The organism is Paenibacillus sp. P5_B5 (genome assembly GCF_056400365.1).
On record NZ_JBFULK010000009.1, the window covers coordinates 57,672 to 173,014 of the forward strand.

Annotated in this window: 110 protein-coding genes, 3 pseudogenes and 1 riboswitch (2 of these 114 cut by a window edge); of the genes and pseudogenes, 82 read left to right on the plus strand and 31 right to left on the minus strand. The window is 41.7% G+C overall.

Annotated features, from left to right (window positions below; genetic code table 11):
• The 11 genes and pseudogenes from AC1DOK_RS13455 to AC1DOK_RS13505 all read left to right on the plus strand — a co-directional run.
• On the plus strand, positions 1–1,005 hold the 3' portion of the coding sequence (locus tag AC1DOK_RS13455) for a sulfatase family protein (protein ID WP_477554802.1). Its footprint begins 402 nt before the window's first position; only the last 1,005 of its 1,407 coding nucleotides appear in the window; the start codon falls outside the window, past its left edge; its stop codon occupies positions 1,003–1,005.
• Positions 1,006–1,048: 43 nt separating this feature from the next.
• A complete protein-coding gene (locus AC1DOK_RS13460) occupies positions 1,049–3,502 on the plus strand; it encodes a polysaccharide lyase family 8 super-sandwich domain-containing protein (RefSeq protein ID WP_477554803.1) in 2,454 nt (817 codons plus the stop codon).
• Between the two features lie 133 nt (positions 3,503–3,635).
• Positions 3,636–5,894, plus strand: a complete 2,259-nt coding sequence (locus tag AC1DOK_RS13465) for a helix-turn-helix domain-containing protein (RefSeq protein WP_477554804.1) — start codon at positions 3,636–3,638, stop codon at positions 5,892–5,894.
• Between the two features lie 20 nt (positions 5,895–5,914).
• Positions 5,915–6,094: pseudogene (locus AC1DOK_RS13470) on the plus strand (glycoside hydrolase family 88 protein); the annotation flags it as partial.
• A 26-nt stretch (positions 6,095–6,120) separates the two neighbouring features.
• Positions 6,121–8,226, plus strand: coding sequence for an alpha-galactosidase (locus tag AC1DOK_RS13475; RefSeq protein WP_477554805.1), 2,106 nt, complete (start codon positions 6,121–6,123; stop codon positions 8,224–8,226).
• Between the two features lie 49 nt (positions 8,227–8,275).
• Complete coding sequence (locus AC1DOK_RS13480) at positions 8,276–9,217, plus strand: alpha-L-fucosidase (protein ID WP_477554806.1); 942 nt, start codon at positions 8,276–8,278, stop codon at positions 9,215–9,217.
• A 33-nt stretch (positions 9,218–9,250) separates the two neighbouring features.
• The gene (locus AC1DOK_RS13485; protein WP_477554807.1) at positions 9,251–10,291 is read left to right on the plus strand and encodes a glycoside hydrolase family protein; all 1,041 of its coding nucleotides are present in this window, start codon (positions 9,251–9,253) and stop codon (positions 10,289–10,291) included.
• Positions 10,292–10,408: 117 nt separating this feature from the next.
• On the plus strand, positions 10,409–11,581 hold the full coding sequence (locus AC1DOK_RS13490; RefSeq protein ID WP_477554808.1) for a glycerate kinase: 1,173 nt from the start codon (positions 10,409–10,411) through the stop codon (positions 11,579–11,581).
• Between the two features lie 48 nt (positions 11,582–11,629).
• A complete protein-coding gene (locus tag AC1DOK_RS13495) occupies positions 11,630–12,007 on the plus strand; it encodes a BlaI/MecI/CopY family transcriptional regulator (protein WP_477554809.1) in 378 nt (125 codons plus the stop codon).
• A 2-nt stretch (positions 12,008–12,009) separates the two neighbouring features.
• A complete protein-coding gene (locus AC1DOK_RS13500; RefSeq protein ID WP_477554810.1) occupies positions 12,010–13,512 on the plus strand; it encodes a M56 family metallopeptidase in 1,503 nt (500 codons plus the stop codon).
• 12 nt (positions 13,513–13,524) lie between these two features.
• Positions 13,525–13,626 (plus strand): annotated as a pseudogene (locus tag AC1DOK_RS13505) (IS3 family transposase); the annotation flags it as partial.
• Positions 13,627–13,761: 135 nt separating this feature from the next.
• Here the strand turns inward: AC1DOK_RS13505 and AC1DOK_RS13510 are convergent.
• Positions 13,762–14,805: an SIS domain-containing protein gene (locus AC1DOK_RS13510; protein WP_477554811.1), complete on the minus strand. Its 1,044-nt coding sequence runs from the start codon at positions 14,803–14,805 to the stop codon at positions 13,762–13,764.
• Positions 14,806–15,059: 254 nt separating this feature from the next.
• On the opposite strand from AC1DOK_RS13510, the gene AC1DOK_RS13515 reads away from it, so the two are divergent.
• The 3 genes from AC1DOK_RS13515 to AC1DOK_RS13525 all read left to right on the plus strand — a co-directional run bounded on the left by AC1DOK_RS13515 (position 15,060) and on the right by AC1DOK_RS13525 (position 18,639).
• Positions 15,060–16,190: an AI-2E family transporter gene (locus AC1DOK_RS13515; protein WP_477554812.1), complete on the plus strand. Its 1,131-nt coding sequence runs from the start codon at positions 15,060–15,062 to the stop codon at positions 16,188–16,190.
• 86 nt (positions 16,191–16,276) lie between these two features.
• The gene (locus tag AC1DOK_RS13520; RefSeq protein WP_477554813.1) at positions 16,277–17,449 is read left to right on the plus strand and encodes an MFS transporter; all 1,173 of its coding nucleotides are present in this window, start codon (positions 16,277–16,279) and stop codon (positions 17,447–17,449) included.
• 140 nt (positions 17,450–17,589) lie between these two features.
• Positions 17,590–18,639 carry an HD-GYP domain-containing protein gene (locus AC1DOK_RS13525; RefSeq protein ID WP_477554814.1) on the plus strand — a complete coding sequence of 350 codons (1,050 nt, stop codon included), beginning with the start codon at positions 17,590–17,592 and terminating at the stop codon, positions 18,637–18,639.
• Between the two features lie 120 nt (positions 18,640–18,759).
• Here the strand turns inward: AC1DOK_RS13525 and AC1DOK_RS13530 are convergent, their stop codons facing one another.
• The gene (locus tag AC1DOK_RS13530; protein WP_477554815.1) at positions 18,760–19,467 is read right to left on the minus strand and encodes a TerC family protein; all 708 of its coding nucleotides are present in this window, start codon (positions 19,465–19,467) and stop codon (positions 18,760–18,762) included.
• A 277-nt stretch (positions 19,468–19,744) separates the two neighbouring features.
• Positions 19,745–20,464, minus strand: coding sequence for a YwaF family protein (locus tag AC1DOK_RS13535; protein ID WP_477554816.1), 720 nt, complete (start codon positions 20,462–20,464; stop codon positions 19,745–19,747).
• A gap of 86 nt (positions 20,465–20,550) precedes the next feature.
• On the opposite strand from AC1DOK_RS13535, the gene AC1DOK_RS13540 reads away from it, so the two are divergent.
• Complete coding sequence (locus AC1DOK_RS13540) at positions 20,551–21,024, plus strand: NanQ anomerase/TabA/YiaL family protein (protein ID WP_477554935.1); 474 nt, start codon at positions 20,551–20,553, stop codon at positions 21,022–21,024.
• Positions 21,025–21,121: 97 nt separating this feature from the next.
• Here the strand turns inward: AC1DOK_RS13540 and AC1DOK_RS13545 are convergent, their stop codons facing one another.
• Positions 21,122–21,982, minus strand: coding sequence for an AraC family transcriptional regulator (locus AC1DOK_RS13545; RefSeq protein ID WP_477554817.1), 861 nt, complete (start codon positions 21,980–21,982; stop codon positions 21,122–21,124).
• 129 nt (positions 21,983–22,111) lie between these two features.
• Between AC1DOK_RS13545 and AC1DOK_RS13550 the strand changes: the two genes are divergently transcribed.
• Genes AC1DOK_RS13550 through AC1DOK_RS13570 form a run of 5 tightly spaced genes read left to right on the plus strand, consistent with a single transcriptional unit; the run spans position 22,112 to position 26,819 of the window.
• Positions 22,112–22,882 carry a sugar phosphate isomerase/epimerase family protein gene (locus AC1DOK_RS13550; RefSeq protein ID WP_477554936.1) on the plus strand — a complete coding sequence of 257 codons (771 nt, stop codon included), beginning with the start codon at positions 22,112–22,114 and terminating at the stop codon, positions 22,880–22,882.
• A 20-nt stretch (positions 22,883–22,902) separates the two neighbouring features.
• The gene (locus AC1DOK_RS13555) at positions 22,903–23,934 is read left to right on the plus strand and encodes a Gfo/Idh/MocA family protein (protein WP_477554818.1); all 1,032 of its coding nucleotides are present in this window, start codon (positions 22,903–22,905) and stop codon (positions 23,932–23,934) included.
• 51 nt (positions 23,935–23,985) lie between these two features.
• Positions 23,986–25,071 carry a Gfo/Idh/MocA family protein gene (locus AC1DOK_RS13560; protein WP_477554819.1) on the plus strand — a complete coding sequence of 362 codons (1,086 nt, stop codon included), beginning with the start codon at positions 23,986–23,988 and terminating at the stop codon, positions 25,069–25,071.
• A gap of 31 nt (positions 25,072–25,102) precedes the next feature.
• The gene (locus tag AC1DOK_RS13565) at positions 25,103–25,831 is read left to right on the plus strand and encodes a ThuA domain-containing protein (RefSeq protein WP_477554820.1); all 729 of its coding nucleotides are present in this window, start codon (positions 25,103–25,105) and stop codon (positions 25,829–25,831) included.
• Between the two features lie 19 nt (positions 25,832–25,850).
• Positions 25,851–26,819, plus strand: a complete 969-nt coding sequence (locus AC1DOK_RS13570; RefSeq protein ID WP_477554821.1) for a sugar phosphate isomerase/epimerase family protein — start codon at positions 25,851–25,853, stop codon at positions 26,817–26,819.
• A 147-nt stretch (positions 26,820–26,966) separates the two neighbouring features.
• On the opposite strand, the gene AC1DOK_RS13575 is transcribed toward AC1DOK_RS13570, so the two are convergent.
• Entirely contained in the window at positions 26,967–27,158 is a 192-nt protein-coding gene (locus AC1DOK_RS13575; RefSeq protein ID WP_477554937.1) for an LPXTG cell wall anchor domain-containing protein, read from the minus strand.
• On the opposite strand from AC1DOK_RS13575, the gene AC1DOK_RS13580 reads away from it, so the two are divergent.
• On the plus strand, positions 27,070–27,495 hold the full coding sequence (locus AC1DOK_RS13580) for a hypothetical protein (RefSeq protein ID WP_477554944.1): 426 nt from the start codon (positions 27,070–27,072) through the stop codon (positions 27,493–27,495). The genes AC1DOK_RS13575 and AC1DOK_RS13580 overlap by 89 nt on opposite strands.
• A gap of 436 nt (positions 27,496–27,931) precedes the next feature.
• On the opposite strand, the gene AC1DOK_RS13585 is transcribed toward AC1DOK_RS13580, so the two are convergent.
• Together AC1DOK_RS13585 and AC1DOK_RS13590 are read right to left on the minus strand one after the other, a co-directional pair.
• Complete coding sequence (locus tag AC1DOK_RS13585) at positions 27,932–28,198, minus strand: hypothetical protein (protein WP_477554822.1); 267 nt, start codon at positions 28,196–28,198, stop codon at positions 27,932–27,934.
• A gap of 83 nt (positions 28,199–28,281) precedes the next feature.
• Positions 28,282–28,917 carry an ArsR/SmtB family transcription factor gene (locus AC1DOK_RS13590; protein WP_477554823.1) on the minus strand — a complete coding sequence of 212 codons (636 nt, stop codon included), beginning with the start codon at positions 28,915–28,917 and terminating at the stop codon, positions 28,282–28,284.
• Between the two features lie 217 nt (positions 28,918–29,134).
• On the opposite strand from AC1DOK_RS13590, the gene AC1DOK_RS13595 reads away from it, so the two are divergent.
• The 5 genes from AC1DOK_RS13595 (at position 29,135) to AC1DOK_RS13615 (ending at position 33,687) form a co-directional block, all read left to right on the plus strand.
• The gene (locus AC1DOK_RS13595; protein ID WP_477554824.1) at positions 29,135–29,857 is read left to right on the plus strand and encodes a class D sortase; all 723 of its coding nucleotides are present in this window, start codon (positions 29,135–29,137) and stop codon (positions 29,855–29,857) included.
• A gap of 109 nt (positions 29,858–29,966) precedes the next feature.
• A riboswitch (TPP riboswitch) is annotated at positions 29,967–30,077 on the plus strand.
• 83 nt (positions 30,078–30,160) lie between these two features.
• Entirely contained in the window at positions 30,161–31,246 is a 1,086-nt protein-coding gene (locus AC1DOK_RS13600) for an ABC transporter substrate-binding protein (RefSeq protein ID WP_477554825.1), read from the plus strand.
• A 13-nt stretch (positions 31,247–31,259) separates the two neighbouring features.
• On the plus strand, positions 31,260–32,021 hold the full coding sequence (locus AC1DOK_RS13605) for an ABC transporter permease (protein ID WP_477554826.1): 762 nt from the start codon (positions 31,260–31,262) through the stop codon (positions 32,019–32,021).
• A 17-nt stretch (positions 32,022–32,038) separates the two neighbouring features.
• Positions 32,039–32,896: an ABC transporter ATP-binding protein gene (locus AC1DOK_RS13610; RefSeq protein ID WP_477554827.1), complete on the plus strand. Its 858-nt coding sequence runs from the start codon at positions 32,039–32,041 to the stop codon at positions 32,894–32,896.
• 5 nt (positions 32,897–32,901) lie between these two features.
• The gene (locus AC1DOK_RS13615) at positions 32,902–33,687 is read left to right on the plus strand and encodes a TatD family hydrolase (protein ID WP_477554828.1); all 786 of its coding nucleotides are present in this window, start codon (positions 32,902–32,904) and stop codon (positions 33,685–33,687) included.
• Positions 33,688–33,740: 53 nt separating this feature from the next.
• On the opposite strand, the gene AC1DOK_RS13620 is transcribed toward AC1DOK_RS13615, so the two are convergent.
• A complete protein-coding gene (locus tag AC1DOK_RS13620; RefSeq protein WP_477554829.1) occupies positions 33,741–34,397 on the minus strand; it encodes a thiamine diphosphokinase in 657 nt (218 codons plus the stop codon).
• Between the two features lie 168 nt (positions 34,398–34,565).
• On the opposite strand from AC1DOK_RS13620, the gene AC1DOK_RS13625 reads away from it, so the two are divergent.
• The 4 genes from AC1DOK_RS13625 to AC1DOK_RS13640 all read left to right on the plus strand — a co-directional run bounded on the left by AC1DOK_RS13625 (position 34,566) and on the right by AC1DOK_RS13640 (position 40,541).
• Positions 34,566–35,489 carry a DUF2167 domain-containing protein gene (locus AC1DOK_RS13625; RefSeq protein ID WP_477554830.1) on the plus strand — a complete coding sequence of 308 codons (924 nt, stop codon included), beginning with the start codon at positions 34,566–34,568 and terminating at the stop codon, positions 35,487–35,489.
• Between the two features lie 91 nt (positions 35,490–35,580).
• Positions 35,581–36,888, plus strand: a complete 1,308-nt coding sequence (locus AC1DOK_RS13630; RefSeq protein ID WP_477554831.1) for an MDR family MFS transporter — start codon at positions 35,581–35,583, stop codon at positions 36,886–36,888.
• Between the two features lie 166 nt (positions 36,889–37,054).
• Positions 37,055–38,785: an ABC transporter ATP-binding protein gene (locus tag AC1DOK_RS13635; protein WP_477554832.1), complete on the plus strand. Its 1,731-nt coding sequence runs from the start codon at positions 37,055–37,057 to the stop codon at positions 38,783–38,785.
• A complete protein-coding gene (locus AC1DOK_RS13640) occupies positions 38,778–40,541 on the plus strand; it encodes an ABC transporter ATP-binding protein (protein WP_477554833.1) in 1,764 nt (587 codons plus the stop codon). Before AC1DOK_RS13635 ends, AC1DOK_RS13640 begins: the two co-directional genes overlap by 8 nt.
• 62 nt (positions 40,542–40,603) lie before the next feature.
• Here the strand turns inward: AC1DOK_RS13640 and AC1DOK_RS13645 are convergent, their stop codons facing one another.
• The gene (locus AC1DOK_RS13645) at positions 40,604–42,475 is read right to left on the minus strand and encodes an LTA synthase family protein (protein WP_477554834.1); all 1,872 of its coding nucleotides are present in this window, start codon (positions 42,473–42,475) and stop codon (positions 40,604–40,606) included.
• A 209-nt stretch (positions 42,476–42,684) separates the two neighbouring features.
• On the opposite strand from AC1DOK_RS13645, the gene AC1DOK_RS13650 reads away from it, so the two are divergent.
• The 3 genes from AC1DOK_RS13650 (at position 42,685) to rocF (ending at position 45,906) form a co-directional block, all read left to right on the plus strand.
• The gene (locus AC1DOK_RS13650; protein ID WP_477554835.1) at positions 42,685–43,629 is read left to right on the plus strand and encodes a TRM11 family SAM-dependent methyltransferase; all 945 of its coding nucleotides are present in this window, start codon (positions 42,685–42,687) and stop codon (positions 43,627–43,629) included.
• Between the two features lie 135 nt (positions 43,630–43,764).
• On the plus strand, positions 43,765–44,937 hold the full coding sequence (locus tag AC1DOK_RS13655) for an ornithine--oxo-acid transaminase (protein ID WP_477554938.1): 1,173 nt from the start codon (positions 43,765–43,767) through the stop codon (positions 44,935–44,937).
• A gap of 27 nt (positions 44,938–44,964) precedes the next feature.
• Positions 44,965–45,906: an arginase gene (gene rocF, locus AC1DOK_RS13660; RefSeq protein WP_477554836.1), complete on the plus strand. Its 942-nt coding sequence runs from the start codon at positions 44,965–44,967 to the stop codon at positions 45,904–45,906.
• A gap of 118 nt (positions 45,907–46,024) precedes the next feature.
• Here rocF and AC1DOK_RS13665 read toward each other — a convergent pair whose 3' ends face one another.
• Complete coding sequence (locus AC1DOK_RS13665; RefSeq protein ID WP_477554837.1) at positions 46,025–47,191, minus strand: ROK family protein; 1,167 nt, start codon at positions 47,189–47,191, stop codon at positions 46,025–46,027.
• Between the two features lie 186 nt (positions 47,192–47,377).
• Here AC1DOK_RS13665 and xylA point away from each other — a divergent pair, with 186 nt between their 5' ends.
• From xylA to AC1DOK_RS13690, 5 genes are all read left to right on the plus strand, one after another.
• On the plus strand, positions 47,378–48,694 hold the full coding sequence (gene xylA / locus AC1DOK_RS13670) for a xylose isomerase (RefSeq protein ID WP_477554838.1): 1,317 nt from the start codon (positions 47,378–47,380) through the stop codon (positions 48,692–48,694).
• Between the two features lie 148 nt (positions 48,695–48,842).
• Positions 48,843–50,336, plus strand: coding sequence for a xylulokinase (gene xylB / locus AC1DOK_RS13675; protein WP_477554839.1), 1,494 nt, complete (start codon positions 48,843–48,845; stop codon positions 50,334–50,336).
• A gap of 493 nt (positions 50,337–50,829) precedes the next feature.
• Complete coding sequence (locus AC1DOK_RS13680) at positions 50,830–51,012, plus strand: hypothetical protein (RefSeq protein ID WP_477554840.1); 183 nt, start codon at positions 50,830–50,832, stop codon at positions 51,010–51,012.
• 234 nt (positions 51,013–51,246) lie between these two features.
• The gene (gene gap, locus AC1DOK_RS13685) at positions 51,247–52,296 is read left to right on the plus strand and encodes a type I glyceraldehyde-3-phosphate dehydrogenase (RefSeq protein WP_477554841.1); all 1,050 of its coding nucleotides are present in this window, start codon (positions 51,247–51,249) and stop codon (positions 52,294–52,296) included.
• The gene (locus tag AC1DOK_RS13690; protein WP_477554939.1) at positions 52,277–52,459 is read left to right on the plus strand and encodes a GapA-binding peptide SR1P; all 183 of its coding nucleotides are present in this window, start codon (positions 52,277–52,279) and stop codon (positions 52,457–52,459) included. The genes gap and AC1DOK_RS13690 overlap by 20 nt, the downstream gene beginning before the upstream one ends.
• A 38-nt stretch (positions 52,460–52,497) precedes the next feature.
• Here the strand turns inward: AC1DOK_RS13690 and AC1DOK_RS13695 are convergent, their stop codons facing one another.
• The gene (locus tag AC1DOK_RS13695) at positions 52,498–53,808 is read right to left on the minus strand and encodes a sigma 54-interacting transcriptional regulator (protein ID WP_477554842.1); all 1,311 of its coding nucleotides are present in this window, start codon (positions 53,806–53,808) and stop codon (positions 52,498–52,500) included.
• Positions 53,809–54,014: 206 nt separating this feature from the next.
• On the opposite strand from AC1DOK_RS13695, the gene AC1DOK_RS13700 reads away from it, so the two are divergent.
• From AC1DOK_RS13700 to AC1DOK_RS13720, 5 genes are all read left to right on the plus strand, one after another.
• On the plus strand, positions 54,015–54,935 hold the full coding sequence (locus tag AC1DOK_RS13700; RefSeq protein ID WP_477554843.1) for a proline dehydrogenase family protein: 921 nt from the start codon (positions 54,015–54,017) through the stop codon (positions 54,933–54,935).
• 105 nt (positions 54,936–55,040) lie between these two features.
• Entirely contained in the window at positions 55,041–56,588 is a 1,548-nt protein-coding gene (gene pruA / locus AC1DOK_RS13705; RefSeq protein ID WP_477554844.1) for an L-glutamate gamma-semialdehyde dehydrogenase, read from the plus strand.
• Positions 56,589–56,820: 232 nt separating this feature from the next.
• Positions 56,821–57,813, plus strand: coding sequence for a cell wall-active antibiotics response protein LiaF (gene liaF / locus AC1DOK_RS13710; RefSeq protein ID WP_477554845.1), 993 nt, complete (start codon positions 56,821–56,823; stop codon positions 57,811–57,813).
• 32 nt (positions 57,814–57,845) lie between these two features.
• Positions 57,846–58,907 (plus strand): sensor histidine kinase, encoded by a 1,062-nt coding sequence (locus AC1DOK_RS13715; RefSeq protein WP_477554846.1) that lies wholly within the window; start codon positions 57,846–57,848, stop codon positions 58,905–58,907.
• Positions 58,900–59,571: a response regulator gene (locus AC1DOK_RS13720; protein WP_477554847.1), complete on the plus strand. Its 672-nt coding sequence runs from the start codon at positions 58,900–58,902 to the stop codon at positions 59,569–59,571. The genes AC1DOK_RS13715 and AC1DOK_RS13720 overlap by 8 nt, the downstream gene beginning before the upstream one ends.
• A gap of 8 nt (positions 59,572–59,579) precedes the next feature.
• Here the strand turns inward: AC1DOK_RS13720 and AC1DOK_RS13725 are convergent, their stop codons facing one another.
• From AC1DOK_RS13725 to AC1DOK_RS13735, 3 genes are all read right to left on the minus strand, one after another.
• Entirely contained in the window at positions 59,580–60,953 is a 1,374-nt protein-coding gene (locus AC1DOK_RS13725) for a sensor histidine kinase (RefSeq protein WP_477554848.1), read from the minus strand.
• Positions 60,943–61,650, minus strand: a complete 708-nt coding sequence (locus tag AC1DOK_RS13730) for a response regulator transcription factor (RefSeq protein ID WP_477554849.1) — start codon at positions 61,648–61,650, stop codon at positions 60,943–60,945. The genes AC1DOK_RS13725 and AC1DOK_RS13730 overlap by 11 nt, the downstream gene beginning before the upstream one ends.
• A 118-nt stretch (positions 61,651–61,768) precedes the next feature.
• Positions 61,769–62,746, minus strand: coding sequence for an aldolase catalytic domain-containing protein (locus AC1DOK_RS13735; protein WP_477554850.1), 978 nt, complete (start codon positions 62,744–62,746; stop codon positions 61,769–61,771).
• 269 nt (positions 62,747–63,015) lie between these two features.
• Here AC1DOK_RS13735 and AC1DOK_RS13740 point away from each other — a divergent pair, with 269 nt between their 5' ends.
• On the plus strand, positions 63,016–63,849 hold the full coding sequence (locus AC1DOK_RS13740) for an inositol monophosphatase family protein (protein ID WP_477554851.1): 834 nt from the start codon (positions 63,016–63,018) through the stop codon (positions 63,847–63,849).
• A gap of 26 nt (positions 63,850–63,875) precedes the next feature.
• On the opposite strand, the gene AC1DOK_RS13745 is transcribed toward AC1DOK_RS13740, so the two are convergent.
• Together AC1DOK_RS13745 and AC1DOK_RS13750 are read right to left on the minus strand one after the other, a co-directional pair.
• Positions 63,876–64,184 carry a hypothetical protein gene (locus AC1DOK_RS13745; protein ID WP_477554852.1) on the minus strand — a complete coding sequence of 103 codons (309 nt, stop codon included), beginning with the start codon at positions 64,182–64,184 and terminating at the stop codon, positions 63,876–63,878.
• 71 nt (positions 64,185–64,255) lie between these two features.
• Positions 64,256–64,462, minus strand: a complete 207-nt coding sequence (locus tag AC1DOK_RS13750; RefSeq protein WP_477554853.1) for a hypothetical protein — start codon at positions 64,460–64,462, stop codon at positions 64,256–64,258.
• A gap of 244 nt (positions 64,463–64,706) precedes the next feature.
• Between AC1DOK_RS13750 and AC1DOK_RS13755 the strand changes: the two genes are divergently transcribed.
• Positions 64,707–65,093: a hypothetical protein gene (locus AC1DOK_RS13755; protein WP_477554854.1), complete on the plus strand. Its 387-nt coding sequence runs from the start codon at positions 64,707–64,709 to the stop codon at positions 65,091–65,093.
• Between the two features lie 152 nt (positions 65,094–65,245).
• Here AC1DOK_RS13755 and AC1DOK_RS13760 read toward each other — a convergent pair whose 3' ends face one another.
• On the minus strand, positions 65,246–65,749 hold the full coding sequence (locus AC1DOK_RS13760) for a thioredoxin family protein (RefSeq protein WP_477554855.1): 504 nt from the start codon (positions 65,747–65,749) through the stop codon (positions 65,246–65,248).
• A gap of 159 nt (positions 65,750–65,908) precedes the next feature.
• On the opposite strand from AC1DOK_RS13760, the gene AC1DOK_RS13765 reads away from it, so the two are divergent.
• Both AC1DOK_RS13765 and AC1DOK_RS13770 read left to right on the plus strand, forming a co-directional pair.
• Positions 65,909–67,216, plus strand: a complete 1,308-nt coding sequence (locus AC1DOK_RS13765) for an arsenic transporter (protein WP_477554856.1) — start codon at positions 65,909–65,911, stop codon at positions 67,214–67,216.
• A gap of 91 nt (positions 67,217–67,307) precedes the next feature.
• The gene (locus AC1DOK_RS13770) at positions 67,308–67,610 is read left to right on the plus strand and encodes an S-layer homology domain-containing protein (RefSeq protein WP_477554857.1); all 303 of its coding nucleotides are present in this window, start codon (positions 67,308–67,310) and stop codon (positions 67,608–67,610) included.
• A gap of 63 nt (positions 67,611–67,673) precedes the next feature.
• Here the strand turns inward: AC1DOK_RS13770 and AC1DOK_RS13775 are convergent, their stop codons facing one another.
• From AC1DOK_RS13775 to AC1DOK_RS13795, 5 genes are all read right to left on the minus strand, one after another.
• On the minus strand, positions 67,674–68,075 hold the full coding sequence (locus tag AC1DOK_RS13775) for a VOC family protein (protein ID WP_477554858.1): 402 nt from the start codon (positions 68,073–68,075) through the stop codon (positions 67,674–67,676).
• 36 nt (positions 68,076–68,111) lie between these two features.
• Positions 68,112–69,815, minus strand: a complete 1,704-nt coding sequence (gene argS, locus AC1DOK_RS13780) for an arginine--tRNA ligase (RefSeq protein WP_477554940.1) — start codon at positions 69,813–69,815, stop codon at positions 68,112–68,114.
• Between the two features lie 563 nt (positions 69,816–70,378).
• Complete coding sequence (lepB, locus tag AC1DOK_RS13785) at positions 70,379–70,930, minus strand: signal peptidase I (protein ID WP_477554859.1); 552 nt, start codon at positions 70,928–70,930, stop codon at positions 70,379–70,381.
• Between the two features lie 90 nt (positions 70,931–71,020).
• A complete protein-coding gene (locus AC1DOK_RS13790; RefSeq protein ID WP_477554860.1) occupies positions 71,021–72,289 on the minus strand; it encodes a BaiN/RdsA family NAD(P)/FAD-dependent oxidoreductase in 1,269 nt (422 codons plus the stop codon).
• Between the two features lie 91 nt (positions 72,290–72,380).
• Positions 72,381–73,262, minus strand: coding sequence for a LysR family transcriptional regulator (locus tag AC1DOK_RS13795; protein WP_477554861.1), 882 nt, complete (start codon positions 73,260–73,262; stop codon positions 72,381–72,383).
• A gap of 116 nt (positions 73,263–73,378) precedes the next feature.
• On the opposite strand from AC1DOK_RS13795, the gene AC1DOK_RS13800 reads away from it, so the two are divergent.
• The 9 genes from AC1DOK_RS13800 (at position 73,379) to AC1DOK_RS13840 (ending at position 79,601) form a co-directional block, all read left to right on the plus strand.
• Complete coding sequence (locus AC1DOK_RS13800; RefSeq protein ID WP_477554862.1) at positions 73,379–74,470, plus strand: citrate synthase/methylcitrate synthase; 1,092 nt, start codon at positions 73,379–73,381, stop codon at positions 74,468–74,470.
• Between the two features lie 226 nt (positions 74,471–74,696).
• Positions 74,697–74,990 (plus strand): LiaF transmembrane domain-containing protein, encoded by a 294-nt coding sequence (locus tag AC1DOK_RS13805; RefSeq protein ID WP_477554863.1) that lies wholly within the window; start codon positions 74,697–74,699, stop codon positions 74,988–74,990.
• A gap of 39 nt (positions 74,991–75,029) precedes the next feature.
• On the plus strand, positions 75,030–75,695 hold the full coding sequence (locus tag AC1DOK_RS13810; RefSeq protein ID WP_477554864.1) for a PspA/IM30 family protein: 666 nt from the start codon (positions 75,030–75,032) through the stop codon (positions 75,693–75,695).
• Between the two features lie 6 nt (positions 75,696–75,701).
• The gene (locus tag AC1DOK_RS13815; RefSeq protein ID WP_477554865.1) at positions 75,702–76,238 is read left to right on the plus strand and encodes a PspC domain-containing protein; all 537 of its coding nucleotides are present in this window, start codon (positions 75,702–75,704) and stop codon (positions 76,236–76,238) included.
• A 2-nt stretch (positions 76,239–76,240) separates the two neighbouring features.
• Positions 76,241–76,933 carry a PspA/IM30 family protein gene (locus AC1DOK_RS13820; protein ID WP_477554866.1) on the plus strand — a complete coding sequence of 231 codons (693 nt, stop codon included), beginning with the start codon at positions 76,241–76,243 and terminating at the stop codon, positions 76,931–76,933.
• A 242-nt stretch (positions 76,934–77,175) separates the two neighbouring features.
• A complete protein-coding gene (locus tag AC1DOK_RS13825; RefSeq protein ID WP_477554867.1) occupies positions 77,176–78,210 on the plus strand; it encodes a polysaccharide deacetylase family protein in 1,035 nt (344 codons plus the stop codon).
• A gap of 58 nt (positions 78,211–78,268) precedes the next feature.
• Positions 78,269–78,919, plus strand: a complete 651-nt coding sequence (locus AC1DOK_RS13830) for a hypothetical protein (RefSeq protein WP_477554868.1) — start codon at positions 78,269–78,271, stop codon at positions 78,917–78,919.
• A gap of 36 nt (positions 78,920–78,955) precedes the next feature.
• The gene (locus tag AC1DOK_RS13835) at positions 78,956–79,078 is read left to right on the plus strand and encodes a hypothetical protein (RefSeq protein WP_477554869.1); all 123 of its coding nucleotides are present in this window, start codon (positions 78,956–78,958) and stop codon (positions 79,076–79,078) included.
• 88 nt (positions 79,079–79,166) lie between these two features.
• On the plus strand, positions 79,167–79,601 hold the full coding sequence (locus tag AC1DOK_RS13840; protein ID WP_477554870.1) for a BrxA/BrxB family bacilliredoxin: 435 nt from the start codon (positions 79,167–79,169) through the stop codon (positions 79,599–79,601).
• A gap of 528 nt (positions 79,602–80,129) precedes the next feature.
• Here AC1DOK_RS13840 and AC1DOK_RS13845 read toward each other — a convergent pair.
• Together AC1DOK_RS13845 and AC1DOK_RS13850 are read right to left on the minus strand one after the other, a co-directional pair.
• Positions 80,130–81,113 (minus strand): 2-hydroxyacid dehydrogenase, encoded by a 984-nt coding sequence (locus AC1DOK_RS13845; protein ID WP_477554871.1) that lies wholly within the window; start codon positions 81,111–81,113, stop codon positions 80,130–80,132.
• Positions 81,114–81,412: 299 nt separating this feature from the next.
• Positions 81,413–83,353, minus strand: a complete 1,941-nt coding sequence (locus AC1DOK_RS13850) for an endonuclease MutS2 (protein ID WP_477554872.1) — start codon at positions 83,351–83,353, stop codon at positions 81,413–81,415.
• Positions 83,354–83,978: 625 nt separating this feature from the next.
• Here AC1DOK_RS13850 and nadE point away from each other — a divergent pair.
• Entirely contained in the window at positions 83,979–84,788 is an 810-nt protein-coding gene (gene nadE / locus AC1DOK_RS13855; protein WP_477554873.1) for an ammonia-dependent NAD(+) synthetase, read from the plus strand.
• 106 nt (positions 84,789–84,894) lie between these two features.
• On the opposite strand, the gene fabF is transcribed toward nadE, so the two are convergent.
• Positions 84,895–86,136, minus strand: a complete 1,242-nt coding sequence (fabF, locus tag AC1DOK_RS13860) for a beta-ketoacyl-ACP synthase II (RefSeq protein ID WP_477554874.1) — start codon at positions 86,134–86,136, stop codon at positions 84,895–84,897.
• Between the two features lie 121 nt (positions 86,137–86,257).
• Here fabF and AC1DOK_RS13865 point away from each other — a divergent pair, with 121 nt between their 5' ends.
• On the plus strand, positions 86,258–87,130 hold the full coding sequence (locus tag AC1DOK_RS13865) for a helix-turn-helix transcriptional regulator (protein ID WP_477554875.1): 873 nt from the start codon (positions 86,258–86,260) through the stop codon (positions 87,128–87,130).
• A 74-nt stretch (positions 87,131–87,204) separates the two neighbouring features.
• On the opposite strand, the gene AC1DOK_RS13870 is transcribed toward AC1DOK_RS13865, so the two are convergent.
• Positions 87,205–87,942, minus strand: coding sequence for a (S)-benzoin forming benzil reductase (locus tag AC1DOK_RS13870; RefSeq protein WP_477554876.1), 738 nt, complete (start codon positions 87,940–87,942; stop codon positions 87,205–87,207).
• A gap of 241 nt (positions 87,943–88,183) precedes the next feature.
• Between AC1DOK_RS13870 and acpS the strand changes: the two genes are divergently transcribed.
• Positions 88,184–88,579, plus strand: coding sequence for a holo-ACP synthase (gene acpS / locus AC1DOK_RS13875; RefSeq protein ID WP_477554877.1), 396 nt, complete (start codon positions 88,184–88,186; stop codon positions 88,577–88,579).
• A 77-nt stretch (positions 88,580–88,656) separates the two neighbouring features.
• Positions 88,657–89,826, plus strand: a complete 1,170-nt coding sequence (mutY, locus tag AC1DOK_RS13880; protein ID WP_477554878.1) for an A/G-specific adenine glycosylase — start codon at positions 88,657–88,659, stop codon at positions 89,824–89,826.
• Between the two features lie 72 nt (positions 89,827–89,898).
• Here the strand turns inward: mutY and AC1DOK_RS13885 are convergent, their stop codons facing one another.
• On the minus strand, positions 89,899–90,507 hold the full coding sequence (locus AC1DOK_RS13885; protein ID WP_477554879.1) for a superoxide dismutase: 609 nt from the start codon (positions 90,505–90,507) through the stop codon (positions 89,899–89,901).
• A 436-nt stretch (positions 90,508–90,943) separates the two neighbouring features.
• Here AC1DOK_RS13885 and AC1DOK_RS13890 point away from each other — a divergent pair, with 436 nt between their 5' ends.
• From AC1DOK_RS13890 to AC1DOK_RS13965, 16 genes are all read left to right on the plus strand, one after another.
• Positions 90,944–91,969 carry a LacI family DNA-binding transcriptional regulator gene (locus tag AC1DOK_RS13890; protein ID WP_477554941.1) on the plus strand — a complete coding sequence of 342 codons (1,026 nt, stop codon included), beginning with the start codon at positions 90,944–90,946 and terminating at the stop codon, positions 91,967–91,969.
• Between the two features lie 2 nt (positions 91,970–91,971).
• Positions 91,972–92,946, plus strand: a complete 975-nt coding sequence (locus AC1DOK_RS13895; protein WP_477554880.1) for an N-acetylglucosamine kinase — start codon at positions 91,972–91,974, stop codon at positions 92,944–92,946.
• 27 nt (positions 92,947–92,973) lie between these two features.
• Complete coding sequence (locus AC1DOK_RS13900; protein ID WP_477554881.1) at positions 92,974–94,275, plus strand: 6-phospho-beta-glucosidase; 1,302 nt, start codon at positions 92,974–92,976, stop codon at positions 94,273–94,275.
• A gap of 1,093 nt (positions 94,276–95,368) precedes the next feature.
• On the plus strand, positions 95,369–95,800 hold the full coding sequence (locus AC1DOK_RS13905; protein ID WP_477554882.1) for a GNAT family N-acetyltransferase: 432 nt from the start codon (positions 95,369–95,371) through the stop codon (positions 95,798–95,800).
• Between the two features lie 232 nt (positions 95,801–96,032).
• Complete coding sequence (locus tag AC1DOK_RS13910; protein WP_477554883.1) at positions 96,033–96,587, plus strand: DUF402 domain-containing protein; 555 nt, start codon at positions 96,033–96,035, stop codon at positions 96,585–96,587.
• 4 nt (positions 96,588–96,591) lie between these two features.
• Complete coding sequence (gene queG, locus AC1DOK_RS13915) at positions 96,592–97,815, plus strand: tRNA epoxyqueuosine(34) reductase QueG (RefSeq protein ID WP_477554884.1); 1,224 nt, start codon at positions 96,592–96,594, stop codon at positions 97,813–97,815.
• Entirely contained in the window at positions 97,815–98,348 is a 534-nt protein-coding gene (locus AC1DOK_RS13920; RefSeq protein WP_477554885.1) for a methylated-DNA--[protein]-cysteine S-methyltransferase, read from the plus strand. Before queG ends, AC1DOK_RS13920 begins: the two co-directional genes overlap by 1 nt.
• Before the next feature lie 165 nt (positions 98,349–98,513).
• Positions 98,514–99,545, plus strand: coding sequence for an HD-GYP domain-containing protein (locus AC1DOK_RS13925; RefSeq protein WP_477554886.1), 1,032 nt, complete (start codon positions 98,514–98,516; stop codon positions 99,543–99,545).
• Between the two features lie 92 nt (positions 99,546–99,637).
• Positions 99,638–99,847, plus strand: a complete 210-nt coding sequence (locus AC1DOK_RS13930; RefSeq protein ID WP_477554887.1) for a YneF family protein — start codon at positions 99,638–99,640, stop codon at positions 99,845–99,847.
• A gap of 48 nt (positions 99,848–99,895) precedes the next feature.
• Positions 99,896–100,486, plus strand: a complete 591-nt coding sequence (folE, locus tag AC1DOK_RS13935; protein WP_477554888.1) for a GTP cyclohydrolase I FolE — start codon at positions 99,896–99,898, stop codon at positions 100,484–100,486.
• Positions 100,487–100,962: 476 nt separating this feature from the next.
• Positions 100,963–101,712 carry an IclR family transcriptional regulator gene (locus AC1DOK_RS13940; protein ID WP_477554889.1) on the plus strand — a complete coding sequence of 250 codons (750 nt, stop codon included), beginning with the start codon at positions 100,963–100,965 and terminating at the stop codon, positions 101,710–101,712.
• 133 nt (positions 101,713–101,845) lie between these two features.
• Positions 101,846–102,736, plus strand: a complete 891-nt coding sequence (locus AC1DOK_RS13945) for a cation diffusion facilitator family transporter (RefSeq protein WP_477554890.1) — start codon at positions 101,846–101,848, stop codon at positions 102,734–102,736.
• Between the two features lie 62 nt (positions 102,737–102,798).
• Positions 102,799–103,932, plus strand: a complete 1,134-nt coding sequence (locus AC1DOK_RS13950) for a Gfo/Idh/MocA family protein (RefSeq protein ID WP_477554891.1) — start codon at positions 102,799–102,801, stop codon at positions 103,930–103,932.
• Positions 103,933–103,951: 19 nt separating this feature from the next.
• Positions 103,952–105,145: an MFS transporter gene (locus AC1DOK_RS13955; RefSeq protein WP_477554892.1), complete on the plus strand. Its 1,194-nt coding sequence runs from the start codon at positions 103,952–103,954 to the stop codon at positions 105,143–105,145.
• Positions 105,146–105,232: 87 nt separating this feature from the next.
• Positions 105,233–105,433: a histidine kinase dimerization/phospho-acceptor domain-containing protein gene (locus AC1DOK_RS13960; RefSeq protein WP_477554893.1), complete on the plus strand. Its 201-nt coding sequence runs from the start codon at positions 105,233–105,235 to the stop codon at positions 105,431–105,433.
• A gap of 124 nt (positions 105,434–105,557) precedes the next feature.
• A complete protein-coding gene (locus AC1DOK_RS13965; protein ID WP_477554894.1) occupies positions 105,558–105,719 on the plus strand; it encodes a winged helix-turn-helix domain-containing protein in 162 nt (53 codons plus the stop codon).
• A gap of 107 nt (positions 105,720–105,826) precedes the next feature.
• Here AC1DOK_RS13965 and AC1DOK_RS13970 read toward each other — a convergent pair whose 3' ends face one another.
• The 4 genes and pseudogenes from AC1DOK_RS13970 to acnA form a co-directional block, all read right to left on the minus strand.
• Positions 105,827–105,961, minus strand: coding sequence for an IS3 family transposase (locus tag AC1DOK_RS13970; protein WP_477554942.1), 135 nt, complete (start codon positions 105,959–105,961; stop codon positions 105,827–105,829).
• Positions 105,962–106,007: 46 nt separating this feature from the next.
• Positions 106,008–106,646 (minus strand): annotated as a pseudogene (locus AC1DOK_RS13975) (IS3 family transposase); the annotation flags it as partial.
• A gap of 56 nt (positions 106,647–106,702) precedes the next feature.
• On the minus strand, positions 106,703–107,380 hold the full coding sequence (locus AC1DOK_RS13980; RefSeq protein ID WP_477554895.1) for a transposase: 678 nt from the start codon (positions 107,378–107,380) through the stop codon (positions 106,703–106,705).
• Positions 107,381–107,573: 193 nt separating this feature from the next.
• Complete coding sequence (gene acnA, locus AC1DOK_RS13985; RefSeq protein WP_477554896.1) at positions 107,574–110,282, minus strand: aconitate hydratase AcnA; 2,709 nt, start codon at positions 110,280–110,282, stop codon at positions 107,574–107,576.
• Between the two features lie 214 nt (positions 110,283–110,496).
• Here acnA and AC1DOK_RS13990 point away from each other — a divergent pair, with 214 nt between their 5' ends.
• From AC1DOK_RS13990 to AC1DOK_RS14015, 6 genes are all read left to right on the plus strand, one after another.
• Positions 110,497–111,489, plus strand: a complete 993-nt coding sequence (locus AC1DOK_RS13990) for an amidase domain-containing protein (RefSeq protein ID WP_477554897.1) — start codon at positions 110,497–110,499, stop codon at positions 111,487–111,489.
• 49 nt (positions 111,490–111,538) lie between these two features.
• Complete coding sequence (locus AC1DOK_RS13995; protein ID WP_477554898.1) at positions 111,539–112,654, plus strand: D-alanine--D-alanine ligase; 1,116 nt, start codon at positions 111,539–111,541, stop codon at positions 112,652–112,654.
• 36 nt (positions 112,655–112,690) lie between these two features.
• The gene (locus AC1DOK_RS14000; RefSeq protein WP_477554899.1) at positions 112,691–113,008 is read left to right on the plus strand and encodes a hypothetical protein; all 318 of its coding nucleotides are present in this window, start codon (positions 112,691–112,693) and stop codon (positions 113,006–113,008) included.
• Between the two features lie 10 nt (positions 113,009–113,018).
• Complete coding sequence (locus tag AC1DOK_RS14005) at positions 113,019–114,239, plus strand: MFS transporter (RefSeq protein WP_477554900.1); 1,221 nt, start codon at positions 113,019–113,021, stop codon at positions 114,237–114,239.
• A gap of 93 nt (positions 114,240–114,332) precedes the next feature.
• On the plus strand, positions 114,333–115,103 hold the full coding sequence (gene fabI, locus AC1DOK_RS14010; RefSeq protein ID WP_477554901.1) for an enoyl-ACP reductase FabI: 771 nt from the start codon (positions 114,333–114,335) through the stop codon (positions 115,101–115,103).
• 138 nt (positions 115,104–115,241) lie between these two features.
• Positions 115,242–115,343, plus strand: the 5' portion of a protein-coding gene (locus AC1DOK_RS14015; protein ID WP_477554902.1) for a PQQ-dependent sugar dehydrogenase. 1,029 nt of this gene lie beyond the right edge of the window; the window shows 102 of its 1,131 coding nt (coding positions 1–102); its start codon is at positions 115,242–115,244; the stop codon falls past the right edge of the window.

Below are 115,343 nucleotides of genomic sequence, written 5' to 3' on the forward strand. Positions count from 1 at the left end.
GAAGGGGGCAGTGCTTATTATGATGCGCCAATGATTCGAGACGGCAAGATGATCAACGAACCAGATTATTTGACCGATGTCATCACAGAGGATGCGGTTCAGTTTCTCGATAGGCAAAGTGGGAGTCAGCCGTTTTATTTGAGCGTGCACTATACGGCACCGCACAGCCCTTGGATCGATAATCACCCGAAGGATATCGTCGATTTATATAATGATTGCAAATTTGAAACTTGTCCTCAGGAGCCCAAGCATCCTTGGTCTATAAAAACCGCCCCTTGGTCAGATGATCCATTGGAAAATTTGAAAGGTTATTTTGCAGCGGTAACCGCCATGGATCACAATATTGGTCGAATCATGGACAAGTTGGAGGATATGGGAATCCGCGAGCAGACGCTCATCTGTTTCATGAGTGATAATGGCTTTAACTGCGGCCATCATGGCATTTGGGGTAAAGGGAACGGTACGTTCCCTCAGAATATGTTTGATACGTCTGTTAAAGTTCCGGCGATTTTTAGCCATCCTGGCTTCATTCCACAGGGACGTGTATGTGATGAACTAGTCAGCGCTTATGACTTCATGCCGACTCTTTTGGCTTATGTCGGACTAGACTATCAGGATGCAGATAAACTTCCAGGTAGGAGTTTTCTGCCGTTGTTGCTCGGTGAAGATGGAAACGGGCGTGAAGAAGTTGTCATTTTCGATGAATACGGTCCAGTGCGGATGATTCGGAGCCGTGAATGGAAATATGTACATCGGTACCCGTACGGTCCACACGAAATGTACGATTTGGTGAATGATCCAAATGAACAGAATAATCTGGTCGACTCACCGGAGGTGCAGCAGCAACGTGAAGCTATGAAGGCGAGACTGGAGCAGTGGTTCGTTCATTATGCTGATCCAGCACGTGACGGAACAAGAGAAGCGGTAACTGGCTATGGTCAGATTGAGTTAGCTGGCCCAGCGGGACAGGGTAGAAAAATTTATGACGATACGGTTCGAATATGAAAAATCCAAATTAAATGGTACGAAAACAACAGGAGGAAGTGTAATGGATACTCATAAAAACATAAATGCTGATCTGATTCCGGAATCTTACTGGAGCAGTGCCTTAGAATGCAATGAATGTGTTCATAAATTAGTTAAGAACACTACCCAGGAGTATTCTAACAAGATGCAAGCATTAGAAGATTTGCGAAGGCAAATTGCGTATACTCCATTTCGTACTAAAACATATGCAGGTTATGATAAGTGTGAGAATTATATTTTACACTTAAAAGAAGATGGTCGATTTGAAGATTTGGATGATTCCTTTGGAGACATCTACCATGCAATCCTGCGGTTGACTGCTATTTCAGAATCGTTTCATTGGGCTCGTCAAGCAGCCTTACATGACGAAAATTTGAAAAACAGATTATTTAAAGGTATTGCTAATTATTGTAAAAAAGAGGCAGACAGGAAGGATAAGGGACCTACTCGGTTTCATAGCTCAGTGTTTGCTATACCTGATGCTACCACGAATATGTTTTTTTTCTTTTTGCGCGATATGGAAGCAGTTGAACAGGGAACTACTAGAGATCCTTTGACATTGGAAGTGTATAAGCAATTATGTCGGTGTTCGTTTCAGGCATGGACGTTGCCTCTTCGTGGTGATCATACGGATAGCCATCCGATCAGCCCTGAGCGGTTCCGAAACCATGTGTGGTGGGTAGGTGGGAATGCTCTGACCTACCGTCCTGTATTTTATGTAGCCGTAATGCTTAAATCGGTAGAAATGATAGACACGCTTACTCATGTGGTCAGTCATTTTCTTACTCCGACTTCATATACCAACAGTCACGAGTCTTATTGGGACGAAGGAATATGTGCAGATGGTTTCGGTTGGGGGCATGGTCCACAAGCCTACAATAGAGGTTATCCGATAGATGGTATAATAAGTGGATTAAGCATTATAAAGGATTTACAAGGAACACCATGGGAGAAAGAGATTCAATATGAGGATGCTAATTGGCTGATTAACTTTATACGGGGAATCAGCTGGAGTCAATATAAGGATTTGCATGCACCCATGCAGTCCAGGCATAATTTCGCTAAGCAGACTAAAGACAACTTCAGCAATTATTATTTAATGGTGGAGTTGCTAATAGAAAATTTCAGTTATTTATTGACAGTAGAGCAGTTAAAAGAAATGAACGATCTTCTTGCTAACAAAGATATTCATAGAATGAATGGGTATCCTTCAGGTTATTACAAAGGAGTACGTTACTTCTGGAACAATGATGATTTAATCAAGAAGACAGATCAGTATTATTTTTATGTAAACATGGCTTCGAATCGTTGCGATGGTGTAGAATCTGCTCATATTATGGCAGATAAGCTTAACATATTTACAGCGGATGGTTCCTATGTAATAGCTAGAGATAGTGATGAATGGGCTGCAAGCAAAGGGGCATGGGAAATAACCTCCTTGCCCGGTATAACAGCCCGCCATATAGAGACTGCTAGGCTTGTACCCGAGGTCAACTGGTCAGGTTATAACAGTATACATCCTTACGCAGGAGGAGTTGCCCGCAATGACAACGGTGCGGCAGGATTTATCTTTGAGAAAGATAACCAGAGGAAAATTGATGGAGCTGGTGTTCAACATCTAGATTTTAGTAAAGAGATTTTCGGTGTAAAGGCTTATAAAAGCTATTTCATCATGGAAGATACTATTGTCTGCCTTGGTGCTGGAATATCGGATAATCAACCGGATTTGGGCAGTGAGATCTGGACCACGATCAATCAGACGAAGTGGGCTACGGATATTTTATTTCATAAGTCAGGGAGTCCTTCAAATGAGACTTTCACTAAGGACAATAAACGAGTAATCGTAACACTCAAGGAGGGTGAGTCCAGCAATGATATTCCCTGGGTAAAGCAGAATGGAATTCTTTATGCGGTACTTCCTGAACATACTTCCGGAGAAGTCATCTTGTTGGCAGAGGAAAGGCAGACCCATTGGGAACTGTTGAACTTTACTAATGACGAGGCAGAAAATGAGTTATCTCCAATATGCCAAATGTGGGTGAATCATGGACAGGCACCTATTGAAAGCATGTATTCATATTTAATGTACATGGGTGATCAAGAGCCGGAGCAATTTTTGGAAACAAATCCTGTTCGTATTATTTCCAACACGACTGGACTACAAGCTGTTGCCAATGAGAACAATAGCATTATTCAAGCCGTATTCTATGATAATGAAGCCGTATGTGTTACAGATACCTTGAATATGAAAGTTTCTGAGCCTGCTGTAGTTATGCTGGAAAAGCAGGGAAATGAGCTGTTTGTAACTGTAAGTGATCCTTACCAAAATATAGATTTGGATGAACTAATCATTTATCTATCAATTCCAGTTAAGGGTGAAGGGGTTTCTATTGAAAATGAATGGAGTGTCATTCCAATAAAAGTGCCAGGAAAACCTGAGATTGGTAAACCAATTACTATAGCAGTCAATGTATGAATAAGTAGCAAGGGCTGAGGCAAATCCTCAGCCCTTGCTAGAATTTTCTTTTAGAATTTGGATTTTTTTTATTGTGATTTAAGCCCGTAAACTCTATTATTTAGAATAATAAATTTCCTTAGGGACTGATGATATGAAATCTTTCATACAGGAAAAAGCTTTATTTTTTAAATATCTGATGTCATATGCCATTATTTTATTTATTTGCATCTTAATTACTGCGTTTTTTGTAAATAATCAATTCATAGGTGTACTTAAGAACGAGTTAATTATGAATAACGCAAATACGCTAAATAGAGTCATGTATGTCGTGGACTCCAATATTAAGCAATTTGAAAAAATTAAGACCTATATACAAATGAATTCGAGCGTAGATTTCAATTATGCTTTGAATGATCCTAATCTTGCTATCAATATGCAACATGAACTTGGCACATATTTAGCTTCGAACAGCTTTATAAAAGATATTATTATCTACTTCAGAGGCGATTCGTATATTTACTCCAGTACAAGTTCGTATACCATTCCATTCTTTATAAATAATGCATTCAGATATAGTCTCTGGAAAGAAGAGGATTTTGAGGAAGATATCAATTCGCTTAAAGTTCCTACAGTGCGTCCTGCTGAGGATGTTATGATGTATGATCGTGAATCCAAAAGAATAATCACATTTATTCATCCCATTCCCAGTTTGGGAATTGATATGAAAACAACGATGCTTTTTTTGGTGGATGAGAATTATTTTACTAAAATTATAAAAGAAAATTATGGTGGATATCATTCAAGCATAATGATCTTGGATCAGAATAATCAAGTTATTACTTCAAATAATTCTATTAGTATGCCTGAGAGCATCCTTCAAGAGTATCTTAGCAGCGGAGATGAGAATCATTTTACCAGAACGGTTGTAGTGGACAATCAGGAAATGTTAATGTCTGTTTTGAAATCTGATGATACGGGATGGAAATATGTATCTTTGACTCCTATGAAAGAGGTTTTACAAAAAACGGATGGAATTAAGGTCAATTTTGTTCTGCTGGTCATCCTGCTTCTAGTGATTGGATGTATTATCATCTATTACAATATGCGAATCAACTATAAACCAATCTATAATTTGAAGAACTATGCATCCAGGATTTTACAGCATACAAACAAAAATGAAAATGAATTCGATGTTGTAAAAAATACGATTGATTATCTTTCCGATCAGAATAAAAATTTGATATCCAGTACCAGAGTTGCTTCCAAAGACTTCATTCTGGAGAATCTTCTCAAGGGCCGGATTAGCACGCAGGAGGATTTAAAACAACAAGGGGAACCCTTTGCGATATCCTTTAAAAATCCTTCTTATTTGGTGATTATCGTTTTATTGCATACCCCTGATTTAATAAAATCTCTGGCTGTTCCAGATCTATTGGATAAATTCGAAAGCACAGCAATCCTTTATTTTAACGGGTATGTAAGGGAACATCTGGATCAAAAGAAAATAGTTTTTATTTTGTCTGTAGACGAGATTCAATCAGAAAGTCTCTTGGTCAATCTTGCTGCATTTCAAATTCGTTTGAAAGAAACGTTAGATATGCAAACCACGATTGGGGTTGGAAACGTATACAACGATCTAAAAGACATCCCGTTGTCCTATGTGGAAGCTTCTGCTGCACTAGACTACCGTCTGGTTAAAGGGAATGGCAGCATTATTACGAATGATGAATTATCCCATCAAGATGATTCATTGGATTTCTATCCACATAAAGAGCTTGATATCTTGAAAAGGTTGATCAAACAGGGCAATGATCTGGAAATTGAATATGCGTTGAACAACATCATAAATTATATTAAAACCTGCAACATTCCTCTATTTGTTGCAAGAGGACTTTGCTTTGACATCTTGAACATCATCTGGAGGACCTTTACAGAAATCAACAAGGAACTTCTGCTTCCAAAAGACGAGTATCCAGATGCCACCATGCTTGCTGAATTTGAGACGATTGAAGATCTTACAAACCTTGTTAAAGGCATATGCTCTGAAATATGTACCATTATACGTGAAAGTAAGGCTGTAAAGGATCAAAGCCTTATCACAGACATGGTTTCATATATCCAATGTAATTTTATGAATTGCGATTTTTCCATACAAAATATGGCTGATCATTTTGGGATGACATTGACGAACTTAAGCCAGTATTTCAAAAATCAGACTGAACAAACAATTATCGATTATACAACGATTTTAAGAATGAATAAGGCGAAGGAACTGTTAATTTCGAGTGATTTAAACCTTAATGAAATTTCTATGCATGTGGGGTATGCGAATTCATCTAGCTTCATACGCAGATTCAAGCAGGTGACTGGATTGACACCGGGACAGTATACCAAGGCGCACAGAAATTGAGGGAAAAGGGTGCGACGGACTCTTTGATAGAAGGATACTCAACGATGGATGACAAAGAGGCTCAAGGACTAATTCGACGCGGATCCTACCATGTTAGAGGAGATTCGTCTCCTGATGATTATATGATCTGGGGAGATTATTTCTATTTGGAAGCTTTAATGAGGCTTGAAAAAGGTATTAAAGGATTTTGGTATGAATAAACCCTTTGTTAAGTAGGAGGTTATATATGTCTATATTAACCGTTGAAGATAATAAAATTTGGGTAATAAGAACTCATCGTGCCGATTATGCCATTCATGTTGATTCAAATGGAGCACTGCAGCATTTTTATTGGGGTGAACAGTTAAATACACTGGATGAATTTTTTGAAGCATCTGACCAGCATGTTTGGATCTGGGAATCGGAAGAAGGAATCAGCAGAGAAGAGATAATGCCATGGGGAAAACTAAATTTTGCAGAGCCTGGTCTTAAAGTCGAATTTCAAGATTGCTCTCGTGATGTCGTACTTAGATTTGACAGTAGTGTGATTGAAGATAATGTGCTGAAGATTGTATTAAGGGATGTCATAAAGCAATTGCAAGTTACGGTCCATTATCGTGCATATGACGAATTCGATGTCATTGAACGATGGGTGGAGATTGCCAATATTGGACAAGAATCTGTTGTGCTAGAGCAGGTAATGAGTGCGGTTTGGCATATGCCTGTCTATCCGTCGTATCGACTAACCTATTTAGCAGGTCATTGGGGAGCAGAGACACAGCTTCGTCGTGAGTTACTGTTAGAAGGCAAGAAGGTGATTGAAGCCCGCAGAGGGATAACTGGGCATAATCACAATCCTTTCTTTATGATTGATTTTGGTGAAACGACTGAAGAGAATGGTTCTGTATACTATGGAGCACTTGCTTTCAGCGGGCACTGGAAGGTCGTTGCAGAACGAACACCGTATCAATTCTTGCAGATCGCAGTAGGAATTAACGATTTTGATTTTCGCTGGCTTCTCAAGGCTGGTGAGACTTTTGTTAGCCCTGTTAGCGTAGGTGGATATACTGCACGAGGATATGGAGACGCTAGTCGGAAGCTGCATGGCTACCAGCAGAAGCATGTACTTCGTAATGGAGATCAGCTTAGGAAGGTATTATATAATTCCTGGGAAGCAACCTATTTCGATGTGAACGAAGAAAATCAAAGGATTTTAGCCCAGAAAGCGGCGAGTCTTGGAGCTGAACGATTTGTGGTCGATGACGGATGGTTTGGAGCTCGAGCTGACGATACCGCTGGCTTAGGGGATTGGTATGTAAACAAGACCAAGTTTCCAAATGGTCTAGGCTCACTGATCGATTATGTTAAATCGCTTGGAATGGACTTTGGTATATGGGTTGAGCCTGAAATGGTGAATCCGAACAGTGATTTATATCGCAATCATCCGGATTGGGTGTATCATTTTCCGAATCGTCATCGCACAGAAGGCCGGAATCAGCTGGTTCTGAATTTGGCTCGAGAAGATGTTCAAGCTTATGTATATCATGCTGTTGACGAGCTGTTGTCTACATACGATATTTCCTTTATCAAGTGGGATATGAATCGATACTTTAGTGAGCCAGGTTGGCCTGAGACAGAGATGGGGCGTGATCGAGAAGTATGGGTGCGTCATGTTCATGCGCTATATGATATCTGGGAGAGGCTGCAAACCAAGCATACACAGGTTCAATTTGAGTCATGTGCTGGCGGAGGCGGACGTGTGGATATGGGGATCATGCGTTATGCTGATCAATTCTGGACTAGCGACAATACGGATGCGCTTGATCGATTGCGTATTCAGTGGGGTCATTCGCATGCTTATAACAGTAAATCAATGGTTTGTTGGGTGACAGAGAACGTAAACTTCATGAATGGTCGTCAGATTCCCTTACAGTTTCGTTTCCATACTGCAATGATGGGGACATTAGGAATAGGCATGAATCTGAATCATATGACGGAACAAGAAATGAAGGAAGCTGCGGCGTATATCGCACAGTATAAAGCGATCCGTCCGATTGTTCAGGAAGGCCTATGCTATAGGCTGTCTCCACCAGAGCAATCAGATGTAACTGCGGTGGAATATGTATCACAGGATGGGCAAGAGGTCGTTCTGTTTACTTTCCGTCACGCGCAGCATTATGGACATCCTGCCCTTCCGGTAAGACTTCGTGGACTTGACCCTTCAAGCCGTTATTGCAATAGTGAAACGGGTGAAATTCGAAGCGGACAAGGATGGATGTCGAGAGGAATTCTATTGCGTCTCAAAGGAGATTATGATAGTGCACTGATCAGATTGACTCTTGTAGGTGATTGAATAATATATTTCTAAACTACTCGTTTTGTAAAATTAGGAGGAGATTTGAATGTCAGGAAACGCAGCATGGATGAAGGATGCCAATCACTTTGGAGTGATGGTGCATTATTTAAGCCATACACAGCCCAGATCAGGGGAGCACGAAGCAGACTTTAACCGAATGGTTGATCGTTTTAATATGCCAAAGTTTATGGAGCAAATCAAATATACAGGTGCAGATTGGTTGATTTTTACATTAGGCCAAAATACGGGCTATTATTGCTCCTATAATAAGTTTCTCGAAAGTATTGTCCCGGGCAGTTGTTCAAAACGTGATCTTGGACTAGAGGTTGCTGCTCGTGTGAAAGAAGCAGGTATGAGGTTTATTGCTTACCTCCCTACCGAGCTTGATGCAAGTGTTGATAGAATGAGAGAAGCTTTTGGCTGGGATGCACATCCATCTGATAAAAGCGAATTTATGGGGAAATACATGGAGTTTGTTAGGGAATATGCCAATAAGTTTGGTAGTTTAATTGATGGTTGGTGGTACGATGGTTGTTATAACGCTGATGAAAAAGATTTCGTTAGGACAAAAGGATGGAATAACGCTCGATTCGATCAAGAATTGTGGTTTGCGGCATCAAGGGCAGGAAATCCCGAAGCTGCTATTGCTATGTGTTCGGGTGCTAATGGCTTAAAATATGTTTTTGAAACGGAGGATTATCTGGCAGGTGAGGCGAGCTTCGGAACTTATCCCCCTGCGGTTCTTCCAGGTGGGATGCAGCCGCATGCCTTATTTTGGATCGATTGTGCTTGGGGACATTGGGAAGCGCCTGGTGAGATTGTACAACCTAAGGTTACAGAAGATGAACTCTATGAATTCATCCTTTCCTGCAAACAAACAGGTGCTGCTGTTACGATTAACATTGGCATTTACGAGGATGGTTCATTGGCTGAGAAGTCCGTTGAGATGCTGCATCGAGTAGCTAAACGGCTGGATGATAATCGATGATTGAATTGAAAGCTGAAAGGGGCTATAAGTAACATGAAAATCTCCGAAAAAATGCTTCCTGCACCTCGAAATGGTGGTTTCAAAATGGAAGGCTACTGGGTTTGGTGTGGATCTGTAATAAAAGGTGAAGACAATCGATACCACATGTTTGCATCAAGATGGACCAAAGACTTGCCTATGCACCCAGGCTGGCTTGTTGCATCTGAAATTGTACGAGCTGCATCGGATACTCCCGAGGGGCCTTATCAATTCGAAGAAGTCGTTCTGCCTAGCAGAGGAGCGGAATACTGGGATGGAAGAAGTACTCATAATCCACAGATTCTTAAATTTAAGGACACCTATATTTTATACTATATGGGGTCAACCCACCCATTCAAGGATGTATCGGCGGATGAACAATTTGACTTGAATGATCCAAGGTGTATCGTCGCCCGTGCCAATAAGCGGATCGGACTTGCCACTTCTAAGAGTATATTCGGTCCATGGGAGAGATTGGATAGCCCTATATTGCAACCTAGACCTGACAAGTTCGATAACTTTTTCACATCTAATCCGGCACCGTGTATCCATGAAGATGGATCCGTGTTGCTTGTTTACAAAACTAGAACATACAAGTCAAAGCCTTATACGACGTTCTTGCATAGTCATCAGATGTCTTTTGGAGTTGCAAGTGCAAGTCATTATATGGGTCCTTATACTGCATTATCAGATGAGAATATCTTCCCATCAGAGAAATATAATTTGGAGGATCCGTTTATTTATCAGGTGCCTGGTGGTTACGAAATGATTGCGAAAGATATGACGGGTAATATTTGTGGTGAGTATCATGGTGGGATAATAGCACAATCAAATGATGGAATTAAGTGGGATTTCTTAGAAGGGCAAAAGTCATATTCTCGCAGGATCAGTTGGGACGATGGAGCGGAACAGGTAATGGGCAGCCTCGAGAGGCCATTTATCTTATTTCAGGATAATAAGCCAACGCATCTGTTTTGTGCGACAGCGGATGGACCTGGAGAGTTCACAAAGGCTGTTAATACCTGGAACATGGTGGTGCCTTTAAAACGGGATTGAGCTCTGCTCATCGCAAACAAAGCCTTGATGTATGAAATTAAATGCATCAGGGCTTTTTTTGTGTATAATTCGAATTGGAAGTATTGTTGGAAATTATATGAAAAATCGAGGTTCATGATGAAAAACAATTTCGTAATTGTACTAGCACCGGATTCCTTTAAAGAGAGTATGACCGCTAAGGAAGCTTGCATAGCCATGGAAAAAGGAATAAAAAAAGTAGATCCGTCCATAACCTGTATCCATGTTCCTATGGCGGACGGCGGTGAAGGGACGATGCAGTCTCTTGTCGATGCTACTGACGGACACATATTTGCAATCCCGGTGAGGGGACCTCTAGGGAATGAGATAGAGGCGCTATATGGAATATCAGGAGATGGGGAGACAGGGATTTTGGAAATGGCCAGCGCCAGCGGAATTGGGCTCGTTGAACCTGCTCTGAGGAATCCGCTGCTCACGACAACATATGGCACTGGTCAGCTGATCAAAGCCTGCCTAGATAAGGGAGTTAAGAACTTGATCATTGGCATAGGTGGAAGTGCGACGAATGATGGCGGTGCTGGAGTGATCCAGGCTCTAGGAGGGAAGCTGTATGATGAAGCTGGGAATGAACTGGGCTTTGGCGGCGGAGAGCTTGGTAAGCTGGCAAGAATAGATGTCTCGGGAATGGATCCTAGGTTGAAGAAAATCCAGGTTCAGATTGCTTGCGATGTGACGAATCCACTTTGTGGAATGAATGGTGCATCACATGTATTCGGATCACAAAAAGGAGCTACTCCTGAGATGATCGAACAGTTGGATCATAATCTTAGAAACTATGCCCGGGTGATCAAGGAACAATTCCATCAAGACATTGCTGATATACCGGGAAGCGGGGCTGCAGGAGGATTGGGCGCTGGGCTGATGGTATTTTTGAACGGTGAATTGAAGAAGGGGATTGATCTAGTTATTGAAGCCACGGGGCTGGAAGAAAAAATTAAGTTTGCTGATATGGTTTGGACGGGTGAAGGCAGCATTGATTCTCAAACCCAGTATGGCAAGACACCTTTTGGAGTGGCAATGTTGGCGAAGAAGTACCATAAGCCGGTAATCGCATTAGCAGGCCGGGTGGGAGAGAATGTTGATGTCCTGTACGACAAAGGCATAGATGTGATCTTCAGCATTATGAGAGGTGCCTGTTCCTTAGAGGAAGCGCTAGAGAAAGGGAAGGAGAATATCGAATTAACTGCAGAGAGCATCGTCCGATTCGTATATTTAAAGTTGACACCGAACGATTACAAGTGTAATCTATAATTACAAATTACGGATTACATTCGTAATCGATGGATGGAGGTAGCGCACATGTCCGAAATGCCACGAATTTCTGAGGCGGAATGGGAAGTGATGAAGCTGTTCTGGGCGGCAGACTCACCGCTCACCGCTGTGGACGTGAACGAAGCGTTAGGTGAAAGAACAGGCTGGAAGCCTGCGACGGTGAAGTCCTTAATTAGCCGGTTGCTTAAGAAAAAGGCGCTTGGATACGAGCAGGAAGGTAGAATATACCGTTACTATCCACTTATCTCGGAATCGGAATCGGTGCGGGCGGAGAGTGATTCTTTCCTAGATCGCGTGTTCGGTGGTGCACTTAAGCCGATGTTTGTTCATTTTCTAGACGAAAAGGAACTGACGCCTAACGATATTGCAGAGTTGAAAAGGATGCTTGAAGAGAGGGAGCGATAACATTGACCTCTGGATTCTCATTGTTTCCTCTATTCGAATGGAACTATCACAATTCGGCAGAGGCAGGTTTTATTGTGCTGGCGATCGTTGCGGTCACAGGGCTTCTGCGACGGAGAATTCCAATTAAATGGCAGTATGCGCTCTGGTTTATCCTACTGTTTAAGCTGATACTGCCGTGGACACCGGAAAGTCCAGTCAGTTTATTCCAATACGTACCGGATGGATATAGCGATCCGCATGTGGTTGCAGATCAAATTCGTTCCTTACCAGCAAGCGGGGTTACGTATGCAGGCGAACAGATGATCATTACAAGCACCGTGCCAAGTGGAGTCGGGGACTATGTGTCAATAGTAGCGCAGTCCTTGTTCTGGATATGGGCGGTAGGTGTGGCTTTGGTAGGGGGGATTCTTCTCAAGCGTAACGTAAAGTTCGCCTTACTCGTCAGGAAGTCTCTCCCTGTCGAAGATGCAGGAATGACGACTGTTCTCGAACGATGCAAACAGCGTATGGGCGTTCGTGGTTCTATTCCTTTGCTGCAGACGGATATCGTTGCTACACCAGCTTTATATGGTGTATGGCGACCAGTAATTCTGATGCCGCAGAATGCCTCTTCTTCGTACGGCCTGCAAGAGTGTGAGCATATATTCACGCATGAGCTGGTCCATTACAAGCGCCGTGATATTACGGTCAATTGGCTGATGAGCATATTGCTTGCACTGCATTGGTTCAATCCTTTGCTATGGTACGCGGCTTACCGGATGCGTGCTGATCAAGAGTTTGCATGCGATGCGGCAGCGTTATCTATTCTTGGCGCAGGAGAAGCTGGACCATACGCGCATACCTTAATTAAATTACTGGAAACGCGCGGTCAGTCACATAGCGGTCCTCGCACGGCTTATTTCTCTGGAGCCTCGACCTATTTCCGTAAACGGATATCGATGATCGTGAGTTTTCGTGCAAGTACCCTAAAGTCATCCTTTATCGGTATGTTGTGCTTGCTGCTTATCGGTTGTGCGACATTGACTGGTGGGTCAGAGGACAACACCGATGTCGTTGCGGAGTTCCGTGATTATAAAGTGACGAAGCAGATGGTGAAGGAGGACATGGCGCCTGGATCGGATGCGGAGAAGATCAAGCGTAATCTCATTTTCCATATGATATACCGGGAAGCGGTGGAGCAGGGGATAGAAGCAGATCTGGCTTCTGTTGATAAAGAGATCGAAGAAGCCAAGCAGTCTACAGATACGGAAACCGTGAAGGCGCATGAGTATTGGATGAACGTCTACGGGCTACAAGTCGATGCCTACTGGAATAAAATGCAGGAGGACCTGCTACGAAACTCGGTTCTCAATCAGTATACTTCTCGAATCCTTCCCGATCCGAAGGAACTGGGTGGTCATGAATATAAAAGGAGATATATTATCTTCATGAATGATATTTACGAAAAGTATAAAAGCGAAGTAAAGGTATATTACGACCGATTAGATAATAAGCAGGAAACATAACAATAAGGAAGAATAGCGAAGTATATCGACTACTATAATCACAAGCGGATTAAAGCAAAATTAAAAGGCATGAGCCCGGTACAGTACCGGGCTCATGCCGAACAAGTTGCCTAATGAATATAATCCGTCTAACTTTTTGGGGTCACTTCACGGTCATAAACCTTAAGGGACAGCCACCTTGTTATTTAAGAATGATAGCTTTGCATTTCAATTCTATCAACTCTATAAACTCTATTTAGATTATAGCAATTACAGCTTCACCCAAGCAGTCAAACCGTCAGGTTGATCAGGGTTGATCCCTAGGCGTTCTGCACAGTTTAGAGCAACAATTTGAGGGATGAAAATGAATGGAATTCCTTGTGCTGCGATATCTAGCTTATTATCGGAGATAACAGCAAGATCAACGATTTCTGTTGGGACTACACTTGCATGGTCGCCAAAAGCAATAACCTTGGCGCCACGTGCTTTGATGTCAGCCATAAGCTTACGTTGGTGATCATTACCTTTATCTGTTAGTGCAGCAATCACAAGTGTTTTTGGACCAACCGTTACCATAGGACCATGACGCACATCTAATAGATGGTGTGAGTGAGCTTCGATCTTAGCAATTTCGGTCAATGCAATAGCACCTTCGCTAGCTAGTCCGGTTAATTCACCGTCTGCAATTAAGACAACTTGATTGAAGTCGAAGTCTGCTGCCTGTACAATCGCTTTCTCTACACGTTCCATATAAGCTTCGCCTTGGCTGATAGCTGTTTGTAAATCTGCAATTAAACGCTCATCGTTGCCTAAGAATGCAGCAATCATCAGGTTGGCAACATATAGGTTAGTGACTGTACGTGTTTGGCAGACGCTATGATCAAATGCCCATGGCAATTCTAATGCAAAATCAGTTTTTTGAGATAAAGGTGAATCTGTTACACAAGATAGGGATAGAACTGGAACCTTTTTGTTTTGCTCAATGACTTTAAGAGCTTCGACAACTTCACTTGTGCTGCCTGAGCGGGAAGGTGCAATAAGTAGTGTATTCTCTAGGATTGAGCTATATAACTCGTGGTTAAGCATGAGATCTCCACCAGCTAGAGCCATTGTAGGTAAACCAGCACGCAAGCGAACTGAGAAAGCAGCGGATTCACTTAAGCAATAGCTTGAACCGCAACCGATGAATGTTACTGATTTTACTGCTTGTTTTTGGAAAAATTCGGACAACTCATCACGCTTTGAAAGCATGTAGTCGTAAGTTTGTTGAAGTGCGGCATATTGCTGTTTTGTTTCCGTATAGGTTAAAGACATAAATGTAAGCCTCCTCGAATGTTATCATTATGAACATAATCAATCATCATAATGAAATAATACATCAGAAAAATGATTGAATCAATCATTTTTTTGTTTTGTCACCTATTTAACACACGAAATGGATTCGGGCATGGATCGTTTCTTTCAGATTAGTTTTGCACTCTTACCTATAAGTATAAAAAGAGAGAGGGTTAGAGATACTAAGACTATCAAATTCTCACGCTAGATTTGTGAGTAAATAAGGAGATCAGATGGATAATTCATATTACAAAAAATATATTTTGATAGCAACTTATACCGTTCTGTTGTATTTGTTATTTACAAATTTAAGCTTAGTGCTTGATTTCGTGGTTGATATGTTGGACTTACTGAATCCAGTTATTATAGGGATTGCTATCGCTTTTTTACTCAATATAATATTGAAGTTCTTTGAAGAGAGATTATTTGTAAGGCTGAATAAATATAATAATGCGGTCTGGAATAAGCTGAAGAGGCCTCTTCTAGTCGTTTTTACCTATTTAACATCGATTCTAATTCTAGTGATACTAGCTTGGTTTATCGTTCCTCAGTTATTTGCAAGCATATCTGTTCTGACTTCAAGTATTCCGGATTACATCGAGTCATTCAAAACGGTTATCGAGAATCTAATTGTTAAATATCAGCTTGAAGGTGATTTGTGGAATAAAATTACAATCAATTGGAAGGAAATCGTTCAGAGGCTTGGAGAGCTGCTTTCGAATTCAGTTCCCTATATATTGACCTTTACGAAGAATTTTACAGCTAGCTTCTTAGATTTAATCATGGGAATTATGCTATCGATCTATATTCTTTTAAGCAAAGAAAAGCTCATTCTGATATGCAAAAAGTTGGTGTATGCTTATCTACCGAAAAATAAGGCGGATAAGACAGTGGAAATTGGCGTTCTAACGAATAAAGCATTTAGTGGGTTTATTGCGGGTCAATCGACAGAAGCATTAATTATTGGTGTCTTATGTTTTGTTGGGATGTCGATCTTCTCTATGCCCTATGCATTTCTAATCAGTGTGATTGTGGCAGTCACTAGTATTGTGCCTATATTAGGAGCTTATATTGGAACGATTCCAAGTACGTTTATCATTCTGATGATCGATCCACCCAAAGCATTCTGGTTTGTCATCTTTATTATTGTTTTACAACAAATCGAAGGGAATTTCATTTATCCCAGAGTGGTTGGTAATTCAATTGGACTGAGTGGTTTATGGGTTCTATTAGCCCTGATAATAGGCGGCAGCTTATTTGGGTTGATGGGGATGATACTCGGTATTCCGGCCTTTGCAGTTATTTATTCCATCGTAAGAAGTGCCACGAATAGGCGGCTTAATAAAAGAAACATTAAGGTCTAGCAGATTCTAATTTAGTTCATTCAATGGTATGCTTATAGCGTCTGGTTAATTTTGGGATTACGCAATCTGTATAAGGAGAGCCGTACATGCTGAGGCGCTATTCTATCGTCACCTTTATTTATTTTGGAGCGGCAAGTATTATATCAACCTTTTATTATCCATTTCTAACCCAGGGGGTAGGGCTTAATCTAGAGCAAGTGAGTACAGTAGTCGCTTTTGGAGCCTTATTCTCACTTGTTGCGCAGCCTTATTTAAGTCATGTGTTTGCGAAGGTGCGAGATAAGAATGCTTTTATACTTATTTATATTGGACTATTATCTGTCGTAAATATCACGATGTTCTTCGTTTCACAAGAATGGATCTATTTATTTGCTATCCTGTACGGCTGCTTAGGCATACCGATCATAGGTATTTACGAAATTTATATTGAGAAAATAGCGACTTATAAAGGCTTTGAGTACTCCAAGGTTCGTAAATGGGGTTCTATTGGTCTTGGAAGTGTTGTCCTTGTAGGAGGAAGTCTGATCAGTCTTGCAGGATTTACGTTGCTTCATGTCCTAAGCCTTGTATTCCTTGTTATATGCGCAGTAATTATATCGCTATCTTTTGATAAAATTAGATTCCCGACTGAGCATGTTAGACCCAATTATAAACAAGCGTTCTCTAATAAATTTGTTATTGTCCTATTTGTCATGAGCTTTGTAGGCCTTGGGAGTTATATGGGCGTGGATTTTGCCTTCTCTTCCTATCTCACTGAACTTACAGGGGATGTCCAGTTATCGAATCAGATCTTCAGTATGAGTGTTGGAGTTAGAGTGTTTCTGGAGTTTCTGATGTTTATCGTCATAAGTGTTTATCTCAAAAACATGGATTTGAAGAAAATGTTCTTGCTCGTGTTTATTTGTGCAACGCTACGGTTTATATGTGTATCAACAGGTATATTACCAATCGTTGTAATAGGCGATCAATTGCATGGCATTGCTTTCCCATTATTTCTAGTTGTCGTATTTAAATACCTGCGGAAGTTAGTAACGGATGATCTAGTACCGACCTGTTATGGGATTGTGTCCATGTTGAGCTTTGGGGTATCCAATTTGGTCTATCCGCCACTCTTTGCCATGATTCAGAAATATGCAGGTTATCAGATGATGTACGGGGTCAATATAGGTCTAAGTATGGGTACGATATTGATAGGTATCCTAATGCTGCCTAATTTTGAGACAGATGTATCGGTTAGGCAGAGAGTAGAGTCTATTTAAATAGGTCGGGAAGCCTTGTTAAAGTGTATTTAGTGTGTCTAAAAAAAGCACTAATTAGTAACTTTTACCCATATTTCATACAAATTGTGTATGTTATCATTATTGTATTATTGTGGAAATTGAGAGGATGGCCTGATTCTATGCGAGTGCATGTGATGGATCTGAACATTGGTGATAGCTTATTAATAGATACATTTAATTCCTATGGACTTCATTTATTATCCAGCGGAACTAAGCTTCGGGAACAAGATATATCTAAGCTGCTAAGGCATCAAGTAACCTATGTTGATGTGGCACCGAAGCAAGAAGATATCCCATTTAATGATTATAATGTACTGACAGAAGAATCATTTCGTCACCTAAGACCTCTTTATGACCAAGCAATTAAAGGGACGGAGCAATTATTTGCTGAAGCTCAGTCTTCTGGTAGAGTTAATGATAGAATTGTACAAGAATCATTCGTTCCTATTACTAAGTATCTCAAGGAGCAGCGAGATGTTGTAGAGTTATTACTCGTTCTCAATCGTAAAGATGACTATACTTACCAGCATTCCATTCAAACGGGCATATTATCGTATCATATTGCTACTTGGATTGGATATTCAGAGGCAGAAGCTTTACTGATTGGGACAGCCGGATATTTACACGATATTGGCAAATGTCGGATCGATCCTGAACTGCTGAGTAAGCAAGAGGAGTTAACGGATGAAGAGCAACAATTGCTTGCTAAACATACGAACTACGGTTATGAAATTATACATAAATCGGGTTATCCTTACCCGATAGCGTTAGCTGCACTTCAGCATCACGAACGAATGGATGGAAGTGGATATCCTTTTCAGCTTAGCGGTACTAATATTCATCCCTATACAAGAATTATCACTGTTGCGGATATCTATAGCGGGATGATTAGCAATCGACCTCATCATATTAAGCAGGATCTGTTAACTGTGCTTCAGTACTTATTTGAATTGAGCTTTTCCAAACTTGATGCGCCTATTGCACATACCTTCATCTCTCATATGTTACCAAACTTTATTGGCAAGAATGTATTGTTACATACGGGTGAAGTGGGCAAAATTATCATGAACAATAATACCGATTACTTCCGTCCTTTAATACAAGTTGAAGACCGATTTATTGATTTATCCGCAGAGAGATCTTTGGAGATTGAAGAAATTTATATGTGATCAGAACAGCTGGACTTTATATGAATTGAACTTTATAGCGAGATTGATGCTAATAAATAAGGCAGCTTGACGAGTAGTTGTACTCCAATCAAGCTGCCTTTGTTTATGACTAACTTTATGTTATCTATTCTCGTGCACTGCTGTTCCAACATGCGCTTGTGTGTTTGCACTCGCTTTACGCTTCTTGTTGACTGCGATAAATACGATAAGAGCAATAATAATTAATTCAAATCCATATTTCACGAATGAGTTCGTGAAGTAGGGTGCAAGGAATTCTTCACCTACGAACATCTTAGCAGCTGTCCATCCAAGGATGGCTGAGCCAATAATAATGACCCATGGGAAACGATCGATAAGTTTGATCACTAGAGTGCTTCCCCATACGACGACTGGAACGGAGATCATAAGACCAATGACGACAAGAAGGATATGACCATCTGCGGCGCCTGCTACTGCAAGTACATTGTCTAATCCCATTGCGGCATCGGCTATAATGATCGTGCGAACTGCAGCCCAGATACTGACACTAGCTTTGATATCATGCTCTTCGTGTTCTTCAGTAACGAGTTTAATTGCAATCCAGACCAGTACAAGACCACCGATCAGGTGTAGACCAGGTATATTAAGTAAGCTTACAACAAATATCGTTGCAATAATTCGAATAATAACTGCTCCTACTGTTCCCCACACAATTACCTTCTTCTGATCTTGTTTTGGAAGATTGCGTGCTGCAAGACCAATTACGATCGCATTGTCGCCGGCAAGCACTAAATCAATGATGATAATTGATAGTAGTGCAGTCAAAAATTCAATACTGAACAAATCCAAGATGAACTCCCCCTATATCTATGAATAGTACTTTCACATGAAAACCTCGCAACCCATTTTATCGGGCAATAAAAAGAGACCCTGCCAAAAATCGGCAAAGGTCTCGCAAACAACGTAATCCGTTGCCAGAAAAGCCGAGGATCGCGCTAGCGTTCCCGTGATGACGACTTTTACTGTACAGCTACTCCCCTTTGAGGAGAAATCCATGTAATTTTAACTGATACAATCATAGCATGTCTTATAGAATATTTAAACCTTTTGACGCTAGAAATTTGTCTCAAAAGGTTATTTTATTCTTTTTCCTGAAAAACGGTATATATAAGAGCATAAATAAGAGAAGAGCAACGATTTCTAGTGAAATCAAGTACCATGGATACGGACCTAGAATGTCTAAGAGAGAGGCAGTTGTCGGTTTGCCAGCAAGAAACATATAATTGCCGCCTGTTAGCCAATTAATACTTCCAACAATGATTAGTAGAATGTTGAGAAAGCCCATCGTTATGAAGACAGATTTCAAGGTAGGTCGATATTGCTCAATCCAGACCATATAGAGAACAGATAAGATAATGGCGATATGAGCGGCAAAAAATTCGATAAATCTAAAATGGGGATAAGCATAATCAAGCGCTGGAGTTAGCAGGGCCATCACGGCACCTCCCAAGCCTGTAAAGTAGACAATTTGAAAAATCCAGCGGCTCTTCCAGATCAACATAATGATACATAGATAAAGAGAAACCGAGCAAAGCTCAAGCGGCAATGTATCCTTAACATCATAGCGTCCTTGCCAAATATACCAGACATTAAGAGATAGTTCAGATAATACGAGTGTTGCGATTAAGATAAAGCGAACGATATTTTCTTTATGCATTTTTTTTAGATAATGCCGTCCTATATATAGTAAAGTGGCTAAGCAGACGAGAATGGATAAAGCAATGATGTGAGATAGCGAATAAGCAGAAAATACCGCAAAATCATGGACATCAAATATTCGATTCATGCAACCAGCTCCTATATTCATGATATAATGATTTGGTGCCCCAATAATGAATATATTCACAATTACCGAGAGGCAGGTATTTGACTATGATCCTTACAGATAATCAATCTTTTCAGAAGGAATGTGAGATGTATCCAGCGGTGATACGCAAAGCTATTGATTTTATACATGAGCAGAATCTTGCGGACAAGCCTGTAGGCAAGTACGAAATTGAAGGGGATGCAATGTTCGCTCTCGTTCAAGAGGTTATAACGAATCAACGTTCGATTCAGCGGCTTGAGTCGCACCGCAATTATATCGACGTTCAATATCTTGTAAGCGGTGAAGAGAAAATGGAGTGGCTCGCCTATACGGATAAGTTGCCAGTGCAAGAAGTCTATTCAGCCCAGAAAGATATTCAATTTTATGAAGCTGATCAGGAGAATGGAACCGAGTTTATCCTAAAGCCTGGAATGTTTGTCGTATTCTATCCAACTGATGTACATCGCCCATGTTGCTGTGTCAAGGAACCTATGTCAATTAAAAAAATTGTGATCAAAATTCACCGTGATTTATTTTAAGAACTAATTTGTATTAAGATGATATTAACCAGCAAACGTTTCTCAAACTTAACTGAGAAGCGTTTGTTTTTTGTGAAGAAGAGTGGTATCGAAATAACTATTGATCAATCTTAGGAGCATCAATCTGATGTGTCTGATCCCGATATTGCTGCGGCGATAAGCTGAGTCTCGATTTGAATGTGCGGTGGAAGTAGCTGTAGCTTTGGAAACCAGAGAGCTCAGCGATTTGCTCCAGCTTCAGTGTACTGTGCTCAATACGTTCGCATGCCATTGATAGACGGACCATGATGGTGTAATCCATGATCGATTGTCCGAAGGCTTCCTTGAATAAATGAACAGCACGAGAAACACTAAGATCAACATAATTAGCAACCTCTGTAATTGTGAAAGGTTCAGTCGCATGTTGTTCAATAAAATACTTCATACGCGAAGCTTTGCCTACTTGTCGTGATTTAGTGGATAGTGTATGACGTTCCTTAATCGATCGATCCACGATGTAAAGAAGTGCTTTCGTTAAATGCATGACGATTTCTTCCACTTGATCATCAATCTTTCTCTTCTCTTGAACAAGCTGTCTCCATATACTAAGAACACGCTCATCTTGTCCAATTTTAACGATGCCGGGTCTATTGTTTGACTCCCACCAGCTATCCATCCAAGGACCTGTAATCATCAAATGATAGTCAGCTGCTTGAATTTTAGGAAGAGTTTCATTCATGTTTGGGTTCTTGTAACCGATAATCAGTTCATATGGACTACCTTGCTTATATAAGAGAAGGTCACCTGGCTCAACAAGTGTATGCGTGTTATTCTGCCATGCATAACAGCTGCCTTCGATTTGCAATCTCAATAAATAATGATTGATTCCGGAGCGTTCGTTGGAATAATACGTTTTATGATGCATAGAGTACCCAGCAAAAAAATAGTCGATCGGCTCCTCTTGTTCTATTTGTATCAAATAAAATCATCCTTTATTTTAGATTTAGCCAAATTGTTCATGTAATTGGTGTATCATTCATTCACATTATATAGGAGATGTGGTTAGATGAGAAGAGAACAAATTCACTTGATTGATGGAGGGGAAACAATGGAAAGAATGCGAATTGGTTTGCAAATGTACACGTTACGTGAGGAAACAGCTAATGATTTCACTGGAGTACTGAAGAAGGTTGCAGAGCTTGGTTATGAAGGCGTTGAATTCGCTGGATATGGTGGACTAGAACCTAATCAATTAGCTGATTTATTACAAGAACTGAATCTAATCGGTATTAGCAGTCATGTTGGGATTGATCGATTAATTCACGCATTAGATGAAGAAATCGAAATGAATGTAGCAATTGGCTCTAAGTACGTGATTTGTCCCTATTTAGGAGAAGAACAGCGGAATTCTGAACAAGCTATTACGGAGACGCTGAAGGTATTTATAGAAGCTAGTCGTAGATTTGCAGAGCATGGCATTCAATTCGGTTATCACAATCACGACTTTGAATTCACGGAAAAATTAAATAATAATCTATTATTCGATACAATTTCCTCTGGGACTACACCAGAACAATTAACCATAGAATTAGATGTGTGTTGGGTTAAATATGCAGGCTATGATCCTGTAGAAACCATTCAACAATATGCAGGACGTATTCCATTGATTCATCTCAAGGATCTAAGAACGCTAGAGGATGGTAGACCACTAACTGTTGAACTCGGTGAGGGAGAAGTTAATTTATCAGCGGTCATTGATGCAGCAGGTGCTGCGAATGTTGGCTGGATGATCGTAGAGCAGGACGTATGTCAGAATCCACCTCTTGAAAGCGTTGCATCAAGTATGAAGTGGTTACAGAATAACTACATGAATGAATAGAAGGAGTCAGGTGAGAACAAATGACTAAACAACGAGTAGGTATTATTGGATGCGGTAATATTTTTCCGATGCATGCAGTTTCCGTGCAGCTCAGTGGACTTGCAGAAGTCGTTGCCGTGTGTGACGTCAAGGAAGATCGTGCTAAACGTGCTGCCGAGCGCTTCAAATGTGACTATTATCTAGACTATGAGCAAATGATTAATGAAGCTAATCTTGATGTGGTACATGTATGCACACCTCATTATTTACACGAACCGATGGTTGTTTATGCTGCGCAAGCAGGTAAGCATGTGATTACAGAAAAACCAATGAGTATTACCGTAGAGCAAGCGAATCATATGATTCAGGTATGTGAGGATAATAAGGTGACTTTCGGTGTGATTTTCCAAAACCGTTATAATCCTGGATCACAATTACTAAGAAACGAACTGCAATCGGGTAGATTGGGACGAGTTCTTGGGGCAAGATGTTCCGTGACTTGGAAACGCACAGATGAATATTACAGTCATAGCGATTGGAAAGGTACATGGGATAAAGAAGGCGGTGGGGTTCTCATTGATCAAGCGATTCATACCCTCGATCTAATGAGATGGTTAATTAATGATGAAATTGATTATATTGATGCACATATTGAGAACCGTACACACCAGATGATCGACGTTGAGGATATTGGAGAAGGCGTTATTGTGTTCAAGAATGGTATTCAGGCTTCATTTTATGCGATTAACTATCACAGCTATGATGCACCAGTCGAAATTGAACTTCACTGTGAGAATGGAATCGCCAAGATGTATGGTGACCAAGGTACGGTGACTTATAACGACGGTACGATCATTACGCGTGATAACGAGAAGAACGTTAGTATCGATTTTGGTGAAGGAGTTAAGAGCTATTGGGGTGTTAGCCATAGCAAGCAGATTAAGGAGTATTATGAATCTGTTCAACATGGAAAGAAGCTATACATTGATGGTTATGACGCTCTAAAAACACAAAAACTCGTCGCTGGTATCTACGAATCAGGCAAAACAAATAAGCGTATATATCTGACATAGATGAAGATTGTTTAAACTAAATAATTATAAAATTATTGGAGGAATTATCAAATGACTAAAAAGTATAGAATTGGAATTATTGGCTGTGGAGGAATTGCAAACGGTAAACATATGCCAAGCCTATTAAAACTAGATAACGTAGAAATGGTTGCATTTTGCGATATTATTCTGGAGAAAGCAGAGAAAGCATCTGCTATATACGGTAGTGCGGATGCCAAGGTATACGAAGATTATAAAGAACTACTAGCGGATTCAACGATTGATATTATCCATGTATGTACACCAAATGATTCTCATGCTGACATCTCTATTGCAGGTCTAGAATCTGGTAAGCATGTTATGTGTGAAAAGCCGATGGCTAAGACAGCTGCGGATGCAAGACGTATGGTTGAAGTTGCCAAGAAGTCAGACAAAAAGTTAAGCATTGGCTACCAAAATCGCTTCCGTGCAGATAGTCAGTATTTAAAAGAAGTATGTGCGGATGGTGAGCTTGGTGAAATTTATTATGCTAAAGCACATGCAATTCGTCGTCGTGCAGTACCAACTTGGGGCGTATTCTTGGATGAAGAGAAGCAAGGTGGAGGACCGTTAATTGATATTGGAACTCATGCGTTAGATCTGACTTTATGGCTGATGGATAACTACAAACCCAAAGCAGTGCTTGGTACTGCATATCGTAAGCTTGCGGACAAAGAAAATGCTGCGAATGCATGGGGACCATGGGATCCTAAAGAGTTCAGAGTGGAAGATTCCGCGTTTGGTATGATCACGATGCAAAATGGTGCAACGATTGTTCTCGAATCCAGTTGGGCCATTAATATGCTACAGGTTGGTGAAGCTAAGAGTACACTTTGTGGTACAGAGGGTGGAGCTGATATGTGGAAGGGCTTAACGATCAATGGTGAAAAACGTAGTCGTCTATATGACAATCAGATCCAACTGCAAACAGGTGGTGTTGATTTCTATGATGGAGCTGCTGATAAGCCAGAGGAACTCGAAGCTAGACTATGGATTGAATCCATTGAGAAGAATATTGATCCAGTCGTAACACCTGAGCAAGCTTGTGTTGTGTCTGAAATCCTTGAAGCTATCTATGAATCTTCTAAGACTGGGAAAGCTATTTACTTTGGTGAATAATTAACGTGGTTAAAAGGAGGGGAGCGATACAATGACAACTAGCATCAGGGTAACCGTTTGGAATGAATTTCGTCATGAGAAGGAGAATGAACAAGTTTATGATATTTATCCAGATGGCATCCATGAAGTAATTGCTACAGCTCTTAAGGCAGATTATATGACTCGTGTTGCGACACTCGACGAAGAAGAGCATGGACTTACGGACGAGGTGCTGAATTCCACTGATGTATTAATCTGGTGGGGGCATAGAGCCCATGATGAAGTAAGTGATGAGGTGGTTCAGAAGGTACATGCACGAGTTCTGCAAGGCATGGGATTAATCGTTCTACACTCAGGTCACTTCTCCAAAATATTCAAGAAGCTCATGGGTACAGGCTGCGATCTGAAATGGCGTGAAGCAGGTGAGAAAGAAAGATTGTGGGTTGTATCTCCAGGTCACCCGATCGCTGAAGGAATCGGTGAATACATTGAGCTTCCACAGGAAGAAATGTATGGAGAACATTTTGATATTCCGGAGCCGGATGAGCTTGTATTCGTTAGCTGGTTCGAAGGCGGCGAAGTATTCCGCAGTGGATGCTGTTATACACGCGGTCAAGGCAGAATATTCTACTTCCGCCCTGGACATGAGACATATCCAACCTATCACAATGCTGAGATTCAGCGTGTGATTCGCAATAGCGTGAAGTGGGCAGCACCATCTAGCCGGCCAGCTCCCATATATGGGCATTCACAACCACTTGAAACGATATCAGTGAAATAACATTAGGGAGGATTTATCAATGAAATTAGGTGTGTTTGCAGTATTATTTGCACAGAAGACATTAGATGAGGCACTTGACTATATAGCTGAAAAAGGACTTGATGCAGTAGAGATCGGCACAGGAGGATATCCTGGCAATGCCCATTGCAAACCGGAGGAATTACTTGCTGATGCAGGTAAGCTCAGAGAATTTAAGGCTGCATTTGATTCACGTGGTTTAACCATTAGTGCATTAAGCTGTCATGGCAATCCGCTTCATCCGCAAGCAGATCTAGCGAAACCATTCCATGAGGATTTCTTGCGTACGATTGAGCTAGCTGAGAAATTGGAAGTGCCTGTTGTGAATGGTTTCTCTGGCTGCCCTGGAGATCACGAAGGTGCCAAATATCCGAACTGGCCTGTTGCTCCTTGGCCAAATGATTTTCAAGAAATTCTGGATTGGCAATGGTCGAATAAAGTCATTCCTTATTGGACTGAAACAGGTAAGTTCGCTTCCGATCGTGGCGTCAAAATTGCACTAGAACTACATGGTGGATTCTCTGTACATACGCCAGCTACTCTATTGCGTTTGCGTGAGGCAGTAGGAGAAGTAATTGGAGCAAACCTTGATCCAAGCCATATGTGGTGGCAAGGTATCGATCCTGTTCAAGCGGTACAAATCCTAGGTAGAGAAAAGGCAATCCATCACTTCCATGCGAAGGATACATCGATTGATCCAATTAACATCAATAAACATGGTGTTACTGATATGCAATCCTATTCCTTGATGTTAGATCGCGCATGGCAGTTCCGTACAGTTGGTTATGGTCATGACATGAAAGTATGGGCTGACATTATGAGTGCACTTCGTCTTGTTGGTTACGATTATGTCGTAAGTATCGAGCATGAAGATGGATTGATGTCCGTTGACGAAGGCTTTACCAAAGCCGTAGAGAACCTGCAACAAGTACTTATTAAAGAACCACTTGGGGCAATGTGGTGGGTTTAATAACGCTATAAGAATAACCAAATGAAGAAGCGCAAAAGCGATGAAGATTGCTTTTGCGCTTGTTTGCATGTTCAGAAATAAAATTGTTTTATAGGCAGTTGATTGGTAACTTCAAAGCAATGTGGAAAGGCAGATGATGTTATTGCTCTAGTTTTGTTTGTTTTTTCTTTGTTTTCTAAGTGATATTAATCCAAGGCTTATTGTAATCGCACCTATTAGGTAGTATGGAAGAGGACTTGTTTCACCTGTTTTGGGTAATGTAGGAGGCTTGGTTGTTGGCTCAGGTGAAGGCGATGGTGAAGTAGATGGAGCAGGTGTTGGCGTTGGCGTTGGTGTGATCTCAGGTGATGGTGAAGGTGAAGAAGTAGGTGTTGGTGTTGGCGTTGATGTGTTCTTAGGTGAAGGTGATGGAGAAGGCGTTGGTGTAGCCTTAGGAGTAGGTGTAGTTGTGTCCTCGGGTACAGGCGGTGAGGTAGGTGTTGGTCTTGGCGTGTTCTCAGGTGTAGGWGTWGGTGAAGTAGGTGGTGTAGGWGTWGGYGAAGTAGGTGGWGTAGGCGWTGGYGAAGTAGGTGGAGTAGGCGWTGKTGAAGYAGGTGGAGTAGGCGATGGCGAAGTAGGCGGAGTAGGCGACGGCGAAGTAGGTGGAGTAGGCGATGTAGAAGTAGGTTGTTCTTGACTGGCTGCCATGACTAGTGAGCTTAACGATAAGGTTAAAATAAGCAGTAGAGCTATACCTAAGGACAACCTCTTCTTAAATCTTTTCACAATTTCACACTCCTCTTAGATTGGTGGTCGAGTTCTATGAGGGCCGGTTATACTACTAGCTCTGTATAAGCCAAGTGTCCAGGATACAGATTATACATCATCGTTTCCCCAGATATGATGAATGTTTGATATCCACCTTCTCTCTGCTCTCTTAGCATACGTTTATTACATATGCATGAGAGGGTAGTAAAATGATGATATATATTCCAAAGTGATCGACCAAGAGGGATTCTTTGTACTCCTATTTAAAGCAAACAAAAAGATCGCTCATTTCAACCTGCTTGCTTAGTAGGATGAAAGGCGATCTTTTTGGTGTTAGGCTCTCAATTGTTATAGTTACCATACCATTAACTGATGAAAGTCATTTTCGATCTGCGTTTGATCGAATGCTTCATCACAATTTCTGCTGCTTGTAGGCGAAGAGCTGCATTATCGGAATCGAGCATTTCCTGCAGAACATGGACTGCTTTGCCGTACAAAACTTCTGATTCTTCTTTAAGCGGCTTAACTCGTTTAGATTTCGAGAGTGAATCAAATTTCCAATATTCATTTGCGTTCCTTTCAATTTCTGCTTGTTTTAACATGACGTAAGTTTCAACTGCGTACCAACTCATAAGTATAGTACCCCTTTCTAATCCTCTTTTAATTGTTTGTAGTTTCTTCTTCATTTGCATTCTTTTCAACTGTCGAAATGTTTTCATTTGGAGATGGGGTAGGTGGAGTCTGACTCGATCTCGGGTTCCACGAACCAAGGTTCCTCAATCTCAAATGCAGATGTAATCAAATAGTACCATCTGGCATTTGGGTCATCTTGAGGTAGCTCTAGCGTATGGAACTCCTCAATCAAGGCACGGTATTTTTGTTGCCATTCAATAAACCTTTCTTCCGAGGTTACGATTTGCAATTGATTCGTCATACGTGGCCATGATGTATAATCCGATGACTTGATTTCGAAGGCACGTTCCGGTGCTGCTATCGCACGTAGTCGCGCTCGTTCTAATGCATGAATCGTTGATTCGCGAAGGAAATTTCCGACCTCATCCGTATTGGGTAACAGATGTGTCGCTGGTACGAATCCTCTAGCTACAGCACGATAGAACTTCTGAATGATCCCGTTCTTCACTTCGTTCTTAGCAACGGCAATAAGACCATTTTTCTCTAACTCACTCAAATGATAATGAATTTTGGCACGGGGAATTTCCAATTCTTGCGACAGCTGTTGCCCCGTATATGACTTCGGAATTAATAAACTGACAATGCGGCACCGGAGTGGATCACTAAGTGATTTTAATTGGTCAAAGTGTTCTAACATAAGGAACTGCATCTGTTTCATTAAGTTACACATCCTTTAAAATTTACACTGTCAACTTTATTTACTCATATAGTATTATTTAACGGAAAAATTGTCAATAGTTTACAATGTAAAATTATCCAATTATTTTTAAGACCTTGTTCTCATGTTATGTTAATCGTTTTCGGATATAAAGACATAGGAATGATGATATATTAAACGATCATAATATAATCTCTAAGAAGATAGGAGAGAACGAATGAAAAGGAAAATGATATCCATCTTGCTCATATGTATAGGGATTATTGTCCTCTGTTATCCTAAACTTACCGAATTATATGATGACTATCAGCAACAAGAACTAGTTCAGGAATGGCAACAAAGCTTGCTGAGTATAGGTAATGGTAATGACGGGTCGCAATGGGATGAAGAGATTACGCGATCAGTTGAATATTCCAATTCGAATAGCTACGCAACAGAAGTGATGGAAGCTTTACCAAAGCCAAAGCAAGTTAATTATAGTGAACCAAAACCAAAGCAAGCTGATCTTAATGAACCAAAGCCTAAGAAAGCAGAACTTCGTGTGCAAAACATAGAAGGCATGTTAACGATTGATAAAATTAATTTGAACTTACCCATTCTGCATGGGGCTACGAATAAAAATCTGAAGACAACCGCAGCAAGTATTGAAAATACCGGGAAAGTCGGAGAAATCGGGAATTATGCACTAGCCGGACACAGAAATCTTACTTATGGAAGAAATTTTAACAGACTGGGTGAAATTGTAGTAGGAGACAAGATCGAAGTTGACGATGGTGAAAAGCAATTTGAATATACCGTAACGGAAATATTAGTAGTCAAGCCGGAAGAAGTATGGGTATTGAAGGGTAACGGCGAAAATAAAGAAATCACATTGATAACCTGTGAGCCCATGGTGAATCCTACTCATCGATTAATTATTAAAGGTAAAATAACGGAATAAGAAACATTTTGTGAGGGCAATCCCAGCGTTCATTTTTGAAAATTCAGTTCCGTCTTTGGACTTTTCTGTTTAAAACGATTATAATAACGATGTTAATATAAATCGATATATAAAGTGCTCGGGGTGCTGGGATTGGCCAGCTGAGATTGTATCCCATAAGATACTGACCCTTTAACCTGATCTGGGTAATGCCAGCGTAGGGAAGTTAGCTTAGGTCTGTTCAATCTTCAAATACCTAGCGTCCCTGTGTACTCAGGGGCGTTTTTTGTTGTACCAAAACAACAATACAGAGGAGTGGGGAACATGAGTCAGAGAAGAGAGAATATGAAGTTTGCTAGAAGTAGATGGTCAGCTAGCATAATCTTGATCATTTGTTTGCTAGCACTATCGGTGGTCGGTTGTTCTTCTAAGGGGAATTCTGAGCAATCGCAAACACCAGCACCAACATCACCAGCTACACAAGCGGAAGGTGATAAGAAAGCGCCTGACAAGCTTACACCTATTAAGATTGTCCTCGACTGGACTCCAAATACGAATCATACCGGCTTGTACGTTGCTCAGGATCAAGGATTCTATAAAGAACAGGGTCTTGATGTAGAAATTATTCAGCCAGGTGCAAATGGAGCAGATACAATGGTTGCTTCTGGAGAAATTCCTTTTGGCATTAGCTATCAGGAGAATGTGACACATGCTCGTACACAAGGAGTTCCGCTTGTATCCATCGCTGCGGTCATTCAGCATAATACGTCTGGTTTTGCTTCACCGGCAAATAAGAACATTACACGTCCAAAGGATTTTGAAGGCAAAACATACGTGGGATTCGGTGGTCCTGGGGAAGAAGCTGTAATCGATTCACTTATGCAACAGGATAAAGGGGACGCTAGTAAAGTAAAAATCATTAACGGTGGTGACATTGATTTCTTTACAGCTATGCACAAGGACGTTGATCTAGCTTGGATCTTCTACGGATGGACTGGTGTAGAGGCGGAACTACGCGGGGAAAAGCTAAATGTTGTTTATCTCAAGGATTACTCGGAGAAGCTTGACTATTATACACCTGTAATCGTAACGAATGAAGCTATGATTCAGAAGCAACCTGAGGTTGTTAAAGCGTTCATGAAAGCGACAGCACAAGGGTATCAATATGCGATTGAAAAGCCAGAGGAAGCGGGTAAGATTCTAGTGAAGCTTGTACCTGATCTAGATGCGAAGCTGGTGGATGCGAGTCAGAAGTGGCTTGCTGGACGTTACCAGGATGATGCGGCAAAATGGGGACTTCAGAAGGAATCCGTATGGCAGAACTATTCGGACTGGATGCTTGAGTATAAACTATTAGAGAAGAAGCTTGACGTTAAAGCTGCTTTTACAAATGATTTTATTCCGGAGTAAGGTGTGAATCAGAATGTTAAATAAGCAATGGTTTCATAAGGCATGGCCACCTTTTGTGACAGTTCTGCTGTTAATTGTTATATGGCAGGTGTCAGTCGTAGTTTTTCAAATTGAAAAGTGGATACTGCCAAGCCCACTTGCTATTGCAAGTGAAGCGGTAGCTTCCTACGATAAATTCAGTGTTCATGCTATGGCGACGATTAAGCTGACCCTGCTTGGGTTTGTGGTTGGGTCGTCAATTGGACTTCTAATCGCATTCATTCTTCATATGTCGGTCAAAGTTAAGGCAGCGGTTTATCCACTGCTTCTACTCAGCCAGAATATCCCTACTATCGTATTAGCTCCTCTGCTCATGATATGGTTCGGATTTGGCTTGTTGCCGAAGCTAATTGTGATTACGCTTGTTTGTTTCTTTCCCATTGCCGTATCGATGCTCGATGGATTTGCTCAGACCGATCGAACGATGCTTAATTATATGAAAATGATCGGAGCTTCAAGAAAGCAGATTTTCTTCAAGCTGGAGCTGCCACACGCGCTTCCTCATTTATTCTCGGGGTTAAAAATTGCAGCGACCTATAGCGTTATGGGTGCAATTATTGCCGAGTGGCTCGGATCAGACAAGGGACTTGGAATGTATATGTTATTGCAAAAGTCAGCTTTTCGAATCGACCGCGTGTTTGTTGCGATTACGTTGATTGTTATGCTTAGTATGCTTTTGTTCGGGATCATCATTCTGCTTGAAAAATGGCTGATTCGCTGGAAATTGGAGAAATAGCGCTAGGAGGAATTACGATGAGCACCACAGCAATCGATCAATTAGTCGTGGAGAATATTAGCCATTCATTCAAGAGTGCCGCCGGATTCAGCAAGCTTCAGCGGGGAAGAGATGCTGCTCGTGGCAGTGGTGAGACGCAAGTACTCGACCATATTTCACTTACTGTACCTAAGGGGAAGTTCGTCTCCATTATTGGACCTTCAGGCTGCGGTAAAAGCACCTTGTTCCAAGTTATTGGCGGCTTAATTAAGCCAGAAGAAGGCCGTGTGTATATGGATGGAACCGAGACAACGGGGGAGAAGGGGCATATCAGTTACATGCCTCAGCAGCCAGCCTTGTTTCCTTGGCGGACAATTGAGGATAATGTCATTTTACCGTTAGAAATAGCTGGACGTTCCAAGATAGAGGCGAGACAGGAAGCAAGTATATGGCTGGAAAAGGTGGGGCTGAGCGGTTATGAGAAAGCACATCCTTCTATACTATCCGGCGGAATGCAGCAGAGAGTTGCCTTCTTAAGGGCTTTGTTAAGTCCGAATGAGTTGATGTGTTTAGACGAACCATTTAGCGCGCTGGATGCGCTGACTCGTATGGATATGCAGCGATGGTTGCTTGAAATATGGGAAGAAAGCCGCAGGTCAGTCTTATTTATAACTCATAATATTGAAGAGGCGCTGCTGTTATCGGATACGATCTATTTATTTTCGAATCGACCTGCTAGAGTGCTTAACCAAATCGAGGTATCATTTGATCGTCCGCGTGATGAACGATTAGCATCGACTTCAGCATTCATGGATATGAAGCAGCATATTTACGAGCAACTAAAAGGCGAACAGTCGGAGAAGCAAGGAATTGAATTGATTGGATCTAGGAGGTAAATGTAATGATTGATTCCCATATTCATTTGGATTTGTATAAAAAAGAGGAGAGAGAACGAATCCTAGCAGAGTTGCATGACTGCGGTGTTGATAAGGTTGTAGCCGTTTCACTAAATCTAGCATCTTGTGAAATAAATCGTAGTTTATACTTAGCCCATGCGGACAAAATATTGCCAGCCTACGGATTTCACCCTGAGCGGGCGCTCCCTTCGGATGCTGAGCTTGCGCAACTGTTAAGCTGGACCACGAATCATCAGAGCGAGATGGTTGCTGTTGGTGAAGTTGGCTTGCCTTATTATATGCGGCAAGAAGCGGAAGCGAAGGGTGATAAATTTGTTCTGCAGCCTTATGTAGAATTACTTGAAGTCTTCGTGTCTCTAGCAGCTAAGCTGAACAAACCAATCGTACTGCATGCGGTCTATGAAGATGCGGATGTTGCTTGTTACTTACTGGAGAAATACAATGTTAGCCGTGCTCACTTCCACTGGTTTAAGGGTAGCGAAAAGACTGTAGAGCGGATGATGCGTAATGGCTATTATATTTCCTTTACCCCCGACATTGCTTACGAAACAGAAATACAGACACTCGCTAAGCAAGTGTCTGTAGAACGGATGATGGTAGAAACCGATGGTCCATGGCCATTCGAAGGGCCATTTCAAGGCCAAATGACACATCCACGGATGATTCACTCCGTGACTGAGCAGCTGGCAGCTATTAAACGGTTATCATTAGCGGAAATGGCTGAGCAGGTTCGCCATAATACGAATACATTATATAGCTTGTCCTCATAGTTTAGCGGTTTACCATAGTAGTTGCGATTAGTGTAAGACATTAGTGTTTAACATTAATCCTCACTTTGGATAACAAGCAGCAGGCCTGTGTCGAGTTGTATCGTGCCAACCTCATTCGCTAACACATTACTAACGCCGAGGGATTGTCCTCGCTCTAGTGTTGCACGGTGAAGTGGATATTGAAAGCCTTCAAGCGTGATGCCTGTCGTATGGTCACTAATCGAAATGAGTGAAATATACGTATAATGACTTCGAGCTATCGTAGTTAGACGATCAATGAGCCTGATTTCATTATTCTCATCTATGATGATGCAGTCAATGCCTGCCTCAAGGGCTTTCTGAAGTAAATAAATGTTAGCTAATGTATGATCAAATCTTGTTCCCGTTGCTCCGAGCAGAACGATCTGCTTGGGGTTTTGTTCTAGTGCCCAGTGAAAAGCGAGCTCAGAATCTGTCCAATTCTTATCAATGGCATCGAATGATTGCACCCAATCTGAGGATGCTTCCATTAGTACCATTTCTTCTCTATTCACCGAATCAAAATCACCAAAAGCCCCTGTCAGCCTATAGCCGTTATTAGCTAGAAAGAGTGCACCTCGATCTGCTCCGATTAGCACATCTTCAGGTTCTTTCTCTCGAACAATTTGCAAAGCCTTGCTCCCAAGCGAGCCCCCGGAAACGATGATGATTCTGGTATTAGTAAGTTGCATAGGGAACCCTCCTAATTAGAAGCTTGAGTAAGGTACGCTAATTATCATACCTTCTATAGTCCAAAGAAACAATCTTGACGTATCGGACTTTATATATTAATCTGGAAAATGGAAATTACAAAATCTATTAGAATATAGATATAATGGATAATTACAGGGGGATTTATTTTGATTCGTACTATAACTAAGCTAGTAAACATAACTTGCCTAGTAGCACTACTTACGCTGATGTGGGTGCCACAATCATTAGCTGAAGAGAAGCTCGATTGGATTTTGGGAGAGGGACAAAAGGTTACTTTGGGTAATGATTTAGCCGAATTACAGCTAGGTGAAGATTTTGGATTTCTGAATGGAGAGAATACCAAGAAATATGAAGTGAATAACGGGTTTAAGCCGTCTGATAATGAAATAGGTTTAGTCGTACCAGTAGATGAGAGTCAGCGTTGGGAAATCTATTTTGAGTATCGTGATTCGGGGCATATTAAAGACGATGAGAAAGCAGACATCGACGCGGATGCGTTACTTGAAAGCTATATTAAAGGTACGGAGCAAATGAATGAGGAGCTTGCACCTGAAAATCAACTGTTTGTTGATGGATGGGATGTCAAACCTTTCTATGATAGTGCTCAGCATAGCTTATCATGGTCATTACTAGCACATGATAATGCGAACGAGAAGCTCATTAATTATAATATGAGAATTCTCACTAGAGAAGGCTACATTGCAGCTATTCTAGTTTCTGATCCAGAGCATTTGGCAGAGGATCGCAAAATATTAACTGAACAAATATTACCGAAGCTAACGATTAAGCAAGGTAAACGATACGAGGATTTTAATGAAACGACAGATAAGCTTGCAGAATATGGTCTAACAGGGCTTATTCTTGGAGGTGCGGGACTCGCTGTTGCCAAGAAAGCCGGTCTAATCGCAGTATTAATTGTATTAATTAAAAAATTCTGGATCGTGGTTATCGTTGCTATTGGTGCTTTATGGAACTTTATTCGTAAAAAGATTGGCAAGGGCAAAAAACAATCAATACCAACTGAAAGCCAAACACCAATTGATCCACCAATTGATCATTCGCAGAATTAATCTACTGGTAAATTTAAAATGCTGACCTCATATCGTTTGGGGTCGGCTTTTGTGTGGATATGGAACCTTTTCTTCGTGTCTCAGCATCCAAATGCAATTTGGGTATATGGAGAGATTGACAATTCTGTACGCATTAGCGACAATGCAGGGATACGCTTTATCTTATATACCTAACTACATCAATGACTACAGCGAGGAGATCAGGGAAATGGAAATGCCGAAGAAAGTATGGCTATTAATTATTAGTATGTTTATCAGCGTGTTAGGTGGGTCATTTCTATGGCCGCTTAATTCCATTTACATAAATCAGCATCTGGGTAAGACGTTAGCAATTGCAGGTCTTGTCCTTACTTTTAACTCTTTAGCAGGCGTTATTGGTAGTATGCTGGGAGGTTATTTATTCGACCGCATTGGAAGCTACAAAACGATTGTTATGGGTTTAGCCTTTTCATTCGCAGCCTCTATTACACTAGCATTTAATCATGGGTGGGAGGCATACGTAGTTTGTCTCATTCTCATGGGCTTTGGGTCAGGGGTTCTAGTACCCTGTATATTCGCTTTAGCCGCAATGGTGTCGCCGAACGGAGAGACTAAGACCTTTGCAGCCATCTATATTGCTCAGAATGCAGGTGTAGCGATTGGATCCGCATTAGGAGGTTTACTTGCTTCCTATTCGTTTAATTTTATTTTTATTGGCAATGCCATAGTTTATAGCTGCTTTGCGGTCTTAGTCGTAAGTACCTTCTACAAAATGCCTAATTCAGCCTTTGGTAAGCCTAAAGATCCTAAAGAGATGAAGATAGCTACTACGAAATCTCGTAAACTATCACCTTCATTGAAAGCTCTTCTCTTGCTTTGCTCTGCTTACATCTTATGTTGGTTTGGTTATACACAATGGCAAGCAACGATTTCAGTTCAAATGCAGTCTCTTAATATCGATTTGAAAATGTACAGCCTACTCTGGACCATCAATGGCCTGATGATTGTATTCGGACAACCATTCGTGACTACATTTGTTCCAAAACTGGTGAAGAAGATCAAGGTGCAAATGTTGATTGGAATTGGTATGTTCGTAGCATCATTTGGCGTTCTTCTTGTAGCGGGACAGTTTCGTATTTTCCTTGCCGCTATGATCATCATAACAGTCGGTGAAATGCTTGTTTGGCCAGCCGTGCTGAATGTAACCAATCAGTTAGCCCCTGACAATAAGAAGGGACTCTATCAAGGGATTACGAATAGTGCAGCTGCAGTAGGAAGGATGATCGGTCCATTCTTTGGTGGCGTTATGGTTGATGCTTATTCGATGAATACACTTTTTAGCCTGATTATTGGTTTATTAGTCGTTGCTGGATTGATTATGAGTGTATACGATCGAAGATTACAATCCCAAGTAAGCTGATGCTGATTGGTTTCTTATTGATGATTTGTTAAGTTTTATGATAAAATTATAATATTATTGATTTTGCGATACGGTTTCTTCTTGAATACTCAACACTCCCTCTTGTAGAGAGAGTGTTCTTCGTTTTTGTAAGCCAATCACTAAGACACAGGATGGAGGTTACAGAATGCGGAAGGTATTTTCGTTTTTACATCCATATCGAAGGGCTATGAGTATTGCGCTACTGTTCATGTTTGCAGAACTAATCGTGGAATTGCTTCAGCCACTACTCATGTCCAAGATTATTAACCAAGGCATAGAGGGGCAGAACCTTTCTTTTGTTATCCAGTGGGGAGGCTTGATGGTTTTACTTGCAATTGCCGGATTTGCATGTGGAATTATCAATTCTTTCTATGCGGCACATGTCAGCCAAAACTTTGGGTTTGATTTAAGAAAGCAGTTATTTCATAAAATTCAATCCTTTTCCTTTGCCAATTTCAATCAATTTCCTACGGCTACCTTAATTACAAGAGTTACAAGTGATGTCACGCAAATGCAGAATGTGGTTTTTATGAGTCTACGCATTATGATGCGTGCGCCTCTAATAATGATTGGTGGATTAATAATGGCATTAATTATTGATGCTAAACTAGCATTAATTCTAGCAGTTGTTGTGCCGGCGCTCTTGTTGTTTCTGGTATGGTCAATGAGTAGGGCGTTCAAGCTGTTTCGGTCTGTACAAGAAAGACTGGATCATGCGAATGGTGTGCTTAGGGAAAATCTACTCGGGATGCGGTTAATCAAAGCTTTTGTTCGTTATCGTCATGAAATTAAGCGATTCACACAAGCTAATGAACAATTAATGAATCGGACAGTTGCTGCACTGCGAGTCATTGAACTAACGATTCCACTGCTACTACTGATCATGAATTTAAGTGTAATACTCATTCTTTGGTACGGTTATATCGAAGTGAACACTGGCGGAGCGAACGTAGGTAATGTTGTTGCGGTTGTTAACTATGCTGCACGAATTACAGGTGCATTCTCAGCCATATCGATGATTATTATGAATATTTCTCGCGCTAAAGCTTCTGTTAATCGGATTTCGGATGTATTTGAGGCCGAAGTGGATATAATCGACTCAGAGAAGGCTAACGATAATGGATTGTTTACGGAAGGTAAGATCGAGTTTAACGATGTTCATTTTCAATATGAGGATAGCTTGTTGCCGATACTAAAGTCCATTACGTTTACTGCAATTCCTGGTGAGACGATTGCTATTATGGGGGCTACAGGTTCGGGGAAATCCTCATTGTTCCAGCTCATCCCACGATTGTATGATGTGAATGGTGGAAGTATACGAATTGATCATACCGATATTCGAAGCATGAAGCTAAATCAGCTGCGCAAACAGATTGGTTATGTACCTCAGGAAGCCATGCTGTTTACAGGGACGGTAATGGAGAACATCCTATGGGGTAAAGAAAATGCTTCAATGGATGAGATCATACAGGCGGCACAGCAGGCCCAGATTCATGAGACGATCCTGAAGCTACCGCTTCAATACGAAACCATTATTGGTCAAAAAGGAGTTAATCTATCAGGAGGACAGAAGCAGCGCCTCTCCATTGCTAGAGCTCTTATTCGTAAACCGAAAATTCTGTTGTTAGATGATAGCACGAGTGCGCTAGATTTAAAGACGGAAGCGAAATTATTAGCAGCCATCCATACATATTCTTGTACAACCTTAATCATAACGCAAAAGGTAAGCACCGCCCTGCAGGCAGATCGCATTATCCTATTAGATGATGGACAACTTCTAGCGCAAGGCTCTCATGATTTGTTGTATCGCACATCTGAGCTTTACCAGCAGATCGTTAGCTCTCAGTTTGGTAAGGAGGGTGTGAGGCATGGCTAAACCAACCACGAAGAAACCAAGAACGAAGAATTTGCGTAAAACACTGCTTAGAATATGGGCTTACTTATCTATATATAAAGGCTTGCTAACATTGATTTTCATAATGGTTATTCTAAGCTCTATTCTGGGTCTGTTAGGTCCCTACTTAATAGGGCGGGCAATTGATGATTATATTGTCACTAAACAAAGCAGTGGGCTGCTGTCACTCCTTATATTCTTGGTGGGCGTCTACGTCTTACATTCTGTTTCACTGTGGCTGCAGAACTATTACATGATAGGTGTAGCTCAGAAGGCTGTATATTCGATGCGAACAGACTTGTTCAAGAAGCTGCATAAACTGCCGGTCTCTTATTTTACTAAGAGGCAGCATGGTGAGATGATGAGCAGGCTGACGAATGATATTGAGAATGTAAGCCAAACGCTTAACACCTCTTTTATCCAGCTATCATCTAGTATTCTCACTTTCATTGGGATGATTACACTTATGCTGTGGCTTAGTCCCATATTAACTTTAGCCACATTAATTATTGTTCCCATTATGTTTATCGGCATGAAATGGATTACGAATCGAACCGGTAAATACTTCAAAGATCAGCAGCGAAACTTAGGCGATCTAAATGGATTTATTGAGGAGACGTTCTCGGGTCAGAAAATCGTCAAAACCTTTTCGCAGGAGCAGAGGGTTATCGATCAATTCATTGTCAAAAGCGAACGGCTCAAAACTTCCGGCTACTGGGCACAAACCTATTCGGGATTTATTCCGAAGCTGATGAATGTCTTAAATAACTTAAGCTTTGCAGTTATAGCAGGAGTAGGAGGGGTGCTCGCACTGAATCAGCTTATAACGATTGGAGTAATTGTAACCTTCTCGGAGTATGCGAGACAGTTTACTAGACCACTTAATGATCTAGCCAATCAGTATAATACCTTTCTATCCGCTATTGCTGGCGCAGAACGAGTGTTTGAGGTGCTCGATGAGGATGAAGAAGAGAAGGATGAGGGAAATGCGATTGAACTGACAGATATCCGTGGAGAAATTGAATTCGATCACGTCTCATTCGGGTATGAGCAGGGTAGTAACACCTTGTCGGATATTCAGTTTCACGTAGCTCCTGGTCAAACCGTTGCATTAGTTGGCCCAACTGGAGCGGGCAAATCGACGATTGTACAGCTTATCTCACGGTTCTATGATTCTGATGAAGGCAAGCTGTTCATAGACGGCTATAACATTAAGGACATTAAGCGCCATAGCTTGCGTCAATTTATGGGATTCGTATTGCAGGATGCGTTCCTGTTCCATGGAACGATTCGAGATAACATTCGTTATGGCAAGCTTGAAGCAAGTGACGAAGAGGTTGAGCAAGCAGCTAAGCTAGCTAACGCACATGCTTTCATCATGAAGCTTCCTAAGCAATATGACACCGTACTAGATCATGATGGTAATGGCATTAGCCAAGGACAGAAGCAGCTCTTATCGATTGCACGAGCGATTCTAGTCGATCCGGCAATTCTCATCTTAGATGAAGCTACAAGCAGTATTGATACAATTACCGAGATTCGAATACAGGAGGCGTTGTATCGCCTGATGGCTGGTAGGACGAATATTGTGATTGCACATCGATTGAATACGATCCAAAAAGCGGATAACATCCTTGTACTTGAAGACGGTCGTATTATTGAGCAAGGCTCACATGAATCGCTTCTTAAGAAACAGGGTTTCTACTATGGACTGTACGATAGTCAGTTTAGTCATTGATCGCCCGTATCATAACTGCAAAAGGCTGCTCCCAAGAAATTTCTTGAAGAGCAGCCTTTTTATCATTCTATCACTCTATCAGGCAACTGATTAACATAACTGTCCGATAGAGTTAATAATTTAAGCGTTCTAGTAAATTCATCCTCTGTAACACCCATCTGCTCAGGGCTGTAGTTCTCAACAGGATCAAGCGGGTATTCAGTACCGTCTTCGAATCCACTGCCTGTGATGAACAGAGAGGTAGAACTCATGAAGGAACCTGTAGGCAAGTAATACCTTTGGGGTAATAGATTCATAGTCTGGTTAAGCAAATCTTGCCCAAAATGAATGTGATCCTTGAGTGATATTCCCATTAAATTAGCAACTGTAGGCAGGATATCGACCTGCCCACCAACTTGACTAAAGACCTGAGGATTCGTAACTCCAGGCGAAGCGATAACCAGTGGGACGTTAATCATATCTGCTGAGGCATATTCACGCCCATATATTTCTTCCATTAGTTTTTTGTCATCACGATCTAGTGAATAGATGGGTAATCCAAGATGATCCCCGTATAGAACGAGTACGCTATCTTCCCAGACACCATTCTTCTTCAATTCCTCGATAAACAATCCAAGTGCATAATCGGCATAATTCTGGGAGCGAATGTAATCCCCGACCATTATGCCTTCATAACGTTCAGGAAGCGTCATGCGTTCTTTTTCCTTCGGAATGGTGTAAGGATGATGAGCAGACATAGAAATAACATGTGCAAAGAATGGATTCTCTGTTTGGTTCATTTTCTCAAGCTCAGCGGCAGTCTTGGAATATAGTATTTCATCTGATGGTCCGAAGAATACAGTATCCTCTTCACCGAAGAAATCTTGGTCATAATACCGATCGAAGCCAAGTGCTTTATACATTTCGCCACGATTCCAGAACTCAACTACATTCGTATGGAAAGTGGTTGTCGTATAGCCCTGATCTTTAAGTAGCTTAGGTAGACTAGGCAACTCTTTATTAGCATAAGTTTGTGTCGCTGCTCCGCGTGGTGGAATGTAATAGGACGTATTGACAACAAATTCAGCATCTGAAGTATTACCTTGACCTACTTGCTGATACGTATTAGGGAAATAGAAGTTTTCTTTAGCAAGCTGATTCATGACGGGTGTTATTTCTTGACCATCTATCTTAAGATCAATCAAGAACTTCTGGAATGATTCCATCTGAACCATGATGATGTTCTTACCCTTAGTTGCTCCAAAGTATTGTGGAGTTGCAGGTTCTTGAATTCCTTTGATCTGGTTAATCGCTTCTTGCGTAATTTCTTTGCTGTCCACTAGCTCTTGTTTATCTTTAGCGAATATCGTATAAGCTTCATAATTTAGAATGCCCATTTGTTCGGTTTTTGTTATCTCGCTCATGCTAGCACGATTTGGCATAATATTAAAAGCACACAGAGCTACTGAGGCAACAAAAAAGGATAATACAATTTTTCTTGGTAGCTTACGTGCACATACGGCTTTCCAAGTAATGGCTTTGGTTTTGCGGAAAAGAAACACGCCGATTACAATGATATCTACAAATATCAAGAGGAAATAAGGATCCATTAAAGAAAAAACACTGTTCTTAACGGCTGTCACTTGGTTAACTTGTTGTAATGCATGATAAGTTACAATAACGCCATAATATTTATAGTACATAATAACTGCAAAGAATATAGCCGTAAATACGAGATTGGCGACTAAGTAATAAGTAAGTTTGCGCTTCGTTGCGAACCATTCAATGAGACAGAAGGTTATCCACACAAATGGTAATTCTTTGAGTAACAATGTCCATAGCTGCTCTACATCAAATAGGACATGCCATGTTAAAACACCTTTGATCAGCATAATGATTGAAAAAAGGATAAATGGTTTACTACTAATCTTCCATATTTTTTGTGATAAGGACATATAACCGCCTTCCTTCCGCGAGGACATTGATGAGTTGTATGAATTTACAATTCGAAAATAGAATGTTGTTTGCAAAATGTTCTTAGAAATAATTATGCTGGTTCTCGTATATGAATGTCAAAAGTTGAACGTCCTGTTTCGACTGTCGTTTTATCCATTCTATATAGTAATATAGATTAGATGAAATAACTATAAGTCTGGAGTTTATAATGATTAACATAAATGGAAACCTAATCTACCTGTATACCTATGCCTGTCATGAAGAAGAAAGAGCGTTGTGCAATTTGGAACTACGTACATTATTTGGTGTAGAGCCAAGTGATTACTTTATTATAAGTGAGCTGCGGCTTGATCCAAGTCGGAGTCCTTTTATCAAAATGCGAATTACCCTTATCTTAGAAAGTGACAGCTTGGATGGGCTTACGAAACAAACGGAAGCTATTGAGTTAGCAGGTGACACGTTCAAGGTGATCTATATAGAAACAGGTATAACTGTTGACTATCAGGAGCAGCGATCAATCGAGAGAGCGGTAGGATATCCTATTCGAGGCAAAGCAGAAATGCGTAAACCAGATCGAATGTTTGGGATTATGAATATAGGAGGGCAATGGCTACTTGGGGAGTGCTGCAAAAGCGAAGCGATATGGCTTGCTCATAATAACAAACCACAGCATTATTCAACTGCACTAAGTACACGTGTTGCTAGAGCAGTTGCAAATATCGCAGTCCCTGATCCAGAGGGAATCAGAGCCATAGATCCGTGCTGCGGAATTGGCACTGTGCTTATAGAGGCATTATCGATGGGGATCGATATCGTTGGGTATGACATTAACCCACTCGCAGTGCGTGGAGCACGTGTGAATTTGGCTCATTTTGACATGCCGAGTGTTGTAGCTATTGGAGATGTAAGAGAGTTAACGGGTACATATGATGTAGCAATATTAGATCTGCCCTATAATCTCTGTTCAGTTATATCGGTGGAGGAGCAGCTTGAAATGCTCGTAAGTGTTCATCGCTTAGCTCACAAAGCTGTTGTAGTGACGACAGAAACGATCGACTCTGTAATTGAACGTACAGGATTCACAATTATCGATCGCTGTGTCGTCAGTAAAGGCAAATTCTCTAGGCAAATTCTAGTTTGCGGGAAGAATTGAAGTCATAAATGTTTTCCATGAAGTCTGTTTATCACCGAATGTTAAAATAACAGGATATCCCATTTTTATCGCGAATAGTATAATGTAGAAATTCAGGATAGGAGTGAAAGCACATTGATCGGATCTAATGCGATTATGGAAGTTACGAATCAATATGGAGCGCATAATTATAATCCACTTCCAATTGTGATTACTAAAGCAGAGAGGGTATGGGTGGAGGATCCTGAAGGGCGTAAGTATATGGATATGTTGAGTGCATACTCAGCCTTAAATCATGGTCATCGTCATCCTAGAATTATTCAAGCTCTTAAAGATCAAGCGGATAAAGTTACTCTTACATCACGTGCTTATTATAATGAACAATTAGGCTCGTTTAGTGAGAAGCTCTCTCAGTATACAGGCAAATCTATGATTCTTACGATGAATACAGGTGCTGAAGCAGTGGAAACTGCGCTCAAAGCTGTAAGACGCTGGGCTTATAAACATAAAGGGATACATGAGAACGAAGCGGAGATTATTGTTTGCAGTGGTAATTTTCATGGAAGGACAATTACGATTACTTCTTTTTCTTCAGAGGAGGAATACCGAACTGGATTTGGCCCGTTCACTCCGGGGTTCAAGATTATTCCGTATGGAGATCTAACTGCACTTGTGGAAGCGATTACACCGAACACAGCTGCCTTTCTAGTCGAACCGATTCAAGGTGAAGCGGGTATTATTATTCCTCCACATGAGTTTCTTCAGAAGGCTTACACGATCTGTAAGGAGCAACGTGTGTTGTTTGTAGCTGATGAGATTCAAACCGGATTTGGTCGGACGGGACACTTATTTGCTTGTGACTATGATCAGGTTGTACCAGATATCTATATATTAGGCAAGGCATTAGGTGGTGGAGTGATGCCAATCTCGGCTGTTGCAGCAGATGAAGAAGTGCTTGGTGTATTTAATCCAGGCTCGCATGGGTCGACCTTTGGGGGGAATCCACTTGCCTGTGCTGTTGCGATTGCTGCTCTAGATGTGCTGAAAGATGAGGAATTAGTGGGTCGTTCGTTAGAGCTAGGTAACTACTTTATGGAACAGCTTAAACAAATGCATTCTCCTCTCATCAGGCAAATTCGAGGGCGAGGTTTATTTATTGGAATTGAACTGAATGAGTTAGCAAGACCTTATTGTGAAGCTTTAAAGGATCTAGGATTGCTATGTAAAGAAACGCATGATACGACGATTCGGCTAGCTCCACCTTTAGTCATAACCACGGAAGAAATTGATTGGGCACTTGAGCGAATTCGCAGCGTGCTGACGAGATAGATTAATGGAACTATAGGACTGAACCTGATGTCTAAAGTAGTTAATCCAAAGAGAGGAATGAATGTGATGACGAACAATATAGCTTTATCGTTAATTAGTGTAAAGTCTGGGCTAGGTGCGGGGAGGCTTGGAGCTGAGCTTGGACCTGAGAATATCATTCAGGCAGGACTAATTCGACGTCTTAATCAACTTGGATATACACAAATCAAAGAGAAACATATTACAAGTCCCTTAGGTAATCAGAAGCAGGGAACTTCTAAAATTAGACATCAAGATGAGATTGTTACGGTGTGTAAACAGCTTGCACTTGAGGTAGAGGAGGCTATTCATACAGACACATTTCCTCTTATATTGGGGGGAGACCATAGTATTGCGATCGGCTCGCTTGCAGCTTTAACAAGTCATTATCATAAATTAGGTGTGATTTGGTTTGATGCTCATACGGATATTAACACTGAGGAAACAAGTCCTACAGGTAATATGCACGGGATGCCCCTTGCTGTTGCGCTTGGCAGAGCACAATTAAAGCTATCCGATATTCTCGCAGCAGCACACCATATTAATCCAGAGAATATTGTCATCATTGGTGCGAGGGATCTGGATCAAGCAGAGAAAGAAATCATTCGTTCGTCTGGAATTACTTGTTTTACTATGCATGAGATTGATCGTATGGGGATGGCTAAGGTAATGGAAAAAGCACTGCATATCGCTCAGGATGGTACAGATGGTGTACATCTTAGCTTCGATTTGGATAGTGTTGATCCTCAGGAAGCACCAGGTACAGGTACGCCAGTACCAGGGGGAGTTAGTTATCGCGAAGCACATTTTGCCCTTGAGCTTATGTATGAATCTGGGCTTATTACTTCGGCTGAATTCGTTGAAGTGAATCCAACACTGGATATTAATAATAAGACAACAAGGCTAGCAATTGAACTCATTTCATCATTACTTGGTAAGCGAATATTGTAATGTTTAGCAAAATTGCCATTTCAACTGGAGAACAGCGTATTTTTGCGAATATTTTGCTGACGGTAGGTATGGTGTGAAAAAAATGCTTTGCTGAGCTCAAATCAGCAAAGCATTTTTCTTAATTCGTTTGCGACACCCTCGTTTTACCAAGAAAAAGTGATATCGCAATATAAGCAGCTCCTAAGACGTTGGAGCGATCTTGAAGTGTCGTAAATTGAATTTGCAGCTTTTTGCGATGGTAGGAAAGCGTTCTTTGTGTAATTACACGCCCAATTGAGCTTGAAATCCAGCGTTCTGCAAGACTGATTCGATTGCCAATGATGATCAGATCAGGATCCAGTGTATTGATAATGTTCGTAATACCGATCCCTAAATAATCCCCGATTTGATTAAATAAATGAATAGCACCTGTATGATTCTCATTGGCAAGTTCAATTAATTCATCAATCTGCAAGGTAGGCAGGTTAGCTGAGTGCTCCAAAAAAGCTTTTTCAGAGGCGTACAGCTCCCAACACCCGCGATTGCCGCAAGAGCATTTGCGACCATTTGCTTCAATGGTCATATGCCCCATTTCTCCTGAGTAGCCAGAGCTTCCTTTGTATACATCACCTTTGATAATAATGCCTGTTCCTAGCCCTAATCCTGCACTGATGTAAACTAAGTTTTGAGCATCTTTCGTTGCTCCATAGCGAAGCTCACCTTGAGCACCCATATTAGCTTCATTATCGATCATGACAGGAACTCCAAACTCTGCCTCGATCTGTTTGCCAAGATCAATCTGCTCCCACTCTAGGTTTGGCGCGAACAAGATCATGCGATTCTCATCGACCATCCCAGGAACACCGATGCCAATGCCAACGATACCATAAGGTGATTCAGGCGTTTGCTTGATTAGTGCTTGAATGATTATTTTGAGTTGTTCATAGACATAGGGGTAATCGTGATTTGTTAGGCTTTGACGAAGCTCCTCTACGATCTGACCCTCTAAATCCGTCAGTATAGCTACGATTTCATTCACTCTGATATCGATCCCTATTGCATATCCAGCCATTCGATTAAAAAGCAGCAGAAGAGGCTTGCGTCCGCCGCTCGATTGACCTAAACCAATTTCATGAACGAGATTGTCTTGAATTAAATCATTCACTAAATTAGATACCGTTGCTTTATTGAGGCCAGTCAATTCGGATACCTGTGCTCGTGAGATCGGAGAATTGGATCTGATCGTATCGAGTACGATAGAAGTATTCAATTTTTTGATTAAAGCTTGGTCTCCGGTGACTTTCATATTGCACTTCCTTTGTTTAATGGTTATACCTATTATAGCTATAATTCAGGTCATAATAAATATTTATTAAGATTATCTTCAATACTTAGTTTAATGGATATACAAACTTTTGACGGTGTGCTAGGATTAAGGCATAAATTATTATTTCATTAACCATGTAAGTACAACCCGAGGAGGCATCATATTATGGCTTACTTTGCAAACGTAAACAAAATTCAATTTGAAGGTAGTAAATCAGATAACGGTTTAGCTTTTAAACACTACAATCGGGCAGAGGTAATTGCAGGTAAAACAATGGAAGAGCATCTCCGCTTCGGTATGGCTTACTGGCATACTTTAACTGCAGGAGGAACGGATCCGTTCGGCAGCAATACAGCCGTTCGCCCTTGGAATGGTCTGACAGGACTTGACCTTGCAAAAGCTAGAGTAGAAGCTAACTTTGAGCTGCTTGAGAAATTGAATATGCCATATTTTTGCTTCCATGATGTAGATATAGCCCCTGAAGGCAGCAGCTTACGTGAAACGTTCCGTAACCTGGATGAGATCGTCAGCATGATTCAATCCTACATGAAATCAACAGGTAAGAAGCTCCTCTGGAATACAGCTAATATGTTCACAAATCCTCGCTTTGTACACGGTGCATCGACGACTTGTAATGCAGATGTGTATGCACATGCAGCAGCACAAGTGAAGAAAGGTCTGGAGATTGGTAAAGAGCTTGGAGCAGAAAACTACGTATTCTGGGGCGGACGTGAAGGATACGAGAACCTTTTGACAACGAATATGGAACTTGAGCTTGATAACATGGCTAGACTCTTCCATATGGCTGTCGATTATGCACGTGAAATCAAGTTTGATGCACAATTCCTAATCGAGCCTAAGCCGAAAGAGCCTACTAAGCATCAATATGATTTTGACGCAGCGACTTGTATTTCATTCCTGCAAAAATATGATTTGATGAAGCATTTTAAATTGAATTTGGAAGCAAACCATGCAACACTTGCGGGACATACTTTTGAGCATGAGCTAAGAGTGGCGAGAATCAATGGCGTGCTTGGATCACTTGATGCTAACCAAGGTGACCTGCTTCTAGGTTGGGATACGGATGAATTCCCAGTGGATATTTATAGTTCAACTCTGACTATGTATGAAGTATTGAAGAACGGCGGTTTAGGCAAAGGCGGAGTGAACTTCGATGCGAAGGTACGTCGTGCTTCATTCGAACCGGATGATCTGTTCTATGCACATATTGTAGGTATGGATACATTTGCGAAGGGCTTGAAAGTCGCAGCTAGGTTAATTGAAGATCGTACATTTGATAACATCATTGATCGTCGTTATGCAAGCTTTAACGAAGGCATTGGTCAAGATATCGTAAGTGGTAAAGCAACACTAACGAGCTTGGCAGACTACGCACTTAACAATGAGAACCCTCGTAAGAATGAGTCGGGTCGCCATGAGCTGATCAGAGGCGTTCTGAATCAATATATTTTGGCTGACTAATTAAGATAAGAAGCGAAGTGGATAAATGGGTTTCCAGAGTTCAGCTTATGGAAGCCCATTTCTGATGATGTACGGTCCGAATGTGCTTGACCAGGAGCACATTTCTGATTTGGTTTGGTAACATAAAGTTAAGAGAGGTGATCGTGAGATGAGTTATGTTATTGGTGTTGATTTAGGTACAAGCTCAGTGAAAGTGATGCTGGTTGAAGGGCAAGGTCAAGTGATCGGAGAAGTATCGGAAGCTTATCCCCTGATCCACGAGAAGACAGGATATAGTGAACAGAATCCTGAAGATTGGGTCAAACAGACACTTGCTGCTCTAGCGAAATTAGTTCAAGTGACAGGCATATCGCCGAATAAGGTTGAAGGGCTCAGCTTTTCAGGTCAGATGCATGGTTTAGTGCTCCTAAACGAGAAGCATGAAGTACTGCGCAATGCCATCCTTTGGAATGATACTCGGACGACTGCACAGTGCCGTGAAATTGAGTCTAAGCTAGGTGATCAGCTGCTTCAGCTTGCGAAGAATCGAGCACTTGAAGGCTTTACGCTGCCCAAAATTTTATGGGTGAAAGAAAATGAACCGGAGCTGTTTGCACAAGCCGCAGTATTCGTGCTGCCAAAGGATTATGTGCGTTATCGCCTTACTGGTGACATTGCGATGGATTACTCCGATGCTGCAGGTACATTATTGCTGAATGTGTCTGAGAAAAAATGGAGTGCGGAAATATTGGCTGCGTTTGGTTTGGATGCCTCTATTTGCCCACGTTTAGTTGAATCATTTGATTGCGTAGGCACACTGCTGCCAGAGGTTACTGCAGAAGCAGGTCTGACATCCGTAACGAAGGTGTTTGCAGGTGGAGCAGACAATGCATGCGGTGCAATCGGTTCAGGTATTCTGGAACCAGGGGCAACAATGTGCAGCATCGGCACTTCGGGCGTTGTGCTATCGTATGAGGGGGATCGAAATGCAGATTTTGGCGGCAAAGTCCATTTCTTTAATCATGGTCAGCAGGATGCTTATTATGCGATGGGTGTTACACTTGCCGCAGGCTATAGTCTGCAATGGTTTAAAGAGACGTTTGCTGGTGAGCTTAGCTTTGATGAGCTGCTTGGCGGAGTGGAACAAGTGCCTCCTGGTGCAAAGGGCTTGATGTTTACCCCTTATCTGTCTGGAGAGCGTACCCCATATGCAGATGCTAAGATTCGTGCCAGTTTTATTGGGATGGATGGCAGCCATAAGCGGGAGCATTTTACACGTGCTGTGCTTGAGGGGATTACTTTCTCGCTAAAAGAATCCATTGAGATCCTGCGGAGTAGAGGCAGAAATATAACGTCTGTTATTTCAATCGGCGGTGGTGCGAAGAATAAGGGCTGGCTGCAAATGCAGGCGGATATTTTTGATACGGAAATTGTAAAGCTGGAGAGTGAGCAGGGGCCAGCGATGGGAGCAGCAATGCTTGCAGCATTCGGTTGCGGTTGGTTTGAAACTCTTGCAGATTGTGCACGATTGTTTATTCGCCAGGAAGAGCGGTATCAGCCCAATCCAGAACGAGTAGACCGGTACAAAGCGTTGTATGAAATCTACAAGGATATTTATGTGCAAACGAAGCCGCTCAATGATAAGCTGTCCGCATATAAGTGAGTTTTCATAATATTACGATATTTATAATTTAATCCAAGCACCAATCATTGACTCCTTATAGTCGATGGTTGGTGTTTTTAATTTGATAGCAGGGAATAGTTGAAGCTTCCCTTAATAGTGATCTCAATCTTATTTTTAAAATTAACTTAATACTAACGTTATTCTCGACCTCGGCCTAACCTCAACCTTAGGGGCACTCATTAGCTGAAACAAATTGCCCGCTTCAGCTGAGCAACCGGAAGCAAACGACGTTATAACGGAAGCAGCTTCCGCAATAACAACCAAACGTGCCGGAAAGGAGCAAAAAGAGCGACAACCGGCGAGCCTTAGCTGAGCAACCGGAAGCAAATGACGTTAGAACGGAAGCAGCTTCCGCAATAACGACCAAACATGCCGGAAAGGAGCAAAAAGAGCGACAACCGGCGAGACTCAGCTAAGCAACCGGAAACAAACGACGTTAGAACGGAAGTAGCTTCCGCAATAACGACCAAACATGCCGGAATGGAGCAAAAAGAGCGACAACCAGCGAGCCTTAGCTGAGCAAGCGGAAGCAAACGACGTTATAACGGAAGCAGCTTCCGCAATAACGACCAAACATGCCGGAAAGGAGCAAAAAGAGCGACAACCGGCGAGACTCAGCTATAATTTCATTTCACAAGTAGAGAGGCTGAATTAGTGATCTGCAAGCAGTGGTCACCAATCATCAGTGATCAGTGAGCTATAGACGGCAATCACCTAATCTCAATTAATCGGCATAGGTTACAACCGTTGCCTCATATAGTGATATGCGGAATTACATCATTATGCGTAAATATGTTGTAACAATAATCATATAAATATTATATATTGCATAATATATAAGGATGTGTTATTTATTTAGTATGACATAAATAACGAAAAGAGGTCAATTATGAGCGGCATTGGCATTAGCGGCATGGGCAGAATTGGTAGGTTGCTAGTTCGAAAAATGATGTCTGATCCAACTATTTCTCAATACTTAAAGGCAGTAAACAGCTTACATCCCGCTGAAACGATAGCTCATTTGTTAAAGTACGATACGGTTCATGGAACTTGGGACGCCGATATCGAAATAGGTGATCATTCAATAATCATTAATGGTCATCATATTGCTTTTGTAATGGAAAGAGATCCGTCCAAGTTAGCTTGGAGTTCGCATGGCGTTGAAATCGCAATTGATGCTACTGGTAAGTTTACCGATCGAATTGGCGCGGGATCACACTTAGCTGCGGGTGCTTCGAAGGTGATAGTTACTGCTCCAGGCAATGGCCTTGATTTAACAGTTGTCATGGGTGTAAATCACGATTTGTATGATACTGATAAGCATCGTTTACTGTCTGCAGCTTCGTGTACGACGAACTGTGTAGCACCCATACTTAAAGTTCTGGATGATGCGTTTAAGGTAAAGAGTGGATGGGTTACGACTGTTCACGCCTTTACGAATGATCAGCAGCATTTAGATAATCCGCATATAGATTTACGCAGAGCACGTGCCTGTGGACAGTCGATCATACCGACGAAGACAGGTATTGGTAAAGCACTTGTTGAGGTGCTGCCACATTTGGCACCAGTTGTTCAGGGGATGGCACTACGTGTTCCTGTACCTGATGTATCTGCTGTTGATTTAGTTGCACAGCTTTCTAGAGAAGTTACGGTAGATGATGTGAAAGATGCTTTTAAGCAAGCCATGAAGGGAACTTATGTGGGGATTGTTGCTATTAATGAGGAGCCGCTAGTTTCATCTGACTATATAGGAAACAGCCATTCAGTCGTAGTCGATGGACTATCGCTGATGGCTGCTGGTGAACAGCTTAAGCTGCTCGCTTGGTATGACAATGAGTGGGGATATGCCAGCAGAGTCATCGACCTTGCTATGCATGTTGATGCTTCTTTAACAACTTCGAAGGGAGGTGAATTGTGTGATGCAATCGGAAATCGTTAAGGCAAATGCTAATGGCGGTTTATTACTGGGAACAATCATTTGTCGCCATTGTAATCGGTTTATAGATGTACTTGATACGAATCGTGTAGCTATTTTCTATAGTCAATGCAATGATGCGAATTGTAACAGTACCAAGTCATCCACGATTGAAGATTTGGATTAATCGATTCATCCTAATTTCCAAGTATTAATATCTAAGTATTAATTATCAAGTCCATATTGCTTGATTTTATAATAGAGGGCACCGCGGGATATGCAAAGCAACCGTGCTGCCCTTGCTTTGTTTCCACCTGTTCGTTCGAGAGCTTCAATGATATGTGTACGCTCAACCTCCTCAGCATGTAGGTGAAGCGGCACAGATTGCTCGGTCAGATTGGTTAATGTAGTTAAACGTAAGGCTGATGGCAGGTCCGAAGAGCTTACAGGACGATTTAACGAAACGATGATAATGTGCTCCATTACATTCTTAAGCTCTGGAAAATTACCAGGCCAATTATAGGATGTAAGGGCGGTCATAACCTCTGAACTTAATTCAGGCACACGTTTACCCATTTGTTCTGCAGCCTCTGATAGAAACAGGCGACATAACTCAGGTAATTCTTGCTTCCGTTCTTGAAGGGAAGGAATGTACATCGTTTGAAAAGCATAATAGAGATTCTTCTGAATTAGGCCTTGTGCAACGAATGACTCAATAGGTGCAGGAGTGGATGCGAGTATGCGACAAGTTAATGGAATTGTGGCCGAGCTTCCAACCGGGCAGTATTGACGTTCGCTTATAGCTTGAGCTAACTTCTCTTGTGTAGATAGTGGAACAGTATGCAAATCTCGCAAAAGAATCGTTCCATCATGGGCTAATCCTAATTTACCAAGTGGTTTGTCTGATGTTTCTTCGTATGCTTCTCCATGAAAGCCAAATAACTCCGATTCAATTAACCCACTAGGAATTGAATTGCAACTGATCGAGACAAAGTTGCCTTGCTTTCCTCCTGATTGATGAAGCCATTCCGCCATCGATTTCTTTCCAACGCCCGATTCACCAACCAGTAGTAAGGGGTAGTTTAGTGTGCTCATAACAGATGTTTCATCGATCTCTTCTTTTTTGAAAGGAAAAGCAAACGAGTTTAAGTTCTGACCTGTGGGTTTACTATAGAGCTCAGCACTCAATTTAACATATGAAGTTATATTTTGTTCAATTGAGATGGCCCCAATAAGCTCATGCTTCTCGTTATACACGGGATCGGTATTAATCGTCACATGCATGCCCGGTCTTGGTTCATGATATACATTACGTACGGGTATACCGCTTTCCATTACTTGATAGAGCATGAGAGATTCCCGCTTAAAAAATTCTCCGATCCGCTTGCCAACTATTTCTTGTCTATTGAATCCATATGTCTTCTCAGCAGCTTCATTCCAATAGAGAACAATGCCATCTGCATCTACGATTGTAACGGCATCATTCATCGAATCTATTAATACGCCAAAGAATGCATTCATTGAGTTAAGGTTCATTACCTGTAGTCTCCATTCCAATACATTGGTACATTTGTTGCCATTATGGCAAATCTCTTTTTATAAAGCAATAAATTTAAGGTATTAATTAGAATATTCAAAACTTATTTACAATTTAAGCATACTATGATTATAATTAATCATAAACTTAAATAAGTGTCCAATTATTGAACACTTTTAGGCGACAGGGAGGCATATTACAGGGAATGGATAGTTTGCTAAAGAATACATTTCTTTTTCTTTCAAAAAACAGATTTGCCAATCGTACAGCCAAAAAATATGGATTACGCTTAGGGGCACAACGGTTCGTTGCCGGTGAACAAATCATGGAAGCGATTGCAGCAGTGCGCGAGTTAAACAAACAGGGGATCGTGGTTACATTAGATCATCTGGGTGAATTTATTTTTACAGAGGAAGAAGCGGCCGAGTCAACAGAATGCTGTATTCGCACGTTGGAAGAAATCGCGAGTAGTGGAGTGAGTGCTAACCTATCACTTAAAATGACTCAACTAGGTTTAGATATATCCAGGCAGCTTTGCATGGATAATATGCGCAAAATTCTGAATACAGCAGCTAAGTACAATAATTTTATTCGAATTGATATGGAAGATTATGCACATAACGAAATAAGCATCGAGATTTTTGAAGAGCTTCGTAGAGAATATGGAGAGACGATCGGTATCGTAATTCAAGCTTATTTGTATAAGAGTGAACAGGATATTGACCGACTTCATGTGTTTAAACCTAATCTTCGTTTAGTCAAAGGTGCCTATAAAGAACCAGCAGATGTGGCATTTCCTAAGAAGGAAGACGTAGATCATAATTATATTCAAATTATTGAAAAGCACTTATTAAATGGTGATTATGCAGCAGTTGCTTCACATGATGATCGGATCATTAATCATGTTAAGAGCTTTGTGAAGGAGCATCAGATTCCAAATACACAATTTGAGTTTCAGATGTTATATGGCATTCGTACTGTAGCTCAGCAGGAGCTAGCGAATGAAGGCTATACGATGCGAGTTTATGTTCCTTATGGGAACGATTGGTATGGTTACTTTATGCGCAGATTAGCTGAACGACCGGCCAATGTTGGGTTTGTACTTAAATCTATGTTCAAAAAGTAGCAGTTTTAACGTTCTCACATTACGGATGCGTTACTTAAGGTGCTACTTAGCATTTCGAATACCAAAATGTATATATTCTTTAGCAAACAATAGGAGGTTTTAACAATGACAGTAGTTGAATACCGCAATGAACCATTTACGGATTTTAAGCTTGAATCGAACAAAGCAGCTATGCTGCAAGCATTAGAGAAAGTGAAGCAAGAGCTTGGTCAGTCTTATCCACTGGTGATTGGTGGAGAGCAGTTGATGACAGAGCGCAAGAGTACATCGATTAACCCTGGTGATGTGGATCAAGTAATTGGGTATGTTGCTCAAGCAGATCGTGAACTCGCAGATCAAGCTATTATGACGGCATATAGGAAATTTAACGAATGGCGTCTGGTTGATCCAGAAACTCGTGCAGGTTATTTGTTCAAAGCTTCTGCAGTGATGCGTCGTCAGAAGTTCGAATATGCTGCGTGGCTCGTATATGAAGTCGGTAAGAATTGGGCAGAAGCAGACGCAGATGTTGCGGAAGCGATTGATTTCATGGAATTCTATGCAAGAGAAATGCTGCGTCTAAATGAGTCACAATCACTTACACCGTATCCAGGTGAAGATAATCGATTAACGTACATTCCGTTAGGTGTTGGCGTTGTCATTCCTCCATGGAACTTTCCACTAGCGATTATGGCGGGAATGGCTACAGCAGCTATCGTTAGCGGTAACACGGTGGTGCTCAAGCCAGCGTCCACTTCCCCCATTATTGCAGCTAAGTTCGTGCAATTGATGGAACAGGTTGGATTGCCAGCAGGTGTGCTGAACTTTGTAGCTGGAGCGGGATCTGAGATTGGTGATTACATTGTAGATCATCCAAAGACAAGATTCGTATCCTTTACTGGATCACGTGATGTGGGACTACGAATTAATGAACGGATTGCCAAAATTAGTGAAGGCCAAATCTGGATTAAGCGATTAGTTGCCGAAATGGGAGGCAAGGATGCAATAGTTGTTGATTCCTCGGCGAATGTTGAAGAAGCGGCGACAGCGATTGTTCAATCGGCTTTCGGGTTCCAAGGGCAGAAGTGTTCGGCAGGATCGCGTGCGATCATTCATCGTGACGTTTATGACGAAGTTCTACAGCGTGTTGTACTTAAAACGAATGCGCTACGTGTTGGGTTACCTGAACAAAATGAGGCCATTGGTCCAGTGATCGATGATAAGGCTTATAATAAGATTCTAGAATACATTGAGATCGGCAAATCAGAAGGTGTACTCGTTGCCGGCGGCGATAAAGCAGCAGGAAACGGTTATTACATTCAGCCAACCGTTATCGCAGATGTAGCAGAGAATGCACGTATTATGTTAGAAGAGATTTTTGGACCTGTACTAGCGGTTTGTAAAGCAGATGATTTCGAACATGCCATCACGATTTTCAATAATACAGAATATGGTCTAACAGGTTCTATATTTAGTGAGAGCCGTGAACATTTGGAATATGCACGTCAACATATGCATTGCGGTAACCTATACTTTAATCGCAAATGTACGGGAGCGCTCGTAGGTGTACATCCGTTCGGCGGATTCAATATGTCGGGAACAGACTCCAAAGCAGGCGGTCACGATTATTTATTGTTATTTACACAAGCAAAGCTTGTATCTGAGCGATTATAATTCGAACTTATAGCATTTTTATGTTTCATAAGCCTATTGAGTTAGATTCTAACTTAATAGGCTTATTTGTATTTATTTGCCCTGAATCTGATTGAATAGAGTTTGGATATGCTGTTTTCTAGTTTAGCATCGGTCTAGAGACTGAGATGAAGTTCAATCTCTCGTCGCTTCACTTTAACAAGCAGATTAGGTAAACTTAAGTTTAGATAAGATAGAAGGGACGTAAACCACTATGAATGGTCGTTTATTTGAGAGATGGGTATGGGGTTTAATTATAGTTGGTATTGGGGTTGTGTTCTTGTTAAGGCAGTTAAATGTGCCTGAATTTGATTTTGATATTAATATTGGATACTTGTTCAAGACGTATTGGCCTTTGTTCCTCATTATTCCAGGCTTGCGTGGACTTCTGTTTCAAGATAGATATAATCAGGGGCAAAGCTTTGGCAACCTCGTTCTAGTAGGAATTGGCGCTATTTTCTTGTCTGAGAATTTAGGATGGTTTGACTTCAGTTGGGGTGATTTGTTCCGTTTTATTTTCCCAATTGGGATAATCTTGTTTGGATTATCTTTTCTATTCAAAAATAAGAAGCATGATAATTACAATAAGAACGATCATAAATACGATGATACTAAATATAATGATAGCAAATACAATGACAATAACTATAACAGCTATAACTATGATAGCCAGCATGATGATTTTGATCACAACTCGGATGATGATAATAGCAAGCCAAAGAATAAGGGATTCAAATTTGAAGCGACATTTGGCTCCAGTTCTGAGGACAAGTATCGTCCGCAGGGAGACCCTTACCATTATGTAAACACAGATTCTCCTAAAAAAACGATTAACAGAAGTAGCTTCATTAGTGATGTTTATATGGGGCAGGATGGTTATTGGGAACTGCAACCGCTGAATATCTCGCATTTTATCGGTGATACAGTCATTGATTTGACGAAAGCGAGTATTCCTTATGGTGAAACCAAAATTAATGTATCTTCATTTATTGGTGATGTGAAAATATTCGTGCCACATGATGTTGATGTAGAGGTTAGTGTGACAGCTTCGAGTTTCATCGGTGACCAGCGTGTGTTTGATCGACGTTCAGATGGGATGTTCGGAAATACGAAAGTACAATCCAACTATTATATGGATGCACCACGTAAAATTCGGATTAACGTGAGCATGTTTATCGGAGACGTTATCGTCAAAAAAGTCGGGTAATCATCGGAGTTCTTCCGAGTAAGGGGCAATTAATGTTTATTTTTCGGTTTCGTGAATGGAATATTAAATGGCGTGTAATGATTTATTTCTTCTTGTTCAGTGTGTTTGCGGGTATGTGCATGCTTCTCTCCCTCGACTATGTGCTGGATTATCCGTTGACGACAGAAGGGAAGCTTGCTGGGGTTCTGTTTCTTATACTGCTTGGTCAAGTGATCGGGTATATGACAGCAAGGTATATTCAGCGGGGAATTGATACGCTATATTTAGCCATGCTAGAGCTCAACAAAGGAAATTATAAAAGCAGAATTAATAATGATTCTGTTCATTCCTTTCAATATATATATGACACCTATAATAGTATGGCTAACATGATAGAAGGACGGATTACGTTACTACAGAAGCTGGGGCAGGAGAAAGCCCAAGTGGAGCAGGAGGTTATTAATACCGCGGTAATTGAAGAACGGAAGCGACTAGCGAGAGATTTACACGATACCGTAAGCCAAGAACTGTTCGCTATTCATATGTCTGCATCGACACTTCCTAAACTATTAGACAGTAATCCGCAAGCAGTTCCGGCACTCATGGAACAGATGATTAAGCTGTCACATCATGCACAGAAGCAGATGAGAGGGCTTATCTCTCAGTTACGGCCGATTGAGCTTACAGATCACTCCTTAGAGGAAGCGCTCGATAAATGGTTCCCTGATTATTGTCGTGCAAATGAATTACAGGGAGAACTGGATATACAGATAGATGAGCATATTCCAGATGTTATTGAGCAGCAATTGTTCTTAATGATACAAGAAGCTATGGCTAATGTGGTTAAGCATGCTTCAGCTTCACGAATTAGATTGACACTACGAGAACTAGATCACCAGTATGTCATGCAAATTGAGGATAATGGCAAAGGGTTTGATAGAAGCGATATTTCATCCACTTCGCATGGATTATCTACCATGAGAGAGAGAGCACAGCAATTGGGAGGCGAGACTCAGATAACGAGTCAACTGGATATTGGAACAAGGGTTAAAGTGAATATACCGAGGCTAAACTATACTAACGATCAAGTGGAAGGGGAAGCCCACAATGAGTAATTTGATACGGGTTATGCTAGTTGATGATCACGATATGGTTCGAGCAGGACTCAAAATGTATATTATGCTAGATGCGAGATTTACTGTAGTTGCAGAAGCAGGTAATGGGCAAGAGGCCGTGACACAATTGAATGCAATGGATCAAGCTGAACTGCCAGATGTAATGCTTATTGATCTATCAATGCCGGTGATGGATGGGATTGCAACAGCTAGAGAGGTTGGTGTTAACTTTCCGCAAGTGAAGGTGGTTATGTTAACAAGCTTTTTGGAAGAAGAGAAGGTCGTTCAGGCCATTGAGGCAGGCGCAATCAGCTATATTCTCAAAACAGTGTCCTCTGATCAATTAATTGAAGTATTAGTTAATGCGGCTGCAGGTATTCCAACCATTAACTCCGAAATCTCGATGGCATTAACCCGCGGATTAAGACAACGCACTAGTCACGATGAATCCGAGGGCTTAACACTACGAGAGAAAGAAGTATTAACACTCATTGCGGATGGAAGAACGAACAAAGAAATTTCCGAAGTTCTGTTCATTAGTATCAAAACGGTAAAAACACATGTCAGCAATTTGCTAATGAAATGTGAGCTTGATGACCGTACACAGCTTGCGGTGTTTGCCCATCGCAAAGGATGGGCAAGTTCAGTTAATAAATCAGTTTAATAAACGACTCACACTTTACGTGGAAACCGAATTGTAATTGTAGTGCCTTCTCCCGGAGTGCTATCAACAGCAATCGTTCCTTGGTGAAGATTCACAATATTCTCTGCTATTGAAAGCCCGAGCCCGACGCCGCCATGCTTGCGGTTCCGGGCTTTGTCTGTTCGATAGAAGCGATCGAATAGATGCGGAATATCTTCCTTAGCGATACCAATTCCTTGGTCGACTACTTGAATCTTAATATGACGAAACTCTTTTGCGACATGTATCTCAATCGGCTTCTTACTGTATTTAATCGCATTATCCAGCATAATAATGACGAGCTGCTTGATTTTCTCAGGATCACCCTTCATCAGGATCGGTTCGTCATCGGTGCTCGGATAGTGGGCCGTAATTTCACGTTTAAAGGTCAGTTGAATAGATGAAGCGGTAGATTCGATTAATGCTCTCAGGTCAAACGTTACCCACTTCACACGTTCTTCCTCATCTGTATCAATCAGTAACAGTAGATTGTTAATGAGCTCTTTCATTCGAATAGATTCAGAAAGTATGGCATCGAGCGCTTCTTCCCTTAAGGCGGGATCATTTGAAGCCCAGCGACGCAGTAGGCTCGCATAGCTCTCGATAATGGTCAGCGGTGTTCGGAGTTCATGCGAGGCGTCCCCAATAAACTGCCTCTGACGCTCAAAGGTTAATTCCAGTTTGGCAATCATTTCATTAAAGGTATGCCCAAGCTGGGATATTTCATTGTTCTTATCTGAAGGTGCGATTTCAAGTCGTTTGAACGTACCGCTCTTATAAATGGCCTCCATTGTATGAGCAAGCCTACTAATCGGTTCAAAAATAACACGTGCATAGAAATAACCACCAAGCAGAGAAGCGATGATCGCTCCTATAGAAGTGAAAATGAGAACTGAGACAAGCATACCAATGTATTTCTCAAGGCTGCTAAGCTGGCGTCCAATTTCTAATACAGCTACTTGTTCATTGTCAGCGTAAATAGGTACCTGCACATAAACCGATATGCCTTCCGTTAAACTAATATCCTGAACTGAATTAGGGCCTGTTATCGACATGTATTTAGCAGGATATTTAAGTAGCTTAGCATCTGTACCCATAATTCGCTTAACAGAAGAATCCTTGCCGATGATTCGAATCATCTCATTGGGAATCAGAAATTCTTTAATATAATTAGGATCTTCCCAGAACTCGGGTTGATTCATTAAGTCACGTTCCATTAACGTGATTGCTTTTTGCTGTAATAATTCAATTTCGGAATTAGTTGACACGTTAATGAAGAAATAGAGTACAAATACGTTGTATAGCAGAAGAATAACGATTAGCCACAAAGAGAGTAGGAGTGTCAGCTTTGCTTTAAGACTCATGACCGTCGCTGTCCTTTACGAGATAGCCAACGCCGCGAATCGTGTGAATGAATTTGCCGGGAAAGCCTTTTTCTATTTTTTGGCGTAAGTAGCGGATATAGACGTCAACGATGTTCGTATCACCAACGAATTCATATCCCCATACATCTGTAATGATGTCCTCACGCGTTCGAACTTCGCCTTTGTGCTGGATCAGGTAGTAGAGCAGTTCGAACTCCTTTGGTGTGAGTTCGATTATTTGATCACCGCGTGTTACTTCGCGGCTGCGGATATTGATCTGCACGTCATCCACGTGCAGTACAGCAACCTCCGCCTCGGCTTGCGCCTGCTGCTGCGTTGTAAGACGCAGCAGGTTGCGAATCCGGGCGAGGAGCTCTTCGATGGCGAACGGCTTGGTCACATAATCGTTCGCCCCTTGATCAAGCCCGGATACCCGGTCTGGCACCGCATCGCGTGCAGTTAACAAAATGACGGGCACTGTGGTATTGTTCTGGCGCAGCCGTCGCAGCACCTCTAAGCCACTAAGCTCCGGTAGCATAATATCGAGTAGAATCAGATCCCATTGCTCGGAAAGAGCAAGCTCGAGGCCCTTGCGTCCGTCATCAGCGCGGCTTACGTCATAGCCCTCATATTGTAGTTCAAGCTGTAGGACACGGGCGATTTTATCCTCGTCTTCGACAATTAGAATTTTGCTCATATAAGCCCCTCCTTACAGTTATTTCTGTAGTATTTTCAGTGGGATGGTATTTCCATACACAACAAAGCTCCAAGGTTACACAATCTTGCTGTGCAACCGTAGAGCTTTGGGGTTAGGTTTATTTGGATTTGGATTTGGATGTCATGTTCATTTCAGGTGAAATTAATTTATCGTAGAATTCAGCGAACTTATCTTTATCCTCAGAATCACGACATGCCATTGCAACACGTGGATGCTCATTGAGTGCGCCAGCAATCATGTAAGGAATGATATAACCCCATTCAACTTTTTCGCGCATAGCAATCATATGATTTTGAATAATTTCAAGGACTGGCTTCAGCTCGTAGCGTGGGTTCTTCAAGTAGGATACGAGTAATTCTGTCGGACAGTTACCTGCGGCACGACCCATACCATATACGGAGGAATCAAGGAATGTAACACCTTTTTGCGCTCCAACTAGTGTATTGGCAAAAGCAAGCTGCATGTTATTATGCATATGCATACCGAGTAATTTCTCAGGTAATTGACGTTGGAATTTAGTTACTAGGTAGTCGATATCATTGTAATCCATGGAGCCGTAAGAATCTACGATGTATACGACATCTACTGGGCTTTTGGCAAGCATTTCGAATGCTTCATGCAGATCATTCTCCATAACATTTGAAAGCGCCATAATATTCAATGTTGTTTCGTAGCCCATGTCATGGAACTTTTGTACAAGAGCTAAGCCTTTATCTAGATCTTTTACATAGCAAGCGACGCGAATTAAATCTAGCTGTGAATGCTCACGCGGTAAAATATCATTCTCATCCACACGTCCAATATCTACGAGAGCCGATAGTTTAGTTTCGGACTTATTCGGAATTACCTCTTTAAGAAAATTTTCATTTAGAAAGCGCCAAGGGCCTGCATCTGTACCAGGAAGTAGCTTAGCAGAATTCTTATATCCGATTTCCATATATTCAACGCCAGCAGCGCTTAATCCGCGATACATGTCTTGAACAAATTGGACACTAAAATCCCAATTGTTTACTAGTCCTCCGTCACGAATCGTGCAATCCAAAATTATGTGATTATACAGCTTTAATGCAGTCATGCTCTTCCCCTGCCTTTCAGGATTTTGTTTTTAGCAACTATTATCACTTATTTGCGCTCCTATTGTCAAACAGTTACTTAACTAATTATGGTATTTTACAAGATTAGATCAGTTTGTTTGTAATATTGCCCAAATTGAGTATGTATTTGTAAGACATTTGATAGACTCTATCATCAATATAAGGAAGGGATTCCTTATTATCTGTGATTTAGAAGTGTTCGGAAGCGTCCCTTATGGTACACTTTGAGAAAGGAAGGAGATGAACGTTTATGGGAATAGAATTAAATGAACTCTATCATGCACGGGACATAGCGATTCAAGCAGCGGAGATGGCTGGTGATTTGGCGAAACTGCGTTTCAAGGGACAATTAGGGGTTAAGACTAAGGATGACGCGGGAGATTTAGTAACTGAGGTTGATCTGCTTGCAGATCATGCAATTGTGATGCTCATTACGGAGGCATTCCCGACTCATCAGGTTTATAGTGAAGAAGCGGGGGAGAGCGGGCAACAGAGCGCTTATGTATGGCATGTAGATCCACTGGATGGAACGAACAATTATGCAATAGGTATGCCGTTATACGGTGTCTCGATCTCCCTAAGTTATAATAAGCAGACTATACTTGGTGTAGTTCGCGATTCACATTTGCAAGAGACATACTGGGCAATTAGAGAGAACGGAACGTGGCACGGTGATGAGCGTGTTATCAGCTCTAAGACAGTTAATTTCTCTAAATCCACAATCTCGTGGATACAAGGACATGGCGTGGGAAAATCAGATTCAGCAGCACTAAAGCTAAGACATCAGTTGGAGTTTTCGTTTAAACGAGTCATTCGACTTTGGGCACCTTCATTAACTTGGGCAATGCTAGCGCGTGGCGATCTTGGTGGAATTGTATTGTATAAGTCTGAAGGAGAGGATTTATTCGCTGGGGTCCTAATAGCTATGGAAGCCGGGGTCAAAGTTACGGATATTGAGGGAAGAACAATCAATAATTGGGAGCGTGCAGTACCATGCTTAGTTGCTGCTCATCCAGATGATCATGATCAATTACTAAGCATAGTTAGAGAATCGCTTAAGGATAACCTTGATAGTTTGGCCTAAAGTGATAGTAAATGAGCTTGTTTATTTTATTGAAGAAGAGTTATGTTGCCGATGACTGGGAGAGGACGCATCACACCGCCAGCAGCATTAAGCATACCAACAAAGATTAGGCATACAATACATAGATTCGCTAGAGGGATTAGAAGCCAGCCTACGAAGGGCACTAGTCCAAGCATCATATTACACGCCATGAAGGTTAGAAGTAATACCAGACCTTGATTGCAATGGTACATCGCATATCGTGAATTTCGTGCTCCTATTAGCGGAATAAAGAACAGCAGATAAGCCAAAATGGCAAAAAGCTTATATTGTTTCGAATCTGTTGATTGGAACATGGTTAACACCTCATTTATATAGAATAGATATTGATTAACATTGGATAAACAATGGTTAAAATGGCTCAAAGTCAAAACCAGTGCTTGAAAAATTGTAATGGTACCGATAGATGACCGCTGCGTGGACGGATTGTCCTTACGATCGCTGTTGCCCCCAGATTTCTTGATCGTATACCGCTTATAGCGGTGGAAATCCGGTGGCAAAGGCGAACGCTTCGCTTCTCCAGGACAATTCCGTCCCCTCCGCTACGATCTGCATATGGTTCTGTTTTTAGCAAGCACTGATTATGATTCAGTGCCATTAAGATTTATTAAGATTGATTAAACACTGATTAACACTGAATAACATACGAAACGGCTTGTTGCGTTTATACCGCAGGCTGTTTCTTCTTTTATATATATGTATGCGAATGGTTGTGAAAAAGAAGGATAAGCTGACAGTTATTCTTAGGTCTAGCGTATTGAATGTCTCCAGATTGCAGATGCTATGTACAATTATGGAAGGCAAAGGAGATAGTTAGGATGAATTCTGCACCGATTTTTTTTCAATTTGGAGAAGATGATGATACGAAGATGGCAATGGAAACATTAGAAGAGCTTGGTTACCATACAGGAGTATTCGATTATGAGGGAAAAGCAACACTTCATGTTCATTTGGAGAATCAGGACATCTCATCGGCGCTTCAGATTGTGCAAGCATATGGAGGTAATTTGGTGGAAGTAAGCAGTGGAGAAGAGGTTAAGCTGTATGATGAAGCCTACAGTATGAACACGATTTCCATTCCAGCGCATCTTGTGAATGAAGAGCGGGAAGCTCCAGATACTGTTCCTGCTGCTACGGCTATGACAGTTAACACACTTGCAGCAGATGATGCGATTAGTGCGTTTGATGCAGGTATACACATGTAAATGAACAAGAAGAAACGGTTTCACCGTCTTTTAAAGACAGTGAAGCCGTTTCTTCTTGTTATCAAGAGCTGCAATAGTGCTTCTCATTTGAGCTTATGATAAGTAATACAAGGTTAGCGTGGATATGCATGTATCCCATTATCTTGAGTTGTTTATTTCTTGCTATAATCACTCAAAAAACCTTTAAACAGTTCAAGTGGAATTCCACCATCATTTGGTTCTTCCTCTATGCCGCCGACAAGCCGATCAACTTCCTCGCCATTCTGGTAGTAAGCAAGAGTAGGTACATATTGAATGTTATAGGTTCTATAATGTTCTTTGGATTCTTTGAGATTCAGCATAACGATTTCTACGCCTAATTCTTTGGACAACTGCACGAGATGTGGAGTCGTGACTAGACAATATTTGCAATCAGAAGCGTAGAAATACACAAAGAAGCTCTGCTGTTCATTAATCATCTGGCTTAGTTTCTGAGGTGGTATCGTGTTTTGATAATCAGGATTATCGAGTAATTTGACTGTTGCGGGGTCCAGCTTAAAAACAGGCTTGCCGTAAATCGTCTCGTCTGATGATGTTGAATTGAGCTGTAAGATCAATACTAACAGCATGGCAATGATGAGGATCGCTCCTCCAATAAATACAAATGGTTTTTTCATAGGCTGCTCCTCTAAGATGTTCATTTGCTGATTAATGTTATTGTGGCAGGTTTGATGAACGAATTCAATCATTCTTGATGTTGACTTAATGATGTTTGACTTCTACAATTTATACGATGTTCATTCCGTGCTTATTTGTAGATTGGGGCTCTTTATCAGATGTTATATGTATCTATTATACTATTTATTGTGACATTAGTTTTCGTGATTTGGAGACCGAAGGGAATTGGAGTAGGATGGATTGCAAGTGGTGGAGGTCTGCTCACGCTAGCCTTAGGTGTTGTTGATTGGCCGGATGTGATAGCAGTAACCGAACTTGTGTGGAATGCTACACTTACCTTTATCGCCATCATTATTATTTCTTCCTTGCTTGATGAGATTGGATTTTTTGAATGGGCTGCCTTACATATGGCGAGGCTTGCTCGCGGTAATGGACGAGTTATGTTCTTGTATTCGATCCTGCTAGGCGCATTGGTCTCTGCCTTATTTACGAACGATGGAACTGCATTGATTCTAACACCAATTGTGCTAGCGATGGTAAGAGCGCTAGGTTTTGAGGATAAGTATGTACTTCCTTATATTATGGCCGTTGGCTTTATTGCGGATACGACATCGTTGCCTTTTATCGTGTCTAATTTAACGAATATTGTAACAGCTGACTTCTATGATATTAGCTTTGGCTCTTATGCTTTAGCGATGCTATTTCCGAATCTGTTGTCACTAGTAGCTAGCATAGGTGTGATCTATCTCGTATTTGGTCGCTCCATTCCGAAGCGATACAATAGTTTAATATTGAAACAACCTCATGAGGTAATCAAGAATAAGAAATTGTTTCGTCTGTCTTGGCTGATTCTTGGTCTATTGCTTGCTGCTTATTTTGCCAGTGGCTGGCTTGGACTTCCTGAATGTATGATTGCAGGTATTGCAGCGCTCGGATTTATGATCGCAGCTCGTGTTAATGGAATGAAAGTTAAGCCGATCCTACAAACTGCACCTTGGGGCGTAGTGATGTTCTCAGTTGGCATGTATGTGGTTGTCTATGGATTGCGTAATGTGGGGTTAACAGATACCTTAGGTAGTCTAATAGAGTGGATGGCAGAAGCGGGGACCTACGTGAGTACAGTTGGTACTGGAGTGCTAGCTGCAGTTCTCTCATCAGTGATGAACAATCTGCCTGCTCTAATGGTAGGAGTACTCGCAATAGACGGATCGGAATTAAGCGGTCTCTCCAAAGATCTGATGGTATATGCGAACTTGATAGGTGCTGATCTAGGTCCCAAAATGACCCCGATCGGTTCACTAGCAACCTTATTGTGGATGCATGTCTTGTCTCGCAAAGGGATTCATATCACATGGGGCTATTATTGCAAAATAGGATTGATCATGACGATCCCAACGCTGCTAGTTACCTTAACTGGACTCTATTTATGGGGAATTTGGGGAATGGTTATGCCTGTTGGGAAGTAGTTTGTTGACAATAGAGTACGTGAAATTCAAAAGATATAAATGAAGGAGCTTAGGTTAAGCTCCTTTTTTGCTTATTAATTTGAAAATGTAATTGGATTTGGCGAACAAGAATAGTACGAGTGGAAGTAATGGAAGAACAGCTTTCTCTGATCTTGATTCTGTTCCTTGGGCACAGTCAGCGATCACCAGACTATCTTTATTAAATGTTGTTGTTGGGGATAATCAAGGGCAATACAATCCTAATCGCACCTTTAAGCCAAAGGAACCTGTTACACGTGCCCAAATAGCGGTTATTCTTAGCCAAGTCGAGCAGCATCTAGATACACATTCGAATCAATTAATGAGTGATAAAATTGTAAGTGTTACAGAGGAAGAAATCGAATTTGTAAAATAAATTCACTTTAATTCAAAAGGCGCCAAGCAATGGTATTCCATATGCTAGCGCCTCTCTTTTTGTTTACATCGCTACTTCACTCGTAATCGCATGCACATTCTCATCCGGGTCTTGGAAGAAAGCCATCCAGGTGGCGACGCCGTTCATTTCGGAGATTTTGTGTGGTTTACCTAGAACTGTGACATTTTGAGCAACTAGTTGTTCAAATGATTCCTCAATATTCTCAACATGGAAATAGAAGACTGAGCTTGGGTGATCATATTGCGGGCTCTCCGGTACGCCTAGGACGATCTGTACTCCGCCACATTCGAAAAATGCCATATTCGGAATTTGAAAGAGTAGGTTAAGACCGAGAATTCCTTGATAGAATGGAACAGCAACTTTCAAATCATGTACACGAATGGAGATTTGGCTTATTTTGTTGATTTGCAAAGGCTTCAATGGCTCCAATGAATTCAATGACATAGTGAAACACTCCTTCATTTCATAGATAACCTACAGCTACATCTGCGCTGGTGCTTTAATACCAAGCAGATTAAGTCCAAGCTTAAGCACCTTGCCCGTAGCAAAAGCAATCTGCAAGCGAATCGTACGCAATGCGGGATCTTCTACGAGAATACGCTCCTGATGGTAGAATAGATTGAACTTTCTGCAAACCTGAAGTAAGTAACGGGCAAGTATGGAAGGCTCGTTCTTCTCTGTCGCTTTGATGAGTATATTCGGGTAGCTAGCCAGCTCATTGATCAGGTCCCATGCTGGATCAGATTCAAGAGCACTTAAACCTTTTGTTGGAATGGTAAGTAACTCTACCCCATCGAAACTCCCTTTGGCTAATACACTTTGGGTTCGGGCATAAGTATATTGAACATATGGCCCCGTTTCACCATCAAAATTAAGTGCATCATCCATGGAGAAATCCACTTCATTCATCCGATTGTTCTTGAGATCACCGAATAGAATCGCACCGATTCCCACAGCTTCTGCAACGCTGTCCTTATCAGTTAAGTCTGAATTCTTATTCTCAATAATCGTTCTAGCATGCTGAATGGCTTCACTTAATACTTCTTCAAGGAAAACTACTTTTCCTCTGCGGGTTGACATTTTCTTGCCTTCAAACTTCATGAGGCCAAAGGAGATATGCTCACACTGTTTAGACCATGCTTTACCCATTTTATCTAAAACCGAGAATACCTGTGTAAAATGTAACGATTGCTCATTACCGACCACGTATAATAACCGATCTCCACGCATTTCATCATAACGATAAATAGCGGTTGCAAGATCTCTGGTTGGATAAATGGTTGTGCCATCAGATTTGAGAATGAGGCATGGTGGCATTCCAAGCTCGTCAAGTCGAACGACAAGAGCTCCGTCACTTTCTTCAAGCAGGGAACGTGATTTAAGCTCTTGAACGACAGCATCCATTTTGTCATTGTAGAAGCTTTCACCAAGATAGTGATCGAAGGTTACACCAAGCTGGCGATACATCCGTTCGAATTCCTCCAAGCTAATCGTTACGAAATATTGCCATAGCTCTCGAGCTTCATCATCGCCTTGCTCTAGCTTACGGAACCAGTTGCGGGCTTCTATATCAAGCTCTGGCTGTGTTTCTGCTTCTTCATGGAATCTTACATATAGCTCCAGGCATTCTTTGATCGGTTGTTCCTGGAACTTCCGAGGAGCCCCCCAGCGCTTGTAAGCTGTAATCATCTTCCCAAACTGAGTTCCCCAATCCCCGAGATGATTGACACTAACGGCCTCATATCCAAGAGCAGTATACATATGGTAAAGGGCACTTCCAATAACAGTCGAACGCAGATGCCCAATGCCAAACGGTTTGGCAATATTGGGCGAAGACATGTCAATGATGACACGAACGCCATTACCAATTTCCGACTGGCCAAACTGATCTTGCAGGATCACATCAAGCAGTAGACTGCCAAATTCCTTGCGATCATAGAAGAAGTTCAGATAGGCACCTGCCGCTTGTACACGGATACCATTAGGTCCAAACTCGCCCATTTGTTCAGCAATTTCTAATGCGATAGCAGCAGGGGATTTGCGCAATTCCTTCGCAAGAGTAAAGCAAGGAAACGCTAGATCACCGAGGGCTAGCTGCGGTGGTGGTTCGAGCAGCGTCATAATTTGATGCTTAGTCATCGGGATGAATTTATGCAATAAAGTTGTCACTACACGTTGCAGAATCATGTGTGCATCCTCCTTGTTATATAACCTGAAGAAACGGTTTCACCGTCTATAAAAGACGGATGACTTTCTTAAGGTTGTACTTAGAATTTGATGAGCTTTGCGATATAAATTCTATACAACATAAAAAGCCCTCGTCTCAATAAAGAGACGAGAGCTGTAAGTTCCCGTGGTACCACCCTTTGTGCTTTAAACGATTCTTCTTACCGAATCACTTAAAACCACTCAAACGTTAACGGCGTTAACCGATCCATCATACTAAGTTAGATCTGTCATTCTAACCGTTGTGAGGATATCTCATGGGGGCGTTTCTTCATAGGGCTACGTACCGGCTCTCACCAACCCGGCTCGCTGAACGTATGTCTTCCTTGTGATATAGAATTTATAGCTTTCAGCTCATAAATTCTAAGTATCACCTAAAGAAACGCATCCGTCTTATAAAGACGGTGTAACGTTTCTTCATGAATACTTTCCCAATCATTGACATGTAAATGTTAAATTGGAGTCATTATATCGAATAAATATACATTTAGCAACAGATAAAATGTGTCGAATCCATTGATTTAGAAAATTTTCTTCCCTAACACATGATCAAGAGGGATATAACCCATTTTACGACTATCTAAACTGTTATTTCGGTTGTCTCCCATTACATAAACATGGTCTTCAGGCACAGTCCAAACTTCATCCGTACTATAATTCATCATGCCATTGATATAGGACTCCTCAAGAGCGACTCCATTGCGGAACACTTGGTTATCTTTAATGGTTATGGTATCTCCTGGCTTACCGATGACACGTTTAACATAATTCGATCTTCCTTCTGTGTTTCCTGTAAGAAATTGAATAACAGGGTGGCTAAGGAATTCATCTTTCAGTGTACGTGGACGGTCAATGCGGCTATCGATAATTACGATATCTCCATAGTCAGGCAAATACGAGAAGGTGTGCACGAGTTTGGATACATAGATTCGTTGATCATTATGTAAAGTCGGCTCCATCGACTCACCACTGACCTTATAGGGCTGAAAAAGAAAAATACCAATAACGAGGACAAGCACAAAAGCAATTAGTAATGATCGAACCCAACTCCATACTTCCTTTAGTATTTTCATTATCTTCACCCGCCTTACAGTCTATAGAAAATATATCATCTTACAAAAACGAAAGCAAAATTGTAAGAGGAGAATCATTCAGAATGCATGTTAATCCAATCGATAGCGCTCGGTCGCATCCTTACCAGCCGTATAGCCTGTTGAGAAAGCGGCGGTTATATTATACCCGCCTGTATACCCGTGCACATCGAGAATTTCACCACAGAAATAAAGGCCTGACATTAACTTCGACTCCATCGTTCTGGGGTCGATTTCTTTGATGTTCACACCGCCGCCTGTTACAAAAGCTTCTTCTATAGAGAGCGTGCCGCTGATCTCAATAGGAAATGCTTTGATGATCTTGGCCATCTCCATCCAAGGTTGCTTGGGAATGTTATCGAAGGTGAGATCGTCCTTTAACTCCGCTTTTTGCAGAATGAGTGGGATCATGCGCTCAGGTAAATAGCCTTTTAGCACATTCTTAATGGCTTTTTTGGCATCGTTCTTTGCAAGCACAAGTGTTTCTGTATAAACCTCATCTGTACTTTTATCAGGCAGCAAATCAATGGTGAGCTTGATGGAAGGTACATGGAATTGCTTCTTGGCTTTAACGACAAACTGGCTGCAACGTAAGGCGATTGGACCTGATATGCCAAAATGGGTGAAGATCATATCTCCTTCATGTTCAATGAGCTTCTTCCCCTTAGGGTTCCAAACAGTTAGCGTAACATTACGAAGAGACAGACCTTGCAGCTCTTTATAACGAATGAAATCCTCATTGGATGTTAGAGGTACTTCTGTTGGATACAGCTCTGTAATGGTGTGTCCGGCCAATTCTGCCCAAGCATAGCCATCACCCGTTGAGCCTGTTTTTGGAACCGATTTTCCGCCAGTTGCAATGATCACGGAAGAGCTCTTGATGGTTTCCCCTGATTTCAGACGGATGCCAACTGTATGTCCATTCTCATATAAGACAGTGTTTACAGGACTGTTTGTTTGGATGGTAACACCGCTATTTTTTATTTTATTGATCAAAGCGTCAACAACTGTTTTGGCCTTGTCCGTAACGGGAAACATTCGCCCGCGGTCTTCTTCCTTGAGCTTAATCCCAAGGTCTTCAAAGAAATTGATGATATCTGTATTACCAAAAGTTGCGAGGCTACTATGAAGAAACCGGCCGTTACCAGGAATGTTCTTAATCAATTCATCGATTTCCTTCGCATTGGTCACATTACAGCGACCACCACCTGAAATTCCAAGCTTGCGACCCAGCCGATCACCCTTATCTATTAGCAGCACTTTAGCGCCATGCGAACTAGCTGCTACACTTGCCATAAGTCCAGCGGTTCCACCGCCAATTACTATTACATCGTAGGACATGTTGTCTCCTTACATTACATCGTTAGTTGTAGTTTTAACCAAAATTAGCTTACTCATATCTATTTGAATCAATTTCATAATTGAAATTGATTCATTTGCCATAATAATCGAGAATAAATGACATAAAGGCCAGTACTTCTTCTGTTTCGGATTGATGGATCATATACGTAGAGGCGATTGGCATCGTTAACTCCGCGGTATATACTTCTAGAACTCTGTCTTCTATTAGTTCTCTTATAACTGTCGAACGTGGGAGGAAGGAGATGCCTAAGCCTTCTTCAATAAACCGTTTGGTAATGTACACTTGGGACACGGTCATCGTTCGGGTACGCGGGTATTTCATCTGGATTTCGTTAAGCAGCCCGTCCCAATATTCCGGATGATTATGCGTTAGAATCAGGTGGTTTTGGAGCAGATTCTCTAGCATAATCGGAGGCTCGCTTTCTAAATCAACCCCGTCGTGAGGAACGACAAGGATGACAGGGTCTTCTTTTAGCTTACGAGTCTCTATACCTTTCTGTGATGCCCGCATACGAGAGAGTCCAATGTCTGCAAATCCATAAGATACCGCTGCACCTATATCAACAGATTCCATGACATCGATCGAGACTTCGATATTCGTGTGATGCTTAAGAAATTTGCGAACGATTAGTGGGAGTGTGCTTGCTGCAATAAGTGGAGATACAGCAATCGTTATTTTGCTCTTATAGCCTTGTCTCCAGCTCTCTAAATCATGAATTCCAGTTTCAAAGTTATCGATCATTGCTTGTGCATAGGGAAGAAAACGTCTTCCAGCGTTAGATAAATAGACATTGCGGCCTCTTCTCTCAAAAAGAGAGATAGCTAATATCTCTTCCAAACGTTTAATGTGCATCGTTACAGTAGGCTGAGCCAGAAATAACTGCTCTGCTGCACGACGGAAATTCTCATGCTGTGCAGTGGATACGAACGTCTTCAACCATTGAATATCCACAAATAGAACCTCCAATTGATAATGATTTATAATCAAAAACAGCGTATTAATTTAATATTCATAACGATTATATTATTGTACACTAAACGAAAGATCATTGAAATGGGGATATACGGATGCCTAAAGTAACAGGACTTGAAGGAGTTGTAGCGGCTGAAACGGAAATTGGCTTAGTTGATGGAGAGAATGGACATCTTATTTATAGAGGATATTGGGCGAAGGATCTTGCTCTAGGATATGACTTTGAAGCGGTTGCTTACTTACTTATGAACGGAACAATGCCAAGTGAGAATGAGCTTGCTACTTTTATCGAGGAGCTTAAACAAAATCGCGAATTACCAGCTTATGTCAAAACAATTATTGATCTCTTGCCAGCTGACATGGAAATGATGAGTGTGATTCGGACAGCTGTCTCCTGCTTAGGAGATAGCTCTTATCAATGGGCACCTACAATTGATCAAGCGAAGCGTATTGTCAGTTTGTTGCCTACCATTATTGCGTATCGATATCATCAATTAAATCAAACTCCTTATATAGCACCTAATTTATCTCTAGGTCATGTTGCGAATTATTTGTATATGCTTACAGGTAAGGAGCCGAACGCGGCTCATGTTAGAGCGCTTAATGCTTACTTCATTCTGACAATGGAGCATGGGATGAATGCAGGTACCTTTACAGCGAGAACCATTATGTCTACGCAATCAGATTTGGTCTCAGCTATCAGTGGTGCGGTTGGGGCGATGAAAGGTCCATTACATGGCGGTGCTCCGTCTGAAGTTATCCATATGTTAAATGACATTGGTACTGCATCGAATGCAGAGGCTTGGATCCGTAACGAACTATCGAGTGGCGGACGTTTAATGGGCTTCGGTCATCGCGTGTACAAAACAAAAGACCCTCGTGCTGTTGCATTACGGGAAGTGACTGAGCAGCTTGTAGGTGAGGATCCTTGGTTTGATTTTGCATTTGAGGTAGAGAATACTGCGATTCGTCTATTGGAAGAATACAAGCCAGGACGCAGATTGTATACGAACGTAGAATTCTATGCAGCAGCTGTACTAAGTGCTGTTGAAATACCAACTGAATTGTTCACAGCTACCTTCACGGCTAGCCGAGTAGTAGGATGGACTTCACATTTGCTAGAGCAAGTATCGATTAATCGCATTTTCCGTCCACAATCAACTTATACTGGGAAAATGCCAAGCTAGAAGAATCGGGTCATTAGCTTCAGAACAATACCTGCCCTCATCACTGTAGAAATACGGTGAATGGGGGTTTTTCTATCTTTTCCATAGCATGCTTGTCCTAGGGTCTTAGATGGACCCCGCCGAAGGTCTAGGTGTAAATACCGTCGCTAGTCCGTTTTGATAAGTTGCCTAAGGGGATAGAATAAAGACATGAACAACGGATAACAAATGAAAGGTGGTGACAAACATGACAATGAATCGAAACGCTGGAATTGCAGTTGCTTTAATCGCTCTTGGAGGAATTATTCTGCTTAACAAGTTTGGATTTTTCTTCGGGCCATTAATGGGGTACATCATCCCGATCATTCTAGTAGCACTTGGCTATTACGGAATTAAAAATGGTAGTAAGTTTGGATGGGTGATCGCAATTATTGGTGGCATTATTCTTTTCGCTAAGCTAACACCACTTTTTGTAATGATCCTTGCAGTAGCGATGATTGTATTCGGAATTAGTCTTCTAAGCAAAAAAACGAGAGTATAATAATTGAATTATAAAATAGAGGTAGGTGGAGTGAGTATCATGAGCATTTTGAAACGGATGAGAGATATAACAATGGCCAATTTGAACGAAAGATTGGAATCAGCAGAAGATCCTGTGCGTATGCTTGATCAATTTCTAGGTGAACAACGCGAGCAATTGAGACAATCCGAGCGATTGCATCAGCAATGTGCGGCCCATGGGTCTTACCTGAGACAACAATACTTAATGGCGCTCGAGACTAAGGAAAAACGTGAGAATCAAGCGATACTTGCACTTAAAGCTGGTGAAGAGCAAATCGCAAGAGTCGTCTTGCAAGAGAAGATGCAAGCAGAAGAGCGTTGTGATCAGTTCCGCGAGCTTTATGAGCAGACGAAGGAATCTTTAGTAGAGCTTGAGCAGCAAATTAACGAGCTTCGTACCGAGTACGAGGAAGCTTCTAGTAAACGCAGCTATTACATAGCTCGCATGGAGTCAGCTAGATTGCAGCAAAGAATGAATGCAAGAATGACTCAGATGGGGTCAGATGGTATTCCAAGAATGTTCACTCGAATTGATGAGCGAGTAACAGATATGGAGCTAGAGGCTAGAAGTTTACGCGATTTACGCCGTAATACGCAGGAAGGAGCCTATTCTTCCGGTAAAAGTCATCCAGCTCTTGAGCAAGAATTAGAAAGTCTGCGCAAGAAGTTGAAGGAGGGAGAGTAGAAATCAATGCAAAAACTATATCGTTCTACACGAGATAAGAAAATTGCCGGCTTATGTGGAGGACTTGCTGAAACATTCAATATTGACCCTACACTACTTCGGTTGGTTGTAGCAGTTGCAGCGGTGTTTTCCGGAGGTACTGTATTCTTCATTTATATCATTGCGTCAATTATCATCCCGAAAGAACCAAGATATAACAATCCATATGATCCTTATTATAGACCTTATGATAATCAGGGTCCTCAGGGTCCACAGGGTCCTCAAGGTTCTGGAAGACCTCAAGGAAATTACAATCCTAACAATCAAGGGCCTTATGGAAATCCCTATAACGGCAGTGGATCAGGTAAGTATTACGGACAGAAGCAAGAACCACAAGGTAGTCCATATCGCTCTGCTTACGAGCCAAGACAAACAGATAGTAATATCGATGAAATGATGAAGGAAGTCGAGAAAAAAGCACTTCAGAAGGAAGTTGAAGAGCTTCGCGCTAGATTAACACAATTTGAAAAAAACAATAATGAACAGAATAAAGGAGATGTTTAATAATGGGAGTATTTAATAGAATTAAAACAATGACGGTTGCATCAATTAATGAGATGCTTGATAAAGTAGAAGATCCAATCGTAATGTTAAATCAATATATTCGTGATATGGAAGAAGAAATTGCTAAAGCAGAACTGACTGTAGCTAGACAAATGGCTAATGAGCGCAAGCTTAAAGGTCAAATGGAAGAATACTTACGTCAAGCTTCTAATCGTGAAGCTAGAGCAGCAGTTGCACTAAAGAATGGCAATGAGCTAGGTGCTCGTCAAGCAATGGAAGAAAAGTTGTACTTCGTAGAGAAGGCAACTGATATCGGTAACATGCACGCACAATCCAGTGCACAAGCGGAAGAATTGAAGGCTCAGCTTCATGAAATGAAGGATGAATTCTACAAATTACGTAATAAACGTAATGAATTAGCTTCCCGTGCACAAATGGCTAAAGCGAAGAAACAAATTGCTCAAACGATGTATAACGGTGTGATCGAAAGTGGCGGCGCATCCCGCGGCTTCGAGCGTATTGAAGAAAAAATCATGCAAATGGAAGCAGAAGCTGATGTAGCTCGTATGCCATACTCAAGCAATGCTTCGTATGGTGGAAATTCAATCGATCCACTTAAGCAATCACGTGTTGATGAGCAGCTTGAACAGCTTAAAGCTAAGTTGAACGGTGAATCAACAAAGGCAAGTGAGTAATAAAATAACCTTGACCAAACTTCTGGTCTGAAAGCTGGCGCCAATCTTTAACTGGCGCCAGCTTTTTTATTTGATAGAGCTATCAAACATCACGTAACTCCGCGCTAAATGGTAGAGCCCGGCATGATTCGGAACTTATTATTCAACATATCCGAACTGTTTCTGCTTGTTTCCAATAATTAATAAGAAAACACCTTTCCCGCTGGGTCATAATAACCATATGATCGATTGGGGGGAAGGTAATGAATAAGCAGATGATCACAATTACATTGCTTTTATTAGGAACTATCATGCTTTTGACAGGATGCCAATATTCAGCCACACCTGCGCCTACACATCTTAATCCGCCTACACAAACCAATAATCAAAGTCCAAACGACGGTTCAAGAGTACTTGCGATAACGCCTGAACCGAGTAAATCACTGGGCTCAACACAAGTAACACCATCGCAGCTTCCTAATCAATTACCATCGACGCCATTTCCTGCTCAGCGACCATCCAAAGTACCACCGCGCCTAGATCAAGCTAACAAACCTACACCTCAACCAAAGAAATTAACAATTCCTAAGGAAGCCAAAGTAAAGCCCCAAAAATCAAATACCAAAATGCATCAAGCTCATCAAGCGCCATCTTCTTCAGCACGTAAAATTGCATACTTAACATTCGATGATGGTCCATCAAGAGTGACGGGACGTGTACTAAATACATTGAAGCACTATAAGGTCAAAGCAACCTTCTTCGTTATCGGTAATGCTTCTCTAGAAGGACGATCCTTATATAAACGCATTGTTACTGAAGGCCATGCGATCGGAAATCATTCATACTCGCACAATTACAAGCAGATCTATCAATCCGTTGCTACATTTGAGCGTGATGTGAATAAATTAAATAATCTACTTGAGCAGACGATTTCTTTTCGACCAGATATTATAAGGTTCCCTGGAGGATCGAACAATACGGTGAGCTATCGCGCGGGTGGACGGAACATCATGAAGAGAATTGCTTCGGAAGTAAGCGATCAGGGTTATCAATATTTTGATTGGAATGTGGATTCATCTGATGCATCTGCAGCAGTGCGCAGCAAAGCACAAATCATTTCGTCAGTAAAACGTGAAGCGGTCGGTCAAGATCGTATCATCGTACTGATGCATGATGCACCGGGCAGAACTTCAACTGCAGACGCCTTACCTGAAATTATTGAATTTCTCATAAGCCAGGGTTATCGATTTGAAAAATTAAATAAAAGCGCGTTTACATGTCAATTTTTACTTCCCTAGTTGAGTATGGTATACCCCATTAGGTATAATGATTCTAATGGGAAGGGGAGTTATTATATTGCCAGATATTGTAGAGCTTGGTCCTTTGATGATCCGAGGAAGTTTGTTGATATTATTACTGTCTTGTTTAGCTGGCTTTGTCCATTTGTACATCAAACTACGTAAATCTTCCTTACAGCAGTCACCAATAGGGGATCTAATTCTAAATGGAATACTAATTGTGATTATGAGTTGGAAATTCGGATCACTTGTATATGAGCCTTCCATGCTATGGAAAGAGCCAATTAAGCTATTAATGGTATCGGGGACAGTTGATATAGCTGTTTTTGGGGGCGTTATTACGGTTGCTTACTGGTCTACTCGATTGCGTAAGCTTGGTATTTCATGGTTAGTTATGCTGGATGCCCTTGCTTATTTAGTGACTGGGGCTACCTTGTTATACAGCTTGTTAACCCCTACATACGGGCTTACTGTCATTAGTATTGCATGTGTTATTTTTCTCTGGTCTGTACAGTTTACAATCGGTGAAGGTAGTGCATCAAGGTATACGTTCATCATACTTGGACTAGGTGGATTATTGGTTAGTCTGTTAACGGAACAGCCAATAGTAGCTGTATTTCTAAGCGGTGACCAAATTGTTTATATCCTTATAGCCTTGCTTGGAATCGCAATCAGTCCTAAGGAAAAGAACTGGATAGACGAATCATGATCCACATATACTAACTCCTGAAAGGAGTTGAGCGATATGGCGGCTAACCGTGGCGGAGATTCAATTGAACAAGAGGAGCAGAAGAAACAGAACAAGTCTCCTCAAGATCACCCAGGCGTTGATAAAAAATTAGATGGACCAAATCGTCCATCGACGTAAGTTTCAACTTTGACTTCACTCTAGAGGGATGTATAATAGTAATTGATAATAATTTTCAAATTACATTCGTACTAAAGGAGTGAAGATAATGGTAATGTCCTTCGATTCATACATGAAAGATATGATCCAACCCATGCGTGATGACTTAACGCGTATTGGCATTAAAGAACTGCTTACACCAGAGCAAGTAACAGAAGTGCTAGATAACTCAAAAGGTACACTTTTGCTTGTTATTAACTCTGTTTGTGGCTGTGCTGCTGGTCAATGTCGCCCAGGTGTTGCCCAAGCACTTCAACACGATGTGACGCCTGACCATTTGTACACTGTGTTCGCGGGTCAAGAGAAAGAAGCAACAGCAAAAGCTCGTGAGTATTTAGCACCATACCCACCGTCATCACCTTCAATCGCTTTGTTCAAAGATGGACAGCTTGTCCACTTCATTCAACGCTATCAGGTTGAAGATCGTTCTGCAGCTATGATTGCAGACGACCTGAAGGGTGCTTTCGACGAGTACTGCAAATAAGACATAAAGAAAACAAGACATAAAGGTAACAAGATAGAAGAATCGTGTAGAAGTATCTGCACGGTTCTTTTTGTTTTAGTTAAGACTGAGATAATTAACTAAACAGAAATTGAATGGTAAATTCGGTAAATGGCTGGATTGAGCAGTTTCTGTTCGTTTAAGGGATTTTATCATGTTATTTTCAATGAATTTTATATTTTCAGAGTAATAACTGGATTTACTCCCGTTATTTAGTGGGGGTTGTTGTTTAATTAGCAATACCATATTGAAATAGATGGAGTATTTCCCTCTGTTCGAATCTATCTTCATTTGCTTGTGAGAACAAAGGGAGAAAATCCTGTTATAACATGCTGCGTTAGCTGAATTTCGCTTTGGATCAGTATATTTAAGCTATGGGGATCAGTATATTTAAGCTGAAATATGGTGTAAACTGCCTGTACCAGAGCGATTGAGCTCATGTTTAAGCTATATCAGCTGCAATGAAAGGGGATGTACCATAAGTAATTTTGGTACATCCCCTGATGTTGACTAGGCTTTCCACACTTCTTGATTAATTAGAGAAGGAGGTAGTTTGCCTGTTATGCCAGCTATTAAATTGTCAGCAGCTAGTTTCTCCATCGCTAGACGAGTGGCAACCGTTGCTGATCCGGCGTGTGGCAGAGTGACGACCTGATCCATGTGGATGAGTGGAGACGTGTTTGGCAACGGTTCTTTTACATAAACATCGAGTCCTGCTGCCGCAATCTGCTTCGTCTCAAGAGCGTGGATTAATGCTTGCTCATCCACAGTACCTCCGCGCGACCCATTAATGAAAATCGCAGTTTCTTTCATTAAGCCAAACTCGCGTGCTCCCATTAGCTTCTCTGTCTCAGGTGAGAGTGGGGTCATAAGGCATACATAGTCTGAACGCATTAATAAGTCGTCTAGTGAACAATATTGTGCAGCTAGCTCAGCTTCAGCTTGTTCGGAGCGGGAACGATTGTGATAGAGAATCGGCATGTTGAATCCGAATTTGGCTCTTCTGGCAATTGCTGATCCAATTCGGCCTAGACCGATCATTCCAACGGTTTTGCCATAAAGATCAGTTCCATACAGCTCTTTGCCGATGCTCTCCGTCCATTTGCCCTCTTTCACAAGGCGATCTAATTGAGGCAATCTACGAGCTGTTGCCATCATAAGCCCAAAGATGAGATCTGCTGTAGTCTCTGTTAACACATCAGGTGTGTTAGTAGCCATAATGCCTCTTCTTGTTAGCTCAGGAATATCAAAATTATCATATCCAACGGAGTAGTTACTGACGATTCTAAGATTTGGCGCTCGATCGAGTAATTCAGCATTTATTTTGAGTCCACTGCCTATAAGCGCGTTCGCTTTAGGTAGGTGTTTAGCAAGCTGCTCTCGAAAGCTACCTAACTTTTTATCAATAATAGCTACTTCTCCAACCTGTCTTAGCTCATTTAATGTACTCTCTTCAAACGATGTATAGACAACGATATATGGTGTAGAACTCACGAAATTCACTCCTTTGGGGGATGATGGTGTTGAGCTTCGGGCAGCTAGGTAATGTGACGTTAAACAAATCGCGAATGTAGAGTACAGTGCGACTGTAGAACAAATCGCGAATGTAGAGTACAGTCGCACTGTAGAAACATCGCGAATGTAGAACATATCGGAGCTGCAGTGCTTGTTATGACGGGAACTTTGTTACTTTTGATTGTACTGGCTGAAATGTTTTGCGGCAAGGCATTTCATAGGACTAGCTTGTTCTTAGTTATCGGACAAGGTGATAGCTCTCGATAATAACTCCAATGCTAATCATTATGCTTGTCATTCGGATGGATAATCGACAGCCCCTCAACATGCTTGCGGTTCATTAGCTTGCGCTTCTTACGATCCTCTTTGGACTCAAATACAATATCCATATCGTATTCTCCTTCTGGATATAGCTCCTTGCGCTCAATATGCAGGGACATGCGCTTCTGATTAATTTTCACTTTCTCCTTCTGGATTTGCACGACAATATTGCCGCGATCATCAGGTGGTCCACATACGATTCCTGTTCTTTTTAACGCATGAATCCATACGCAGTCACCACGCTCGAATATTGGTATAGGTGCTTGTGGAATACGCTTCTGTTTCTCAGATTTAGTGATTTTGTCGCTAGGATCTGGACTGCTTATAACAATAGACTCAAGTGATGAGAAGTCTGTAGGTTGATTCTTATTTGCTACACGATTCGTAATTTGCTTAGAGCGCTCAATAATACTCGGAGAAATTCCGAGCTTAAGTGCGATATAGAAGGCATAGCTATTGCCAGCTTCGCCAATCGTTAGTCGATATAGAGGCTGTAGCGTTTCTAAGTCGAATTCCATGCGTGCATTCTGAAAGCCTGGTGTTACAAGTGCAAATTCTTTGATCTCGTTAAAATGGGTCGTTGCAATTACGGTTGATCCTCGTTTATATAGTTCTTCTAAGACCGCGATGGATAAGCCAATCCCTTCACCTGGATCAGTCCCTGTTGCAAGCTCATCGAGCAGGATTAAAGTCGAGCGATCGGCTTCTTTGAGGATTTCAATTACATTCTTGATATGTGCAGAAAAGGTGCTGAGCGATTGCTCCATACTCTGTCCGTCCCCGATATCGACTAGAATTCTCGTATAAACATGAAATAAACTTCCTTCTTGAACAGGCACGAGAAGACCCGATTGAACCATTAATGTAAGCAAGCCAACTGTTTTGAGACTGACGGTTTTTCCTCCCGTATTCGGCCCGGTAATAATAAGCGCGCTATATCCTTCGCCAATGCTGAACGTTAAAGGAACCGTATTCGTGGATAAAAGGGGATGTCGTCCCTGGATAATTCGAATCACACCCTTGTTATTTAACTCAACCATTCGTCCACCGATGGAATGACCATATTTAGCTTTGGCAAATAAGAAGTCGTAATAACCAATTGTTTCTAAGTTGATTCTGATTTCATGCGCGTATTGTTCGGTTAGATCGGTCAACCCACTTAAGATACGAGCTTCTTCACGAGCCTCGTCATGTCGGTATTCGGATAGTTCATAGTGCAGAGCAGCAATATCGGAAGGCTCGATGAACACGGTTTGCCCGCTTGATGATTCATCTAAGACAGTACCTGCTACAAATTTCCGGTATTCTTTCTTAACAGGTATCACGTATCGATCGTTTCGCATGCTCACGACCTGTTCTTGAAGGTAAGACTTGTATTTATTCATGGTGCTTTCTAATTTTTTGCGGATGCGACTATCTGTGACGGTAATTTTCTTGCGAGTTTTGGCTAGTTCATTGCTTGCTTCGTCCATGATCTGCCCGTTCCGAATACAGCGGTTAATCTCACTGTTTAAATCCTTCATGTCATACAGTGACTGGGCGTACGTGCACACGACTCCCGCAATCGATTCTTTCCCCCGCATATAACGTTTCAACTGACCTGTACTTTCTAACAGTTTGGCGATGTGACCTAATTCATTCTCGGTAAAAATATACCCTTTGCCAAATTTATTGACGATCATTTCAATCCCTTCCAGCGATGGAATTGGAACGCTTGCGCCATGCTCAATTAGTTTCACCGCTTCGTGCGTTTCATTCAGCATATTCTCGATAACAGACAGGTTGGTCTGTGGCTCTAGCTGGTCGATATGCTTCTTTCCTAAATAAGACATTGCATAACTTAATAGTCTTTCTTTGACTTTTTCAAATTCGAGTTGTTTGATTACTTGGGGATTCATGGTTTAGGAGCCTCCTTAGATTATAAATAAACAAAAAGGCAGAAAATGAACATATATCCAGATGTAACGGCGACTTGTAAAATCAACCGAATGACATATGGATTTAGGCTCATCTTCTGCCTGTAGGCTTAATCAGAGAAAAGTTCTGATTAACCAAAAAAAGCCGTGCTAAAAGAAGCACGGCCTAAGTCTTATAACTGGCGTTAGGGATGTCCGATGTTCTTAACTAATTTCAAGCAATTAGGAAATAAGCAACAATATAGCCGGCCTTACAGGGCGGTACTTGTTCCTTGAAATTATTTAGAGAAGGGATATTGTGATTAACAAATAAACCTACCTAAATGGCAGATTTTCTCTAAATAATGCATGATCCAATTGCTAAATATGAAATTGATTAGTTAAGAGTAACCGCAGACATTAAAATGCCCCCTAAGGTAAAAGTATGATAAGAAACGACTTCGCGTATTCGTCAGCGAAACCGCTTCTAATTGCATAATAGGTCGAAATCAGATAAATGTCAATTAGTAAGAGCACATGAATTCGCCCTTTGTAAAAACAATGCGTTTATGCCTATACTAAGCTTATAGGTAAAAAATTATCGGATCGAAATAGGAGGGGCATATTGATGAGCCTGCAACAAGAAATTATTGCTAAACTTGGTGTACAACCAACCATCGATGTGGATCAAGAGATTCGCAAACGAGTAGATTTTCTGAAGGATTATATACTTAAGTCTGGGGTCAAAGGTCTATTGATCGCCATCTCAGGCGGTATCGATTCTGCTGTAGTGACTGGCTTGTGTAAACAGGCGACTGATGAACTTACAGAAGAAAAGGGAACGGAATATATAACAGTAGGTGTATTCCAGCCTTATGGCGTGCAAGAGGATATCGAGCATAGCTATGCAACTGCTAATGCTTTCAATTTAAAGCATCAGGTAGAGACGAATATTGAAGAAGCAGTAGATGAAATGGCGATTGGAACCGAATATGCAATGAAGCAAATGGGTGTTCATAAGCATATCAGTCGTGCAGGCAAAGGTAATATTAAGGCACGTACTCGAATGGTTGTACAATATGCACTTGCATTTGACTTGAATTTGCTTGTTGTTGGAACGGATCACGCTTCCGAAGCAATTACGGGCTTCTATACCAAGTGGGGCGATGGTGCTGTAGATATTACTCCGCTTAGTTCGCTTAATAAGCGTCAAGTGCGTCAGCTAGCAGCTAAGCTTGGCGTTCCACAGAGTGTGATCGACAAGGCTCCGACAGCAGGATTATGGGATGGGCAGACGGATGAAGCTGAGCTAGGAATTACCTATGAGGATAACAGTGATTATTTAGAAGGTAAGACGATATCAGATGAAGCTAGGGAAAAGCTTGAGAAGCAATATTTAAAAACAGAGCACAAGCGTTCACTGATTCCTGGTATTTAAGTTTTATTTGAAATTAGATAAAATATGTCTTAATAAATTTGAAATTTAGTGAGCTTAAGGGGTATCCCATACGTAGAAATTCTACGTTAGGATACCCCTTATTTGTTTATGTTTGCTTGTAATTTTGTAACGCAATGACGGCATTATGTCCTCCAAAGCCAAAGGAGTTAGATATACCAATTTGCAAGTTAGCCTTACGTGCTTGATTCGGTACATAATCTAAGTCGCACAAGGGATCGGACTGTTCTTGATTGATGGTAGGGGGAATAATTCCTTCATTCATGGATTTAATTAATGCGATTGCTTCGGCACCACCGGATGCTCCTAGCATATGTCCAAGCATTGATTTATTGGCGGTAATCGGAATTTGGCTTGCATTAGCACCGAATAGTCGCTTGATAGCTTGTGTTTCGGATCGATCACCTAGCTCTGTGCTTGTAGCGTGAGCACTAATGATATCAACCTGCTCCGGAGAGATGCCAGCATCATGAATAGCTAATCTCATCGCTTGATAAGCCCCATTGCCTTCTGGGTGAGTAGCTACCATATGATATGCATCTGAGCTAGCGCCATAGCCAATAACTTCGGCATATATTCTAGCATTTCTACTACGTGCATGTGCTTCAGATTCAAGAACTAAGATGCCTGCTCCTTCAGCCATGACAAAGCCATCTCGTCCTGCGTCAAAGGGACGACTTGCCTCTCTTGGAGTATCATTACGGGTTGATAGAGCAGTTGCATTCCCAAAGCTGGCTAATGATAACTCGGTTATAGCAGCTTCTGTTCCGCCGGCTAGAATAAGGTCTGCTCCACCAGATCGAATGAGTCGAAATGCTTCACCAATAGCCGTATTACCAATTGAACATGCTGTAACAGGAGACAAAGTAGGGCCTAATGCGCCTAATTTGATGCTGATCAACGCCGCTGCCATATTGGATATGATCGTAGGTACTAGAAAAGGACTCACCCGTTCAGGCCCGCGTTCTCGTAGAATTGCCTCTTGCTCAATTAAGGTTTGGATGCCGCCAATACCTGAACCGACATACACGCCAAGTCGTTCTCGATCTATTGTTGCGACATCAAGTCCCGCATCTACATAAGCCTGCTCCGCGGCTGCTAGAGCAAATTGACAGAAGCGATCGATACGCCGTGCTTCCTTGCGTCCAAACCGGGCATCAGCATCAAAATCGCGTACAATACCAGCTATTCGTGACTTGAATCGTGATGTATCAAATGCTTCTATGACTGAAATTCCGGATTCTCCCCGGATTAAATGATCCCACATGGTGTCCACATCATGACCGAGTGGAGAAATAACACCCATCCCTGTAACTACAACTCTGTTCATAGACAATACCTCCTTGGTCTTACTTAGATGTATTTTTTCACAAGAATTATCATATTACAAGTTGTTGTTTATCCTAGTATAATGAGTACCATAGTAGTTGTTAGGCAAAGGTGGAATGAGGATGAATCATCAATCGAGACTTCAGGTATTATCGGAGTTTTTGAAAACACAGCGTGCTAAAGTTATGCCACAGTCGGTTGGTTTACCTGTAGGAAATCGCAGGCGGACGCCAGGTCTTAGAAGAGAAGAGGTTGCGCAACTAGCTGGTGTTAGTACCACTTGGTACACTTGGCTTGAACAAGGAAGAGATATCAAGGTGTCGGCTTCTGTTCTAGATTGCGTGGCAAAAGCCTTGCAATTGACCATAGATGAACGAAAACATCTGTATGCTTTGGCGCTTGAAGGAGGGGCAGGGGCAGGAGCAAGTGCAAATTTCATTCATGAAGAACAGTTACAGATCAGTCCTCCTCTACAACGAATATTACAAGAACTGCGATATTGTCCTACGATTATTTCGGACCGAAGATGTCAGATCGTCGGTTTTAATCAAGCGGCTGCTCATGTTTTTATGGACTTTCATCAAATACCAGTAGAACAGCGGAATATGATTCGGTTGTTGTTTACGAGAAAAGAATTTCGGAGCTTGGCTGTTAATTGGGAGCATTTTGTAAAAGGATTTCTATCGATTTTCCGTGCTTATTATGGGCAATATCTGGACGACCCTTGGTATGATCAATTTATAGGGGAGATGAAAGAGGCTCATCCTGCTTTTACGGATTTGTGGAATCAGAGTCAGGTAAGCTCTGCTCCAGAGGTTGAGATTGAATTCAGGCATTCCAAAGCTGGGAAGATGCTTTACCATTTAACGTCCTTGCAGGTTCAAGGGAATGCTGATTTACGATGTAGTGTGTATACACCCGCACCAGATTCCGCGACAGAAGTGAAGTTGATTAAATTGATGGAGTCGCAGAACACGGATGGTGATCCTGATTAGATTAAATGTTAAAGGGACCCTCTCTCAAGTCAGATTTGCTCTGACTTGAGAAAGGGTCCTGGTAGGGATTATTTCTATATAACAGGCTCTTCGCCGTATGATTCACTGAACAGTTGAGTAAGTAAACGCTCTGCAGCGGTTTCAGGTGATAATAGCTCACCAGATTCTTTTAATTGAATAAACTTGTCTACATCCTTGAAATCATCGGCAGTTGTTGAGCGAATTTGCTGCTGCATATCGGTATCTATAACACCTGGACGGATCGAAACAATTCGAACTCTATTCTCCGTCTCGAGCTGTTCCAAGGCAACGCAGCGGGTAAAATGATCAACCGCAGCTTTGGCAGCACAATAAGTACTCCAGCCGTAATAGGCATTGCGTCCTGCTCCAGATGAGATGTTCAAAATTCGTTTATCAATTGCTAAGTGCTGGGACCATTTCATGAAATTAGCGGAAAGAATAATCGGAGCAATAGCATTAATCTTCATGCTCATGTCGATTACTTCTCCATTCGATTTATGTGCAGGTTCGATGGGCTGAACAGTTCCTGCGTTATTGATGAGGTAGGCACCTGTTAACTCACCTTTTTGGATCCTATTCAATATACGTGCAGACAGGGCATCGATATGCTCTGTAACAGATAGGTCGAATTCAACATATTCCAGCTTGACCCCTGCTTCTTGTGCTTCTGCAATTAGCTTGGTGTTCTTGTGTCTAGATATGCAAATAAGCATATGTTCCGGTTTAAACAATTGTCTGACTATGGCTTCACCAAGTCCTCGAGATGTACCGGTAATGATAAAACACTTCATAGTTTTCTTTTCCCCTTTTGTTTGAAACAGGAATCATGCAATAAAGCAAGCTTATCTTTATATGTATGTATGCGTACAAATGTACGTATATCCATTGTATCATGACTATTGATAATTTCCAATAACTTCAATATAGGATAGAATTAGTGGTGCTCACATGGGCTTTACTTGATCTTTCATCCGTTTTACGTAATGATAATGTTTATATTGTAAGGTGCTGTAAGGAGGCGGACTTCAGTTTATGATCATAGGTATAGGTACGGATTTATTAGAAATTGAACGGATAGAGCGTATCATGACAGGTCCGTCGGCTGATCGGTTTATGCAGCGTTTATTAACTGAAACAGAGCAGGAACAAGCACATGAACGGCAAGGCAGACTGACCGAATTTATTGCAGGTCGCTTTACTGCCAAAGAAGCGGTTGCCAAAGCCCTAGGCTGTGGCATTGGAAGTAGCCTCTCTTTACAGGATATTGAAATCACCTATGAATTATCCGGCAAACCTATCTGTCGAGTGACGGATCAATCGCTTAAGCGGCTCAGGCTAGCTTCTTCTATTCGTATCCATCTAAGCATTACACATACGAGTAGTTTAGCAGCTGCTTATGTGATTGTTGAAGAGGCAGTACAGGATTAAGAGCAGCAAAGCACAGTAAAGTGAAGTAACATTATAAATAATTTTAATTTGAATGGTTATAGAAGGAAAGGAAACTCATGACAGACAATGAATTAGCAAGACAAAAACAGTTTTTCTCCAAGCATCTACTTGAATGGTATCGTACGTATAAAAGAGATCTACCTTGGCGCCAAAATAAAGACCCTTACCGAATATGGGTATCTGAAGTGATGCTTCAGCAGACACGTGTAGATACGGTGATACCTTATTGGCATCGTTTCTTGGACAAGTTCCCAACCGTTAAGGCATTAGCGGAAGCACCTGAGGAAGAGGTTCTTAAGGCATGGGAAGGGTTAGGCTATTATTCGCGTGCACGCAACTTACAATCTGCTGTAAGAGAAGTGCATGAAAGCTATGGGGGTATCGTGCCAGACGTTAAGGAAGAAATTTCTTCACTTAAAGGCGTTGGCCCTTATACAGCAGGAGCGGTGCTTAGTATTGCCTATAATAAACCAGAGCCAGCAGTAGACGGTAACGTCATGCGAGTGCTCTCCAGATATTTCTGCATAGAAGATGATATTGCTAAGCCTGCGACTCGCCCCAAGATGGAGAAGCTCGCACAAGAGCTAATCCCGCAAGGAGCTGCGGGTGATTTCAACCAAGCGCTCATGGAGCTTGGCGCTTTGGTGTGTACGCCGCGTTCGCCGCAATGTCTGACGTGTCCCGTCATGGAGCACTGCGCGGCGCGTCTTAACGGGAAGGAAGCTGAGCTTCCCGTTAAGACCAAAGCTAAGCCGCCGCGCCCTGAACGGCGGCTCGTCGCCCTGGTCGAAGGCCAGGGCGAGCATGCGGGCAAGCTGCTGATTCGTCAGCGCCCGCAGGAGGGGCTGCTTGCGCGCATGTGGGAGCTGCCACATGCGCTCATCTCTGAAGGGTCCGCTTTACCTAAGCGCGGACCTGGTAGAGCCAAGGCTGCTGCAGTCGCACCTGATGCAGCAGCAGCTAAGATCGAGCAAGCATGGCTTCGCGGCACGCTTGCACAGGAAGAGCATATCCACGTAAGCCCCGTGGATTGGTTTATGAACACAGACCATGTGTTCTCGCACATCCACTGGTTGCTTAACGTGTACCGATGCGAGATGGAAAGCGGGCTAGCCTTGCCTGATCTTCTTCCTTACCACTATCGGTGGATCGGACAGGATGAGCTGGAGCAATATGCATTTCCGAATGTATTTATCCGAATTATGGATGCGTATTTCCGCCAATAAATATCATGGACAAGTTATAATAAAAAAAGCGGAACGAGGGATTTCCTCGTTCCGCTTTCAATTATACTTGACTTATTTGGCTGATTCGTAACGTTTGCCAACTTCATCCCAATTCACGATATTCCAGAAAGCTGCAATGTAATCAGGGCGTTTGTTCTGGTAATTCAAGTAGTAAGCATGCTCCCATACATCTAATCCAAGAAGTGGTGTAGCACCTTCCATGATAGGGGAATCTTGGTTTGGCGTGGAGGAAACAGCTAATTTGCCATCCTTCGCACTAAGCCATGCCCAACCAGAACCAAAACGAGTTGCTGCTGCTTTAGCGAAATCTTCTTTGAATTTAGCGAATCCGCCAAGTTCATTGTTAATTGCTTCAGCAAGAGCACCAGTTGGTTCGCCACCAGCATTTGGTCCGATAACTTCCCAGAATAGGGAGTGGTTCGCGTGACCTCCGCCGTTATTGCGTACTGCTGTACGGATAGCTTCTGGCAAAGCGTCTAGATTAGAAATAAGTTCTTCTAATGATTTGCCTTGTAGGTCTGCATGTCCTTCGAGTGCAGCATTCAAGTTAGTAACATATGCATTGTGGTGACGATCATGGTGGATCATCATAGTTGTTTCATCGATATGTGGTTCTAATGCGTTGTTCGGATAAGGTAGAGCTGGTAATTGATGGGCCATGTTCCAAACCTCCTAAATTTTATGTAGTTGAATCAATTTCATAACTGATCTAAATGGTTATATTGAAACTATATATAAACAAATTGAAGCATTTTGATCTATATATAGTCCAGATTGAAGCAGCTAAAGGTATTATGAAATTGATTCAGTTTTACAAATTTAATTATCTCTGATTTTATCCGATAAATCAAACTTCTCGGTAGAGGTTTTATCAGTTTGGTTGGTTCCAAATATTTAAGTTGAATTGAATGAAAGTCTGTTGACTTTGGGGTGTGCTAGGAGTTTAATAAGAGTATATATACGCCATTTTTTTTGAGACGAAAGTATAAGCGCTTTAACTTATGTGTGAACGATCAAAATGATACATATAATCTCCATGATGAGTCGAGAAATTCTCTTCATTATGGAAAGGAGCTGAGGAACCATTAGCGTCAGCATCTATGACGTTGCTAAACGTAGTGGATTATCGGTTGTGACCGTATCTAGGGTGATCAATAATGCGCCTAGTGTACGTGAGAATAATCGTCAGAAAGTGCTGCAAGCGATGAAGGAACTGAACTATATTCCGAATTCTGCGGCACGCAGCTTAGCACGTGGGAAGACCGGTACGATCGGACTTATTCTGACGACTTTACAGGATAGCGTGTTTGAGGGTATTGTCAGAGAAGTGAATGAGGAGTTAGAATATTTAGGGTATTTCCTCGCTCTATCCATTGTGCCGTCAACAGGCAAGGGAGATCAGTCAAGCAACTATTTATTCCAAAGGGATCGAGTAGACGGTGTGATTTTGCTTTCCTCATCACATGAAGCTGTATATGTCAAAGAGCTTAGAGCAAAGGGAATCCCATATGTTCTAATCGATAATCATGATTTAGCATCACAAGCGACAATGATTCAAGTGGATAACTATCAAGGTGGCTATATGGCAGCGCAGCATCTACTACATTTAGGGCATACACGTATTGGATATATATATGGGCCCGAGCATTTGCTAAGTGCTCGTGAACGTAGGCAAGGTTTTGAGCAGGCACTCGCAGATAACGAAGTAGAACCTGTTATCGCATGTAAGGCACAATTCGATATGCGTGATGGGTTTCGAATTGCACAGGACTGGATTGAGCGAGGGATTGAGCTTACAGCTATATCAGCAGCGGATGATTTTCTGGCATGGGGCGTTATTCAAGCTTATCAGGATGCAGGGTTCAAAGTGCCGCAAGATCTATCAGTCATTGGATATGATGATCAAGATTTTGCAAGTAAAACACATCCATCCTTAACCACGGTACAACAGCCTACAGACAGCATGGGTAAGGAAGCTGTAAAACGATTGTTGACGATGCTTAGCGATATTGAGGATTCATCAGCGCCTGGTATCGATCAAATAATTGCAAAGCGTGAGCTGATTAAGCTTATGCCTAAGCTGCTTGTACGAGACTCCACGTCTCCATCACATAAGGAATAGAGGTGAAGAACTTGTCTTATTATTTAGGTATGGATGCAGGTGGAACGAAGACAAATGTAATTATTACGGATGATGATGGCACCATTGTTGGAAGAGGCAAAAGTCTGCAGGGCAATCATCAAACGGGTAAGGAACGTGCTTTCCTCAGTTTTGAGGAATCGGTTACTGAAGCACTAAGCTCAGCAGGCTTACAGAAGCAAGATATTACTTACGCTGTATTCGGTTTAGCAGGTGCAGACCGTGAAGCTGATTTTGCCATTTTACGTCCGGCGATCAAGGAATTAGGCTTCGCTAACTGGTTTATTTGTGTAGATGCAGCAATTGGAATGCGAGCTGGTACTTTGCAGTCGTATGGCATTTGTCTGATATGTGGAACTGGAACTAACTGTGTTGGAATTAGCAAAGAAGGTGAAGTTTTACAGGTTGGTGGATTTGGATATGATTATGGTGATTTTGGTGGTGGCGGTGATCTGAAGGTAGAAGTGTTCAGATCCGTTATCAGGGCCTGGGAGGGGCGTGGTCCTCAAACGTTGTTAACCCAGCTTACGCTTGAGTCATTAGGTTATGATTCAGTTGAAACGATGTTCCATAACTATCTAGATACATATCGTCCAATACCTAATGATCTTGCAAGATTATTGTTCCCTGCGGTTCAAGCAGGTGATCAAGTTGCCAAATCGATTCTGCTTAAACAAGGTGAAGAGCTTGGAATCGCTGCTCGTACAGTTGCTACACGATTAAACTTGTTAGAAGACCCGTTTGAAATTGTATTAGCAGGTTCGATCGTGACACGTGGTGATGATGATACGATCAGTGATCGAATTGCTTCAGTTGTGGGAGAGGTTGCACCATTGCATCGAATCGTTAAGCTCCGAATGGAACCAGTAGTTGGTGCTATCTATATGGCAATGGATCGAGCAGGGACTGTTGTTACTGATCAGGTTTATGAGAAGCTTTCAACATTTCAAATGGAATAGCTAAATTATGATGAGGAGTGAGTAAGCATGAAAAACAGTTTGAAATTAGTTGTAATCGGTGGAGGTTCGTCTTATACGCCTGAATTAGTTGAGGGAATTATTAATAACTTTGATCAATTACCAATTCAAGAGCTATGGCTAGTTGATATACCACAAGGTCAACATAAACTTGAAATTGTTGGGAATCTGGCTAAAAGAATGGTTGAGAAGTCAGGACTTCCAATTCGTGTTGAATTAACTTTGGATCGTCGTGAAGCATTGCCAGGTGCTGATTTTGTATCCACACAAATTCGTGTTGGCTTACTAGAAGCTCGTGCTCAAGATGAATCAATTCCGCTTAAATATGGTGTTATCGGTCAGGAAACAACAGGGCCAGGAGGCATGATGAAAGCACTTCGCACGATTCCTGTACTGCTGGGCATCTGTCGTGATATCGAAGAATTATGTCCAGATGCTTGGATGCTTAACTTTACGAATCCGGCAGGAATGGTTACCGAGGCAATTAATCGTTATAGTAATGTCAAATCAATTGGGCTTTGTAATTCCCCTATCGGTGTTTATAAATGGTTGTCTAAGCTTTATGATGTGCCAACTGATAAGATCTACGCAGAGTTCGTAGGATTAAACCATCTACACTGGGTAACCAAAGTAACGGTTAATGGCGAATCTAAGCTAGAGGAACTACTTGATGGCGGAGAAAGCTACTCAGCTAAGAACGTTCCTGGACTCGACTGGAATGCTAATCTGATCCGTTCAATTGGAGCGATTCCGTCTTATTATCTAAAATATTTCTATTTAACCAAGGAAATGTTCGAAGACCAGTTGGCTGCTCAGAAGAAGGATGGTTCTCGCGCTATTATAGTTAAGCGTGTTGAGGATGAACTGTTTGAGTTGTACAAGGATCCTAACCTAAGCGTCAAGCCTAAACAACTAGAACAACGCGGTGGAGCTTATTACTCCGAAGCGGCAGTTAATCTGATGGTTTCCATCTATAATGATAAACGCGATATTCAAACGCTCAACGTGAGAAATGGTAATACCATCCCATTCTTACCTGCAGATGCAAGTATTGAAGTGAACTGTATCGTATCTAAGCAAGGACCAATGCCTGTATCGATTTCTAATATCCCAGCAGGGATTCCTGGCTTAATTCATGCGGTTAAGACCTATGAACGTCTTGCTATTGATGCAGCTGTAACAGGTGATCGTAATCTTGCTCTTCAAGCACTCGTATGTAATCCACTTATTCCTTCGGTTAATGTGGCAGACAAGATGCTAGAAGAGATGCTAGAACAGAATAAACCTTACTTGCCTCAATTTTTTAGTTAATAGAATCAATAGTAAATATAGTAAATGAAATAATGATAAGCAATACAACGAAGGAGTTGACCCAGAAATAGGAGTTTTCTATTTAAGGGTCATGCTCCTTTTGTTATGCAAATAAACCAAATACTTTTTTAGCCTCGGCTATCAGGAATAAGATGCAAGGGGAGATCAGTCGCTCAGTAGCTCAGTAGCCTAGTAACTCAGGCCCAGTAGCTAAGGTGGGGGATTGTTAGAACGGCACCAAACCCTGAACCCGAACCCGAACCCGAACCCGAACCCGAACCCGAAACCCGAACCCCGAACCCCGAACAACAAATCCCAAACCCCAAACAACAAAAATCGAACGTCATAACAATAAATACTTAAATAACGGGAAAACTTCCTGTTAATAATAGGATAATTATGATTATTATACAAATAACAGGAAAACCTCCTGTTATTATAAGATTATTTCAATCTAAGCAACAGAATCTATTGAAATAGATGGAGGAATTCCTGCTATTCTAATCTAACGCATTGTACTTACGAGAATAGAGGGAGAAAATCCAGCTAACACATTGCACATCAGTAAAAATTCACCTATAGGCACTCGTGTAAAAATCTGAAGTAGGAGCGAGTATAGTTATTGTAGGTAGCTAGGTAGCTAGGTAGCTAGGTAGTTAGGAAGGTTAAAAGTCAAAGCGTTGCAGCAAGTCATAGTGTATTACCAGTTATTTCTATATATAGCTAAGTATATCCAGGTATAGTATCTAAATATAGTAGCAGCTATAGTATCCAAATCCATTATCCGGATATAGTATCCAAATATATCCGAATATATTATCCCGTTATAGGCTACAGTCTAGGCAAGAGTAATTGGATGCAAAATCATAGAAATCTATTAAAAAATAATACTTTCTGTTACAATTTATTGATCCAAGTCATATACGTAAACCGCAACCTCATCGATAGAGAGTTGCGGTTTTGTGAGAAAAATCGTGAAAACGCTTAAATTAAAGCGCTTTCACGAGATAAACATAGTTTTTTTGACGATTTTCGTGTTTTATCGTACAATATCAGCAGGAATCGTTATTCTTTATAAATGGGAGAGAACTTCATGTGCATCCGTTCATTTAAGTTATCGGATTATGGCCCTGCTGCTACTTTGCTTAGAGATGCTCTACCAGTTGATTGCTATGAAGCAACCATACAGGCATTTGCACGTCAATTATCATGGGATACGGATTTAATTCTAGTTGCCGAGCAAGAAGACCAAATGATAGGAATCATTATTGGTACGATCGACAACTTCAAAGGTTATGTCTATCGATTAGCTGTGTTGAATGAATATCGTAATCAAGGAATTGGTGAACAATTAACAGATGCGCTTAAACAGCGTTTTCAAATTCGCAAAGTCAATAAGATCATGGTTAACATGGATTCGCACAATGAAGTAGCGATACCCTTCTACGAATCGATTGGTTATAAAGAGGTCGATTTCTTTCGATTCACTGAAAGGTTAAGTATCGTAAAGAAAGTTGCATATTAAATGATTAGTAAGTCATAAATGGGCATATCTTCTCTATCAATTTATTAAGAGAAAAGATATGCTTTTTTTAGTAATAAAGAATTTATATCGCTTTGCTGATAAATTCTTAGTAATACCTTAAGAAACGCTTCCGTCCTAAGAGGACGGAGCAACCGTTTCTTCGAGGTGCTTAAGAATTTTTAGGTATAAAGGATTACTATAGTTTACTATTATCTTCGGGGAGGTTGGCATGATGAGACATTTTGAGACAGCTGTTATTAAGAGCTTTAAGCATGACGGGCATCTACATCGCATGTGGATGCAGAATTGGATTTTCCCTCGTTCTGTATTGCATCAAGATCATGCCAAAGCGTCCATGGTAGTAACCATTAATTCAAACACACGAATTCAAGAAAGTGATGGTAAGGAATGGATAAGCCGAATCCCTGGGATTTCATTCTTTATTCCAGATCAGTGGTTCAATATAGTTGCTTTACTCGAAGAGAATGGTATTCGCTATTATTGTAATCTAGCTTCACCTGCATATATAACAGATGGAGTTTTGACTTATATTGATTACGATCTAGATGTCATTGTTCTACCCAATGGAGAAGTAAGAGTAGTAGATCAAGATGAATATGAACAGCACAAGCTAGAATATCATTATCCAGCTATCGTCCAGGATAAGGTAAAGCAAGGACTTGATTCATTATTAGGCTTAATCGAGCGTAAGGCCCCACCGTTTCAAGATAAACTTATCTTCCAATACTATAGTATGTGGAAGGAAAGTAGCTTACAGAAGGGGTGAGGAAATGCCATTAGATATCAACATTGCAACTTCAGCAGATTGGGACAGACTCAAGCAAGAGATTGTCTCTGAGGCACCTCGTCTAGGCATTGACTCGATTGGCTTTACGACTGCGGATCCATTTACTGATTTGAAGAATGTACTAATAGATCGTCGTGATAAAGGATATTTGTCGGGATTTGAAGAGCCTGATATTGATAAAAGAGTAAATCCAGAGCTCCTGTTCAAGGAGCCAAGATCCATTATTTCCATTGCTGTTGCTTATCCAACGAAGCTTGTTAACCCGCCTCGTTCAGAGCCTGGTGCATATCGGGGATTGTTATCTCGAACGGCTTGGGGGACGGATTATCATCATGTGCTTCGTGAGCGACTAGCGCGACTTGAAGGGTTCATTAAGGAACGCGTTAACGGCGCGCGTGTGGAGAATATGGTCGATACGGGTGCGCTTGTTGATCGCTCAGTTGCTGAGCGAGCAGGTGTCGGCTTTATCGGCAAGAACTGTTCGGTGATTACACCAGAATGGGGATCATGGGTGTATCTCGGCGAGATGATTACGAATATACCGTTTGCACCTGATACACCGGCACTTAATCAATGCGGCGAGTGCACGAAGTGTCTCGATGCTTGTCCAACAGGTGCATTTGCAGGTCCGGGAGTGCTTAACGCATCGCGCTGTATTTCCTTCGTTACACAGACGAAGGGAACTGTAGAGGATGAGCTGATGAAGAAGATCGGCAATCGTCTTTATGGTTGTGACACCTGTCAAAGCGTGTGCCCCTATAATAGGGGGAAGCACTGGACGCATCAAGAGGAGCTGCAGCCTGATCCTGAGCTGGTTAAGCCGCTGCTTGTTCCGCTTCTCTCCATGAGCAATCGTGAATATAAGCAGGTATATGGGAACAACTCATCCTCATGGCGCGGAAAGAAGCCGATTCAGCGCAATGCGATCATCGGCCTTGGTAATTTCAAAGACCGTTCGGCTGTACCAGTCTTATCTAAGCTGCTTCGGGATGATGAACGTCCCGAAATTCGTGCAACAGCTGCGTGGGCGCTAGGTAAAATTGGAGACGATGATGCGCTTATCGCTATAGAAGTGGCTCTCATACGTGAACAGGAGAATATCGTGCTAGAGTCGCTTGAGCGTGCTCGTGACCGAATTACTGCTGATCGCGCGGCTCTAGGCGCGGCTCTATCCGAACAACAACCCAAGGAAGGTGTAGATGAATGATGAATCAAACAGTAGGCAGAGCCGATGTGACAACATTAGTTTATACTGAAATGGATTCTCCTATTGGACCTTTAACGCTTGGAACTTCTGACCTTGGGGTATGCTCGGTTGTGTTCGGGAAGTGGGAAGATAATGAGGGGTACTTAACGAATTGGACAGATCGATGGTATCCTAATTGTAACTTGAAACATGATGATGATGCTCTTTCCATAGAGGCTAAGCTTCAGCTTAAGCAATTTTTTGCAAACGAGCGTAAAGAGTTTGAGTTACCGCTTGATCTACGAGGTACTCCGTTTCAGCTACGTGTATGGCAAGCGCTTCAAAATATCCCGTTCGGTCAAACAGCATCTTATAAAGATGTTGCTGGAGCTATTGGTTCACCTAAGGCAGTACGCGCGGTTGGAGGAGCGAATAATCGAAATCCGGTTTCGATCATTGTTCCTTGTCATCGGGTTATAGGAGCGAATGGACAACTCGTTGGTTATGGTGGAGGGCTCGATATCAAGCAGGTCTTACTGCAATTAGAAAAGTGATCTTAACTTAGCTAATCTAAACTAAATTTGTACTAATCTATCTATTTTGAAATAATCCGATCTGAATGAATCGAATGTGAAATTTTACGCTAGATTCATTTGATCGGAAATTCTAATTTTAAGAATCCAACTTGCTGCAAGGCTAGGGGGTTTAGGGAGATTAACATGAAATACGTTCATTTGGACACGGTGGAGTCGGGGCAATTTTTGGGGAAAACGATTTTTAACAGCAATGGTGTTATTCTGTTATCTCAAGGTGTGCAGCTGACAGTATATATGATTACGACTCTTAGACGGATCGGTGTAACAATGCTGTATATCCAAGATCCTGACTTTAACGATGTAGTTATTGAAGATGTCTTATCCGAGGAAACGAAGCTGGCGGTTATGCGCCAAATGGATGGATTGTTCCAAACGATTCGATCCGGTAAGGATTTTAATCCTAAGAGCATCTCAACATCAATTGATAAATTACTCGAAGATGTGATGAGGAACCAAGACGTTCTTGTACAGCTTACGGATATTCGAACGAAGGATAATGATATGTATTTGCACGCGATTAACGTGTGTATGATGTCAGTCCTAACAGGCTTGTCAATGGGAATGAACCAAATACAGCTGAAGGAGCTTGCCATAGGAGCCTTATTACATGATATCGGCAAAATGGAGTTACTTACTGACGATCAAGCATCTGATCCCAAGCAGCATCACACTTGGCGCGGATTCGAATTACTTAAACAAAAGCGTGAATATTCTTTATTAATTGCACATATCGCTTTTCAGCATCATGAGCATTTGGACGGTACTGGGGTTCCGCGGCAATTAATGGATGACCAGATTCATATATATGCCAAAATTGTCGCGATAGCAAATACCTATGATAATTTACTGTTTGACATAACTGAAGGTACTAAAATGCTGCCTCATGATGCCTGTGAGAAAATGATGTCTATGTCTGGTAAAGAGCTAGATCGCGAGACACTGATCCAATTCCTAAAAATGGTGTCTGTCTATGCGACAGGTGCTTCCGTTCGATTGTCTACAAAAGAGACAGGTGTAGTAGTTGGTCAGCATCGCGGATTACCAGGGCGCCCTATTGTTCGGATTATTAAGCAAGAGAGTGAACGTGATTTCAATGTCAAAGAAATGGATTTAGCTAAACAAACAACCGTATTTATTGAAACCGTACTCAGCTAATAATTCGCATATTTGGCGTTTGTGAGCTTGTCAATTGCATGCTATGATAGCATTACATAAGAAATTGAGTTTAATTTTAGGAGGAAAGCTTGATGGCATGGTGGTTATGGTTAATTATTGGATTAGTGGTGGGACTAGTAATAGGTTTCATCGTAGGGGTATTCTACCTTCGTAAGCAATTAGAGAAGATGCAGAGTGATCCTGAAATGCTTCAAAAAATGGCCAAGCAAATGGGTTATAACATGAATAAACAACAGATGAGTAAAGTCCAAAATATGATGAAAAAGCAAAAATTCAAATAAGCAAAGGCTTGTGGGAGCAACCATTGTGGCGGGGAGGGGAAGACTAGCATGCCGGCCAATGAGTATAAGAATAAGCTTGTAGATGCGAATCGCGCTGCAATCGAAGGTCATATTAAGGAAATATTGCGTTTAATTGGTGAGGATGTTGATCGTGAAGGCTTAATCGATACACCAGCTCGTGTTACCCGTATGTATGAGGAAATATTTGCAGGTTACGATGCTGACTTTAGGGAAGTATTAGGCGTCATGTTCGATGAGAATCATCATGAGTTAGTCATTGTGAAGGATATCGTATATTACAGTCAATGTGAGCATCACATGGCACCCTTCTTTGGCAAAATTCATATTGGTTACTTACCTGATGGAACAATTGCTGGACTCAGTAAATTCGCTCGCTTAGTTGAAGCGGTAACGCGTAAGTTACAAGTTCAGGAGCGGATTACTTCTCAGATAGCGGACATACTTGAGGATGTATTGAAACCAATTGGTGTTATGGTTGTCGTAGAAGGTGAACATCTTTGTATGTGTGCCCGCGGCGTCAAGAAGCCAGGAAGTAAGACAATTACATCTGCTGTGCGTGGCGGATTCCGCAAGGACCCAGCGTTACGAGCAGAATTTCTATCCTTGATTAAAGAATAGCTTGAAAATCATAGTTATCATGAATTAGTGGTGGTTCAGGGAGTTATTCCTGTACCACCATTTTTTGATTTGTGCTGTAAGTACGACGCGTATAATCCCTTTAATCGATTAAAATTGAGAGGAATGTATCTCCTGTAGGAGCGATAGCGTTTGCCTTTGAAATCGTGAAATTACCTTGCAATATATTACCTAATCCTATTTCACGATTTCAACAGCAACCGGAAGGAGATGCATCCTTGAAGTACTTTAATCGATTAAAATTGAGGAGATGCATCTTTGAAGTACTTTAATCGGGTTAGGAGAAACATCCCTGTAGTACATCATCGAGTTTTGGATGGTAATAATGGATGTTATTCTAGGAATAGACTAGAAGATCGAGAAGAAAGTAATCGAGTATCTTTACGATTGTTTCGTACATCAGTTATACTATAAGAAACTATGTTTCATATGGTGAAACAATTATGAAGGTGATATAGATGGAAGATGGAAAATTAACGGTGCGTGCGGTTGAGCGTGCTCTAGATATTTTGCTTTGTTTTACGGATGCTAGCGAGCTGAGTTTAACGGAAATAGCCAGCAAGGTCAATTTGCACAAGAGTACGGTTCATCGGCTCCTTGCCTCGTTAGAAGGCAAGGGATTCGTACAACGTGACAGTGCTACTGAGAAGTATGGATTAGGCTTTAGCTTATGGGAGCTGTCTGTTCATTTATCTCATAGTGATGATTTAGGAGTTATGCTGCTGCCCGAAATGGAACGGCTGCGCGACTTGGTTGGTGAGACGGTCTCCTTGTATGTACGAGACGGGATGGAGCGCGTGCGGATCCAAGCGGTGCAGAGTAACCAAGCGATCCGGCGAGTCGCGCCGGTAGGGGCAAGAATGCCCCTCTACGTGGGGGCATCGAGCAAAGTGCTGACCGCCTACGACGACGAGGCGGTGCAGGAGCAGGTGCTGCATGAAGCAGAGCGGTCGAATGGCTTCGACCGCCAGTCCTATTCGCAGCATCTGCGGGACATACGGACGATTGGCTACGCCACGTCCGTGGAAGAGCGTGAGCCCGGCGCAGCGGCGATCGCCGTGCCTGTAATTGATCGCAGCGGTAGACTCGTCGCTGCGCTGGCAGTGTCAGGCCCAGCGAATCGCCTGACACAGGAAATGATGATGGTGTATGTTTCCACCATAAGTGAAGCTGCTCGCCGCATGGGTACGATTGCAGCATTAAGATGACCTGACATATTGACTCCTACAGATAGGCGATGACTAGAACTGCAAGAATAAGCGGTTCGTTAAATAGTCCATCGCCTATTGTGTATTCAGAGAGCCTATTCAGGGAAATATGAGTCCTTGAGGAGTGATGACTATGGCTGCTACACGTAACCAAACCATGATTGCCGTATGGATCAGTTTAATTGCTAATGTGGTACTCACGATTATTAAACTTGTCGTTGGAATGCTGTTTCATTCGCAAGTGCTTATTGCCGATGGTATACATAACGCGGGAGATGTGATTGCGGTAGGGGCTGCCTACAGCTCTATGCGTGTGTCCAACAAGCCTGCTGACGAGGATCATCCCTATGGACATGGTAAGGCAGAGGTATTAGGTGCGTTTATCGTGGCCATCATTCTTGGATTTGCTTCAATCTATATGGGTTATCACGCGGTAACAGCATTGTTTGGTCCTCCTTCTAGTTCACATATAATCGCTTTAATAGCAGCTTTAGTCTCTTTGCTTATTAAGCAAATTCTATACGTCTATACGATGCGTGTTGGACGACAAATGAATTCCAGAGGGCTCATTGCGACTGCTTATGATCATCTAGCGGATGTCTATGCTTCAATTGCGGCGTCTGTGGGGATTGGCTTAGTACTCATTGGTCAATGGCTGGAAATACCTTTACTCCTGTATGGTGACCCTATTGCGGGCTTAATTGTATCTTTCCTAGTGTTAAAGCTAGCTTGGGAGATGGGGAAAGAGTCGTTTGATATTTTGATGGACAGAATATTACCGATTGAGCAAATTGCCGGATTCATGAATGTGATCTATTCGAATCCAGATGTGAAGCGGATTGATAGGCTTCGAGCACGTGAACATGGCCATTATGTGCTTATTGATTTGAGAATTAGTGTGATTGGTTCATTAACTGTACAAGAGGGTCATGATATTATCAGACAGCTGAAAACGAGTATTATCACAGCCTATCCGAATGTGGATGAAGTACTCATTCATTTGAATCCTTGGTATCCTGAATAAAGCTGCCCATGCGCTATCTTGACATGGTATATTAATGTAAATGAATTCGGACTATGGAGGGAATGCATGTGAAAGTAGTAAGAATCGGACTAATCGGAGTCGGAATGATCGGCAAAATTCATTTAGAGGAATATGCACTTATACCAGGTGTAGAAGTAGTTGCCATATGTGATATTAATGAAGCTGAAGCGCGTAAAGCTGCAGAAAAGCATGGCATACGTCATGTATATACAGATTTCAGAGAATTACTTCTGCGTGATGATTTAGATGCGGTTGATGTGAGTTTGCATAACAACTTCCACGCACCTGTGACAATAGCGGCATTGCACGCAGGCAAGCACGTTTATTGTGAAAAGCCGATTGCTGGTTCGTATCGCGATGGTAGAGCAATGCTCGCTGCGGCAGAAGAAACAGGCTTGATGCTGCATATTCAGCTTGCGACTCTCTATAGTGCAGAAACACTTATCGCCAAAGATTTGATAGATGGAGGTAAGCTAGGTAAGTTATATCATGCTCGTTCGAATGGATTTCGTCGCCGAAACCGACCTTATGTAGATGGCTATGGAACAGCCTTCTTTACACACAAGCAAACTGCTGGTGGCGGAGCATTATATGATATGGGCGTCTATCACATTTCACAAATCTTATATTTGCTAGGGTTACCAACACCACTGCGTATTTCTGGTCAAACATATCAGGAAATGGATATAGATAAAGAGCGCCGCAAGCAAAGTGGCTTCGATGTAGAGGAATTGGGACTCGGCTTCGTTAAGTTCGAAGGGGGTATTACACTTGATATCATGGAAGCTTGGGCGATTCATCTTGGAGGCATGGAAGGTAGCTGTATTATTGGTTCCGAAGGTGGTATCAGATTACCGATGACCATTAGCGAACAGAACAAAACGCCATTTAGTTTCCATAGCACGGTATGTGACGTAGACATGGACAGCACATTCGATCTTGATCGAATGAGGATTCGCAGGGAAAGAATGAACCCGAACCACGATGCTTATCAATCCTCACAGAGACATTTGGTCGCAGCCTTGCAAGGCCGTGTACCGTTATTACCGACTGCGCAGCTTGCTCTTCAAACGATGTTAATTAGTGAGGGTATTTATATGTCTAGCCAGCTTGGACGTGAAATTGCGGCCGAAGAAGTGATCGAGCAATCGCAATCTGTATCGATTTCTATGTAGAGGTTTCAATCAGAGAGGAATGACTAACATGACTGCCCCCACTATATCTGGGAGATCATTTGTTATATTAAAAATCTTTAATTTCGTTATTTATGGTGCGATGGCCACATTTAATACGTTCTTTCCCTTGTATCTTCAGCAAATCGGGGTTAGTACGATAGCAATTGGTTTCCTGCTTGCGGGTGGCCCTATGATTTCGGTGTTTGCGAATCCGTTCTGGGGTTACTGGAGTGACCGATTACAGAATATTAAGCGTACGTTAATTATTATGTTGATTTTTAATTTGCTGATTGCATTACTTGTTTTTCAGGTACATAACTATTTCGTCATCTATATCGTCATGCTCGCCTTTTATTTTTTTCAGACGCCTATATTTTCGCAAAGCAACAGCTTGATTCTGAATTTAATAGAAGGGACAAAGGTTCAGTTCGGTGCAATCCGTTTATGGTCATCTATTGGTTGGTCAATTACTGCAGTAAGTATAGGACCTCTACTTACTCATATAGGAATTGAACGCTTATGGATTCCTTTCTCTATCGCAATATTGATAACTCTTGCATTTACGGTGGCTTTGCCACGCGGTGAGAGTAAAGGCAAATTCTCGAATAACGGCTATCGTCAAATATTTAAAAATAAAATCTTTGTGTCTTTTGCCTTGTTAGGTGTGCTTGTTTCAGTTCCTAACTCCATGAATTCGACATTCAATGGGATCTATATCACGTCGATGGGGGGGAGCGAGGGATTCGTTGGTTGGGCCATTTTCTGCGCATCGATCTTGGAAGTTCCCGTATTCTTATTGCTTGACCGATTCTTGCGCAAAACACAAGGGACGATGGTGGTCGTTCTTCTTCTTGTCAGTCTTCTATTCAGTGTACGATGGTTACTTATGTCGTTGGCACAGAGCCCGATTGATATCCTATTGATTCAGTGTATGCATGCCTTTACCTTCGGGGTCTATTTCTATGTAGGTACGCAGTTAACTGCGCTCATGGTACCTCGTGAGTATCGAGCAACAGGGCAAGCAGCCTTTGCTCTAACTTGGGGCGGATTATCAGGGTTTTTTGCAGGTATTTTTGGCGGGATTATTTTTGAAAAGCTTGGTGCGCAGCAGATGTACCTATTTGGCATGATCTTGTCATTAGCTGGTGCAATTGGCTTCTATTTATTATGGCGCAGTATGCGTCAAACTTCGTTACAGAAATCAGCGTTATAGAGTGAGTATTATAGATCGAACAGTTAAGAGAAGATAAGATGAGAGTGTTGAAGCTTTTCATTATATGCGTGTGCTTCTTATTGCGGATTGATTCGTCTGCTATTATCTAATATTTCGCATGAGCTTCGAACTCCGCTTACTTCCATACTTGAATCAAGACAAGCTCTTCCTAATTATCAGAATATTGATATTATTAATTACATGAGACAGATTACTGATATATATGTATTTGATCTACAGGAGAATGGATTGGAATTAGAGCTCGTAATACCAATTTCAAAAGAATGAGGTGATAATTAAATGACCGAAGGGAAAATTCTAGTCGTTGAAGATGACGAAGCAACCGGAGAAATTATTAACCTCTATTTGGTACAAAGCAATTTTCAAGTAGTCTTAGCTTCGGGTGTGTAGTGTGGAGGAATTGCGCCAGCAAATCTGGGGGAGTGGTTCTCTTAGCGGGGAAGCTACGGTTGTGGTTCAAATCAGCAATCTGCGCAAGAAAATCGAACGAGATTTAAGCTGTCCCAAGCATATTGTTACGGTTCGCGGTTTCGGGTATAAATTTAATGGCTGAGCGACACGATCTAAATAGGTTCATACAAAAAAGAGGATGTTCCACAAGTAGATTGCTCTACTTGAACTGCACCCCGTCAAGTAGACAGTACAAAAAATAAAAATCAATTAAGCGGCTTTGGTCCTGAATTCCAATGGACTAAGGCCGTTTAGTTTTGCTTGCAATCGTTCGTAATTGTAGAAGTGGATGTAAGCGTGTATGTCTCTCTCGAGATCTTCGAAGGTATGGTGTGTGTAAATAATACTTCTCGCATTTTAGGGTTCCCCAGAATGATTCCATGGCACCGTTATCGATGCATCGTCCAACTCGGGACATACTCTGAGTCATTTCGTTGTCGTCCAAGAGCTTCTTGAAGTCCAAGGAGGTATATTGGTAACCTCGGTCGCTATGAAGCATGGGCTTGCTTCCTGGAGCTTCTTGCAAGGCAAGTTTCAACGTCTGGAACACAAGGGGATTGTTATTGGAACGCCCTAATACGTAGGAGACGATAGATTTGTCATGAAGGTCAAGAATAGCGCTTAAATACGCTTTTTGGCCATTGCCGTACTTGAATTCAGTCACATCCGTAACCCACTTTTCATTTGGCGCATCTGCAGTGAATTTGCGGCTTAGCACGTTCTCAGCCACCTGCTGTGGAGTGGAGTTCGCATATCTCTTTTTCTTCCTCCGGATGACGGACTGGATTCCCTTTACCTTCATCAGCCGGGACACACGCTTATGGTTTATCGTTTTTCCAGTTTGGCGGCGCATGTGCAGAGTTAATTGTCGGTATCCAAAGGTACACTCCACTTTCTCATAAATAGACATCATGACATGCGTCAGTTCTTCATTCTCCTGCTCACGGGAACTGGGTTTGCGATTTCGCCATTTGTAATAGCTTGAACGTGGAATACCTGCAATTTCACACAGAAGCTGAACGCTGAACAATGCTTCTTCTTGAAGCGCTTGAATAGTACGATAGACGCTCTCTTGACGGTATTGGCTTAGCTTCGCCTCCTTTGGAATTCCCGTAACTTTTTTAGAAACGCATTCTCCGCTCGGAGTCGCTCGATTTCATATTCCATCTTCTTCATCTCGAGTTTTTGACGATCGGCCTCTGTTAATTCCTCCGGCGTTTTCTTTCTCCCCCGACCATCCTTTAACGCATCCTGACCACCATCTTCAAACTTCTTCACCCATTGGTAGACTTGCTGGTAGGAGACCTGAAACTGATCAACTGTCTTACAGTAGTCATGCTGATGAGCAAGACAATATTGCACAATATCAATCCGTTCCTGCCAAGTCGTTGAACGTCCCTTCGTCATCGCTGTCGCTCCCCCTGAATAAGCTTTTAAGCTGCTATGACGATTATACTTCATAATCCAGTTGGAAAGCTGCGTTGTACTTGCAATCTTATATTTATCGATGATCTGATATTGGGATAATCCCCCCTCAATGTAATCCTTCACCGCTTGAAGCTTAAGCTCAGCACTATAACTTCGATTGTGAGTACGTTTCTCCAGTCCCTCATAACCATACACCTTGTAACGACGACGCCATTTCGCCAAAGTCGTTTTGGTGATACCGTATTTCTTGGCCGCAGCCTTAACACCAATTTCACCACTTGTGATTTCATCAAGGATAGCGAGTTTCTCTATCGCACCATATTTTTTAGTAAGCATAAAAAGCTCCCCTTACAGTAACAGGTTTTATTATTTCACCTGTCTACCGTAAGGGGAGCATATCAACTTATGGACATCCTCTTCGTTCTAGTGATACAGAATTTATAACTTCAGATCATAAATTCTAAGTATCACCTTAAGAAACGTATCTGTCATTTATAGACGGTGAAACCGTTTCTTCTTGAGTTCTACGTTAAGCCATAATTTGACGAAGTACAGTTTGTAGGATACCGCCGTTACGGTAGTAGTCCACATCCACCATAGAGTCAAGACGAACGATTGCATCGAACTCGAAGCTGCTTCCGTCTTCACGAGTAGCTGTAACTTTCACAGTCTGACCAGGTTGTACGTCATTGCTTAGTCCTGTGATATCAAATGTTTCTCTACCCGTAATACCAAGTGTCTTCCAGGAGTCATTACCTGCGAATTGAAGTGGTAATACGCCCATTCCAACTAGGTTAGAGCGGTGAATACGCTCAAAGCTCTCAGCGATTACTGCTTTAACACCAAGCAAGAAGGTTCCTTTGGCAGCCCAGTCACGGGATGAGCCAGTACCGTACTCTTTACCTGCGATAACAACAAGTGAAGTACCATCTTCTTGATATTTCATGGAAGCATCGTAGATTGACATAACTTCACCAGTTGGCAAGTAAGTTGTTACGCCGCCTTCAGTTCCCGGTGCAACTGCGTTGCGAATACGGATGTTAGCGAACGTACCACGCATCATGACTTCGTGGTTACCACGGCGTGAGCCATAGGAGTTGAAGTCTTCACGCTTAACGCCATTGTCAGTCAAATAAGTGCCACCAGGGCTCTTAGGTGAGATGTTACCCGCTGGAGAGATATGGTCAGTCGTAACAGAATCGCCCATGAGTGCCAATGTTTTGGCGCTACGGATGTCTACGATATCATCAAGTACTGTGCCAAGATCAGTGAAGAATGGCGGTTCTTGAATGTATGTGGACTTCGTATCCCACTCATAAAGCTCGCCTTCTGGTACGTCAATTGCGTTCCAACGTGCGTTAGCACGGAATACGTCTTTATATTTATCACGGAAAATACCCGCGTTCATTGCAGTTGTCATTGCTTCTTTGATTTCTGCATTCGTTGGCCAAACATCCTTCAGGTAGATAGGGTTGCCGTTAGGATCCGTTCCAAGTGGTTCAGTGGAAAGATCGATATTAACATTACCTGCAAGAGCGTATGCCACAACAAGCGGTGGTGAAGCAAGGTAGTTAGCTTTCACCTGTGCATGCACTCGGCCCTCAAAGTTACGGTTACCTGAAAGCACAGCTGCAACGGTCATATCGTTGTCAGTAATTGCTTTGGACACTTCGTCAGGAAGCGGTCCGGAGTTACCGATACAAGTTGCACAGCCATAACCAGCAACGTGGAAGCCTAGTGCTTCAAGTGGCTCGATTAAGCCAGCATTATGCAGATACTCAGTTACTACAAGGGAACCTGGAGTTAGAGAGCTCTTCACGTAAGCTGGTTTCGTAAGTCCAAGAGCGACTGCTTTCTTCGCTAGAATACCAGCACCGATCATAACACTTGGATTCGATGTGTTTGTACAGGAAGTGATTGCTGCAATTACAACAGCACCTGCACTCATCTCAGCTGTTTGTCCATCTGCATAAGAAACAGTTACTTTCTCAGCAATTTTCTCTGGAGTTAGGCCATATCCACCTTGATCAACTGGCTTAAGGATAATATCATTGAACTCTTTCTTCATCGCTGTTAACTCAACACGATCTTGTGGACGCTTAGGACCTGCAAGTGATGGAACAATGGTCGACATATCAAGTTCAACCATTTCTGTGAATACAGGATCTGGAGTCTCGTCCGTACGGAACATGCCTTGTGCTTTATAGTAAGCTTCAACAAGCGCGATTTGCTCTTCTGAACGGCCTGTTGCACTAAGGTAATTCAATGTTTCGCTGTCAACAGGGAAGAATCCGATTGTTGCGCCATACTCAGGTGCCATATTAGCAACAGTTGCACGGTCAGCGAGTGAAATATTGCTTAGACCTGGACCGTAGAACTCAACGAATTTACCAACAACGCCCTTCTTACGAAGCAATTGTGTAACTGTCAAAGCAAGGTCAGTTGCTGTTGCGCCTTCTGGAAGTTGTCCGATTAGCTTGAAGCCGATAACATCTGGTGTTACGAAATAAAGCGGTTGTCCAAGCATACCTGCTTCAGCTTCGATACCACCAACACCCCAACCTACAACGCCTAGACCATTGATCATCGTTGTATGGGAATCTGTACCAACTAGTGAATCTGGATATACTTCTGTTTCGCCATTAACAACTTTAGTTGCTGCAACGGATGCTAGGTACTCAAGGTTAACTTGGTGAACGATACCTGTTGCTGGTGGCACTGCGCGGAAGTTATCGAATGCTGTTTGTGCCCAGCGCAAGAAACGATAACGCTCTTCATTACGCTCGAACTCAATATTCATGTTGTATTCAAGTGCGTTAGTGGAACCAAACGCATCAACCATTACCGAGTGATCGATGACAAGGTCAACGGGTACAAGTGGATTGATTTGTTTAGGGTCTCCGCCAGCGCGTGCGACAGTTGCACGCATAGCTGCTAAATCGACAACGACCGGTACACCAGTGAAGTCTTGCAATACGATACGAGCAGGGATGAAAGGAATTTCTTTGTTGTTATCGCGGCTTTCAGCCCAACCTGCGATTTGCTTAACATGTTCAGGGGTAATTGCTCTGCCGTCAAATTGGCGAATGGCAGCTTCAAGTAAGACTTTAATGGAAAAAGGTAAGTTCGCGATAGAACCATTACCGTTTTCTTCAAAGCTTTGAAGGCTGTAATAATAGTAGGGCTTGTTTTCCACGCTCAATTCTTTACGCACGGAAAAGTGATCTTTTTGTGTCATGTTCATGCCTCCTAGGATCGAATAACTATTTTTTGCAAAATTTTCCGTAATTTCATCTAATGAAACCTAATTTCATAATTTTGTTCTGTCTTTAGTATAACTTCTGTACATTCGCTCGTAAAGATGAAATTGTATCATTTTTACCTTCTTTTTCTCATATATCGAAAACAAAGTGTATGCTTTCGTGAGATGCTAAACAATGGGAGGGTAATCTATGTCGTGGAAGAGCACGTTGCATGATTATGTATTGGATAAAAATCAAACATCTGTTGAGTGTACGGCCATACAGCTTCCTTTGTTTATTGCAGATGATGCTTATTTAGAGAGAGAGCAGATCAGACGACTTGGTCTACAAGCAATTGCCAAAGAAAGACAAATTCGTCCTACTAATGGAGAAACCAAGCTGCGTATTCACCAAGTTCAATCCATTAAAGATGGTATAATTGCGGACATTGGTCTCTATCAGACTAGACAGTATTCCTTATCGAGGACTGAATATACCGAGGAAAGAATGGAGCATGAGCGGTTATCATTTCGCTACTTTGAAGGACGATGGCGAATTACTGGTGTTGAGCATCTTCGTGCAGAGCAAAGTAGTAAGTTAAACATTGGTGGGGAGAGAACCTCGTCACCATCGCTTCCATTTTTCAATTATAGTATACTTAAGAAGGCCAATGATGCTGGACTAAGAAGGCTTCTATATAATCGTTTACAGGTGGTTGAATATGCCAATAGATGGTGGAATTCTGCGAATCCTGCCTTTTTAACATTTGAGGTTGATTGCACGAATTTTGCTTCACAATGTATCTTTGCAGGCAATGCACCTATGATCTATACTGGGAAAAGAGATCTTGGATGGTGGTACGTAGGGATGGAGCATCAACAGGAGCTCTGGAGCTTCTCATGGGCGGTAGCTCACGCGTTACAGAACTACGCGATTAACAGCTCCTCTGGGTTTCATGGGACGCTAGTTGAGTCTCCGCAACAGTTAGAACTAGGAGATATGATTTCGTACGATTGGGATGGTGACGGGCGATTTACTCATAGTGCCATTGTTACGTACAAGGATGATTATGGCATGCCGCTTGTCAATGCACATACTAACAATAGTAAACATCGTTATTGGTCATATCGTGATTCATATGCTTGGACTGAAAGCACACGCTACGCGTTTGTTCATATTAATAATGAAATGGCAATTCCTTAGGCAGTTAATAACTAGGTAGGACAGTTACCTAATCAGGAGGATGTAACAAATGGCTTCTAAGATTCGAGTAGGACTTATTTATGGTGGAAAATCAGGTGAGCATGATGTATCCTTACAAACCGCGCTTGCTGTAATCAAAGCAATAGATTTGGATAAATATGAGATTAAGCCTATTTATATAACGCAAGATGGGGAATGGAGAAAGGGGCAGAAGCTGCTTACGCCGCCAGACAACAAAGAAGCGTTAGCCTTCGAAACGTCCGATAGTCAGAACAGTTCAACGGCATTAATGCCTATTTTTCAAGGTTTACAACAGTCAACTGATTCAAGTGTACAGGGCACAAATGAAGCTATTGATGTCGTATTCCCGCTTCTTCATGGAACATTCGGTGAAGATGGAACGATTCAAGGCTTGCTAGAAATGGCGAATGTTCCTTACATCGGTGCTGGTGTATTGGCATCAGCTGTAGGCATGGATAAAGTGATGATGAAAAAAATATTTGCGGATGCTGGTCTTCCGCAATGCATATATCGTTATTTCACACGCTCACAATGGGCGAAGGATCAAGCGAATCATCTAATGGAGATAGAGGTTGCTGTTGGGTATCCATGTTTCGTTAAGCCTGCTAATTTAGGTTCTTCCGTTGGTGTATCGAAAGCAAGAAATCAGGATGAATTAATACAAGCCGTCTCGTATGCACTTAAATATGATCGTAAAGTGATTGTCGAGGAATTCATTAATGCACGCGAGGTTGAAGTAGCTGTACTCGGCAATGATGAACCGCAAGCATCTGTACCAGGAGAAATTATTCCTTCAAACGAATTCTACGATTACAAGGCTAAGTATGTAGATGGTAAGTCAAATGTGGTTATTCCGGCTGAAGTGTCGCCAGAAGTTACTGGACAGCTGCGAGAGATGGCAGTGCGAGCATTCCAAGCGATCGATGGTACGGGATTATCTCGTGTTGACTTCTTTATCCGTAAGGAAGATCAGGCGATTATGATTAATGAAATCAATACAATGCCAGGCTTTACACCGATATCCATGTATCCGATGTTATGGAGAGAAACAGGTAAGCCTTATCGCGAATTGCTGGATGATCTGATTCGATTAGCTTTGGAACGTCATGAAGATAAACAACAGATTCAGTACACAGCTGACTAATAAATAATCAATTCTGGACATGAAGGGGATAGGACGATGGGATTTCAGACCGAATTTAATTTCGTATGTAAATTTAAATCCGATCAGGAATTAAATGAACTGCTGGAGTATGGTCATGGCAAAATGATTAAGAGTGGTTTTCGTGTGTATCCGACAGGACAGAAGGTTATCGCTTATACACCTTGCAATCAAGCGGTTGCGATTGTCAAAATCGTAGCATCTATCGCTGAAATCAACTTTCAGGGTGCTGAATTGACTCAGGTTGAGATGAAGTTAATACGCAAATTGACCGAAGAAGAATCACGTATTCAAACTGCACTTGCTGATGAAATGTTCTTTGGAGAACAAGGGTGAAATCAGCTAAATGACTAACAACATGAATCGCACAAGAGAAATATGGTTAGCTTATCTATTTATGTTTATTGTATTTATGCCAGGAGCCATAACATCCGCATTCTTTCCGTTATATTACAAGGATATTGGTTATTCAAATGAGTTATATGCCTTGCAAATTTCACTAAGCCCAGTTGTTGCTATATTCTCAAGTTATTTTTGGGGCTATGTCAGTGATCGATATCAGAAAATCAAAATTTTTATGATCGTCATGGCGATTTTCCAAATCGTTATTGTAAGCTTGATTTCATTCTTTGCTACACCCCTTATTATCATGATCGCAATGCTGGTATTCATTTTTTTTTCAACAGGCTTTGGCATGTTGACCGAAACGATGAATATGTTTCAGGTACGTTCACTTGGTGCAGTTTTTGCTAATATTCGAGGCTGGGGGGCTGCCGGTTTTGCTTTCTCTTCGATCATTTGTGGTTGGCTGATTAATTATACGGGTAATTATGATGTAATCCCTTGGCTTGTTGTGATCTCATATGTGATCTGCCTTATCATGATCTTCTATATGGTTGATCCACGTCAGGTAGAGGTTGAACAGCCCCAGAGTTCAACTATCAAGCACAGAACGGCCAAGTCTTTCAATTGGCGTGGTGTGTTACCTTATATTAAGAATAGCCGATTTATCTTATATATGATTGCTTTATGTGTCATGATGACGGCACTAGGAGCAAATGATTATTACTATTCTTTTTTGGTAGTTGAGCTTGGAGGAACAGAATCGGATATTGGAATTGGCTGGGCGATACCGGCTATTATAGAGATCGGCGTATTCTGGTGGCTTGGGCGTAAGCCAGTGAACCGACCACTGATCATGTTTGTTATAGCTGGTTTGCTGTATGGTGTACGTGCTATTCTAATCGTACTGACGATGGATAGCAATATCATAATGGCTGGACAAGTTATTACTGGTGTTGCAACAGCCTTGCTCTTGGTCGCTATGACGGAGTACGCTATGATTCTAATCCCCGATCAATTCCGTGCAACTGGCCAAGCCATAATTGCATTTGTGCTAAGTATTGTTCGGATATTCTTTGTTGGTATGCTGGGCGGATATATTTATGGTTCATATGGTGTAGTTACTTTGTATGCCGTTTCAGCAGTTTTACTATTTATTTCCGTAGGTTTATTCTGGATTGCTTATCGAGCAGAACGGCATTATTTAAGTAAATCTACTAGTTAACATGAGGCTTGCAAGAGGCCAACACTTGAAAAAAATAGTAAAATCAGGTACTTTTGAAGAAAGTAATGTAGAGTTTGAAGGGAGTTATATTAGATGTCAGGTTTAATGAACGGTAAGAATGTGCTTGTTATGGGAGTTGCTAATGATCGCAGTATTGCTTGGGCAATTGCTCAATCGCTGGGTGCACAAGGTGCTAAGTTAGCATTTACTTATGAAAATGAGCGTGTTAAGGAACGAGTACAGAAGCTTGCTTCTACCATTCCTGATTCAATCGTATTGCAGTGTAATGTTACTGTTGATGAAGAGATTGACGCTTTAGCGGACAAGCTTAAAGAAGAATTCGGTGTAGTACACGGTTTAGTTCATGCTATTGCATTTGCCAAAGGTGAAGATTTGCAAGGCATGTACGTTGATACATCACGTGATGGTTATGCGCTTGCACATGACATTTCCGCTTATTCTCTAGTTGCTGTATCGAAGCGCATCTATCCACTCATGACCGAGGGTGGATCAATCATGACAATGACTTATCTAGGTGCAGAACGTGCAATGAAGAACTACAACGTGATGGGCGTAGCTAAGGCTGCACTTGAAGCGAGCGTTCGTTATCTAGCTGCTGACCTTGGACAATTCAACATCCGCGTAAATGGACTATCTGCAGGACCGATCCGTACGCTTGCTGCTAAAGGGATCGGCGATTTTAACTCGATTCTACGTGCTGTTGAAGAGAAAGCACCACTACGTCGTACAACTGACGTTGCTGAAGTAGGCGACGCAGGAATGTTCTTACTTAGTGATTTAGCTCGCGGTATTACTGGCGAGGTCTTATATGTAGATGGCGGATTTAACATCGTTGGGGTATAAAACCTAAAACCTACCTAAAACATATCTTGTTATGATGATCGATAACAATTAAACATTTTGGAGCATCCAAGAGTCGTAACCTACATCATGTGGGTTACGGCTTTTTCGATATTTAAGATGGGTAGGAGGAGATAAATATTGAAGAGGTTATTTAGCTTAGTACTTATATTGCTGACAGTGGGGTGTACGGGGCAGTCTGCTACAAATCCCCAAACAAGTTCCTCTACAGCTCCAATTAAA

Bases quoted from the DNA above. Each gene is read 5' to 3' on its own strand.
- AC1DOK_RS13460 (WP_477554803.1), top strand. From the start codon at position 1,049: ATGGATACTCATAAAAACATAAATGCTGATCTGATTCCGGAATCTTAC.
- AC1DOK_RS13465 (WP_477554804.1), top strand. From the start codon at position 3,636: ATGAAATCTTTCATACAGGAAAAAGCTTTATTTTTTAAATATCTGATG.
- AC1DOK_RS13475 (WP_477554805.1), top strand. From the start codon at position 6,121: ATGTCTATATTAACCGTTGAAGATAATAAAATTTGGGTAATAAGAACT.
- AC1DOK_RS13480 (WP_477554806.1), top strand. From the start codon at position 8,276: ATGTCAGGAAACGCAGCATGGATGAAGGATGCCAATCACTTTGGAGTG.
- AC1DOK_RS13485 (WP_477554807.1), top strand. From the start codon at position 9,251: ATGAAAATCTCCGAAAAAATGCTTCCTGCACCTCGAAATGGTGGTTTC.
- AC1DOK_RS13490 (WP_477554808.1), top strand. From the start codon at position 10,409: ATGAAAAACAATTTCGTAATTGTACTAGCACCGGATTCCTTTAAAGAG.
- AC1DOK_RS13495 (WP_477554809.1), top strand. From the start codon at position 11,630: ATGTCCGAAATGCCACGAATTTCTGAGGCGGAATGGGAAGTGATGAAG.
- AC1DOK_RS13510 (WP_477554811.1), bottom strand. From the start codon at position 14,805: ATGTCTTTAACCTATACGGAAACAAAACAGCAATATGCCGCACTTCAA.
- AC1DOK_RS13515 (WP_477554812.1), top strand. From the start codon at position 15,060: ATGGATAATTCATATTACAAAAAATATATTTTGATAGCAACTTATACC.
- AC1DOK_RS13520 (WP_477554813.1), top strand. From the start codon at position 16,277: ATGCTGAGGCGCTATTCTATCGTCACCTTTATTTATTTTGGAGCGGCA.
- AC1DOK_RS13525 (WP_477554814.1), top strand. From the start codon at position 17,590: ATGCGAGTGCATGTGATGGATCTGAACATTGGTGATAGCTTATTAATA.
- AC1DOK_RS13535 (WP_477554816.1), bottom strand. From the start codon at position 20,464: ATGAATCGAATATTTGATGTCCATGATTTTGCGGTATTTTCTGCTTAT.
- AC1DOK_RS13540 (WP_477554935.1), top strand. From the start codon at position 20,551: ATGATCCTTACAGATAATCAATCTTTTCAGAAGGAATGTGAGATGTAT.
- AC1DOK_RS13550 (WP_477554936.1), top strand. From the start codon at position 22,112: ATGGAAAGAATGCGAATTGGTTTGCAAATGTACACGTTACGTGAGGAA.
- AC1DOK_RS13555 (WP_477554818.1), top strand. From the start codon at position 22,903: ATGACTAAACAACGAGTAGGTATTATTGGATGCGGTAATATTTTTCCG.
- AC1DOK_RS13560 (WP_477554819.1), top strand. From the start codon at position 23,986: ATGACTAAAAAGTATAGAATTGGAATTATTGGCTGTGGAGGAATTGCA.
- AC1DOK_RS13565 (WP_477554820.1), top strand. From the start codon at position 25,103: ATGACAACTAGCATCAGGGTAACCGTTTGGAATGAATTTCGTCATGAG.
- AC1DOK_RS13570 (WP_477554821.1), top strand. From the start codon at position 25,851: ATGAAATTAGGTGTGTTTGCAGTATTATTTGCACAGAAGACATTAGAT.
- AC1DOK_RS13585 (WP_477554822.1), bottom strand. From the start codon at position 28,198: ATGAGTTGGTACGCAGTTGAAACTTACGTCATGTTAAAACAAGCAGAA.
- AC1DOK_RS13590 (WP_477554823.1), bottom strand. From the start codon at position 28,917: ATGAAACAGATGCAGTTCCTTATGTTAGAACACTTTGACCAATTAAAA.
- AC1DOK_RS13595 (WP_477554824.1), top strand. From the start codon at position 29,135: ATGAAAAGGAAAATGATATCCATCTTGCTCATATGTATAGGGATTATT.
- AC1DOK_RS13600 (WP_477554825.1), top strand. From the start codon at position 30,161: ATGAGTCAGAGAAGAGAGAATATGAAGTTTGCTAGAAGTAGATGGTCA.
- AC1DOK_RS13605 (WP_477554826.1), top strand. From the start codon at position 31,260: ATGTTAAATAAGCAATGGTTTCATAAGGCATGGCCACCTTTTGTGACA.
- AC1DOK_RS13610 (WP_477554827.1), top strand. From the start codon at position 32,039: ATGAGCACCACAGCAATCGATCAATTAGTCGTGGAGAATATTAGCCAT.
- AC1DOK_RS13615 (WP_477554828.1), top strand. From the start codon at position 32,902: ATGATTGATTCCCATATTCATTTGGATTTGTATAAAAAAGAGGAGAGA.
- AC1DOK_RS13620 (WP_477554829.1), bottom strand. From the start codon at position 34,397: ATGCAACTTACTAATACCAGAATCATCATCGTTTCCGGGGGCTCGCTT.
- AC1DOK_RS13630 (WP_477554831.1), top strand. From the start codon at position 35,581: ATGCAATTTGGGTATATGGAGAGATTGACAATTCTGTACGCATTAGCG.
- AC1DOK_RS13635 (WP_477554832.1), top strand. From the start codon at position 37,055: ATGCGGAAGGTATTTTCGTTTTTACATCCATATCGAAGGGCTATGAGT.
- AC1DOK_RS13640 (WP_477554833.1), top strand. From the start codon at position 38,778: ATGGCTAAACCAACCACGAAGAAACCAAGAACGAAGAATTTGCGTAAA.
- AC1DOK_RS13645 (WP_477554834.1), bottom strand. From the start codon at position 42,475: ATGTCCTTATCACAAAAAATATGGAAGATTAGTAGTAAACCATTTATC.
- AC1DOK_RS13650 (WP_477554835.1), top strand. From the start codon at position 42,685: ATGATTAACATAAATGGAAACCTAATCTACCTGTATACCTATGCCTGT.
- AC1DOK_RS13655 (WP_477554938.1), top strand. From the start codon at position 43,765: ATGGAAGTTACGAATCAATATGGAGCGCATAATTATAATCCACTTCCA.
- rocF (WP_477554836.1), top strand. From the start codon at position 44,965: ATGTCTAAAGTAGTTAATCCAAAGAGAGGAATGAATGTGATGACGAAC.
- AC1DOK_RS13665 (WP_477554837.1), bottom strand. From the start codon at position 47,191: ATGAAAGTCACCGGAGACCAAGCTTTAATCAAAAAATTGAATACTTCT.
- xylA (WP_477554838.1), top strand. From the start codon at position 47,378: ATGGCTTACTTTGCAAACGTAAACAAAATTCAATTTGAAGGTAGTAAA.
- xylB (WP_477554839.1), top strand. From the start codon at position 48,843: ATGAGTTATGTTATTGGTGTTGATTTAGGTACAAGCTCAGTGAAAGTG.
- AC1DOK_RS13680 (WP_477554840.1), top strand. From the start codon at position 50,830: ATGCCGGAATGGAGCAAAAAGAGCGACAACCAGCGAGCCTTAGCTGAG.
- gap (WP_477554841.1), top strand. From the start codon at position 51,247: ATGAGCGGCATTGGCATTAGCGGCATGGGCAGAATTGGTAGGTTGCTA.
- AC1DOK_RS13690 (WP_477554939.1), top strand. From the start codon at position 52,277: ATGCAATCGGAAATCGTTAAGGCAAATGCTAATGGCGGTTTATTACTG.
- AC1DOK_RS13695 (WP_477554842.1), bottom strand. From the start codon at position 53,808: ATGAACCTTAACTCAATGAATGCATTCTTTGGCGTATTAATAGATTCG.
- AC1DOK_RS13700 (WP_477554843.1), top strand. From the start codon at position 54,015: ATGGATAGTTTGCTAAAGAATACATTTCTTTTTCTTTCAAAAAACAGA.
- pruA (WP_477554844.1), top strand. From the start codon at position 55,041: ATGACAGTAGTTGAATACCGCAATGAACCATTTACGGATTTTAAGCTT.
- liaF (WP_477554845.1), top strand. From the start codon at position 56,821: ATGAATGGTCGTTTATTTGAGAGATGGGTATGGGGTTTAATTATAGTT.
- AC1DOK_RS13715 (WP_477554846.1), top strand. From the start codon at position 57,846: ATGTTTATTTTTCGGTTTCGTGAATGGAATATTAAATGGCGTGTAATG.
- AC1DOK_RS13720 (WP_477554847.1), top strand. From the start codon at position 58,900: ATGAGTAATTTGATACGGGTTATGCTAGTTGATGATCACGATATGGTT.
- AC1DOK_RS13725 (WP_477554848.1), bottom strand. From the start codon at position 60,953: ATGAGTCTTAAAGCAAAGCTGACACTCCTACTCTCTTTGTGGCTAATC.
- AC1DOK_RS13730 (WP_477554849.1), bottom strand. From the start codon at position 61,650: ATGAGCAAAATTCTAATTGTCGAAGACGAGGATAAAATCGCCCGTGTC.
- AC1DOK_RS13735 (WP_477554850.1), bottom strand. From the start codon at position 62,746: ATGACTGCATTAAAGCTGTATAATCACATAATTTTGGATTGCACGATT.
- AC1DOK_RS13740 (WP_477554851.1), top strand. From the start codon at position 63,016: ATGGGAATAGAATTAAATGAACTCTATCATGCACGGGACATAGCGATT.
- AC1DOK_RS13745 (WP_477554852.1), bottom strand. From the start codon at position 64,184: ATGTTCCAATCAACAGATTCGAAACAATATAAGCTTTTTGCCATTTTG.
- AC1DOK_RS13755 (WP_477554854.1), top strand. From the start codon at position 64,707: ATGAATTCTGCACCGATTTTTTTTCAATTTGGAGAAGATGATGATACG.
- AC1DOK_RS13760 (WP_477554855.1), bottom strand. From the start codon at position 65,749: ATGAAAAAACCATTTGTATTTATTGGAGGAGCGATCCTCATCATTGCC.
- AC1DOK_RS13765 (WP_477554856.1), top strand. From the start codon at position 65,909: ATGTTATATGTATCTATTATACTATTTATTGTGACATTAGTTTTCGTG.
- AC1DOK_RS13775 (WP_477554858.1), bottom strand. From the start codon at position 68,075: ATGTCATTGAATTCATTGGAGCCATTGAAGCCTTTGCAAATCAACAAA.
- lepB (WP_477554859.1), bottom strand. From the start codon at position 70,930: ATGAAAATACTAAAGGAAGTATGGAGTTGGGTTCGATCATTACTAATT.
- AC1DOK_RS13790 (WP_477554860.1), bottom strand. From the start codon at position 72,289: ATGTCCTACGATGTAATAGTAATTGGCGGTGGAACCGCTGGACTTATG.
- AC1DOK_RS13800 (WP_477554862.1), top strand. From the start codon at position 73,379: ATGCCTAAAGTAACAGGACTTGAAGGAGTTGTAGCGGCTGAAACGGAA.
- AC1DOK_RS13805 (WP_477554863.1), top strand. From the start codon at position 74,697: ATGACAATGAATCGAAACGCTGGAATTGCAGTTGCTTTAATCGCTCTT.
- AC1DOK_RS13810 (WP_477554864.1), top strand. From the start codon at position 75,030: ATGAGCATTTTGAAACGGATGAGAGATATAACAATGGCCAATTTGAAC.
- AC1DOK_RS13815 (WP_477554865.1), top strand. From the start codon at position 75,702: ATGCAAAAACTATATCGTTCTACACGAGATAAGAAAATTGCCGGCTTA.
- AC1DOK_RS13820 (WP_477554866.1), top strand. From the start codon at position 76,241: ATGGGAGTATTTAATAGAATTAAAACAATGACGGTTGCATCAATTAAT.
- AC1DOK_RS13825 (WP_477554867.1), top strand. From the start codon at position 77,176: ATGAATAAGCAGATGATCACAATTACATTGCTTTTATTAGGAACTATC.
- AC1DOK_RS13835 (WP_477554869.1), top strand. From the start codon at position 78,956: ATGGCGGCTAACCGTGGCGGAGATTCAATTGAACAAGAGGAGCAGAAG.
- AC1DOK_RS13840 (WP_477554870.1), top strand. From the start codon at position 79,167: ATGGTAATGTCCTTCGATTCATACATGAAAGATATGATCCAACCCATG.
- AC1DOK_RS13850 (WP_477554872.1), bottom strand. From the start codon at position 83,353: ATGAATCCCCAAGTAATCAAACAACTCGAATTTGAAAAAGTCAAAGAA.
- nadE (WP_477554873.1), top strand. From the start codon at position 83,979: ATGAGCCTGCAACAAGAAATTATTGCTAAACTTGGTGTACAACCAACC.
- fabF (WP_477554874.1), bottom strand. From the start codon at position 86,136: ATGAACAGAGTTGTAGTTACAGGGATGGGTGTTATTTCTCCACTCGGT.
- AC1DOK_RS13865 (WP_477554875.1), top strand. From the start codon at position 86,258: ATGAATCATCAATCGAGACTTCAGGTATTATCGGAGTTTTTGAAAACA.
- AC1DOK_RS13870 (WP_477554876.1), bottom strand. From the start codon at position 87,942: ATGAAGTGTTTTATCATTACCGGTACATCTCGAGGACTTGGTGAAGCC.
- acpS (WP_477554877.1), top strand. From the start codon at position 88,184: ATGATCATAGGTATAGGTACGGATTTATTAGAAATTGAACGGATAGAG.
- mutY (WP_477554878.1), top strand. From the start codon at position 88,657: ATGACAGACAATGAATTAGCAAGACAAAAACAGTTTTTCTCCAAGCAT.
- AC1DOK_RS13885 (WP_477554879.1), bottom strand. From the start codon at position 90,507: ATGGCCCATCAATTACCAGCTCTACCTTATCCGAACAACGCATTAGAA.
- AC1DOK_RS13900 (WP_477554881.1), top strand. From the start codon at position 92,974: ATGAAAAACAGTTTGAAATTAGTTGTAATCGGTGGAGGTTCGTCTTAT.
- AC1DOK_RS13905 (WP_477554882.1), top strand. From the start codon at position 95,369: ATGTGCATCCGTTCATTTAAGTTATCGGATTATGGCCCTGCTGCTACT.
- AC1DOK_RS13910 (WP_477554883.1), top strand. From the start codon at position 96,033: ATGAGACATTTTGAGACAGCTGTTATTAAGAGCTTTAAGCATGACGGG.
- queG (WP_477554884.1), top strand. From the start codon at position 96,592: ATGCCATTAGATATCAACATTGCAACTTCAGCAGATTGGGACAGACTC.
- AC1DOK_RS13920 (WP_477554885.1), top strand. From the start codon at position 97,815: ATGAATCAAACAGTAGGCAGAGCCGATGTGACAACATTAGTTTATACT.
- AC1DOK_RS13925 (WP_477554886.1), top strand. From the start codon at position 98,514: ATGAAATACGTTCATTTGGACACGGTGGAGTCGGGGCAATTTTTGGGG.
- AC1DOK_RS13930 (WP_477554887.1), top strand. From the start codon at position 99,638: ATGGCATGGTGGTTATGGTTAATTATTGGATTAGTGGTGGGACTAGTA.
- folE (WP_477554888.1), top strand. From the start codon at position 99,896: ATGCCGGCCAATGAGTATAAGAATAAGCTTGTAGATGCGAATCGCGCT.
- AC1DOK_RS13940 (WP_477554889.1), top strand. From the start codon at position 100,963: ATGGAAGATGGAAAATTAACGGTGCGTGCGGTTGAGCGTGCTCTAGAT.
- AC1DOK_RS13945 (WP_477554890.1), top strand. From the start codon at position 101,846: ATGGCTGCTACACGTAACCAAACCATGATTGCCGTATGGATCAGTTTA.
- AC1DOK_RS13950 (WP_477554891.1), top strand. From the start codon at position 102,799: ATGCATGTGAAAGTAGTAAGAATCGGACTAATCGGAGTCGGAATGATC.
- AC1DOK_RS13955 (WP_477554892.1), top strand. From the start codon at position 103,952: ATGACTAACATGACTGCCCCCACTATATCTGGGAGATCATTTGTTATA.
- AC1DOK_RS13980 (WP_477554895.1), bottom strand. From the start codon at position 107,380: ATGCTTACTAAAAAATATGGTGCGATAGAGAAACTCGCTATCCTTGAT.
- acnA (WP_477554896.1), bottom strand. From the start codon at position 110,282: ATGACACAAAAAGATCACTTTTCCGTGCGTAAAGAATTGAGCGTGGAA.
- AC1DOK_RS13990 (WP_477554897.1), top strand. From the start codon at position 110,497: ATGTCGTGGAAGAGCACGTTGCATGATTATGTATTGGATAAAAATCAA.
- AC1DOK_RS13995 (WP_477554898.1), top strand. From the start codon at position 111,539: ATGGCTTCTAAGATTCGAGTAGGACTTATTTATGGTGGAAAATCAGGT.
- AC1DOK_RS14000 (WP_477554899.1), top strand. From the start codon at position 112,691: ATGGGATTTCAGACCGAATTTAATTTCGTATGTAAATTTAAATCCGAT.
- AC1DOK_RS14005 (WP_477554900.1), top strand. From the start codon at position 113,019: ATGACTAACAACATGAATCGCACAAGAGAAATATGGTTAGCTTATCTA.
- fabI (WP_477554901.1), top strand. From the start codon at position 114,333: ATGTCAGGTTTAATGAACGGTAAGAATGTGCTTGTTATGGGAGTTGCT.